Origin of the sequence: Cellulophaga sp. Hel_I_12 (assembly GCF_000799565.1) — a bacterium.
GTDB lineage: Bacteria > Bacteroidota > Bacteroidia > Flavobacteriales > Flavobacteriaceae > Cellulophaga.
Map to the genome: position 1 here is coordinate 3,407,644 of NZ_JUHB01000001.1, position 115,343 is coordinate 3,522,986.

Annotated in this window: 108 protein-coding genes and 1 tRNA gene (2 of these 109 only partly in view); 45 read left to right on the forward strand and 64 right to left on the reverse strand. The window is 35.5% G+C overall.

Translation table 11 applies throughout. The features are described 5' to 3' along the window. The 4 genes in view from murC to ftsZ are tightly spaced (at most 41 nt apart) and all read left to right on the forward strand, a layout consistent with a single transcriptional unit that may run on beyond the window. A protein-coding gene (gene murC / locus GQ45_RS14785; RefSeq protein ID WP_047420477.1) for a UDP-N-acetylmuramate--L-alanine ligase crosses the window boundary here: on the forward strand, positions 1-1,114 show its 3' portion. It extends 233 nt beyond the left edge of the window; only the last 1,114 of its 1,347 coding nucleotides appear in the window; the start codon falls outside the window, past its left edge; it ends in the stop codon at positions 1,112-1,114. Positions 1,115-1,149: 35 nt separating this feature from the next. Beyond that, positions 1,150-1,830, forward strand: coding sequence for a cell division protein FtsQ/DivIB (locus GQ45_RS14790; protein ID WP_369798306.1), 681 nt, complete (start codon positions 1,150-1,152; stop codon positions 1,828-1,830). A gap of 3 nt (positions 1,831-1,833) precedes the next feature. After that, positions 1,834-3,183: a cell division protein FtsA gene (gene ftsA / locus GQ45_RS14795; RefSeq protein ID WP_047419186.1), complete on the forward strand. Its 1,350-nt coding sequence runs from the start codon at positions 1,834-1,836 to the stop codon at positions 3,181-3,183. 41 nt (positions 3,184-3,224) lie between these two features. After that, the gene (ftsZ, locus tag GQ45_RS14800; RefSeq protein WP_047419188.1) at positions 3,225-5,186 is read left to right on the forward strand and encodes a cell division protein FtsZ; all 1,962 of its coding nucleotides are present in this window, start codon (positions 3,225-3,227) and stop codon (positions 5,184-5,186) included. A 61-nt stretch (positions 5,187-5,247) separates the two neighbouring features. Here the strand turns inward: ftsZ and GQ45_RS14805 are convergent, their stop codons facing one another. Next, a complete protein-coding gene (locus GQ45_RS14805) occupies positions 5,248-6,204 on the reverse strand; it encodes a hypothetical protein (protein ID WP_047419190.1) in 957 nt (318 codons plus the stop codon). Positions 6,205-6,295: 91 nt separating this feature from the next. Then, positions 6,296-7,744: an MBOAT family protein gene (locus GQ45_RS14810; protein WP_369798308.1), complete on the reverse strand. Its 1,449-nt coding sequence runs from the start codon at positions 7,742-7,744 to the stop codon at positions 6,296-6,298. Between the two features lie 300 nt (positions 7,745-8,044). Between GQ45_RS14810 and GQ45_RS14815 the strand changes: the two genes are divergently transcribed. The 3 genes from GQ45_RS14815 (at position 8,045) to GQ45_RS14825 (ending at position 11,506) form a co-directional block, all read left to right on the forward strand. Further along, the gene (locus GQ45_RS14815) at positions 8,045-8,494 is read left to right on the forward strand and encodes a GatB/YqeY domain-containing protein (RefSeq protein ID WP_047419193.1); all 450 of its coding nucleotides are present in this window, start codon (positions 8,045-8,047) and stop codon (positions 8,492-8,494) included. A 34-nt stretch (positions 8,495-8,528) separates the two neighbouring features. After that, positions 8,529-8,602, forward strand: a tRNA-Arg gene (locus GQ45_RS14820). Positions 8,603-9,118: 516 nt separating this feature from the next. Beyond that, positions 9,119-11,506 (forward strand): transglycosylase domain-containing protein, encoded by a 2,388-nt coding sequence (locus GQ45_RS14825; RefSeq protein WP_047419195.1) that lies wholly within the window; start codon positions 9,119-9,121, stop codon positions 11,504-11,506. A gap of 197 nt (positions 11,507-11,703) precedes the next feature. On the opposite strand, the gene GQ45_RS14830 is transcribed toward GQ45_RS14825, so the two are convergent. The 10 genes from GQ45_RS14830 to GQ45_RS14875 form a co-directional block, all read right to left on the reverse strand. Then, complete coding sequence (locus tag GQ45_RS14830) at positions 11,704-12,672, reverse strand: YpdA family putative bacillithiol disulfide reductase (RefSeq protein WP_047419197.1); 969 nt, start codon at positions 12,670-12,672, stop codon at positions 11,704-11,706. Further along, positions 12,672-13,331, reverse strand: a complete 660-nt coding sequence (rpe, locus tag GQ45_RS14835) for a ribulose-phosphate 3-epimerase (RefSeq protein ID WP_047419199.1) — start codon at positions 13,329-13,331, stop codon at positions 12,672-12,674. Before rpe ends, GQ45_RS14830 begins: the two co-directional genes overlap by 1 nt. Before the next feature lie 194 nt (positions 13,332-13,525). Next, positions 13,526-13,981 carry a tRNA (cytidine(34)-2'-O)-methyltransferase gene (locus tag GQ45_RS14840; RefSeq protein WP_047419202.1) on the reverse strand — a complete coding sequence of 152 codons (456 nt, stop codon included), beginning with the start codon at positions 13,979-13,981 and terminating at the stop codon, positions 13,526-13,528. Positions 13,982-13,986: 5 nt separating this feature from the next. After that, positions 13,987-14,214: a VF530 family DNA-binding protein gene (locus tag GQ45_RS14845; RefSeq protein ID WP_047419205.1), complete on the reverse strand. Its 228-nt coding sequence runs from the start codon at positions 14,212-14,214 to the stop codon at positions 13,987-13,989. A gap of 183 nt (positions 14,215-14,397) precedes the next feature. Beyond that, positions 14,398-15,261 (reverse strand): RNA polymerase sigma factor RpoD/SigA, encoded by an 864-nt coding sequence (locus tag GQ45_RS14850; protein WP_047419207.1) that lies wholly within the window; start codon positions 15,259-15,261, stop codon positions 14,398-14,400. Between the two features lie 160 nt (positions 15,262-15,421). After that, positions 15,422-17,647, reverse strand: a complete 2,226-nt coding sequence (locus GQ45_RS14855; RefSeq protein ID WP_047419208.1) for a polyribonucleotide nucleotidyltransferase — start codon at positions 17,645-17,647, stop codon at positions 15,422-15,424. Between the two features lie 228 nt (positions 17,648-17,875). Continuing rightward, on the reverse strand, positions 17,876-18,145 hold the full coding sequence (gene rpsO / locus GQ45_RS14860) for a 30S ribosomal protein S15 (RefSeq protein WP_047419210.1): 270 nt from the start codon (positions 18,143-18,145) through the stop codon (positions 17,876-17,878). Between the two features lie 451 nt (positions 18,146-18,596). Beyond that, on the reverse strand, positions 18,597-19,457 hold the full coding sequence (accD, locus tag GQ45_RS14865; protein ID WP_047419212.1) for an acetyl-CoA carboxylase, carboxyltransferase subunit beta: 861 nt from the start codon (positions 19,455-19,457) through the stop codon (positions 18,597-18,599). 39 nt (positions 19,458-19,496) lie between these two features. Then, complete coding sequence (gene fbaA / locus GQ45_RS14870; protein ID WP_047419214.1) at positions 19,497-20,564, reverse strand: class II fructose-bisphosphate aldolase; 1,068 nt, start codon at positions 20,562-20,564, stop codon at positions 19,497-19,499. Positions 20,565-20,718: 154 nt separating this feature from the next. Continuing rightward, positions 20,719-23,295 carry a BamA/TamA family outer membrane protein gene (locus tag GQ45_RS14875; protein ID WP_047420479.1) on the reverse strand — a complete coding sequence of 859 codons (2,577 nt, stop codon included), beginning with the start codon at positions 23,293-23,295 and terminating at the stop codon, positions 20,719-20,721. 39 nt (positions 23,296-23,334) lie between these two features. Between GQ45_RS14875 and GQ45_RS14880 the strand changes: the two genes are divergently transcribed. After that, positions 23,335-24,054 carry an RNA methyltransferase gene (locus GQ45_RS14880; protein WP_047419216.1) on the forward strand — a complete coding sequence of 240 codons (720 nt, stop codon included), beginning with the start codon at positions 23,335-23,337 and terminating at the stop codon, positions 24,052-24,054. A gap of 145 nt (positions 24,055-24,199) precedes the next feature. On the opposite strand, the gene GQ45_RS14885 is transcribed toward GQ45_RS14880, so the two are convergent. Continuing rightward, the gene (locus GQ45_RS14885; RefSeq protein WP_047419218.1) at positions 24,200-24,898 is read right to left on the reverse strand and encodes a porin family protein; all 699 of its coding nucleotides are present in this window, start codon (positions 24,896-24,898) and stop codon (positions 24,200-24,202) included. A 3-nt stretch (positions 24,899-24,901) separates the two neighbouring features. Beyond that, on the reverse strand, positions 24,902-25,630 hold the full coding sequence (gene ubiE, locus GQ45_RS14890; protein WP_047419219.1) for a bifunctional demethylmenaquinone methyltransferase/2-methoxy-6-polyprenyl-1,4-benzoquinol methylase UbiE: 729 nt from the start codon (positions 25,628-25,630) through the stop codon (positions 24,902-24,904). 263 nt (positions 25,631-25,893) lie between these two features. Between ubiE and trkA the strand changes: the two genes are divergently transcribed. Beyond that, complete coding sequence (trkA, locus tag GQ45_RS14895) at positions 25,894-27,243, forward strand: Trk system potassium transporter TrkA (protein ID WP_047419221.1); 1,350 nt, start codon at positions 25,894-25,896, stop codon at positions 27,241-27,243. Further along, the gene (locus tag GQ45_RS14900; protein ID WP_047419223.1) at positions 27,243-28,733 is read left to right on the forward strand and encodes a TrkH family potassium uptake protein; all 1,491 of its coding nucleotides are present in this window, start codon (positions 27,243-27,245) and stop codon (positions 28,731-28,733) included. Before trkA ends, GQ45_RS14900 begins: the two co-directional genes overlap by 1 nt. Positions 28,734-28,915: 182 nt before the next feature. Here the strand turns inward: GQ45_RS14900 and GQ45_RS14905 are convergent, their stop codons facing one another. Then, positions 28,916-30,109 (reverse strand): pyridoxal phosphate-dependent aminotransferase, encoded by a 1,194-nt coding sequence (locus GQ45_RS14905; RefSeq protein WP_047419225.1) that lies wholly within the window; start codon positions 30,107-30,109, stop codon positions 28,916-28,918. Between the two features lie 16 nt (positions 30,110-30,125). Further along, entirely contained in the window at positions 30,126-31,226 is a 1,101-nt protein-coding gene (locus GQ45_RS14910) for an acyl-CoA desaturase (RefSeq protein ID WP_047419227.1), read from the reverse strand. 119 nt (positions 31,227-31,345) lie between these two features. Between GQ45_RS14910 and rsmG the strand changes: the two genes are divergently transcribed. Continuing rightward, positions 31,346-31,981: a 16S rRNA (guanine(527)-N(7))-methyltransferase RsmG gene (gene rsmG, locus GQ45_RS14915; RefSeq protein WP_047419230.1), complete on the forward strand. Its 636-nt coding sequence runs from the start codon at positions 31,346-31,348 to the stop codon at positions 31,979-31,981. A 366-nt stretch (positions 31,982-32,347) separates the two neighbouring features. Here rsmG and pruA read toward each other — a convergent pair whose 3' ends face one another. From pruA to GQ45_RS14930, 3 genes are all read right to left on the reverse strand, one after another. Further along, a complete protein-coding gene (pruA, locus tag GQ45_RS14920; protein ID WP_047419232.1) occupies positions 32,348-33,976 on the reverse strand; it encodes an L-glutamate gamma-semialdehyde dehydrogenase in 1,629 nt (542 codons plus the stop codon). A gap of 83 nt (positions 33,977-34,059) precedes the next feature. Next, the gene (apaG, locus tag GQ45_RS14925; protein WP_047419234.1) at positions 34,060-34,446 is read right to left on the reverse strand and encodes a Co2+/Mg2+ efflux protein ApaG; all 387 of its coding nucleotides are present in this window, start codon (positions 34,444-34,446) and stop codon (positions 34,060-34,062) included. Between the two features lie 254 nt (positions 34,447-34,700). Beyond that, positions 34,701-35,945: a type IX secretion system plug protein domain-containing protein gene (locus GQ45_RS14930; RefSeq protein ID WP_047419236.1), complete on the reverse strand. Its 1,245-nt coding sequence runs from the start codon at positions 35,943-35,945 to the stop codon at positions 34,701-34,703. 153 nt (positions 35,946-36,098) lie between these two features. Between GQ45_RS14930 and GQ45_RS14935 the strand changes: the two genes are divergently transcribed. The 6 genes from GQ45_RS14935 to nqrF all read left to right on the forward strand — a co-directional run bounded on the left by GQ45_RS14935 (position 36,099) and on the right by nqrF (position 42,179). Beyond that, complete coding sequence (locus tag GQ45_RS14935) at positions 36,099-37,448, forward strand: Na(+)-translocating NADH-quinone reductase subunit A (RefSeq protein ID WP_047419238.1); 1,350 nt, start codon at positions 36,099-36,101, stop codon at positions 37,446-37,448. Continuing rightward, positions 37,448-38,653, forward strand: a complete 1,206-nt coding sequence (locus GQ45_RS14940) for an NADH:ubiquinone reductase (Na(+)-transporting) subunit B (protein ID WP_047419239.1) — start codon at positions 37,448-37,450, stop codon at positions 38,651-38,653. The genes GQ45_RS14935 and GQ45_RS14940 overlap by 1 nt, the downstream gene beginning before the upstream one ends. Before the next feature lie 2 nt (positions 38,654-38,655). Next, positions 38,656-39,402 (forward strand): Na(+)-translocating NADH-quinone reductase subunit C, encoded by a 747-nt coding sequence (locus tag GQ45_RS14945; protein WP_047419241.1) that lies wholly within the window; start codon positions 38,656-38,658, stop codon positions 39,400-39,402. A 7-nt stretch (positions 39,403-39,409) separates the two neighbouring features. Then, positions 39,410-40,054, forward strand: coding sequence for an NADH:ubiquinone reductase (Na(+)-transporting) subunit D (locus GQ45_RS14950; RefSeq protein WP_047419243.1), 645 nt, complete (start codon positions 39,410-39,412; stop codon positions 40,052-40,054). 67 nt (positions 40,055-40,121) lie between these two features. Beyond that, positions 40,122-40,862 (forward strand): NADH:ubiquinone reductase (Na(+)-transporting) subunit E, encoded by a 741-nt coding sequence (gene nqrE / locus GQ45_RS14955; RefSeq protein ID WP_047419245.1) that lies wholly within the window; start codon positions 40,122-40,124, stop codon positions 40,860-40,862. A gap of 9 nt (positions 40,863-40,871) precedes the next feature. After that, positions 40,872-42,179 (forward strand): NADH:ubiquinone reductase (Na(+)-transporting) subunit F, encoded by a 1,308-nt coding sequence (gene nqrF / locus GQ45_RS14960; protein ID WP_047419247.1) that lies wholly within the window; start codon positions 40,872-40,874, stop codon positions 42,177-42,179. Between the two features lie 230 nt (positions 42,180-42,409). Here nqrF and GQ45_RS14965 read toward each other — a convergent pair whose 3' ends face one another. Continuing rightward, positions 42,410-42,874 carry a hypothetical protein gene (locus GQ45_RS14965; RefSeq protein WP_047419249.1) on the reverse strand — a complete coding sequence of 155 codons (465 nt, stop codon included), beginning with the start codon at positions 42,872-42,874 and terminating at the stop codon, positions 42,410-42,412. Positions 42,875-43,073: 199 nt separating this feature from the next. On the opposite strand from GQ45_RS14965, the gene GQ45_RS14970 reads away from it, so the two are divergent. Continuing rightward, positions 43,074-43,433 carry a hypothetical protein gene (locus GQ45_RS14970; protein WP_047419251.1) on the forward strand — a complete coding sequence of 120 codons (360 nt, stop codon included), beginning with the start codon at positions 43,074-43,076 and terminating at the stop codon, positions 43,431-43,433. Continuing rightward, positions 43,390-44,439 carry an FAD:protein FMN transferase gene (locus tag GQ45_RS14975; RefSeq protein ID WP_231555211.1) on the forward strand — a complete coding sequence of 350 codons (1,050 nt, stop codon included), beginning with the start codon at positions 43,390-43,392 and terminating at the stop codon, positions 44,437-44,439. The genes GQ45_RS14970 and GQ45_RS14975 overlap by 44 nt, the downstream gene beginning before the upstream one ends. 11 nt (positions 44,440-44,450) lie before the next feature. Here the strand turns inward: GQ45_RS14975 and GQ45_RS14980 are convergent, their stop codons facing one another. The 9 genes from GQ45_RS14980 to pepE all read right to left on the reverse strand — a co-directional run bounded on the left by GQ45_RS14980 (position 44,451) and on the right by pepE (position 56,406). After that, positions 44,451-45,215, reverse strand: a complete 765-nt coding sequence (locus tag GQ45_RS14980; RefSeq protein ID WP_047419256.1) for a class I SAM-dependent methyltransferase — start codon at positions 45,213-45,215, stop codon at positions 44,451-44,453. A 12-nt stretch (positions 45,216-45,227) separates the two neighbouring features. Continuing rightward, positions 45,228-46,031, reverse strand: a complete 804-nt coding sequence (gene map / locus GQ45_RS14985; protein WP_047419258.1) for a type I methionyl aminopeptidase — start codon at positions 46,029-46,031, stop codon at positions 45,228-45,230. A gap of 31 nt (positions 46,032-46,062) precedes the next feature. Then, the gene (gene gpmI / locus GQ45_RS14990; protein ID WP_047419260.1) at positions 46,063-47,580 is read right to left on the reverse strand and encodes a 2,3-bisphosphoglycerate-independent phosphoglycerate mutase; all 1,518 of its coding nucleotides are present in this window, start codon (positions 47,578-47,580) and stop codon (positions 46,063-46,065) included. A 504-nt stretch (positions 47,581-48,084) separates the two neighbouring features. Then, positions 48,085-48,252: a DUF6747 family protein gene (locus GQ45_RS18390; protein WP_369798309.1), complete on the reverse strand. Its 168-nt coding sequence runs from the start codon at positions 48,250-48,252 to the stop codon at positions 48,085-48,087. Between the two features lie 131 nt (positions 48,253-48,383). Further along, a complete protein-coding gene (locus GQ45_RS14995; RefSeq protein WP_047419262.1) occupies positions 48,384-49,151 on the reverse strand; it encodes a M48 family metalloprotease in 768 nt (255 codons plus the stop codon). A 37-nt stretch (positions 49,152-49,188) separates the two neighbouring features. After that, positions 49,189-49,932 carry a M15 family metallopeptidase gene (locus GQ45_RS15000; protein ID WP_047419264.1) on the reverse strand — a complete coding sequence of 248 codons (744 nt, stop codon included), beginning with the start codon at positions 49,930-49,932 and terminating at the stop codon, positions 49,189-49,191. A gap of 452 nt (positions 49,933-50,384) precedes the next feature. After that, the gene (locus tag GQ45_RS15005; protein ID WP_047419266.1) at positions 50,385-51,548 is read right to left on the reverse strand and encodes a gliding motility-associated C-terminal domain-containing protein; all 1,164 of its coding nucleotides are present in this window, start codon (positions 51,546-51,548) and stop codon (positions 50,385-50,387) included. 34 nt (positions 51,549-51,582) lie between these two features. Continuing rightward, positions 51,583-55,551, reverse strand: a complete 3,969-nt coding sequence (locus tag GQ45_RS15010; RefSeq protein WP_047419268.1) for a hypothetical protein — start codon at positions 55,549-55,551, stop codon at positions 51,583-51,585. A 159-nt stretch (positions 55,552-55,710) separates the two neighbouring features. Beyond that, on the reverse strand, positions 55,711-56,406 hold the full coding sequence (gene pepE, locus GQ45_RS15015) for a dipeptidase PepE (protein WP_047419270.1): 696 nt from the start codon (positions 56,404-56,406) through the stop codon (positions 55,711-55,713). Between the two features lie 149 nt (positions 56,407-56,555). On the opposite strand from pepE, the gene GQ45_RS15020 reads away from it, so the two are divergent. From GQ45_RS15020 to GQ45_RS15050, 7 genes are all read left to right on the forward strand, one after another. Further along, entirely contained in the window at positions 56,556-57,308 is a 753-nt protein-coding gene (locus tag GQ45_RS15020) for a carboxypeptidase-like regulatory domain-containing protein (protein WP_047419272.1), read from the forward strand. Then, entirely contained in the window at positions 57,298-58,080 is a 783-nt protein-coding gene (locus GQ45_RS15025) for an outer membrane protein (RefSeq protein ID WP_047419274.1), read from the forward strand. The genes GQ45_RS15020 and GQ45_RS15025 overlap by 11 nt, the downstream gene beginning before the upstream one ends. A 32-nt stretch (positions 58,081-58,112) precedes the next feature. Then, on the forward strand, positions 58,113-58,901 hold the full coding sequence (locus GQ45_RS15030; RefSeq protein ID WP_047419276.1) for a hypothetical protein: 789 nt from the start codon (positions 58,113-58,115) through the stop codon (positions 58,899-58,901). 53 nt (positions 58,902-58,954) lie between these two features. Continuing rightward, the gene (locus GQ45_RS15035; RefSeq protein WP_047419279.1) at positions 58,955-59,461 is read left to right on the forward strand and encodes a DUF6702 family protein; all 507 of its coding nucleotides are present in this window, start codon (positions 58,955-58,957) and stop codon (positions 59,459-59,461) included. A gap of 59 nt (positions 59,462-59,520) precedes the next feature. Next, positions 59,521-61,827, forward strand: a complete 2,307-nt coding sequence (locus GQ45_RS15040) for a M1 family metallopeptidase (protein WP_047419281.1) — start codon at positions 59,521-59,523, stop codon at positions 61,825-61,827. 210 nt (positions 61,828-62,037) lie between these two features. Next, positions 62,038-62,319, forward strand: coding sequence for a twin-arginine translocase TatA/TatE family subunit (locus GQ45_RS15045; RefSeq protein WP_047419283.1), 282 nt, complete (start codon positions 62,038-62,040; stop codon positions 62,317-62,319). A gap of 4 nt (positions 62,320-62,323) precedes the next feature. Further along, positions 62,324-62,887 (forward strand): phosphatase PAP2 family protein, encoded by a 564-nt coding sequence (locus GQ45_RS15050; RefSeq protein WP_047419284.1) that lies wholly within the window; start codon positions 62,324-62,326, stop codon positions 62,885-62,887. On the opposite strand, the gene GQ45_RS15055 is transcribed toward GQ45_RS15050, so the two are convergent. Beyond that, a complete protein-coding gene (locus GQ45_RS15055) occupies positions 62,865-63,506 on the reverse strand; it encodes an O-methyltransferase (RefSeq protein ID WP_047419286.1) in 642 nt (213 codons plus the stop codon). The two genes, GQ45_RS15050 and GQ45_RS15055, sit on opposite strands and share 23 nt — an antisense overlap. A 53-nt stretch (positions 63,507-63,559) precedes the next feature. Between GQ45_RS15055 and GQ45_RS15060 the strand changes: the two genes are divergently transcribed. The 3 genes from GQ45_RS15060 to GQ45_RS15070 all read left to right on the forward strand — a co-directional run bounded on the left by GQ45_RS15060 (position 63,560) and on the right by GQ45_RS15070 (position 66,669). After that, positions 63,560-64,018, forward strand: a complete 459-nt coding sequence (locus GQ45_RS15060) for a GNAT family N-acetyltransferase (RefSeq protein WP_047419289.1) — start codon at positions 63,560-63,562, stop codon at positions 64,016-64,018. 64 nt (positions 64,019-64,082) lie between these two features. Next, positions 64,083-65,354: a kynureninase gene (gene kynU / locus GQ45_RS15065; protein WP_047419292.1), complete on the forward strand. Its 1,272-nt coding sequence runs from the start codon at positions 64,083-64,085 to the stop codon at positions 65,352-65,354. Positions 65,355-65,505: 151 nt separating this feature from the next. Then, complete coding sequence (locus GQ45_RS15070) at positions 65,506-66,669, forward strand: MFS transporter (RefSeq protein ID WP_047419294.1); 1,164 nt, start codon at positions 65,506-65,508, stop codon at positions 66,667-66,669. A gap of 25 nt (positions 66,670-66,694) precedes the next feature. Here the strand turns inward: GQ45_RS15070 and GQ45_RS15075 are convergent, their stop codons facing one another. Then, entirely contained in the window at positions 66,695-67,849 is a 1,155-nt protein-coding gene (locus GQ45_RS15075; protein WP_047419296.1) for a hypothetical protein, read from the reverse strand. Positions 67,850-67,926: 77 nt separating this feature from the next. Beyond that, the gene (locus tag GQ45_RS15080; protein WP_047419298.1) at positions 67,927-68,601 is read right to left on the reverse strand and encodes a hypothetical protein; all 675 of its coding nucleotides are present in this window, start codon (positions 68,599-68,601) and stop codon (positions 67,927-67,929) included. A gap of 186 nt (positions 68,602-68,787) precedes the next feature. Here GQ45_RS15080 and GQ45_RS15085 point away from each other — a divergent pair, with 186 nt between their 5' ends. Together GQ45_RS15085 and GQ45_RS15090 are read left to right on the forward strand one after the other, a co-directional pair. Continuing rightward, on the forward strand, positions 68,788-69,336 hold the full coding sequence (locus tag GQ45_RS15085; protein WP_047419299.1) for a ClpP family protease: 549 nt from the start codon (positions 68,788-68,790) through the stop codon (positions 69,334-69,336). Positions 69,337-69,441: 105 nt separating this feature from the next. Beyond that, on the forward strand, positions 69,442-70,782 hold the full coding sequence (locus GQ45_RS15090) for an NAD(P)/FAD-dependent oxidoreductase (protein WP_047419301.1): 1,341 nt from the start codon (positions 69,442-69,444) through the stop codon (positions 70,780-70,782). A 6-nt stretch (positions 70,783-70,788) separates the two neighbouring features. Here the strand turns inward: GQ45_RS15090 and GQ45_RS15095 are convergent, their stop codons facing one another. The 3 genes from GQ45_RS15095 to GQ45_RS15105 all read right to left on the reverse strand — a co-directional run bounded on the left by GQ45_RS15095 (position 70,789) and on the right by GQ45_RS15105 (position 73,189). Beyond that, positions 70,789-71,151: a DUF4174 domain-containing protein gene (locus GQ45_RS15095; protein WP_197056959.1), complete on the reverse strand. Its 363-nt coding sequence runs from the start codon at positions 71,149-71,151 to the stop codon at positions 70,789-70,791. A 160-nt stretch (positions 71,152-71,311) separates the two neighbouring features. Continuing rightward, positions 71,312-72,091, reverse strand: a complete 780-nt coding sequence (locus tag GQ45_RS15100; RefSeq protein WP_047419303.1) for a zinc ribbon domain-containing protein — start codon at positions 72,089-72,091, stop codon at positions 71,312-71,314. Positions 72,092-72,094: 3 nt separating this feature from the next. After that, the gene (locus tag GQ45_RS15105; RefSeq protein ID WP_047419304.1) at positions 72,095-73,189 is read right to left on the reverse strand and encodes a Nif3-like dinuclear metal center hexameric protein; all 1,095 of its coding nucleotides are present in this window, start codon (positions 73,187-73,189) and stop codon (positions 72,095-72,097) included. 51 nt (positions 73,190-73,240) lie between these two features. Here GQ45_RS15105 and lpxK point away from each other — a divergent pair, with 51 nt between their 5' ends. Next, a complete protein-coding gene (gene lpxK, locus GQ45_RS15110) occupies positions 73,241-74,236 on the forward strand; it encodes a tetraacyldisaccharide 4'-kinase (RefSeq protein WP_047419309.1) in 996 nt (331 codons plus the stop codon). On the opposite strand, the gene GQ45_RS15115 is transcribed toward lpxK, so the two are convergent. The 10 genes from GQ45_RS15115 to GQ45_RS15160 all read right to left on the reverse strand — a co-directional run bounded on the left by GQ45_RS15115 (position 74,233) and on the right by GQ45_RS15160 (position 83,807). Further along, positions 74,233-76,377: an ATP-binding protein gene (locus tag GQ45_RS15115; RefSeq protein WP_052188244.1), complete on the reverse strand. Its 2,145-nt coding sequence runs from the start codon at positions 76,375-76,377 to the stop codon at positions 74,233-74,235. The genes lpxK and GQ45_RS15115 overlap by 4 nt on opposite strands. Before the next feature lie 61 nt (positions 76,378-76,438). Continuing rightward, complete coding sequence (gap, locus tag GQ45_RS15120; RefSeq protein ID WP_047419311.1) at positions 76,439-77,458, reverse strand: type I glyceraldehyde-3-phosphate dehydrogenase; 1,020 nt, start codon at positions 77,456-77,458, stop codon at positions 76,439-76,441. A gap of 82 nt (positions 77,459-77,540) precedes the next feature. Then, positions 77,541-78,416, reverse strand: a complete 876-nt coding sequence (lipA, locus tag GQ45_RS15125; protein WP_047419313.1) for a lipoyl synthase — start codon at positions 78,414-78,416, stop codon at positions 77,541-77,543. 81 nt (positions 78,417-78,497) lie between these two features. Beyond that, complete coding sequence (locus GQ45_RS15130; RefSeq protein WP_047420483.1) at positions 78,498-79,064, reverse strand: RNA polymerase sigma factor; 567 nt, start codon at positions 79,062-79,064, stop codon at positions 78,498-78,500. 40 nt (positions 79,065-79,104) lie between these two features. Beyond that, positions 79,105-79,305: a hypothetical protein gene (locus GQ45_RS15135; protein ID WP_047419315.1), complete on the reverse strand. Its 201-nt coding sequence runs from the start codon at positions 79,303-79,305 to the stop codon at positions 79,105-79,107. Positions 79,306-79,449: 144 nt separating this feature from the next. Continuing rightward, on the reverse strand, positions 79,450-80,208 hold the full coding sequence (locus GQ45_RS15140) for an anti-sigma factor (RefSeq protein ID WP_047420485.1): 759 nt from the start codon (positions 80,206-80,208) through the stop codon (positions 79,450-79,452). A 5-nt stretch (positions 80,209-80,213) separates the two neighbouring features. After that, positions 80,214-80,783 carry an RNA polymerase sigma factor gene (locus GQ45_RS15145; protein ID WP_047419317.1) on the reverse strand — a complete coding sequence of 190 codons (570 nt, stop codon included), beginning with the start codon at positions 80,781-80,783 and terminating at the stop codon, positions 80,214-80,216. 193 nt (positions 80,784-80,976) lie between these two features. Beyond that, the gene (gene murB / locus GQ45_RS15150) at positions 80,977-81,993 is read right to left on the reverse strand and encodes a UDP-N-acetylmuramate dehydrogenase (RefSeq protein ID WP_047419319.1); all 1,017 of its coding nucleotides are present in this window, start codon (positions 81,991-81,993) and stop codon (positions 80,977-80,979) included. After that, a complete protein-coding gene (locus GQ45_RS15155) occupies positions 81,956-83,182 on the reverse strand; it encodes a pyridoxal phosphate-dependent aminotransferase (protein WP_047419321.1) in 1,227 nt (408 codons plus the stop codon). Before GQ45_RS15155 ends, murB begins: the two co-directional genes overlap by 38 nt. 235 nt (positions 83,183-83,417) lie before the next feature. Next, positions 83,418-83,807 (reverse strand): DUF1573 domain-containing protein, encoded by a 390-nt coding sequence (locus GQ45_RS15160; RefSeq protein ID WP_047420487.1) that lies wholly within the window; start codon positions 83,805-83,807, stop codon positions 83,418-83,420. Positions 83,808-83,996: 189 nt separating this feature from the next. Here GQ45_RS15160 and GQ45_RS15165 point away from each other — a divergent pair, with 189 nt between their 5' ends. The 4 genes from GQ45_RS15165 to GQ45_RS15180 all read left to right on the forward strand — a co-directional run bounded on the left by GQ45_RS15165 (position 83,997) and on the right by GQ45_RS15180 (position 90,666). After that, a complete protein-coding gene (locus GQ45_RS15165) occupies positions 83,997-86,651 on the forward strand; it encodes a valine--tRNA ligase (RefSeq protein ID WP_047419323.1) in 2,655 nt (884 codons plus the stop codon). Between the two features lie 218 nt (positions 86,652-86,869). Further along, entirely contained in the window at positions 86,870-87,481 is a 612-nt protein-coding gene (locus tag GQ45_RS15170; RefSeq protein ID WP_047419324.1) for a fumarylacetoacetate hydrolase family protein, read from the forward strand. 258 nt (positions 87,482-87,739) lie between these two features. Further along, complete coding sequence (locus GQ45_RS15175) at positions 87,740-89,311, forward strand: SDR family NAD(P)-dependent oxidoreductase (protein ID WP_197056962.1); 1,572 nt, start codon at positions 87,740-87,742, stop codon at positions 89,309-89,311. 89 nt (positions 89,312-89,400) lie between these two features. Beyond that, complete coding sequence (locus GQ45_RS15180; protein ID WP_047419325.1) at positions 89,401-90,666, forward strand: sterol desaturase family protein; 1,266 nt, start codon at positions 89,401-89,403, stop codon at positions 90,664-90,666. Between the two features lie 3 nt (positions 90,667-90,669). Here GQ45_RS15180 and GQ45_RS15185 read toward each other — a convergent pair whose 3' ends face one another. Genes GQ45_RS15185 through rsfS form a run of 6 tightly spaced genes read right to left on the reverse strand, consistent with a single transcriptional unit; the run spans position 90,670 to position 95,427 of the window. After that, positions 90,670-90,933: an acyl-CoA-binding protein gene (locus tag GQ45_RS15185; protein WP_369798310.1), complete on the reverse strand. Its 264-nt coding sequence runs from the start codon at positions 90,931-90,933 to the stop codon at positions 90,670-90,672. Continuing rightward, positions 90,926-91,594, reverse strand: coding sequence for a phosphatidylserine decarboxylase family protein (locus tag GQ45_RS15190; RefSeq protein WP_047419329.1), 669 nt, complete (start codon positions 91,592-91,594; stop codon positions 90,926-90,928). Before GQ45_RS15190 ends, GQ45_RS15185 begins: the two co-directional genes overlap by 8 nt. Next, on the reverse strand, positions 91,584-92,399 hold the full coding sequence (locus tag GQ45_RS15195) for a phosphatidate cytidylyltransferase (RefSeq protein WP_047419331.1): 816 nt from the start codon (positions 92,397-92,399) through the stop codon (positions 91,584-91,586). Before GQ45_RS15195 ends, GQ45_RS15190 begins: the two co-directional genes overlap by 11 nt. A gap of 1 nt (position 92,400) precedes the next feature. Further along, positions 92,401-93,012: an LUD domain-containing protein gene (locus GQ45_RS15200; RefSeq protein WP_047419333.1), complete on the reverse strand. Its 612-nt coding sequence runs from the start codon at positions 93,010-93,012 to the stop codon at positions 92,401-92,403. Between the two features lie 24 nt (positions 93,013-93,036). Beyond that, positions 93,037-95,040: an ATP-dependent zinc metalloprotease FtsH gene (ftsH, locus tag GQ45_RS15205; RefSeq protein ID WP_047419335.1), complete on the reverse strand. Its 2,004-nt coding sequence runs from the start codon at positions 95,038-95,040 to the stop codon at positions 93,037-93,039. A 12-nt stretch (positions 95,041-95,052) separates the two neighbouring features. After that, positions 95,053-95,427 carry a ribosome silencing factor gene (gene rsfS / locus GQ45_RS15210; protein WP_047419337.1) on the reverse strand — a complete coding sequence of 125 codons (375 nt, stop codon included), beginning with the start codon at positions 95,425-95,427 and terminating at the stop codon, positions 95,053-95,055. Positions 95,428-95,520: 93 nt separating this feature from the next. Here rsfS and GQ45_RS15215 point away from each other — a divergent pair, with 93 nt between their 5' ends. Further along, complete coding sequence (locus GQ45_RS15215) at positions 95,521-96,255, forward strand: biotin--[acetyl-CoA-carboxylase] ligase (RefSeq protein WP_047419339.1); 735 nt, start codon at positions 95,521-95,523, stop codon at positions 96,253-96,255. Here the strand turns inward: GQ45_RS15215 and GQ45_RS15220 are convergent. Together GQ45_RS15220 and pyrE are read right to left on the reverse strand one after the other, a co-directional pair. After that, the gene (locus tag GQ45_RS15220) at positions 96,252-96,644 is read right to left on the reverse strand and encodes a hypothetical protein (protein WP_047419341.1); all 393 of its coding nucleotides are present in this window, start codon (positions 96,642-96,644) and stop codon (positions 96,252-96,254) included. The genes GQ45_RS15215 and GQ45_RS15220 overlap by 4 nt on opposite strands. Before the next feature lie 4 nt (positions 96,645-96,648). Next, positions 96,649-97,290: an orotate phosphoribosyltransferase gene (gene pyrE, locus GQ45_RS15225; protein ID WP_047419343.1), complete on the reverse strand. Its 642-nt coding sequence runs from the start codon at positions 97,288-97,290 to the stop codon at positions 96,649-96,651. A 7-nt stretch (positions 97,291-97,297) separates the two neighbouring features. Between pyrE and GQ45_RS15230 the strand changes: the two genes are divergently transcribed. Further along, complete coding sequence (locus GQ45_RS15230; protein ID WP_047420490.1) at positions 97,298-97,885, forward strand: NUDIX hydrolase; 588 nt, start codon at positions 97,298-97,300, stop codon at positions 97,883-97,885. On the opposite strand, the gene GQ45_RS15235 is transcribed toward GQ45_RS15230, so the two are convergent. The 5 genes from GQ45_RS15235 to GQ45_RS15255 form a co-directional block, all read right to left on the reverse strand. Then, complete coding sequence (locus GQ45_RS15235) at positions 97,882-99,651, reverse strand: M14 family metallopeptidase (protein WP_047419345.1); 1,770 nt, start codon at positions 99,649-99,651, stop codon at positions 97,882-97,884. The two genes, GQ45_RS15230 and GQ45_RS15235, sit on opposite strands and share 4 nt — an antisense overlap. Before the next feature lie 135 nt (positions 99,652-99,786). Beyond that, complete coding sequence (locus GQ45_RS15240) at positions 99,787-100,191, reverse strand: two-component system response regulator (RefSeq protein ID WP_047419347.1); 405 nt, start codon at positions 100,189-100,191, stop codon at positions 99,787-99,789. After that, positions 100,178-102,019, reverse strand: a complete 1,842-nt coding sequence (locus tag GQ45_RS15245; protein WP_047419348.1) for a PAS domain-containing sensor histidine kinase — start codon at positions 102,017-102,019, stop codon at positions 100,178-100,180. The genes GQ45_RS15240 and GQ45_RS15245 overlap by 14 nt, the downstream gene beginning before the upstream one ends. A gap of 209 nt (positions 102,020-102,228) precedes the next feature. After that, positions 102,229-102,681 carry a pantetheine-phosphate adenylyltransferase gene (gene coaD, locus GQ45_RS15250; protein WP_047419349.1) on the reverse strand — a complete coding sequence of 151 codons (453 nt, stop codon included), beginning with the start codon at positions 102,679-102,681 and terminating at the stop codon, positions 102,229-102,231. A gap of 35 nt (positions 102,682-102,716) precedes the next feature. Beyond that, positions 102,717-103,691, reverse strand: coding sequence for a D-alanine--D-alanine ligase (locus GQ45_RS15255; protein WP_047419350.1), 975 nt, complete (start codon positions 103,689-103,691; stop codon positions 102,717-102,719). Between the two features lie 177 nt (positions 103,692-103,868). Here GQ45_RS15255 and GQ45_RS15260 point away from each other — a divergent pair, with 177 nt between their 5' ends. The 3 genes from GQ45_RS15260 (at position 103,869) to yaaA (ending at position 106,387) form a co-directional block, all read left to right on the forward strand. Next, positions 103,869-104,459 (forward strand): PASTA domain-containing protein, encoded by a 591-nt coding sequence (locus GQ45_RS15260; RefSeq protein ID WP_047419351.1) that lies wholly within the window; start codon positions 103,869-103,871, stop codon positions 104,457-104,459. Positions 104,460-104,462: 3 nt separating this feature from the next. Then, complete coding sequence (locus GQ45_RS15265) at positions 104,463-105,500, forward strand: RluA family pseudouridine synthase (protein WP_047419352.1); 1,038 nt, start codon at positions 104,463-104,465, stop codon at positions 105,498-105,500. Between the two features lie 125 nt (positions 105,501-105,625). Beyond that, entirely contained in the window at positions 105,626-106,387 is a 762-nt protein-coding gene (gene yaaA, locus GQ45_RS15270) for a peroxide stress protein YaaA (protein ID WP_047419354.1), read from the forward strand. 47 nt (positions 106,388-106,434) lie between these two features. On the opposite strand, the gene GQ45_RS17900 is transcribed toward yaaA, so the two are convergent. Then, on the reverse strand, positions 106,435-106,563 hold the full coding sequence (locus GQ45_RS17900) for a 30S ribosomal protein THX (RefSeq protein ID WP_081980932.1): 129 nt from the start codon (positions 106,561-106,563) through the stop codon (positions 106,435-106,437). Positions 106,564-106,842: 279 nt separating this feature from the next. Here GQ45_RS17900 and GQ45_RS15275 point away from each other — a divergent pair, with 279 nt between their 5' ends. The 3 genes from GQ45_RS15275 (at position 106,843) to GQ45_RS15285 (ending at position 110,892) form a co-directional block, all read left to right on the forward strand. Then, complete coding sequence (locus GQ45_RS15275; RefSeq protein ID WP_047419355.1) at positions 106,843-109,389, forward strand: phosphoenolpyruvate carboxylase; 2,547 nt, start codon at positions 106,843-106,845, stop codon at positions 109,387-109,389. A gap of 99 nt (positions 109,390-109,488) precedes the next feature. Continuing rightward, positions 109,489-110,214, forward strand: coding sequence for a hypothetical protein (locus tag GQ45_RS15280; protein ID WP_052188247.1), 726 nt, complete (start codon positions 109,489-109,491; stop codon positions 110,212-110,214). Positions 110,215-110,232: 18 nt separating this feature from the next. Further along, a complete protein-coding gene (locus tag GQ45_RS15285; RefSeq protein WP_047419356.1) occupies positions 110,233-110,892 on the forward strand; it encodes a uracil-DNA glycosylase family protein in 660 nt (219 codons plus the stop codon). Position 110,893: 1 nt separating this feature from the next. Here GQ45_RS15285 and GQ45_RS18160 read toward each other — a convergent pair whose 3' ends face one another. Together GQ45_RS18160 and GQ45_RS15290 are read right to left on the reverse strand one after the other, a co-directional pair. Then, positions 110,894-111,034: a hypothetical protein gene (locus GQ45_RS18160; protein ID WP_197056965.1), complete on the reverse strand. Its 141-nt coding sequence runs from the start codon at positions 111,032-111,034 to the stop codon at positions 110,894-110,896. Between the two features lie 139 nt (positions 111,035-111,173). Next, positions 111,174-111,401 carry a hypothetical protein gene (locus GQ45_RS15290; RefSeq protein WP_047419357.1) on the reverse strand — a complete coding sequence of 76 codons (228 nt, stop codon included), beginning with the start codon at positions 111,399-111,401 and terminating at the stop codon, positions 111,174-111,176. 144 nt (positions 111,402-111,545) lie between these two features. Here GQ45_RS15290 and GQ45_RS15295 point away from each other — a divergent pair, with 144 nt between their 5' ends. After that, a complete protein-coding gene (locus GQ45_RS15295) occupies positions 111,546-112,973 on the forward strand; it encodes an alpha-amylase (RefSeq protein ID WP_231555212.1) in 1,428 nt (475 codons plus the stop codon). 32 nt (positions 112,974-113,005) lie between these two features. Here GQ45_RS15295 and trpA read toward each other — a convergent pair whose 3' ends face one another. From trpA to GQ45_RS15310, 3 genes are all read right to left on the reverse strand, one after another. Then, positions 113,006-113,767, reverse strand: coding sequence for a tryptophan synthase subunit alpha (gene trpA / locus GQ45_RS15300; protein ID WP_047419358.1), 762 nt, complete (start codon positions 113,765-113,767; stop codon positions 113,006-113,008). 89 nt (positions 113,768-113,856) lie between these two features. Beyond that, entirely contained in the window at positions 113,857-115,038 is a 1,182-nt protein-coding gene (trpB, locus tag GQ45_RS15305; RefSeq protein ID WP_047419359.1) for a tryptophan synthase subunit beta, read from the reverse strand. A gap of 61 nt (positions 115,039-115,099) precedes the next feature. Then, positions 115,100-115,343, reverse strand: the 3' portion of a protein-coding gene (locus GQ45_RS15310) for a phosphoribosylanthranilate isomerase (protein ID WP_047420496.1). Its footprint extends 356 nt past the window's final position; 244 of the gene's 600 nt are visible here — the last part of the coding sequence; its start codon lies off the right edge, out of view; the stop codon is at positions 115,100-115,102.

Consider the following 115,343-nt stretch of genomic DNA (forward strand, 5'->3'; position numbering starts at 1 on the left):
ACCAGCAGTACCCAATGATCATACTGAGCTTAACTATTTTAAGAATAATGGTTTTCAAATACAAAAAAGGGCTGCTGTTTTAGGCTTGGTCACTAAAGAAACTTTTTGCTTTGCCGTAGCAGGAACGCACGGTAAAACAACAACATCAAGTATTTTAGCGCATTTGCTAAAAGAGGCGCACTTGCCTATGACGGCTTTTTTAGGTGGAATTTCAGATGATTTTAAGAGTAATTTTTATTACCAAGGTTCTGAATATTCTGTTGTTGAAGCCGATGAATTTGATCGTTCATTTTTACAGCTTTTGCCAAATATAGCCTGTATTACTTCAATGGATGCAGATCATTTAGATATTTACGGCACAGGCGAAGCGCTACATGAATCTTTTAGAGAATTTGTTTCTAAAATCAAGGAAAATGGAAAATTATTAGTTCGTAATGGTTTGCCATTAGAAGGGATCACCTATGGAATAGAGGATGATTCTGATTACTGCGCAACAAATGTCAGCATACAGAATGGGGTTTATGTTTTTGATGTACAAACACCAACAGTGCTTTATAAGGGGGTTAGATTTGGGAAGCCAGGTAGGCATAACTTATTAAATGCTTTGGTGGCATTGGCCATGGCACTAGAGGCGAATGTGAAGCCCGATAGTTTGTTCCCTGCTCTGGAAAGTTTTCAAGGAGTACAACGTAGATTTTCATACCGAATTAAAAATGATGATTTTGTCTTTATTGATGATTATGCACATCATCCAACAGAAATAAATGCGGTATTCCATGCCGTGGCAGAAATGCATCCGAATAAAAAAGTATTGGTCGTGTTTCAACCCCATTTGTTTTCAAGAACAAAAGATTTTGCGGATGATTTTGCCGCCAGCTTATCACAATTTGAAACTGTTTTTTTATTAGATATATATCCCGCAAGAGAAAAACCAATGCAAGGCATTACGTCAGAGTGGTTATTAGAAAAAATAGAAAATCCAAACAAAAAAGTTATTCAAAAGGAAAATTTAGTTGAGGAAATTAAAAAAAATGCACCAGAAGTATTGGTGGTCATGGGTGCTGGAGATATTGGATTAGAAGTTTTGAAAATTGAAAAAGCGTTTAACGTATGAAAATTAACTGGAACATAGTAAAATTTTTGTTGTTAATGTTTTGCATTATAGGTGTTTATGCATTTTCTAATCGTAGAAGTGGCGATAAAGTGATTACGGATTTGGATGTTCAGTTTGCCGATGGGGACAACTTATACTTAACAACGGGCATGGTTAATAAATTGTTAATACAAAATTTCCAAGGGTTCGCAAATGTGCCTAAAGAAAAATTAGTTTTGAATACTATTGAAAAAGCTATTCAGGCTAATAAAATGGTTAAAAATGTGCAAGTTTATATGACCGTAAACGGAACCTTGACGACAAAAATCGCTCAAAGGAAACCTATTGGTCGTGTAGAAGGCAATACCATCTTTTATCTTGATGATGAAGGAAAGCAGATGCCACTATCCCCAAATCATTCCGCAAGGGTTCCGATTATCACAGGGAACATTACCGGTAAAAGTTTAGAAGATGTGTTTGCAATTTTAAACCATATCAATGGCGATGACTTTTTACATAAGAATGTGATTGGTATTCGAGCTTTATATAATAACAAGTACCAGTTGAAAATTAGAACGGATAATTTTGTTGTGAACTTGGGAAAAGCAGAGGCATTAGATCAAAAATTTAAAAAGTTTAAAGCTTTTTACGTAAAAGGAACAAAAGATAAAATGTTAAGCACCTATAGTCTAGTAAGTTTAGAATATAATAATCAGGTTGTGTGCACTAAAATTTAAGATATGGAACAAGGTAAATATTCAGTTGGTTTAGATATCGGAACTACAAAAATTGTGGCTATTATCGGAAAAGAAAATGAGTACGGTAAGATAGAGATTTTAGGTATCGGTAGGTCTAAGAGTTTAGGTGTACATAGGGGCGTAGTTAATAATATCACTCAAACCATACAATCTATTCAACAAGCGGTAGAAGAAGCAGAAACAGATTCTGGTTTAAAAATAAGCTCTGTGGTTGTTGGTATTGCAGGACAGCACATCAGAAGTCTTCAACACAGCGATTATATTACCCGACCAGATTCGGAAGAAGTGATTAATGAAGATGATGTTGATAAACTTTGCAACCAAGTTTATAAATTAATCATGCTTCCTGGTGAAGAAATAATTCATGTGTTGCCTCAGGAGTATAAAGTAGATGGGCAGGCAGAAATTAAAGAACCAATGGGGATGTATGGCGGCCGATTAGAGGCTAATTTCCATGTAGTTGTAGGTCAAGTATCCTCAATAAAAAATGTAGGTCGTTGTATTAAAAGTGCAGGATTAGAATTAGGAAGCATCACCCTTGAGCCCTTAGCCTCTGCTAATGCTGTTTTAAGTCAAGAAGAAAAAGAAGCTGGAGTAGCCTTGATTGATATCGGAGGAGGAACAACAGATTTGGCTATTTTCAAAGATGGAATCATCAGACATACCGCTGTAATTCCTTTTGGAGGTAATGTCATTACCGAGGATATAAGAGAGGGATGTTCGATCATTGAGAAACAGGCAGAATTGCTAAAAATTAAATTTGGATCTGCTTGGCCTGGCGAAAATAAGGACAATGAAATTGTTTCTATTCCAGGTTTACGAGGAAGAGAACCTAAGGAAATTACCCTAAAAAACCTGTCTAAAATAATACATGCCAGAGTCGTAGAGATTGTAGAGCAGGTATATGTTGAGATTAAAAATTACGGTCATGACGATCAAAAAAAGAAACTTATTGCGGGTATTGTTTTAACCGGTGGAGGCAGTCAATTAAAGCACTTGAAGCAATTGGTAGAATACATCACGGGAATGGATACACGTATCGGGTATCCAAATGAGCATTTAGCGGGAGATTCGGACGAGGAAATTGCAAGTCCGTTGTATGCAACAGCTGTTGGTTTGCTTATGAATGCCTTAAAAAATAAAACTAAAAAAGAGGCGGTTGAACGTGAGGCTGAAGAGGCAATTTCAAGCACAGAACAAGCGCTAAATGAAAACAGTAAAAATGGGAACAGCGTTGAAACTTCTGCACCAAAAGCGGCACAGAAAGAGCGTAAATCAATATTTGACAAGTGGTCTGATAAATTGAAAGATTTTCTAGACAACGCAGAATAATATCAAAAAGAGAACACAGTATAACCAGTAATACAAATAGGATGAGCAACAATAACGAATTTGGAAGTATAGCCTTTGATTTACCAAAAAATCAAAGTAATGTAATAAAAGTAATCGGCGTTGGTGGTGGAGGTAGCAATGCCATTAATCACATGTATACAGCAGGCATTAACGGCGTTGATTTTATTATTTGTAATACGGATTCGCAAGCACTAGATAACAGTAGCGTTCCCAACAAAATTCAACTAGGGGTTTCCTTAACTGAGGGTCTTGGAGCTGGAGCAAATCCTGAAGTGGGGGAGCAATCTGCCATAGAAAGCATGGAGGAAATAAAAAACATGTTGGGTACCAATACCAAAATGGTTTTTATAACGGCCGGAATGGGCGGTGGTACTGGAACTGGAGCGGCACCAATGATAGCTAAACAAGCTAAGGAACTGGATATCCTTACGGTTGGTATTGTCACCATTCCTTTTGTCTTTGAAGGTCAAATGAGAACCAAGCAGGCTCAAGCTGGTATCGAAAAATTACGTAAAAATGTAGATTCTTTAATTATTATTAACAATAATAAGCTTCGAGAAGTTTATGGAAATTTAGGTTTTAAAGCAGGTTTTTCTAAGGCAGATGAAGTATTGGCAACTGCCGCTAGAGGAATCGCAGAAGTAATAACCCACCATTATACACAAAACATCGATTTACGTGATGCTAAAACGGTACTCTCGAATAGCGGTACGGCGATCATGGGTTCGGCAACAGCTTCAGGCAATTCAAGAGCTAACGAAGCTATCACACAGGCATTAGATTCTCCTTTATTGAATGACAACAAAATTGCAGGCGCAAAAAATGTATTGTTATTAATTGTTTCTGGAAGTAAAGAAATTACAATTGATGAAATTGGAGAAATAAACGATCATATTCAAGGAGAAGCAGGTCATGGGGCTAACATTATTATGGGAGTTGGTGAAGATGAAACGCTAGGTGAGGCCATCGCCGTTACCGTCATCGCTACGGGGTTTAACATAGACCAACAGGATACGATTGTAAATACAGAGTCAAAAAAAATCATTCATACCTTAGGGGATGAACAAAAAGCAGAACAACATTTACTAGGTGCTGAAAATGTAGTATTTAAATTAGAGGAAGAGGAAAAAACACCTCAAGCTGCTGTTAAGAAAGAAATTGAAGAAGAGCCTAAGATTGTGAAGCATGTTTTGGAGGTAGAGAAACCGGAAATGGATTTGATTCCAAGCTCTAGTTTTATCAAAAACTTTAATGTTTTCTACGAAGAAGTTAGAGCAGAAAATGTAGATGAAGATTTTGTTATCGTGAATTCAAAATCAAAAATAAATAATATAAAGGTTATTGAGCCTATAACAGTAACTTCTGCAAAGGTTGAAGACGACCAATTTCTTTTTAGTTTTGATATGGCTGAAAATTCAGCCACTAAAAATGAAAAACCCAAAGAAAAAGAGAATGTATTTTTGTTTTCATTAGATGATGAAGTTAAAGATATTGAAGTAAAGGAACATATTGAAGTTATTCCTGTATTAGAATACAACAAGGAAGGTGAAAAACGATATAGTCTTGATGACTATATGGAACTAGAAAATAAATTAACAGGTGCCACGTCTAAAGCGGAGAATTTTGAGCCAAAATTGATTGAAGATGATATTGTTTTTGAACGAAAAACTGTTGAAAGACCCATTTCGAAAAGCCATCAAGATGCAGAAATAGATCCCATGGATATGCCCTTAGAGGAATTATTAAGAAGCAGATCTGAAGAACGAAAAAGAAAGCTGAAAGATTTTAATTATAAATTTCAAACGAATAGTGCACAACGTCTCGATGAAATAGAAAAACATCCGGCTTACAAAAGGCAAGGTGTTAGTTTAAATGAAGTGAATAGAGAAAATAGAATTTCAAGAACCTCTTTAAGTGAAGACAGTAACGACGAAATACAAATACGTTCTAACAATTCATTTTTACACGACAACGTAGACTAAAACCAAATTATAAATAGTTTTAAAACCCGAAAATAAGGTATGTTTTCGGGTTTTTACTTTTTTAATCTAGGCCAATGCTTTTCTTTAAATCCTTGATAAAGTAAGAGGTAAATAGTTCCCTGAAATAGATATGATGTGAATCTCCTAGAAGTAGTTCAAAGTCTTTAGCATATTGATTTCCATGTAAGGAGTAATCTAAAACCAAACAATTGGTGCAATTTTCAGAAATTATCTCATACACTTCTGCTCTATTTTTCTGGGACTTTGAAAAAAGTTCGTCTTCAGGAGAGGTATACAATATTATCTTTATTCCGTTGGCTTCTGCTAATTCAATGATTTTTTTATACGATGCTACTTCAAAAGTATCTATTTGTGATTTGCCAGCAGGAAATGTTTTTAGGAAACCATCGTCATTGGGTAAAAATTCATACGATTTCTTGTTTTCGTTTTGTTCAGGATTTTTAATACTTCTACTGCTTAAAAAATCAAAGTAGTCATCGCTTTCTCTGGTTAAACTGCGAATAATCGTTATTAAGCCCATAGGGATATAGCTGGTACGGGTAGAAAAGAACTCTTCACGAAAAGTGTTGAGATCGTTAAATGCAAAATACGAGGCATAATCTTTATAGCCTAAACGATTCTTGTCAAAAGAAAACCATGACATGTCTAAAATAATATATTGTGGTTTTTTGTTAGATTGGGCTAGATAATATTTGAGTAAATGATGACTATAGGTAATGTTCGACTGTGTAAAGGCCAAATTATAAGATTTCAAATTTAACTCATTGGTCATTAAATGTGCATCTAAGGAAGCTGCCGCCCTGGAAGATCCCAAAATAAGAATTTCTCCATCTTTTTTTTGAAAAAACGCATTATATTCATTGGCATAGTTGCCTTTATCTTTATGAAAATCAGTGACTACGAACTTAAAAGTCATAAAAACTAAAAAGAAAACAGAAAGATATCCTATGGCTAGAACACTTACAAAGTAGCTAATTTTTCTAAGAAATTTTTTCATGATCTTATAGTTTAATCTAGATGCCGTATTTTTAAAGTCAGACTAGATTTTTTTGTTTCGAAACCAATACCTATTAAAAATAAGAGCCTCATCAAAATTGAAAATATATAAATTCATTTTCGGTATTAAAAAATTTACTGTAGACGACTATAATCAATACAACATAAATTGAATACCTGAAATATAGATTTTTGGGTAAAATAAAACTTCTTTCATTTTTTCTCAAGAACCACTCACTTAAAAGTAATACCACAAGGTAAATAATACCATTTAAATTTACCTTAGCATCACTATATCTTGTAAACATCCCTAATACATATTCGTAGGCTATGGCAATGGTATCACTTCTAAAAAAGACCCATGCCATAGTTACAAAAATAAAAGTGCTTGTCATTTGAAAGAGTTCTTTTATAGAAGGGAACCATGAATTTTCGGCGACAACCGAACTTAAGTATTTTCTATTCGAATTGAAAATGAAGGAGGGAATATAGAGCAAGGCGTGAATGCCCCCCCAAACGATAAACGTCCAATTGGCCCCGTGCCAAAAGCCGCTTACTATAAAAATAATAAAAATGTTTCTTAAAGATACCCACTTACCAAATTTGGATCCCCCTAAGGGAATGTATAGGTAATCTCTAAACCACGTGGATAAAGAAATATGCCATCTTCTCCAAAATTCTGCAATATTTCTAGAAAAATAAGGAAACTTAAAGTTCGACATTAACTCAAAGCCAAATAATTTAGAAGTACCAATAGCAATGTCGGAATACCCACTAAAATCACAATAGATTTGAAAGGCAAAATAAATAGCTCCCATCCATAAGGACGCACTCCCAAGGTGTTGATAGTTTCCAAAAATTTCATTGACCATTGGGGCTAAAGAATCTGCAATGACTACCTTTTTAAAGAGCCCCCAAAGAATCAATCGTAAGCCCTGAACGCCTTGCTCGTAGCTAAACTTTCTTTTGTTTATTATTTGAGGCAGTAAATTGGTCGCTCTTTCGATGGGGCCAGCAACTAATTGCGGGAAAAAGGACACAAATGAGGCGAAGGCAATGAGGTCTTTAGTGGGTTCTAAATTTTTTTTATAGACGTCAATCGTATACGACATGGTTTGAAACGTATAAAAGGATATACCAATAGGTAAAATAATGTGTACCGTCCAATTATTTTCAGTCGCATAGCCTACAGCATGTAAAGCTTCCAACCATGACTCAATAAAGAAATTATAGTATTTAAAAAAGCCCAAGACCCCAAGGTTAAATAGCATGCTTATCCAGAGTAAAGCTTTTCTTTTTAGTAGCTCGTTAAACTTGCTCAGTTGTAAGCCGATAAGGTAGTCCACAAGAGTAGAGATGGCAATTAGCATTAAAAATCGGTAGTCCCACCAGCCATAAAACACATAAGAACTTACTAGGATAAGGAAGTTTTGCTGTTTTAATTTTTTATCGAACACAAACCAATACAGCAAAAAGACCGTAGGAAGAAATAATAAAAAAGCTATAGAATTAAATAACAAGAGGTTTGATTTAGTGCGCAAACATAGCTAATATAAATAACTTTTTAGCACCAATTTAAAGGTGGTGAAGAACACTAATAGGCGGGCATTGATGGTTTTAGGGTATAAATTTTACGAAAAGGATTTCTCCTTTTACGAAAAAATGGAAATAATTAAGCTGTTTTAAAAGAAGATTATAATGCTAAATGTACACATCAGGATCAAAAATTAAGGGGAACAATAGCCTTATGGAACATCTAGGATATAAACACTTTTAAAGTTTTAAATAACCTATATCTTCGGGTTTATTTTTTATATTTGCACTGCTGAAAAAACGAAATTATGAGTTTGCAAGAAAAGGTAATGAACGAGATGAAAACAGCGATGAAGGCTAAAGATAAAGTAGCCTTAGAATCGTTAAGAGCCATCAAATCGGCCTTGTTATTAATACAAACTGAAACCGGATCTGGAGCGGCAATTTCGGCAGAGACAGAAATTCAATTGGTTCAAAAACTGGTAAAGCAGCGTAAGGATAGTGCAGCAATATTCACGGCACAAAATAGGGAAGATTTGGCGGCACCAGAATTAGCACAAATTGCTGTTATTGAGAAGTTTTTACCTGAACAATTATCAGAAGAAGAAGTAGAGAAGGTGATTGTAAAAGCCATTGAAGATATGGGTGCACAGGGAATGAAAGATATGGGGAAGGTTATGGGTATAGTCTCCACTGAGTTGGCTGGTAAAGCAGATGGCAAAACCATTTCAAACTTAGTAAAAAAGAATTTAGTGTAATACAAAAAATTTCCGTGGCTTGCGCTCGGAATAAGGCCTCGTAGTTCAACTGGATAGAATATCAGATTTCGGCTCTGATGGTTGGGGGTTCGAATCCCTTCGAGGTCACGAATAAATAGTGAAATAAAAAAAAACGCCAAGTTTACTTGAGCGTTTTTTTGTTTTTACTATTTTCAAAGCGGAGCTTTGAGGAATCAACGCAGTTCATCACTTTAAGGGCATTAACTGAAAACCCAAATAGGTGTTCATCCATGGGTTGATATTTTCGTTCTTTTTTTTGGAAACTGTATAATTTTCGGTTTGATCACCACAGAGTTCGTACAATATAAGGGGACTCTGTGGGAGGTTTTTTGATCTAAATCATTGGTTAAGGGTAAACCTTAGCCTAATGCCTAGGTTGTGGCCTAAAAGCAATGCCTAAAGAAAATAACTAGGTGTGTTTCGCTTAAGCATCGTTTACTTAGTGAACGATCCCCTTTGGCCTAGCTTCGTATTAAAAAAATGAGCTGAACGAATAGGCATGTTTCGGTAAAAAAGTGAATTTTTAGTTGATGTTAAAAAAAAGTATAATTTTGCGCAGCTTTCTAGTAGTAGAAAATTAAATTTTGGTAGTATCTTGTCACTATGGAAAAACTCAAAAACTTAAGGGATCAACTGGCAGTAAAAGCTACAAAAGTTTTTAAGTTTATAAAAAAACATCCTTTTAAAAGCTTTTTTTACATCCTGAGTACAGGTGTAGTTTTTTTAATCTTTTTTGTTGTTTTGATTTATTTTGGGGCTTTTGGTAAGTTACCGACCAAGGAGTACTTAAAGCAGTTAAAAAATCCTATTACCTCTACCTTATATGCTTCCAATAACGAAGCTATTGGTTATTATTACTTACAAAATAGGTCCAATATAGACAGTACACAATTAACAGAAGGTATAAAAAATGCGCTCGTTGCAACAGAAGATAGTCGGTTTTATACCCATAAGGGTATTGATTACCGAAGCTATGGTCGTGTTTTTGTAAAATCTATTCTCATGGGTCAAAATGCAGGTGGTGGTAGTACGGTAACCCAGCAAGTGGCAAAAAATATATTCGGCAGACAAAAGCAATTTTTTTTATCAACCCCTATTAATAAAATTCGAGAGTTATTTATTGCTAGACGTTTAGAAAGTATTTATTCAAAAGAAGATATACTGTTGTTATATTTTAATACGGTATCCTTCGGAGAAAATTTATACGGCCTAGAAAAAGCATCCTATCGTTTTTTTAATAAAGCTCCTGAAGAATTAACCCTCACAGAAAGTGCCACTTTAGTGGGCTTACTTAAAGCTCCTTCGTTTTACAACCCAAGAACAAATCCAGAGAGAGCTGTTTTGAGGCGAAATGTGGTATTGAGTCAAATGGAAAAGTACGGCTTTTTAACTTCAGAGGAAAAACAAGCTGCTATTTTACCTTTAAAATTAGATTATCAAGCGCCTCAAAAAACCTCTTCATTTTCTTCTTACTTTAAGGACTTAGTAGCCGAAGAATTTTCAAATTGGGCGGAAGACAACCCTGCTGAGGATGGGCATATTTATGATTTAGAAGCCGACGGACTAAGTATTTATACCACCTTAAACACATCGATTCAAAACTATGCAGAAACAGGCTTAAACCGTCAAATTGTAAGTTTACAGAAGCTCATGGACCAATATTGGGATGCGGCAACCATTGAAGGTGGAAAAGATTCTTTACTTCAAAAATTAGTAGATCAAAACCTAGATGTCAAAAATCTTAAGCAGCAAGGAAAAACCAAAGAAGAAATCGGTGTTTTTGTGCAACAGAAAAAGAATAGAAAATTTTGGATCGTAGGCGAGGGCTATAAAAATCAGCTTCAATCTTTAGAAGATTCTATTGCAAAAAGTATCAACCGATTACACGCCAGTGTTTTGGTTTTGAGCGCTACATCGGGCAGAATTATGGGTTATGTGGGAGGTATAGATTATGGTTTTAGTCAGGTTGATAATATCAAAACGCCGCGGCAAGTAGGTTCTACTTTTAAGCCTATTACCTATTTAGCAGCCTTAGAGGCCGGTCAAGACCCCTGTAATTACTATGATAATCGTTTGCTCACCTATGCCAAGTATGAGGATTGGCAACCTCGAAATGCAGGCGGAGCTTATGGAGGTAGCTATAGTATGCATGGCGCTTTAGCAAATTCTATAAATACTGTTTCTGTGGGCATACAGCTCAGAACGGGCATAGAAAGAGTACTGGCACAAGCCAAAAAAATGGGTATTGAAACAGAATTGCCGGCGGTACCATCGATTGTTTTAGGTACAGCGGATATTAGTTTACTTGAAATGGTCTCGGCGTATGCCAGCATTGCAAATGGGGGTAGTAAAATTAAACCCTATACTATTGAACGTATTTTAGACGATACAGGTACTGTGCTCTATGAAGCCAAACCAGCATATTATGGGCGTGTGGCGAGTAATCAGCATGTAAAGGAACTTCAAAAAATGATGGAGAGTGTGGTGAGTTCGGGTACTGCTTCACGTATGGCGGGCTATGCGATACCTTATAACTTAATAGGGAAAACGGGAACTACTCAAAACAATGGGGATGGGTGGTTTATTGGTGCATCACCAGAATTGGTTGTAGGTTCTTGGGTGGGTACTTTTGATAAAAGAGTGCAATTCTCAAGTACCCGAATGGGTTCTGGGGCAAATACAGCCTTACCTATTGTCGCCTCTATTTTTAAAAATTTAAGCTATTGGAAACGACCTATTTTAACTAATTTTCAATATAGTTTTGATTATTTTCCCTGTCCACCTTTTTTAGAATTTAATGCTACAGAGGCTTACGAATTTGCAAAAGCAGATACCTTATACTTAAAAAACTTACGAATAAGAGATTCTTTAGAAATTTTATCAAAAATGCCAGTAGCTATCGATTCTATTCAGGGCATTGTGCCAGTAGACGTTAAAACAGATTCTACCGCTATTGATAGTCTCAAAATAAACTTAAAACCAGCGCTGTAAAACCAATGCTAGGTTCAATTTTTGTGAAATATGACACTTGCCCTGTTATATTTTAGCTATTTTTTTTAGCGTTTGGAATCCCTTTTAATGTCACAGGAATCTCCTTAGCTTTCAACGCCACTATAAGGCATCAAGAGCTTGTGTAGTATGCTATTGCGACCTGATTGGTTTAAAATTAGCGTATAGCTTGGAACTCACTAATTTGATTTGGCTAAAATGGCATTCATGATCATTGGAGCGTGAATTCTGGAATTTTCAATAAACCACTTGTGTGTTTCCATACCCCCACAAATGACGCCGGCTAAATAAAGATTTTCAATATTTGTTTCCATGGTATCAGGATTGTACGTAGGAAGTTTTTTGTCGTCAGGAGAAAGTGTAATACCCAGTTTTTTCAAAAATTCAAAATTGGGTTTATAGCCAATCAACGCTAGGACAAAATCGTTGGCAATGGTAACTTTTTTACCTGCTGATGCTATGCTTATATTTTTTGGTGCTATTTCTGTTAGTGAGGCCTTGTAATATACCTTAATACTTCCTTCTTCTATACGGTTTATAATATCAGGGCGAACCCAATATTTAACACGTTGACCTACTTCTTCTCCGCGTATAATTAAAGTTACTTCAGCACCTTTTCTGTAGCATTCAAGTGCAGCATCAATAGCAGAATTACTAGCACCCACGACAGCTATTTTTTGTTGTGCATAAAAATGGGGGTCATGGTAGTAATGACTTACTTTTTCTAAATCCTCGCCAGGAATATTTAGTTGGTTTGGAATATCATAAAACCCGGTAGCGATCACAACATGCTTCGCAGTATAGGTACTCTTAGAAGTTTTGATAGAAAAGGTAGTGTCTATTTTTTTTATAGCTTCAACGGCTTCAAAAAGATGAATGTTTAATTTATTGCTGGTGACAATTCTGCGATAATATTCTAAAGCCTCGTTCCGTTTTGGTTTGGCTTCGTTACTGATAAACGGTATTTCATCAATTTCTAGTTTCTCAGAAGAAGAAAAAAATTGCATGTTAATAGGGTAGTGGTAAAGTGAATTTACGATGGCCCCTTTCTCCACAATGAGATAGCTAAGTCCTTTTTTTTGAGCCTCTAATCCACAGGCAATGCCTATTGGGCCGCCCCCTACAATGACAAGATCAAAATTATTCATTATTTTGTAATTTCCTTTAATTGTGAAATAGTCGCTGTTGGGTTTTTACTGTTAAAAACAAAACTACCGGCGACCAAAATATCAGCTCCAGCATCGACTAAGGCTTTTGCATTTTCAGAAGAAACACCACCATCAATTTCAATTAAAGTATTGGCGCCTTTTCTTAAAATGAGTGCTTTCAAAGCTTTTATTTTATCGTAGGTATTTTCTATAAACGATTGTCCGCCAAAACCCGGATTAACACTCATTAAACAAACCACATCAATAGCATTAATTGTGTCTTCTAATAAAGCAATATTGGTATGCGGATTAAGCGCAACCCCGGCTTTCATACCTTCTGCTTTTATCGCTTGTAATGTTCGGTGTAAGTGTGTACATGCTTCATAATGAACACTCAAAACAGCCGCACCTAAATCTGCAAAAGTTTTGATATAACGATCAGGGTCCACAATCATTAAATGTACGTCTAAAGGCTTTGTAGCGTGTTTAGCAATAGCTTTTACGACAGGCATACCGTACGAGATATTAGGTACAAAAACACCATCCATGATGTCGATATGATGCCAATCAGCATCGCTAGTATTTACCATCTCTACATCGCGTTGTAGGTTTCCGAAATCGGCAGCAAGTAAGGAAGGAGCAATTTTTGTTTGTTTCATTTTTAAGAAGCACTTTTATGAGCGCTACAAAAATACAAAATTAGATTTTAGGTGATACCATTTTTCGAGTATATGAAGGCTAATGCCACAGGCCATGCCAAGGGTGCTACTTGTAGCCTTAAGAATAAAATACCAAGTAATAAACAGGAACTAGACTTCTGTAAGTTACAATATGGCTAGTTGAATCTTTTGTTTTATAGATGAAGCTGTCGCAATCCTTCATATACAACGATAGCTACCGCATTCGATACATTTAAACTTCTAATATGTTCGCTGTACAGGGGTATTTTATATACTTTATCTTCGTTTTTTTGGATAATGTCTTTGGGTAAACCAACCGATTCTTTTCCGAATATTAAAAACATACCCTCTTCAAAGGGAATTTCCCAATGTGTTTTTTCACCATGACTCGAAAAATAAACCAAATTCTTGTCCTGGTGTTGTACATAAAAATCTTCTATGCTTTCATAAATAGTAAGCGATAGGTATTGCCAATAATCTAAACCTGCACGTTTTACGCGTTTGTCGCTTAACTCAAAGCCAAAGGGCTTTACTAGATGTAGATGACAACCAGAAGCTAAACTTAGTCTGCCTATATTGCCGGTATTATTCGGTATTTCAGGTTCAAATAAAACAAGGTTTAATGCCATTATTCTTAAATAGACTTTAAATATAAATGCTCAACTTTTTCACGGGCCCATGGAGTTTTTCTTAAAAAGTTTAAACTTGATTTTATAGTTTGATTGCTTTTAAAACAATTGATATTTATTTGCAAAGACAACTCTTTCCAGCCGTATTTTTCTACTAAAAATTCGAGCATATCAGCAAGTTTTACACCGTGAAGTGGATTGTTGGGCTGTTCTTGTTTTGGGCTATCTTGCATTTCTAGTTCGGTGTTTCTTTTAAAAGTTTTTTAAAAATTAAAAACTCCGGTAATCAGCCGGAGTTTATTCATCAATCAAAAAACGAACAGTCATGATAACTGTTGTTAATGTTCACAAATTACGATTATTTGGTTAATTTTCCAATAGTGAAAAAAAGAATAATTGAAATTCATGCTTGGTTATTATCCAAGATATGTTTTTAAAATTTTACTTCTAGAGGTGTGCTTTAACCTGCGAATCGCTTTTTCTTTTATTTGACGTACGCGCTCTCTGGTTAGGTCGAAGGTTTCACCAATTTCTTCTAAAGTCATCGAATGTTGACCTGCTAAACCAAAGTATAAGCGAATCACATCTGCTTCACGTGGCGTTAATGTTTCTAAAGCTCTTTCGATTTCAGTTCGTAAAGATTCATGCAACAATTCTCGATCAGGGTTTGGAGACTCACCACTACGTAATACGTCGTACAGGTTAGAATCTTCACCATCAATTAAAGGAGCATCCATCGATACGTGACGACCAGAGTTTTTCAAGGATTGCTTTACATCTTCAACCGTCATGTCTAATTCTTTGGCAATTTCTTCGGGAGATGGCTGGCGCTCGTGCGCTTGCTCCAAGAAGGCGAAAGTTTTATTAATCTTGTTAATAGATCCAATTTTGTTCAACGGCAAACGAACAATACGTGACTGTTCGGCTAAGGCTTGCAAGATAGATTGACGAATCCACCATACGGCATAGGATATAAATTTAAAACCACGCGTTTCGTCAAAACGTTGAGCAGCTTTAATAAGACCTAAGTTACCTTCGTTAATTAAATCGGGTAAGGTTAAACCTTGGTTTTGGTATTGTTTTGCAACAGATACCACGAATCTTAAATTGGCTTTGGTTAATTTTTCCAAAGCGGCTTGATCACCAGCTTTTATCCGCTGAGCTAATTCTACTTCTTCATCGGCAGTAATCAAATCTACTTTACCAATTTCTTGTAAATATTTGTCTAACGAAGCGGTTTCCCTGTTGGTTACCTGTTTTGTAATCTTTAGCTGTCTCATCTAAATATTCTTTCTAATTTATGCTGTTGTGCATAGGTTGCATTAAGTTATACGTAGAAAAAAGAAAAATGTTACATCTGGCATGTCTTTTTTTGATAAAAAGCAAAAAAAGGCCCTAAATTTTGAATTTAGGGCCTTTTACTATTTTAAAAAGAGCTGTTTAGTCTCTTCTTGGTTTGCGATCTCTGCTATCTCTGCTACCGCTATTGCGATCATTTCTACCACGATCGTTATTTTCTCTTGGTGGTCTTGCTACATAACCTTCTGGTTTTTCTAACAATGCCTTACGAGAAACTTTTTCTTTGCGTGTTTTTGGATCTACTCCAAAATACTTCACTTCAAAAACATCACCCATGTTGACCACATCAGAAACATTTTCCGTGCGTTCCCATGCTAATTCTGATACGTGTAATAAAACTTCGTTGCCTGGAGCATCTAAATATTCAACTACAGCGCCAAAATCTAACATCTTAATTACTTTTACTTGGTAAGCGTTACCTACAGTAGGTTTAAATAATAAAGAGTCGATTTTTGTCATCACAGCATCAATACCTTCGCTACCAACACCTAAAATTTCAACAATACCTTCTTCTGTAATAGGGTCTTCGTTGATCACAATAGTGGTATTCGTAGTTTTTTGAAGTTCTTGAATCACTTTTCCACCTGGTCCGATTAATGCACCAATGAATTCGTTAGGAATACGACGCGTAATCATTTTAGGAGCATGTCCTTTAACATCTGCATTTGGAGCAGCAATGGTTTCGACTAATTTCTCTAAAATATGTAAACGTCCTAAACGAGCTTGCTTTAAAGCATTCACCAAAATTTCATAAGATAATCCTTTTACCTTAATGTCCATTTGGCAAGCGGTAATACCGTCAGCTGTACCCGTTACTTTGAAATCCATATCACCTAAGTGATCTTCATCACCTAAAATATCAGATAATACAGCGTATTTGCCAGAAGTACTATCAGAAATTAATCCCATAGCAATACCAGAAACTGGTTTTTTCAATTGAACACCTGCATCCATTAAGGCCATTGTTCCAGCACAAACAGTTGCCATAGACGAAGAACCGTTAGATTCTAATACCTCTGAAACAACACGAACTGTGTAAGGGCAGTCAGCAGGGACCATACCTTTTAAGGCACGTTGTGCTAAGTTACCATGACCCACTTCTCTACGTGATGTTCCACGAATAGGTCTTGCTTCACCTGTTGAAAAAGGAGGGAAGTTATAATGTAAATAAAAACGCTCTTCACCTTCAAATGAAGGCATATCTATTTGGTTAGCTTCTCTTGAAGTTCCTAAAGTGACTGTGGCTAAAGCCTGTGTTTCTCCACGTGTAAAAATAGAAGAACCATGTGTGGATGGTAAGTAATCTACCTCACACCAAATGGGTCTAATTTCATCTGTTTTACGACCATCTAAACGTAAACCTTCATTTAAAGTTAGATCACGAACAGCCGCTTTTTCAGCTTTATAGAAGTATTTAGAAACCATACCGCCATAATCAGCCATTTCTTCTTCTGAAAATGAAGCTTTTATTTCTTCTTTAATGGCATCAAATGCAGCACTACGTTCGTGTTTTGCAGAAGCAGCTCTGGCTACAGCATATACTTTATCGTATGCCATATCGTGAACTTTTTTGGCTAAAGCTTCATCTTCACGTTCTGGCTCGTAGGTACGAACTTCTTTTTTTCCGAAAGCTTCCGCTAATTTTACCTGAGCAGCACATTGTACTTTAATGGCTTCGTGCGCAAATTTAATAGCTTCGGTCATTTCTTCTTCAGAAATTTCATCCATTTCACCTTCTACCATCATTACAGAATCAGCAGAAGCGCCAATCATCATATCGATGTCTGATTCTAATAACTGAGCTCTTGTTGGGTTGATGATAAATTTTCCGTCAACACGACCAACTCTTGCTTCAGAGATGGCACATTCAAATGGAAAATCTGATAATTGTATCGCTGCTGATGCCGCTAAACCAGCCATTGCATCGGGCATAACATCGTCATCGTGCGACATCAACTGAATCATCACTTGTGTTTCAGAATGATAATCTTTTGGGAAAAGCGGACGTAAAACACGATCCACTAAACGCATCGTTAATACCTCGCCATCACTTGGTCTTGCCTCTCTTTTGAAAAAGCCTCCTGGGTAACGCCCAGACGCTGCGAATTTTTCACGATAATCTACCGTTAAAGGTAAAAAATCTACATCGCTTTGTTTGTAATTAGAAACTACTGTACATAATAACATACATTTTCCTGATTGTACTACAACCGAACCATGAGCTTGTTTCGCTAATTTTCCGGTTTCGATAGAGATTTCTCTTCCATCGCCAAGGTCTATGACCTCTTTAAAAACTTTTGGAATCATAAAATTGATTTATAACTTGCTATTTACAAGTCAGTTAAACTTTGATCTTTTCGCTTTATCAAGGCGGGACAGTTGTTGTGCTGTAGTAGTTGTGTTGACCAATGAAAAACTATATGCAAGCTTTTTGTTGCCCTAAAATTGCCTTAGGGACTTTTAAATACCCAATAATTTTATAAAAATAAAAGGGCTAATCGTAAAAAAGGGGAAGCTTAGCTTCCCCTTTAAAAATTATTTTCTAATACCTAATTCTTTGATAATTGCACGATATCTTACAATATCTTTTTTAATCAAATAATCTAAAAGACTTCTTCTTTTACCCACCAGCTTTACTAAAGAACGCTCCGTGTTATAATCCTTACGGTTGTTTTTTAAATGCCCTGTTAAGTGGTTAATTCGGTGTGTAAACAATGCAATTTGCCCTTCAGCAGATCCAGTGTTTTTTGCTTCGCCACCGTGTTTTTTAAAAATTTCAGCTTTTACTTCTTGTGTTAAATACATTCCAATATTATTTTAAATGATTTTTATGTATATGATTGATTTTCAATCAAGATGCAAAGATACTACTTTTTAAGAAAAAAACAATACGAATTAAACTTTGTGCTCATTTTTTGAAAAGCACGTTGTATTTTTTTGGGGATTCTATAGTGCCCATAAATTATAGGCCCGGGAGGATACGATCAAAATTTTAAATATACTTTTTACCAAGTCAAAATTTCTTTTAATTAATTTTAGTAGTGAAGCACTAAAGTTGCCTATGCCATGCTGTTTGATGATGAAATAGCGCTATTTCTTGTAAAGCATCAAATCGTATTAAGCTTAAAGCAATAACCAAATATTACAAACTAGGTACGGATGGTCAAACCCTTTAAATAAACAAACCCTTTTACTGAAAAGTAAAAGGGTTTGTTTAAAAAAATCATATTTGTTTACATCCTGCCATAAAATAGGTTTATGATCTGATAGGATTATTCTGAATCAAATCTACATACAGATTTATTTTTGTTTTTAAATCTCTTCGATGTACTATAAAGTCTAAAAAGCCATGTTCTAATACAAATTCTGAGGTTTGGAAACCTTCAGGCAATTCTTTTCCTGTAGCTTCTTTTACCACTCTTGGGCCTGCAAAACCAATTAAGGCACCTGGCTCAGCAATATTGATATCTCCCAACATGGCGTAAGATGCTGTTGTTCCGCCGGTTGTTGGATCCGTACATACAGATATATACGGCAAGCCTGCCTCTGCGAGCTGTGCTAATTTTGCCGAAGTTTTTGCTAATTGCATTAAAGACAAAGCAGCTTCCATCATTCTAGCCCCACCTGATTTTGAAATCATCACAAAGGGCATTTTCTTTTTAATCGCATAATCGATACCACGTGCAATTTTTTCACCGACAACGCTACCCATAGAACCACCGATAAAAGCAAAATCCATACAAGAAATAACAATATCTTTTCCAAAAGATTTACCAACTGCTGTTCGTACGGCATCTTTTAAGCCTGTTTTAGCCATTGCAGCTTTTAAACGATCGTCATATCTTTTAGTATCCTCAAATTTAAGCGGATCTTTAGACGTAAGTTTCGCATCGAGTTCTTTAAACTTATTATCATCAAATAAAATTTCAAAGTATTCTTTACTCCCAACGCGAACATGGTAATCGTCTTCTGGACTTACATAGAAATTTTTTGCTAAATCATCGGATTCCACAATTTTTCCAGTAGGCGATTTATACCAAAGTCCTCTCGGGGTATCTTTTTTTTGTTCCGTTGCTGTTTGTATTCCTTTTTCTTTTCTTTTAAACCAAGACGACATAGGTTGAATATTTAGTTAAAAACGGATTGTTTTATTAAATTATAAGGTGTTTACATTGTTTAAATCTTCAAAAGCCTTTTTAAGACGGTTCACAAAGGTCTTTTCGCCTTCACGTAACCAAACTCTTGGGTCGTAATACTTTTTGTTAGGCTCGTCAGCTCCATTAGGATTGCCAATTTGAGATTGTAAAAAATCTTTTTTGTCTTGAATATAATCTCGAATGCCTTCTAAAAATGCATATTGTAAATCGGTATCGATATTCATTTTAATCACTCCGTAACTAATTCCTTCACGAATTTCTGCTACGGTAGAACCTGAACCTCCGTGAAATACAAAATCGATATGATTGTGTTCTACATTGTATTTTTTTGAAATATATTCCTGAGAATTCTTTAAGATTTTCGGAGTTAATTTAACGTTTCCAGGCTTATAAACACCGTGAACGTTACCGAAGGCTGCTGCAATTGTAAATCGTGGACTTACTTTTGAAAGCTCTTCGTAAGCGTAAGCTACTTCTTCTGGCTGGGTGTATAATTTTGAATCATCAACATCTGAGTTGTCCACACCATCTTCTTCACCTCCTGTAATCCCTAACTCTATTTCTAAAGTCATTTCCATTTTTGCCATTCTGGTTAAATATTGTTTACAGATCGCAATATTTTCTTCTAATGGCTCCTCAGATAAATCAATCATGTGGGAGCTAAATAAGGATTTACCGGTTGTAGCGTAGTGCGCTTCACTTGCGTCTAATAAACCATCAATCCAAGGAAGTAATTTTTTAGCACAATGGTCGGTATGTAAAATAACCGTCGCACCGTAAGCTTCTGCTAATTGGTGAATGTGCTTTGCACCAGCGATAGCCCCATGTATCGCCGCTTTTTGACCATCGTTAGACAATCCTTTCCCTGCATTAAATTGAGCGCCACCATTTGAAAACTGAATGATAACAGGCGAGTTTAAACTTGCAGCAGTTTCTAAAACAGCATTTATGGTGTCAGACCCTATTACATTAACCGCCGGTAAAGCAAAACCTTTTTCTTTTGCGTAATTAAAAATCTCTTGTACTTGATCTCCAGTAGCAACTCCTGGTTTTATAGTATGCGCCATAATTTAATAGTCTAGTTTATTAGTAAACATCTAAAATGAAAAACAAAAGTAATAAAATTATTAAGAGACTCCTGTGTTTTTTAAGACCAAACAACATAATCTAAAAATATTAGCCTTGCGATTTCGTTTTCGAAAATACCTCAGTACGCCAAATTTAAAAGGGGTAATTAATACCAATTTGTAATACGGAGTTGGCAAAATTGTAATCTCTAAACCATCTTTTATTCATTTCTTCTGCCGGATTATAGGTTTTAAAACCTAAATCAACTCTGAAGATAAAATACGTAAAATCATACCGGATACCAAAACCTGTGCCTAAGGCAATATCTTGTAAGGAGCTTAGGCCATTAAAGGTGGCGTCGGGGTCATTTACATTATCCAAAACATTCCAAATATTACCAGCATCTGCAAAAAAGGATCCTTTAAAATTTCCAATCATAGGAAATCTATATTCTAGGTTAAATGCCAATTTAAAATTGGCTTCGTTAAAATCGTTTAAATTGTTGGTTCTCCCTGGGCCTAAAGAATAAGGGTTCCAAGCTCTATTGTCATAAGACCCACCGGCAAAATAACTTCGTACAAAGGGTATGTTATCAGAATTACCGTAGGGAATAGCGGCTCCTATAAAACTCCTAAAGGCTATTACCTGTGTCGGTGAAACTTCCCAATGCTTAATATAGTCAAATTCTGTTTTTATATATTGTGAATAAGGAACACTAAACACTAATTTATCGTTATTTTCATCGGTATTGAAGGGGACAATAGTAGACATCAGGGACAGTAAATTACCAGCACTTTCCACCTTAATCTTAAATTGATGAAAACTATTGTCGGTCAAACTAGATTTATTACTTTTCGAAAAGGTATAGTTTGAGGCAAATATTAAGTTGTTTTGACTTAAACGCTCTCTTCTTTCTTCGATACTCCTAACCTCGTCAAAATCGGTAGCAGTAGCTGAAATACTTCCAGATAAAATGGTATCTGTAAAAATTCTTGTGCCCTCAGGAATACTTAGTCTTATTGTTCCATCATTGTCGGGATCTTCGTATAAGCCAGCTAAGCCTGGGTTGTTTACATAAACATCTTGTTTGGCGATGGCATTGAGGCGATTAAAGCTATTTCTGTAGACATTATAAAAGCGATTAATATTAACATTTTTTACATACTGTACGTTTAGCAATTCAAAGCCATGCTTGGTTTCGGTTTTTGGAGTCCAAGTATATCCCAAAATACTATTAAAGGTTTGCTTGTCTAGTCCTATGTTTTGTTGAAAACTTGTCCCTAATGACAATCGTGTTTGAGGAAGCATATAGTAGGGAATAATCTTTTTCGTGTTGAGCAAGGGAAACCAGATTCGAGGAAGGTCTAAATTAACATCACCCCCATATTCTTGAACATTAAAAAAGCGATCATCTTGTATGGTGCCATCTCTAGAGGCACCCAAACTGGCTCTTGCAGAAATGCTCAAGTTTTCTGCGCCTCCAAAAACGTTTCGAATACTTAAACCTGGTGTAAAAGAAATTCCAGCAAATTGAATGTTTGAGTGTGTTATGTCGGTCTCAAAATTAAAGGAATACTTGTCTCTTGCGGCGAGATAAATATTAGACACTAGAGTATGGTTCGTAGTGTCTGGTAGAATTTCAATGTTTGGATATTTAAAATTGTTTAAGTTACTGATTTGTCGGTACGTTCGAAGCCTATTGATTTCTCTGTAAATACTGTCTTTTTCTAAAAAAATAGCATCGGTAAGTGCTTTTGGTTTGTATTTTAATTTGTCTCTAAAAAAAATAGTATAGCCATTATAACCTACAGAATCTAATGGAGAATTTAAATCAGCATAGAGGTGATCTGCATAAATATTTACTTTTTTAAACGTGTATACTTTGTATTCGGTCTTTGCACTATCGCCTCTTTTTTTTAAATTATCAATGTTTAATTCAATATTTAAATTTGGATCATTGGCTGCACGAGCCGTATCCGAAATGATATTGTAAAAAATAGAACTTTCTTGAAAATTATAAATGCCGTTATTTCTGAACAAATCGGTTAAGCGCTCCCGTTCATTGGTCAGATTGTTTAATTCGAATTGTGATTTAGCCCTAATGAAAGAGTTATCCTTATTTTTTTCGTAAATAGAATCAACCGCAGATGAAGCAATGCTGCGATAGGTAGAATCAATTATAAAAGGATTTCCTAGTTGAAGATCATAGGTAATCAAAGCTCTTTGTTTTCTGCTACTACTATCTACCCTAAAGTTTGCCCTGGCATTAAAATAGCCTCTATTGCCGTAATACGCTTTTACGCGATCTATAGACCTCCTAGTTTTGGAGGTGTCAATAATAACTGGGGCTTGTCCTGTTTTTTTAAGCCACTTGCTGAAGCCTTTTACAAAAAAAGATTCTCCAAGACTGTCTAATTGTTTTTGGGAGATAAGTTTCCTAAGGCGCTCTATTCGTTTAGGCTTTTTATAAAGCCATGCTTGATATGACGAGTCTGGATTGCTTTTTGCGAGATTGTAAATATTTAAGCTAAGCGGGTAACCGAATAAGGCAGTATTTGGTTTTTGAATAATTAAGCTTTTAATATTCTCGTCGTTCACTTTCTCCCCATTAGCCAATATATTATTTTTAACCAATAACAGCTCGTCATCTTCAACTCTTTTAAGAGTATTACAAGAACTGATGATTAAACCTAAGAATAATAAGACTATTTTTACAGTGTTTTTTTTCAAACTAAGTGATTCTCTAAAAATCAAAAATACATTATTTGTATGGTTGGTAAAAGCCAAATAAAATTTATAAAAAGCCTACAGCAAAAAAAATACCGATATGAGCATCAGTTGTTTGTTGTAGAAGGTAAAAAAACGGTTCAAGAGCTTATGGCTTCTGATTTTGAAACCTATAAAATATACAGTACAGATCTCAATTTTGTTGAAAGTGAAACATATAATGTGGAACTGATCAAGGCAGATGATTTAAAAAAAATGAGCAATTTAAGTACTCCTAATGGGTATTTAGGTGTTTTTAAAATTCCAAAACCTAAAAAGATACCACTTCAAGATTGGATTGTTGCGCTAGACACCATTAGTGATCCAGGTAATTTAGGTACCATCATAAGACTGTGTGATTGGTTTGGAATTAAAAATATAGTAACTACCACAAACAATGTTGATTGCTTTAATCCTAAAGTTTTACAAGCTACTATGGGGTCTATTGCGAGGGTTCAAGTGACTTGTGTAGACTTGGCTGATTTTTTAAAAACGGCGAATCTTCCTGTTTATGGTGCTTTTATGAGTGGAACTGCTGTTCATCAAGCGAATTTTACCAATCCAGGAATTTTAGTGATGGGGAATGAGTCTAATGGTATTTCTGAGGAAATTTCAAAACTAGTTACGAAACGAATAACCATAAATCATTTTGGAGCAAGCACAACCGAAAGTTTAAATGTGGCTACTGCCACGGCAATTATTTTGCATGAAATAAGACGATAGCTCTATAGGAGCTATGAAAGAATAAAGATCACTGCGCTGTTCATACCTAGAGAATAGACTTCCTATAGTTTAAAATTTGTGTTTTATTGCTCCTTTGGAGCGCTTATAACTGTCATTTTAGGTAGTGATGTGAGCAGATATTTAATTATTCGAAAGTAAAGTTAATAAAAACACCTCTTGTTCTCATACCATCTAAGTTACCGGTCCAAGGACTATTAGGGTCATTATCTGGGATTAACTCGTCATTGATGGCAAAAACGCCTCGAATAGAGGGTGCAAATTTAAAATATTCTAAGTAAAAATCGATACCAAAACCTAATTCCAAATTATAGTTGTTTTTTGTCATTCTAAAAGTGCCCGAAGAATTATCATCTACGCTATCTTCGTTACTTCCTAAGTTTAAGGCATAGGCCGCCCCGCCAATGACAAAAGGCTTCCAGTTACCAATTCTTTTTGTGCTTACTTTTAAAAGTAAAGGAAAGTTAATGTAGGTAGATTTCACTTCTCTAATGGCTCTATTTTCGTCGGAAAAGCCTCTAAAACCAATCGTTCTTTGCGCATAGAATAATCCTGGTTCAAAACGTACATCTAAAAATTTATTTAGCCGCACTTCACCAATCAAGCCAACATTAAAACCAGCGGTTGTAGACACTAAAATATCGCCAATATCAGGGACTTCTTTGTAGTTGAACTTAAAATCATACTGATTAAAACCCAAAAAATAACCCCAATTTAATAATTTTTCATCTTCAGTGGCAATGTTGAGGACGGGCTTTTCGTTAAACTGTGCTTTCATTGTTAGACTTATAAATAGGCCTAAAAACAGTAAAATAATATTCTTCATACCTTATTTTGTAGCTACGTATATAGAAGCTACCCCAAGTGTTTGAGGTTTGTTCTCTATATCTATAAACCCAATTTTCTCCAAAATATTGTTGAAAGCTTTTCCATGCGGAAAAACAGCGGCCGATTCCGAAAGGTATTCATAGGCGACATCATCTTTAGAAAATAAGCGGCCAATCTTAGGTAAAATACGTTTTGTATAGAAATTATAACCTTGTTTAAAGGGTGTTTTAGTAGGTACAGAAGTCTCTAAAACCACCAAATTACCTCCTTTTTTTAACACTCTGTAAATTTCGGATAGCCCTATTTCAAGGTTTTCAAAATTCCGGACTCCAAAGGCAACAGTAACAGCATCAAAAGTATTTTCTTCAAAAGGTAAGTCTTCACTGTCGCCAACCACCATATCAATGGTACTGTTTAGTTTTTTTTCAGTGACCTTTTTTTGTCCTACGGCCAACATTCCAGGAGAAATATCTAAACCTATTATTTTTGAGGCACCTGTTTCAATTAAATTAATAGCCAAATCACCTGTTCCCGTAGCAATATCTAAAATAGAATCAGGATTTTTATTTTTTAAAATAGCCACAACTCTTTTTCGCCATTTGATATCAATACCAAATGAAATAACACGGTTTAAACCATCGTAATTTGTAGAGATGGTATCGAACATTCGGGTTACTTGTTCTTTTTTTCCTAGCTCGGAATTTTTATAAGGAGTAACTTTTTTACTCATGGACGCAATTTTTAGCAAAGATACAATTTCGTATTTGCTTATTGTCCCTATGAAGAACAATAAACTTACAGGTTTTTTGTTTTTAAAGGCTACAATTTAATTTCATGAAAATTTATTTATGTAATTTTACAGCCTAAATTAATTCAAACTTTTCATAAAAAAACGGGCTTAATACCCGTTCCTATTAAAGGAAATTCCAATTTAGAAAAACCTATGACACTTGAAAATGGGTATACAGTAATGGAAAACAACATTTGTAACAAATGAAAATTATCATAGCAGGAGCTGGTGAAGTGGGGTTTCACTTAGCAAAGTTGCTTTCATACGAATCCCAAGACATTACCCTAATTGATAGCGTAAAAGAAAGTTTGGCGTATGCAGATTCGCACTTAGACATTCGTGTACTAAAAGGTGATGCTACATCAATATCCTTGTTACTAGAGGCTCAGGTAGAGAAATCAGATTTAGTTATTGGAGTCACTTCATCCGAAACTACAAATATTACCCTGTGTTTATTAGCAAAGCAATTAGGTTGTAAAAAAACAATTGCTCGTATATCAAATACAGAATTCAAAAAAAATAAATCACTCGTAGATTTCAAAAAATTAGGGATTGATGAATTAATTTCCCCTGAAGAACTTGCGGCGGAAGAGATACAGTTATTGCTCAATCAATCAGCATTTAACGATACCTATGAGTTTGAAGAAGGGGCACTGATTATGTGCGGCGTTTCCTTGCCAAAATCAGCTCCTTTTGTTGGAAAAACAGTAAAAGAGGCTGCTCAGATATTTCCGGAACTTAATTTTATGCCTATTGCTTTACAAAGAACAGGCACCCAATTTACAATTATTCCTCGCGGGGATACCGTTTTTCAAGAGGAAGACCAGGTATATTTTATTACCGCTAAAGAAGGGGTAAGCGAGTTGTACAAGTTAACGGGAATGGTGAAAAGAGATATAAAAAATGTGATGATTCTCGGAGGTAGTAAAGTGGGATACAAAACGGCTCGCGACCTTTGTAAAAATAAATTTAATGTAAAGCTTATTGAAATTAATAAAGAAAAAGCATTTGATCTAGCTGAAGAATTACCCAATGCACTTATCATTAATGGTGATGGTAGAAATGTTGAATTATTAGATGAAGAAAGTCTAAGTGCCATGGATGCTTTTATTGCCGTAACTGGTAATTCTGAAACTAATATTATGTCTTGTTTAGTTGCAAAATCTAAAAACATTAAAAAAACCATTGCCATGGTTGAAAATATGGACTATTTTCAGCTTTCCCACTCCATAGGGATTGATACCCTAATCAATAAAAAATTATTAGCAGCGAATAATATATTTCGATATATCAGAAGGGGAGAGGTGGTTGCTTTAACACGACTCAATAATTTAAACGCCGAAATTTTAGAATTTATCGTGAAGTCAGGTTCTTCTGTAAATGGTAAAAGTATAAAGGAATTAGATTTTCCTAAAGATGCGACGATTGGTGGTGTTATTAAAGATGGTCTTGGCATCATTGCTTTAGGCGATTTTAAAATTGAAGAAGGGGATAGAGTGGTCGTTTGTTGTTTGCCTAGTGCCATTCCTAAAATTGAAAAAATGTTTCTTTAATGAGACTTAATTACAAGATAATTTTTCACTTGATGGGACTTTTGATACTCTGTAATGGAGGTTTCATGGTTCTGGCTGCTGTGATTAGTGGAATCTATAAAGATGGTGTTACCATCGATATTGCTTTAGCCGCTGTTGTAACAATGATAGTGGGTACTTTAGCCATGTTTTTAACCCGAAGCCATGAAAAAGAAGTAGGCCGAAAAGAGGGGTATATTATTGTTACTTTTGGTTGGTTAATCATGTCTATATCGGGGGTTTTGCCTTATATTTTTTCCGGAGCTATCCCAGATTTAACAAACGCTTTTTTCGAAACTATTTCAGGCTATACCACTACGGGAGCTTCAATTTTAGATGATATTGAAGTGTTGCCGGAAGGCATTTTATTTTGGCGTAGTTTAACACATTGGATTGGTGGAATGGGTATTATCGTTTTAGCCATTGCTATTTTACCCTTGTTAGGGATTGGAGGAATGCAACTCTTTGCTGCAGAAGCACCAGGGCCCGCAGGAGATAAATTACATCCTAGAATTACAGATACAGCCAAACGCCTTTGGTTAATTTATTTTGGCTATACCGTGGCAGAGACTATTTTATTAAAGTTGGCTGGGATGTCTTTCTTTGACGCTATAAATCATTCTTTAGCGACCTTATCAACAGGTGGTTTTTCAACTAAAAATTTAAGTGTTGCTTATTGGAATGATCAGCCCTTAATTCAATACATCATCATGCTCTTTATGTTTTTGGCAGGAACTAATTTTGTTTTAAGTTACTATGCTTTTAAAGGCAAAGTGCAAAAAGTATTGCATGATGAGGAGTTTAAATTTTATAGCATTTTTGTCATATCTTTTACCATCATAGCAGCATTAGTCATTTTTTTTAAAGCAAACGTAGAAACCTCAGACTACCACCCTATGGTTTTTGGCGAAGCAGAAAGTGCTTTTAGACATTCACTTTTCCAAGTTTTATCGGTCATCACTACCACGGGATTTGTAAGTGCTGATTTCACGAGTTGGACACCCTTCTTGACTATTTTCTTTTTCGGTCTCATGTTTTTAGGAGGATGCGCGGGTTCAACGGCGGGTGGTATTAAGGTAATGCGCCACTTGCTAATTATTAAAAACGGATTATTAGAATTTAAGCGCACTTTACATGTTAATGCGGTGATTCCTGTTCGGTATAATAATAAAACAGTACGGGAACATATTGTTTACAATATTATAGCCTTCTTTGTATTGTATATGCTGCTCTTCATCATAGGCTCTTTAGTCTTGGGTGCCTTAGGTTTAGATTTTACGTCGGCCATTGGTGGTGCTGCATCCTCTTTAGGGAACGTAGGTCCGGCTTTAGGGACACTTAATCCACTGAGTAATTTTAATAGTTTGCCAGCTTTAGGTAAATGGTGGTGCGGCTTTTTAATGCTTTTAGGGAGGTTAGAGCTTTTTACGGTATTGATCTTGTTTACGCCGTATTTCTGGAAGAAGATGTAATGGTGCTATGCTTTAGGCTTTTGAGCCATATGCAAAAGTGTTGAGTTTTAAGTTTTGTTTTAAATAGTAAAACATACTTTTGAAGTTTCTACAATAGTATTTAATTTTCATTCGAGCCTGCATCAAAAAAAAGCCTCAATAAAAAATTGAGGCCTTATTGTTACGCATGATATGTATTAGGTTTAAAGCGTTACCGCCTTTTTTATTCTTGCTAAAGCTTCTGTAATTTGATCTTCACTAGCGGCATAAGAAATTCGAATGCAATTATTGTTTCCGAAAGAATCTCCTGCAACGGTAGCTACATTGGCAGCTTCTAATAAATACATTGACAAGTCAGAAGAATTTGTAATTTTAGTTCCGTTTAAAGTCTTGCCAAAATACGCTGTTACATTTGGGAAAACATAAAACGCACCTTCTGGCTCGTTACATATAAATCCAGGAATGTCTTTTAGTAAGCCTAAAATTAGTTTTCTGCGCTCTTTGAACTTATCTACCATAAAGCTAATTCGACTTACGGGTTCTAATAGGGCAGTAATCACAGCACGTTGCGCAATGCAATTGGCTCCGCTCGTTACTTGTCCTTGCAGTTTATTACAGGCACGTGCAATATATGTTGGTGCACCTATGTATCCAATTCTCCAGCCGGTCATAGCAAAAGCCTTTGCAACACCGTTAACGGTAACTGTTCTCTCGAACATATCAGGAAATTCAGCCATAGAAGCATGTGGCGTTACCCCATAATTAATGTGTTCGTAGATTTCATCACTTACGACAACTATTTGTGGATGCTTCTGAAGTACATCTGCCAAGGCTCTTAATTCTTCTTTACTATAGATAGAGCCAGTAGGGTTACAAGGTGAACTGTACCATAGCATTTTAGTTTTTGGCGTAATTGCAGCTTCTAACTGTTCGGGTGTCATTTTAAAATTATTCTCTATAGAAGTAGGTACTTCTACGGGGACACCTTCGGCAAGTTGTACAATATCACTATAGCTTACCCAATACGGGCAAGGCAAAATAACTTCGTCTCCTTTATTTAAACAAACCTGAGCTACATTGTATAAAGATTGTTTTGCGCCAGTAGAAACCACTATTTGCGGTTGGGTATAGCTTAACCGATTATCTCTTTTAAATTTAGTGATAATCGCCTCTTTTAATTCAACATACCCATCCACCGGAGAGTATGAATTATAATTATCATTTATAGCTTGAATAGCAGCATCTTTTATGTAATCTGGAGTATTAAAGTCAGGTTCCCCCAGACTAAGTCCGATGATATCTTTACCTTCAGCTTTTAATTCTCTTGCTTTTGCTGCCATGGCAAGGGTTGCAGAGATTGCTAATTTGTTGACCCTATCTGATAATTGATTGCTCATATGTTACACCGGTTTTCTAATACTGTAAAGTAGGTTTTTTACCCAACTGCTTTAAGTGATTGAAATGCGAAAATATAGCTTTTCTTGTTGTCTTGTATTCGTTGTAGGGCAAATTAAACTCCTTCGCAGTTTCTTTTACAATTTTTGCAATTTTCGTGTAATGCACGTGGCTAATGTTAGGAAAAATATGGTGTTCTACTTGGTGATTTAGGCCACCAGTAAACCAATTTACTATTTTGTTTTTTGTTCCAAAATTAACCGTTGTGAACAGTTGGTGTATGGCCCAAGTATTTTTCATGGTTCCAGTTTTATCTGGCAATGGTGTTTCAGCTTGATCAACAACGTGTGCTAACTGAAACGTTACACTTAAAATAACACCAGCAACATAATGCATAACAAAAAAGCCAATAAGGATTTGCCACCAAGCAATATCTAAAATGAGCATTGGTAAAACAATCCAAATACTAACATATATTATTTTGGTAATGACTAATTTACTCCAATTCATTACAGGATTAGGTAATTTACCATACGAAAGTTTGCGCTTGGTATAGCGGTACATTTGTTGAAAGTCTGTTGTAATGGCCCAATTAAATGTCAATAATCCGTACAATAGAACAGAATAATAATGTTGAAATTTATGGTGCTTTCTCCATTCAGAATGTTCTGAAAAGCGTAAAATTCTTCCTGCTTCTAAATCCTCATCATGTTCGTGAATATTAGTGTAGGTATGGTGTAGCACATTGTGTTGAACTTGCCAGTTGTACACATTTCCGGCAAGAATATAAATACTGCTTCCCATTATTTTATTGACCCACTTTTTATTAGAATAGGAACCGTGGTTCCCATCGTGCATCACATTCATCCCTACGCCGGCCATACCAATACCTATTAAGATAGTTAGCAATAGATTTGCCCAGATAGGAAGTCCTAAAGTTAAAATTAAGAAGTAGGGAGCTAAAAATAAAGTGAACATAATGGCTGTTTTTAAATGCAAACGCCAATCACCTGTTTTTTTTAATTTATTTTCCTTGAAGTAATCGTTAACTCTCTTATTCAGTGTCTTGAAAAAATCCGTAGAATCCTTTCTTGAAAATCGAATGGTTTCTTTACTCATAATATTGTTTTTTACAAAGATAAGTTAATTCAGAATGTATTAAAGTAAATAGGGCTCAAAAAAGGAAATAATTATGATTTATAAAATCTTATTTTTGCTTAAAATTTTCAATTTAAGATATGGATATTACAATACTTTTAAACTATTTCCCGAATCTAACAGAAACACAAAAACAGCAATTTTTAAAATTATCAGAGCTCTATAAAGACTGGAATTTAAAAATAAATGTAGTTTCTAGAAAGGATATTGATGAATTATATGTGCGCCATGTTTTGCATTCTTTGGGAATTGCCAAAATTCAACAATTTTTACCAGGTTCAAAAATTATTGATGTAGGTACTGGAGGGGGCTTTCCTGGCGTTCCGTTGGCGATTTTGTTTCCGGAAGTTCATTTTACCTTAGTGGATGCTATTGGAAAAAAAATAAAAGTGGTCGATGAGGTAGTGGAAGGTTTGGAGTTAACAAATGTGACGACCATCAATGATCGAGTAGAAAATGTAAAGGGAAAATTTGATTTTATAGTGAGTAGGGCGGTGGCGGCTATGCCTACTTTTACACATTGGGTTAAAGGGAAAATCAAAAAAGAATCTCTACACGAGCGGAAAAACGGAATATTGTATTTAAAAGGCGGTGATTTATCTGAGGAATTAAAGGAATATAGAATTGCAGAAATTTTTAACCTATCGGACTATTATAAAGAAGATTTCTTCGAAACGAAAAAAGTAGTGTACCTCCCTTTAAAGTTTAGGGGATAAAAAAAGTTCTAGCAATGGTTTGTAATCATTACTAGAACTTTTTTAAACTGTTTTTACTTATACGACTACATGTGCAATAATCTTAAATAAGATAATCTACAGTTTTTTGCATAATCTCTTATGTAGGTTTCAATACTTTTGAAGCTTACTGAGCTCTTGGCTTTTTTTCTGTTAAATGCGCTTTCTTTCATAATCCGTCTATTTTGATAAGTAAATTTAGCATATTTACTTTAGGTTTACAATTACTTAACGTTAAATTTACATTGAAAGTATATTTCTTCTAGTGAAAACTAAAAAAAAACCACTATATAATCAAGGTATATAGTGGCTTTTGAACGCTAATAGCGTGGTACTTATGTTCGTGTGTTATCCTAAAAAGGGATATCTGTAGTCTACTGGGGTAACAAAAGTTTCTTTAATTAGCCTTGGAGAAACCCAACGTAGCAAGTTTTGCATAGAACCTGCTTTATCATTTGTTCCAGAAGCTCTAGCGCCACCAAAAGGTTGTTGCCCAACGACGGCACCTGTTGGTTTGTCATTGATATAAAAATTTCCAGCACAGTTTTGTAAAGCTTTTGTAGCTTCGTCAATGGCGTACCGATCTGTAGCAATAACAGCTCCTGTTAATGCATATTCTGAGGTGCCATCTACAAGCTCTAAGGTTTTTACCCAGTCTGCATCGTCATAAATATAAACGGTCACTACAGGTCCAAAAAGTTCGGTCTCCATGGTGGTATATTTAGGATTGCTTGTTAAAATAACAGTGGGCTCCACAAAATATCCTTTTGATTTGTCATAATTACCACCAGCAAAAATTTCAGCATCTTTTGCATTTTTAGCACCGTCTATATACGTCGCTAATTTATCAAAAGAAGCTTCGTGAATTACAGCGGTGACAAAATTGCTCATATCTTCTGGAGAACCTGGTGTATTGATTGTTTTTAAATCTTCTTTTACATGATTTAAAATTTCATGGGCAGTAGATTTAGGTAAGTATACTCTTGAGGCAGCACTACATTTTTGTCCTTGAAATTCAAAAGCACCACGAACAATAGCCGTAGCCACTTGTTTCGTATTTGCTGTTTTGTGTGCTAGTATAAAATCTTTACCTCCTGTTTCACCAACAATTCTAGGATAGGTTTTATAGGTGTGGATATTGCTGCCAATTTGTTTCCATAACTCTTTGAAAACATGCGTAGAACCCGTAAAGTGAATGCCTGCAAAATCGGGGCTAGCTAATACGGTTTCGGTAATCATCACAGGATCACCATAAATCACATTAATAACGCCATCAGGAACACCGGCTTCTTTAAAAATATCGACAATTACTTTGGCTGAGAAAATTTGACTATCACTTGGTTTCCAAACAACTACATTTCCCATCATAGCGGCACTTGCGGGTAAGTTTCCTGCAATAGCTGTAAAGTTAAAAGGAGTAATAGCATACACAAAACCTTCTAAAGGACGGTACTCTACGCGATTCCAAATTCCTTCAGCAGAAGCAGGTTGCTCTTGGTATATTTGAGACATGTATTCTACGTTAAAACGCAAAAAGTCAATCAGTTCACAAGCAGCGTCTATTTCAGCCTGGTGTATAGTTTTAGATTGTGCAATCATGGTGGCCGCATTAATTTTAGCCCGGTAAGGACCTGCAATTAATTCGGCAGCCTTCAAGAAAATAGCAGCACGTTGTTCCCAAGCTAAATTGGCCCAGGCTTGTCTCGATGCTAAGGCATTTTCGATGGCTTGGGTGACGTGTTTTTTTTCAGCAAGGTGATATTGACCTACTTGATGTTTATGGTCATGTGGTGGAGACATTGGCTTTGTTTTGCCGGTTTTAATCTCTTCGTTTCCAATATACATCGGAACATCGACACTCCCATTAAAATATTCTTGGTATTGTTTTAATACTTCTTGTCGTTCAGGAGATCCTGGAGCAAACCCTTTTATAGGTTCGTTAATTGCTATAGGAACTTGAAAAAATCCTTTACCCATGTTGTTTTGTTTTAATTTTAGAAAGTAGTCGTAAAGGTACTAAAACAAAAAAGGTGAAAAAAGTAAAAAAGTAAAAGAAGTGTTTAGTTTAAGGTAAACGGGGTATTAAATTTAAAAGTGGGAATAGACACCCTGATTTTTTCGTCCGATTTTAAATTTACCATAGTATAGTGACCTTTCATAGCGCCTATTGTCGAAGTTAATAAGCATCCAGAACTGTAGGTGTGCGATTCTCCGGGTTTAATCACCGGTTTTTTGCCGATGACCCCTTCACCATCTAAAATTTCTAACTCATTTAATGAGTCGTAAATTCTCCAGTGGCGCGAAGTAAGCTGAACAGTGTCTTTAGTTTGATTTTCTATGGTTATGGTATACCCAAAAGCATAATGCGTTTTGTAGTTTTTAAAGAAGGTGCCTTCAAAACTAGTATGTACTGAAATTTTTATGCCTTTTGTGATAAGTGTAGTCATAAGGATCAAAGTCTAAAGTGCTAAAAAAAAGAACTAAATCATAATTCTTCTCGCTAAATTATAAAATCGAAGGCAATAAACGTAAACTTTAAGAAAATTTTACGGCTATTCATTCCTTGGTAAATTTATTCTTTTGCTAATTTATGTTCCGTACAAAATTAAAATTAGAGCAATATAACAAACCTTTTTTAAACTATAAATGAATGCTGTAAATGTTCGTTATAAGTTAATTTTTTAAAGCTATACGGTTTGTTTTAATTACTAATATTTCTTGAATTTGCAGTGCCTATTCCTATTAGTCCGTCATAAAGTGCACCAATATCACGATAGTAAACCAATATTAAATAATTGTTTTCGGTAAAATGAAAGTTTCCGGAAACCTTATTTAAATCAATGTCACCATTTTCTTTCTTTACCACATATTTGTAATTGTAGAAGCCTTGTTTCATTTTTAAAGTAGCTTCTAATAATCCATTATTGGCGTTGAAGGTCATTTTGTTTTCTTCATCCAACATAAAATTATTGAACTTTCCATAAATATACACTTCATTTAAGCCAATTTCTTCTACATACGGCAGACTAAAGTGCACCTTGCTATATTCTGCTTCTCTTGAGGTGTCATCTCCTTGAGAAGTGTTGATAGCGAAATCTCCATTAATGTCAGGAAAATAGGTATAGGGCCTGTCATTTCTATAAATATCTGTAAATAAATAGTGATGGTAAAGATCTGAAACCTCTATCGATGAAATTGCCACTGTGGGCGCGCGCAGGTCTTTGGTGTCAAAATTTAAAAATTCATTACCCCCAAAAAAACTTGTTTCCTGATCATATTTATATACCAACTGACTTCCTATGGTGTATTGAGGTTTTACATTATAAATTGCAGAGGGCCAATAGTAATTTTGTAAAATAGAGATTTTCACTTCCTTTAAGGGGTTGATTAATTGAAAGTTGGCATAATTAATCGTTAGGTGAACTACTTGTTTTTCATTTAAAAATTCAAAATCTCTACTTCTCTTTACGGTAGCGCCTACGGTTACCAAGTTTTGGTACACTAAAAAACGTCTAGAAAACTGAAGCTCATAATTACTGTCATAAATTTCTAACATATAATTGCCACTTACTTTCAGCCCTGTGTTTTCGTTTGGGATGCTGAGCTTATAGTTAGAATAGGGTTGTAAGGTGTTATAACTATTTTCATAATCAATGATTCTTAAATTATCACTACCTCTAAGGTATTGAGACTTTAATAAATCAGATGGCGTCCAGTCATAATCGCAGTGAATAATTTTATAATAAAAATCTTGTTCGCTCGCGGTGATGTCATCAAAATCTAGATATATCGCATCGCCCAGTTGTACCACCGGGAATTGGTCGTCTGTAGCGCCTTTAAAAATAATAGATTTTATGTTTGACGGCGGGTTAACTTCTTCTTGTACTTGAGAAAGAAGTGAATTTACACATAAAAAAAACAAGATATGTTTAACAAAGAACCTCATGAAATAGCAGTATTTTTAAACAAAGTTAAACAAAAAGCATGCCTTGAAAATTAACTTCGTTATAAGTTGTAAATTTATAGACAATAATTATGAAAACTTTCCATTTAGTCTTATTTTTGCATGAAATTTTTTTAACCTAAGGTTTATAGCAATATGTCTAAAGACATCAGAATTAAAAAAGGCTTAAACATTAACTTAGTCGGTGCTGCAGAAAAAGATATTTCTAAGGCTTCTCTAAGTAATGATTATGTCATAAATCTTCAGGATTTTCATGGGGTCAACCCAAAAATGCTGATGAAAGAAGGCGCAGAAGTAAAAGCAGGTGAGGCGCTTTTTTACAACAAAAATCATGAAAGTATGCTTTTTGTTTCTCCTGTAAGTGGTACGTTGGTTGAAATTAAGAGAGGAGAGAGGCGAAGCATTCTATCTTTAAAAATTACAGCGGATAAAACACAAGTAGCGGTAGCGCATGCAATTCCAAATTTAGGATCCATTTCAGCTTCTGAAGTGAAAGCGTTTTTACTTCAATCTGGTTGTTGGCCATTTATAAAGCAGAGACCATATGATGTGATAGCAAATCCAGAAACTAGCCCTAAAGCTATTTTTATTTCTGGTTTTACTACTGCACCTTTGGCTGCGGATTTAGATTTTACCTTAAAGGGCAAAGAAGCTGAAATACAGGCTGCAATCACTGCTTTAGCAAAATTAACAGCCGGAAAAGTGCATGTATCTCATAGTGGTGCTAATTCTCCACTTGCTGGTTTGCAAGGGGTAGAACACCATAAAGTGTCAGGGCCGCACCCTGCCGGTTTGGTAGGAACACAAATCAATAAAATTGACCCTATCAATAAAGGGGAATTGGTTTGGGTGGTTACTCCTCAAGATTTGGTTATTATAGGAGAAGCGCTATTAACGGGTAAATTTAATGCTGATAGAACCATAGCTCTTGCTGGTTCTTCTATAAAAAATCCAAAATACTACACGACTAAAATTGGGGCTGAAATAGCAACTTTTTTATATGCTAGTGGCGTTAATGAAGCCAAGTTTAGGGTTATTAATGGCGATGTATTAACAGGGGTTACCTCAAGTCAGTCGGGTCATTTAGGCTATTACAACACCACAGTTACAGCGATTCCTGAAGGGGATGATTATGAATTTTTTGGATGGAATAAGCCAGTTTTTAATAAAATATCAAATTCTAGAGCCCTAACTTTTTCATGGTTAACACCAAATAAAAAATTTGATTTAAATACAAACACAAATGGTGAGCACCGTGCTTTTGTAATTACAGGAGGATACGAAGAGGTTTTTCCTTTGGATATCTATCCAATGCAAATTTTAAAAGCGTGTATGTACGAGGATTTAGACGAAATGGAAGCTTTAGGAATGTACGAAGTAGCTCCTGAAGATTTTTCATTAACAGAATTTATCTGTGTGTCTAAACAACCACATCAAGATATAATAAGAAAAGGCTTGGACTTAATGCTTAAAGAGATAGGATAATGAGCTTAAAAAGTAGTTTACACAATTTAAAAGAAAAGTACAAAGGAAAGAAAATGGCACCAGCCTTTAATGCACTTCATACTTTTTTATATTTGCCTAATGAGACCACTCATAACGGGACTCACATAAAGGCGGCTGACGATTTAAAACGGACTATGAATACGGTCATTATGGCCTTAATACCTTGTTTAATATTTGGTATTTTCAATGCCGGATACCAACACTATTTGGCACTTGGCGAAATAGAGTCTGCCAAAGGATTTTTAGGCGCATCATTCTGGACCATAGACAATTTAATCATTGGTGCTTGGACGGTTTTACCTTTAGTTATTGTTTCCTATGGCGTTGGTTTGGCGGTAGAATTTTTATTTGCCGTAATAAAAGGTCATGAGGTAGAAGAAGGTTATTTGGTTACTGGTATGTTAGTGCCATTGATTGTTCCTATTGATATTCCTTTATGGATGTTGGCAGTTGCGGTTGTTTTTGGTGTAGTTATCGGTAAAGAAGTTTTCGGAGGTACTGGGATGAACATCCTTAATCCTGCCTTAACGATCCGTGCCTTCTTATTCTTTGCCTATCCAACATGGATGTCAGGAGATAAGGTTTGGGTACATGGCGCTGTTGAGCGTGCAGGTACTGCTGATGCCATATCAGGAGAAACTATTCTGGGGTCTTATGCACAAAATAATACAGTTGCTTATGATTATTGGGATATGTTTTGGGGACTAATTCCTGGTTCGGTTGGTGAAACTTCAAAAGTATTAATTATTCTCGGCGCTTTATTTTTAATATTTACGAAAGTAGGAAGCTGGAGAATTATCGTAAGTACCTTAATTGGAGCCTTAACCATGGGACTTATTTTTAATGGCGTTATTGAGTCTGGTTGGATCACCGAAACGAGTAAGTTTTATGGACTAATGAGTGTTCCTTTCTGGCAACATTTAATTATTGGAAGTATTTTATTTGGAGCCGTTTATATGGCGACAGATCCAGTTACGGCGTCTCAAACCAATAAAGGAAAATGGATTTACGGTTTTCTTATAGGATTTATTTCTATTATGATTCGGGTATTTAACCCAGCATATCCGGAAGGGGTGTTTTTAGCGATATTATTAATGAATGTCTTTGCCCCAACGATAGATCATTATGTAATCCAAGGTAACGTAAAGCGTAGAATGAAACGTGTTAAAGTTAAAACAGCGTAATTATGGCATTAAATACAGAAAAAAATAGCTACACAATAATTTTTTCCATTGTAATGGTTTTAGTTGTGGGTTCTATTTTAGCAGGTTTAGCCTCTGGTTTAAAACCATTGGTAAAAGCTAATGAACGATTTGAAAAGCAGCAAAACATTCTTTATGCCTTAGGCGTAAATAATAATGAAGGCGCTAATGATGTCGCTTTTGTTTCAACAGATAATGTTGAACAAGAGTTTGCAAAATACATCACTAAACAGTATGTTTTGCAAGGTGGAGAGCTTATAGAAGATGATGAAGCTTATTTAATCGATATTAAAAAAGAGGAAACAAAAGCAAAAAATGGTTCTTATGAAAGACGTCTTCCCATATTTTTTGGACAGAAAGATGGAAAAGATGTATATGTAGTTCCTATTAGAGGCAAAGGATTATGGGATGCTATTTGGGGTTTTGTAGCCTTAGATAAAGAAATGGTCGTAACTGGGGTTTATTTTGATCACAAAGGAGAAACTCCTGGTCTTGGTGCGGAAATTAAGCAACGATATTTTATGGACGATTTTACAGGTGAAAAGTTCTTGGACGGAGAAGCATTTGAAGGCATCACTGTTGCTAAAGGGAACAATGACCCAAAAAATGAAAGAAAAGATGATCATAAAATTGATGCTTTAGCTGGAGCGACCATTACAGGCGATGGTGTTTCTGCCATGCTAAAGAAAGATGTAAAAATGTATATGCCTTACTTTAAGACTTTAAACTAAATTTTCTATGGGACTTTTATCAAAAAAAGATAGTAAATTAATTAGCGATCCGTTATTAGATAACAACCCTATTACCATTCAGGTTTTAGGTATTTGTTCTGCTTTGGCAATTACGGCGCAGTTAAAACCGTCGATAGTAATGGCTGTATCCGTACTTTTTGTTATGGGTGTAGGGAACGTAGTAATTTCGTTAATGCGTAATATCATTCCGTCTAAAATAAGAATTATTGCCCAGCTCATTGTTGTAGCTACTTTGGTGATTATTGTGGATCAGGTGCTTAAGGCCTTTGCGTACACCTTAAGTAAAGAATTATCGGTATTTATAGGTTTAATTATTACCAATTGTATCATTATGGGTCGTTTTGAAGCTTTCGCTTTGGCTAATGGTCCATGGAGGTCTTTTTTAGACGGTATTGGTAATGCTTTAGGATACGGTTTAATTTTGGTCGTTGTAGGTTTCTTTAGAGAACTATTAGGTTCTGGAACTTTATTCGGATTGAAAGTGATGGGTGATCCTGTTGAAAAAACTGGTTTGTTCGCCTTAGGTTATGAAAATAACGGTTTTATGGTATTGCCTCCCATGGCTTTAATTGTGGTGGGGATTATCATTTGGATTCAGCGTAGCAGAAATAAAGCATTAATAGAGGATTAAAACCTAGTCAATAGGGTAGAAGGCATCGTGCCTAATTACTCTGGATACTTGATACAGAATTTATAAAATTATGGAACATATAGAATTGTTTTTTAAATCGATATTTGTAGATAACATGGTATTTGCCTATTTCTTAGGGATGTGCTCTTATCTAGCAGTTTCAAAAAAAGTTTCTACAGCAGTGGGCTTAGGAGCAGCAGTAATTTTTGTACTGGCCATTACCGTACCACTAAACTGGCTATTAGATCAGTATTTATTACAAGAGGGTGCCTTAACTTGGCTTGGACCTGAATATGCGGATTATGATCTTAGCTTTTTATCATTTATTATGTTTATTGCAACCATAGCAACTATGGTGCAATTGGTTGAAATTGTTGTTGAGAAATTTTCTCCAGCATTGTACAATTCCCTAGGGATATTTTTACCCTTGATCGCTGTGAACTGTGCTATTTTGGGAGGGTCATTATTTATGCAATCGAGAGAAATAGAAACACTTGGTCTGGCTTTTAACTATGGCATATCTTCGGGTATTGGATGGTTTTTAGCAATTTTGGCTATAGCTGCTATTCGAGAAAAAATCAGGTATAGTGCCGTACCAGCTCCTTTAAGAGGCTTGGGTATTACGTTTATTATTACTGGGTTAATGGCTATTGGTTTTATGAGTTTTGGGGGGATGTTAACTGGTGGTGATGAAGCAGCCGCGCCAGTAGAAAAAACGACCCAAGTGGAAGAAGTAAAAAAGGATGTTAAACAAAAGGAGGCTGAGATAAAGACTGTCTTAAGCATAGCCGACAACACAAATAAATAAAGTAATATGATGATATTAGCCGCAAGCACAACAGGAACGGTAATAGCTACCGTAGCAGCTTTTTTGGTAGTAACTTTGTTATTAGTAGCATTGTTATTGGTAGTAAAACAAAAATTATCTCCGTCTGGTCCTGTGAAGATTTTGATCAATGGAGAGCGCGAAATTGAAGTAGCCTCTGGTAGTTCGTTGCTAACGACATTGGGGAGTAACAAAGTATTTTTACCATCGGCCTGTGGTGGTGGTGGTACTTGTATTCAATGTGAATGCCATGTATTGTCAGGTGGTGGTGAAGCACTTCCTACAGAAACTCCTCACTTTTCAAGAAAAGAATTACAGCATGGAGCACGTTTAGCCTGTCAAGTGAAGGTAAAACAGGATATGGAAATTACCATTCCAGAAGAGGTTTTTGGAATTAAAAAATGGCCAGCTAAAGTGGTTCGTAACTATAATGTAGCTTCTTTTATTAAGGAATTTGTTGTTGAAATTCCAGAAGATATGGGGTACAAAGCAGGAGGTTATATTCAAATTGAAATTCCTGAATGTGAAATAAAATATGCTGATATTGATATTACAGCGCACCCAGAAGAGCATGAAACGCCAGATAAGTTTAAGGCTGAGTGGGATAAGTTTAATTTATGGCCTTTAGTCATGAAAAATCCTGAAACTGTAGAGCGTGCCTACTCGATGGCCTCTTACCCAGCGGAAGGTAAAGAAATTATGCTCAATGTGCGTATTGCAACGCCACCTTGGGATAGAGCGAAAAACGGTTGGATGGATGTAAATCCCGGTATCGCTTCTTCTTATATCTTTGGATTAAAACCAGGTGATGACGTTGTAATTTCTGGTCCTTACGGTGAATTCTTCATCAATGAATCAGAAAGTGAAATGTTATATGTTGGTGGTGGTGCAGGTATGGCACCCATGCGTTCTCATTTATATCACTTATTCAATACCTTAAAAACAAATCGAAAAGTGACCTACTGGTATGGCGGTCGCTCGAAACGTGAGCTTTTTTATATAGATCATTTTAAAAATTTAGAGAAGAATTTCCCTAATTTTAAATTTTACATGGCACTTTCTGAGCCAATGCCAGAAGATAACTGGAAGGTAAAAGAAAATATTGATGCTCCTGGAGATGGATTTGTTGGTTTTATTCATAATTGTGTTATCGATAATTACCTAGATCTACATGAGTCTCCTGAAGATATTGAACTGTATTTTTGTGGTCCTCCATTAATGAACAAAGCTGTTCAGAAAATGGGAGAAGATTTTGGAATCCCAGATGAGCATATAAGATTTGATGATTTTGGTGGATAGTATTATCAATCAAATAGTACAAATAAAAAATGCAACCAACGGGTTGCATTTTTTATTTGTCTATAAGTGTTTCAAAAACAGCGAAGGCGGTAATATTTTTCTTGACTCCGTGGCTTAGTGGATAATTTATAAAATAATAGGCTCAAGGTTTCCGTGATTACTTGAGAACGTCTTGTTGCGACGGTATTATGCGCTATAGTTTGTGCCCTTAGTATTGGTAATTTTAAATTTTAACAATCTAATATTTCTTGCAGTTGATATTTTGGCTGGTCATTTTCAATTTGGAATAACTTATGTAAATCCATAACATTCGTAACACCATCTAGTTGACATAGAAAGGCTACTGCTGCGCATAAGCCATTGAATAAAACGGTTTTATCCTTTGGGTTTTTAGGTTTTTTGTTGGTCGTGTTTAAGGGCAGTGTATACCCACAGCCTTGCAAAAATGCCGCCTCAATTTGTAAAAGTTCTAAGGGGGTATACCCATAAAATCGTTTGCCAAATTTTTGATTGACAATACCCACATAGTTTAATTGTGTAGAGCCATGTAGCTCTGTAAAATTTTGCCAAAATTCTAAATTGTTACAGATATTCCCAACGGCACATTTCGTGCAATATTCGGGATGTAGATGATCGTTATGAAACGCATGATAGAGTTTTCCTAATGCCATTTCTAGTCTTGGAGAAAGTGTCATAGTTTTTTTTATTTTAAGGTACTAATTTTTTGATGCAATCGAAACTAAAATTTTGAAAAATTTTGGGATTTATTGTCATTTTGATTTTCTTTAGGTTTAATTTAAAGTAGTGTGGTATATTTTATACATGTTTATAAATTTGATTTTTCTACCTTCCTCTAATCTAGAATATGCTTAAATTTTATAGTATTTTTGTGGTATGAGTAGAGCGTTGACAGAACAAGAATTACACAATCTTGCTATGAATATTGTAGGGAAACAATTAGAGGCTGATGGCTTTGAGTTTTTATCCGTGAATAGCGTCCTTAAAAAAAACCCTCAATTTGTATGTACCAAAAATAAAAAGCTCCATTTTATTGTGGTTAAATCTGTTGTTTACCCTAACGATCCTACAGATTTAGATATGGATAATTTGAATAAAATGAAAGCACACGCCACGAATTTTGAAGCCGATACCTATTATGCGGGAGTTGGTTTGGTGAATGCAAAAGAGTATAAAAAACCAGTTTTTTTAAATGAAGAATATATTGTTGATTATGATGGACTTGTTAAAATTTAAGGTTTTACGCCTAGCCTTTGGATGTGTATTTTTACTCAATTTTTCAGCCTGTTCTGATGAATTTGTGCAATCAAATACTACAGGTATGGCATTAGGTACATCGTACTCCATACTTTTCTTTGATACAGTTCCAAGAGATTTTCAACGAGAAATAGATTCTGTTTTTAGGGTCATTAATAAATCTATGTCTACCTATATCCCGGATTCTGATATTTCAAAAATAAACGCTGGTGATTCTACTATAGTTGTTGATGCCATGTTTGAAGAAGTTTTTAATTTATCGAAGCATATTCATGAAACTACCAATGGCTATTTTGACCCGACGGTAGGTATTTTGGTGAACGCCTGGGGTTTTGGTCCTGGACAAAAAATTGAAATGGATTCTATAGTTGTGGATAGTCTTTTGAATTATGTAGGATTTGAAAAGGTCATGTTATTGCCCAATAAACGCATCCGTAAAGCGGATGCTCGTATCGTGTTTGATTTTAATGCTGTTGCCAAGGGCTACGCTGTGGATAGATTAGGAGCATTACTAGAAGCTAAGGGCATACATAATTATTTAGTGGAAGTTGGGGGAGAACTAGTGACAAAGGGAGAAAATAAGATAAAGAATAAAAAATTTGTAGTAGGTATCGATGATCCCTTAGCAAATGATAGAGATTACCCTGCCGCTTTAGTATATCTAAATAACAAAGGATTAGCCTCTTCTGGAAATTACCGACACTTTCGTGAAGACGAAAGCACTGGGAAACGATATGTGCATACCGTGGACCCCATTACAGGCTACACGAAAGATTCGAATGTGTTAGGAGTTACTATTTTAGCGGTTACCTGTATGGAAGCCGATGCTTACGCTACTGCTTTTATGGTTATGGATTTAGTAGATACGATGTCATTCCTATCCAAAAGAAAAGATATTCAAGCGTTTATTATTTATATCGATACGCAAGGTGAAATCAAAGAGTTTACAACCGATGGATTTAAAGCGATAATGATCCAGGAGTAAAACTACTTTTTTTATTTTTTAACCAAGGGAATTACTTCTCCCGCAGCCAGTCGGTATTGATCGATATCTTTTGAACCTAGTGTTGTCGTGTAGTCTATTTCATCTACCACAAAGCCAACGCTTCGTAATTTATCAAAATAGTCCCGACCATAAATTCGAACATGATCATATTGTCCAAAGATTTTAGCTCTTTCTTTTTTGTCGGTAATGGTATGGTCTTCGAAGGTGTATGCTCTTTTTAAATCTTGAGGAATTTGAAAAATACCCCAACCGCCAGGTTTTAGAATTCTAAATAACTCTTCCATCGCTTTTTTGTCGTCAGGAATATGTTCTAACACGTGATTACACAGAATCACATCAAAGCTATTGTCGGTGAATGGGAGTTTGCAAATATCAGCCTTAATATCTGCCAAAGGGGAATCTAAATCGGTGGTTGTATAGTCTAGGTTTTTGAGTCTTCTAAAGCGTTTGTAAAAAGCCTGCTCAGGAGCAAAATGCAATACCTTGTACTGCTTGCTAAAGAAATCTGTTTCGTTTTTTAAGTAAAGCCAAAGTAGTCTGTGACGCTCTAAAGACAGCGTAGAAGGCGATAATACATTTTCCCTGGGGTTTTCATAACCGTAGGGGAGAAAGCGCTTAAAGCCCTTTCCGTCTATAGGGTCGATATACTTAGTTCCGCGCATGGAAAATGCTAAAACAGGCCTAGCTACATAACTTAGCTTGATAAGGAGTGGCCTTGGAACGTGGTTGAGTATGTATTTGAAAAGGGTTGACACAAGGTTTACGGATTAATTTCTAAACTCATCTTCCTCGTCACTAGTAATGCCTAAGGCCTCATAAATATATTTAAACGTAGATAAAAGTTCAGGCTTGCCGTTTACCAAGGCAACATCATGTTCAAAATGTGCGCTTGGTTTGCCGTCGGCCGTCAAAATGGTCCAGCCATCTTTGAGTTGTTTTATTCTATGGGTACCCATGTTGGTCATAGGCTCGATAGCAACGACCATGCCTTCAACAAATTTTTTACCACGCCCTCTTTTTCCGTAATTCGGCATTTCAGGATCTTCGTGCATTTTTCTACCTAATCCGTGCCCTACTAATTCTCTTACAACACCATAGCCGTGTTCTTCCGTGAATTTTTGAATCGCATAACCCACATCGCCTACACGATTTCCTAGTTTAAACTCTCGGATACCTACATAAAGAGATGCTTTGGTAATATCGAGAAGTTTTTTTACTTCAGGAGCTACCTCACCTACTTCAAAGGTATACGCATGGTCTCCATAAAAACCATTTTTTAAAGCGCCGCAATCTATCGAAATAATATCGCCCTCTACTAAAGGGGTATGGTTTGGAATGCCATGTACCACCTGAGCATTTGGACTCATGCAAAGCGAGTTCGGAAAATCATACATGCCTAAAAAACCAGGTTCAGCCCCATGATCGCGAATAAAAGTTTCGGCTAGCGCGTCTAAATGCAAGGTAGTAACCCCGGGCTTTACTTCACTAGCGAGCATTCCCAATGTTTTTGATACAATTAAGGCGCTTTCGCGCATTAATGCTATTTCTTCTGGTGTTTTTACTATAATCATACGTTGTAAAGATACTATTTTTGGTACATCGCTATACCAGAGGTTTTTGAGTCATTACCGCGGGTTGTGGAATACCCATAAGTTTTAAAATGGTAGGCGCAATATCACCTAAAACACCATCTTTTATTTTTATATGCTCTTCATCTACTAAAATCAATGGCACTGGATTTGTGGTGTGCGCTGTATTTGGCGTACCATCAGGATTTATCATAGTATCGCAATTTCCATGATCGGCAATGACGATAGTGCTATACCCATTTTTTAACCCAGCCATGACCACGCTTTCAGCGCAACTATCTACTACTTCACAAGCCTTAATTGCTGCTGACATTACGCCTGTATGGCCTACCATGTCGGGGTTCGCAAAATTTAAACATATAAAATCTGCTTCTCCCTTATCTAGTTCTGGCAAAATCGCATCTCTAATATCATACGCACTCATTTCGGGTTGCAGATCATAGGTAGCGACTTTTGGTGAAGGACACAGCAAGCGTTTTTCCCCATCGAATGGAATTTCTCTACCCCCATTAAAGAAAAAAGTAACATGCGGATATTTTTCAGTTTCGGCAATTCTAATTTGCTTTTTTCCTGCTTTCGCTAATACTTCGCCTAATGTTTCTTCAATATTGTCTTTGTCGTAAACAACATGCACTTTTTTGTAAGATTCATCATAATTAGTCATGGTGACATAGTATAAATCTAATTTGTGCATATTTTGTTCATGCATATCTATCTGGCTCAATACCTGTGTAAGTTCTCGACCTCTATCCGTTCTAAAATTGAAAAATATAAGTACATCTCCATTTTGAATTTTAGCGACTGGCGTACCGTCGTTTTCGGTAAGGACCATGGGAGCTAAAAATTCATCGGTAGTATCAGCGTCATAACTATTCTGTACCGCAGTGGCAATATCGTTTGTTTTAAGTCCCACGCTATTTACTAGTAAATCGTAGGCTAATTTTACGCGCTCCCAACGCTTATCTCTATCCATTGCATAGTAACGCCCAATAACGGTGGCTAATTTTGCTTTTTTATCCGCACAAAATTCGATGATATTTTTTAAATATTCCTTACCGCTTTTAGGGTCTACATCGCGACCGTCTGTAAACGCATGAATAAAAACCTTATCTAAGTTATACGCTTCACTAGCGGTAATTAGGCCTTTGAGGTGCGAGGTATGGCTATGAACACCACCATCGCTTAACAAGCCTACAAAATGAACGGGTTTGTTGTTGTTTTTGGCATATAAAAAAGCCTCTTTCAATGCTTTTTCGTCTTTTAAACTATCTTCTTTTACGGCTTTATTGATTTTTGCCAAATCTTGATACACAATACGCCCAGCGCCGAGGTTCATATGCCCCACTTCACTATTGCCCATCTGACCCTCAGGAAGCCCAACATTCATGCCGTCAGTTAAAAGATTTGCATTAGAATATTCCTTTTGAATTCGGTCCATAAAGGGCGTATTCGCATGGTCAATGGCAGAAACTTTTGGATTGGGAGATTTCCCCCAACCATCTAAAATCATCAATATTACTTTTTTGTTCATGGAAGCTGCTATTTAGACCTCAAAAATAAGACGAAATGCCTGTTAATGCTAACTATTTTAGTTTCTTTTTGAACTACAATGCCTTAAATGAATTGTTTTTTTCTATTCCATTAAAACAAAACAAGACCTAGCTTGTCATTAAAATATAAAATTCATAGGCAGCTTCCGCTGTAAGTCAAAAATAAAAAGGCAATCATCAAGAGAAAAACAATTTCAGTCACAGTAATGACGCAAGCTATTTTCGCTGCTCGTTACCGCGAGGTTGAGATTTTAGAAGTACGTATAGCTCACGGTGCTGAAATGAGAATTAAATGCGATAGGGGTATCATCATTCAATAGTATGCAGTAGCTGCAAATACAACAGATGCCTTAAAAGTCATTTAGAAAAACTGGAAAAATAAATAGCCTATGTTATGCCCATAAAAAAAGCCATTTACACTGTGTAAATGGCTTTTTTTTATCGTTATTTTCTTCTTTTAGTGTTCAAGTAAAAGGGCTAGCGTATTAAAATTTGAATCCACTGAATACTCTATAAAAAAATGCATAGAATGCCATGGAAATCATAATTACAGAAAATAAAGAATAAATTTTGAGTAAAACTACAACGAATGCAGGTTTACAATCTTCAAATGCTTCTAAATAAACATGTTTAAAATGTAGAAGTGTTGCCATATAGTTTCGTTTAATGATTTGTAAATCAAAGCTATAAGGGCTAAAGGCAATGGAGTAAGGATGTGGGTATCACAAAACTAGTAAAATATTTTACTATTTCGACAAATTAACCATTTATTAGTTGAAATGCACTAGGCTTGTTTTTGGTATTTTTTAATAGCTTCCTTAATTTTTTCTATTCTATTTTCTGGATCAGGGTGCGTACTTTGAAATTCTGGTTGTCTGCTGGGGCCTCCTGCTGCTTTTAAAATCTTCATTACTTCTATCATTTCATAGGGATCGTAACCCGAATTCATCATAAAAAGAACACCTAAATCATCACTTTCTAATTCATCACCGCGACCGTTTTTAAGTAAGGTGTTTTGACCAATACTACCAACAATATCCCCTGCATCTGCGCCTACCGATGCGCCCATAGAAATAGTTTGCCAAAAATTGCCTTCTGCGATACGTTCCGCAGAATGCCGGCCGATAACATGACCAATTTCATGGCCTAAAACTCCTGCCAATTGGGCTTCGTTTAATTCTGAAAATAAGGCATAGGTAATAAATACTTGTCCACCGGGTAAGGCAAAAGCATTAATGGTATTTGGATCGGCAAGTAAATGAAACTCGTATTGGTAAGGCGTATCTTTTGCGATGCTATTTTGTACTAATCTATTTCCAATCGCATCTACTAGGTCTTGCATGCGTTGGTCAGGATGTAAACCCCCATATTGCTGTGTAATTTCGGGTCTACTCTGCAAGCCAATTGCAATTTCTTGATCCGAACTCATGTTTATATTCTGAACTCTATTCGTGTAAGGGTTTGTTTCGCTATTGTTACATTTTTGTATCAACGCGAAAGCCACTATAGCGAGTCCGATAAAAATTTTAATTTTCCAGTTACCTCTTCTCACGGTTGATACGTTTAGGAATGTCTAAAGTACAAAAAGCCTATAAAAGTTTCTGATTTATATCGAGCATATGATCTGCGATGTAGGTTCTTAAAAAACCTGCTGTAAAATGCTCACTCCCTAGAAAGGTTTCATTTTTGTAAAGTTGTACAATATTTTTGCTTCTGAAAGCATCTAACATAGGTACTGAAATAGGAGCATAGCTATAATGCCATGGTTCATATTTAAAGCCTCTTCTTTTGGGATTGTCTGTATAGACCAGATAAAAACCAAATTTTTCAGAATTTTCATCCATCCATTTTTTAAAATTAGAGAAGGGCTGTCCCTCCCCATATTTTGAAGGCACCAATACATCGCCACTTACTTTTTGATAGCCATCAATCACATCAATATCGGTTCCCCAATGGTGTCTACTCGTGCCCGGAATCGTAGAGTACTCAATAATTTTATTGATAGCGGCTAAAGGCGCCATACCTTCGTCCGTATAGGCTATAAATTTACGTTCAAAAATAACTTGTTGCCGGTCAAAACTACGGTAACTGGAAACAATTTTTAAATCGACACCTGCACTGTAGGCAGCCCGTTTCATTTCGATAAATGCATCGTGGGCTTCTTTGACCAGATTAATATCTTTACCATGCAAGTCTATGGCCGATTTCCCCATTAATTGGGAGAGCGAATATTCTTTTTCTTGGGCTTGTAATTGCGCTAAAGTAAGGTTTGGAAATAGTGTTAGGGCTAAGCCTGTCATTCCGGTATAGTGTAAAAATGATCTTCTTTGCATTTTAATTTTTTTATGGCCTACAAAATGGTGTTCAAGTAGGTATTTCAAATATAGTACCAATTTTTTGAAGGCTTAATTGGGTAGGGCATTGAAAGGTCAAAAATTCTAGCATTTATCCCATACTGCGATCTACTTTTTTCCAAAAGAGCCTATCCGTTTCATGAAGCACAAGTTGCGATAAGCTTGCCCGTTCTACGCCGATGGCGGCGAACACTCAAGCCTACTTTAAAAAGCACCTCATTTACGACCTAAAGTAGTAACGTTTATTTTAGGCATTATTGTCTATTTTGAGGCTAAAATTTTAAAGATAATTTCTAGTGCCTAGTAAAGTAGCACCTAACAAGGTAGAAATTCAAGCAGCTTTAACAAAAGAGGACCTAAAAACAACAGCATTAAAATGCGCTCATGAAGCATTAAAATTACATATTTTTCCTTAAGTGTATGTAGCTAAATTACCGCGCTAGGTAAAGAAAACCTTGAAACTCAAAGCCGAGATCAAAAAGGTTTACGACGTAAAAATAAATGCCAGCAGGTAAGCCTTTATTTCTATCAATGACTAAATTATCTACATTGGAAACTCCTGCAAATTCGTTGGTATAATTTTCTTTTTGAAAGACCAACAAGCCGTTGCGATCGTATATTTTTAAGTCATTATTAGGAGAGAGACTTAGTTCATCGATGACTAAAACATCGTTGGTGCCATCCCCATTGGGCGACATATAAAAATTATCAATCACCATTCGGTCTTGCGGTACTAATAAACTACCAATAGTGATAGCTTCGTAGGCATCGGGTATAAAGCTGTCTGAAGAAATCATCCCATTCGAAACGTCGCCACTCACGAAGGTATTCCCTAATATTTCCCATTCTTTATTGATCTTGCCCCATCCGACCACCAATAAATTTTCAGTTTCTTCGGTCAAGGCACCAATATCACTGCGCAAATTCCAAGACAAGGTAACCGTAGTAGGCACGCTGCTTTCTAAACGCCAGAATTCTTTTTCGTTGACAGCGTCTAACTGCCTAGCCGTTTCGGTAGTATCGAAAATTTCAGAAAAAGAGAAAGGCGAATTGGGGTCTTCAAAAAAGTAAGCGCATTTTGCGGTTAAATTGATGCTGTTCGAATTCATGATTAAGGGACGCAATTGGGCTTCATCCCCCACAGGAAATGAGTAGGTTTGTTGGTTGGTGACCAAGGCATACCCATCTACTTTAGAAAAATCGCTTTCGCCCACATAAATAGCATCATTAACAAGCGCAACATAAATGTCTTGTACTGATTTTGGCGTAATGACATCTCCGGTGATAAAATTAACGCTATTGCTTACACTGGTAGGCACATTTAATGCCACGCCATTGTTAGCACTGACTTCAAAATCATAAAATACAGGAGAAACGCTGCCCTGAATATTTAAAAAATTAGCCCCATAAAAACCCACCAAGCCCAAGTTTTGATCAAAAGGCGCCGTATTTATAAAATTGGTATGAAAACCCACATTTGCACCCGCATGGATTTGCATAGTACCCGCATGGTGTAAGGCGCTTTGGGCATTGGCAATAAAGCCTACTAGAAAGACGAATATGTAAGTTATGTTTTTAAGTAATAATGATTTCATGAAATAGTTTGATTAATTTAAAAACATATTATTCTTAATAATAATAGTCAAATTGAACTCTATCACTAGTATTTAAGTTCGGTCCATTATAGGTTATTGTCGTACCGCTTAAACTATAGTCCGTATTGCTTACTCTTAAGCCATTAACATACATTTTTACTTTGCTATTAGCAGAAGGCGTCTGGTTTAAAGTAAAAATGGTTTGATTAAGCGTAGATAAAAATTCATCAGCTACTTCAATAATTACTACAGGACTAGCCCAAACTGTATTACCAGCAACCGTTGTTAAAACTTGACCATTTGTTGCACTTGGAGTTACCGAAAAAGTGGTACCTGTTAAGGTTAGTCCAGTTCCAGCAGAATATGTTGTATTTGCATCAGTAGGAAGAGAAATCCATGTAGCATTTCCTGCTCCATCAGTTGTTAAAACTTGTCCATTACTTCCATTTATATTAGTAATTGTATTAGCACCAATAGTAGCAGTTCCTGTAGTAGATAAAGTTCCTGTAATAGTATTATTTCCCGAGGATATAGTGTTCGTAGTAGAAACAGGTAGATTGCCAAAATTGGGATTTATTTTTGTGCCCAATATAGCTGCACTTGAGCTAACGTCTGCATCTACAATAGTTCCATTAGCTATTTTATTCGTTGTAATATCGCCATCAGCAATTGAGAAAACTGTCCCTACTAATGTCATAGCATCTCCTGGAGCATAAGTGGTATCATCATCACCATCAGCTAAACCGACAGGTACCCCAGTAATATTTGAAAATATAGGAGCAATAGTAGTGTTGTCTACAGCGAAAGTAGTTCCAGTAAGAGAAAGGCCTGTACCAGGAGCATAAGTGGTATCATCATCACCATCAGCTAAACCGGCAGGTACCCCAGTAATATTTGAAAAGACCGGAGCAATAGTTGTGTTGTCTACGGCAAAAGTAGTTCCAGTAAGAGAAAGGCCTGTACCAGGAGTATAAGTGGTATCATCATCACCATCAGCTAAACCGGCAGGTACCCCAGTAATATTTGAAAATATAGGAGTAATAGTAGTGTTGTCTACAGCGAAAGTAGTTCCAGTAAGAGAAAGGCCTGTTCCTGGAGAATAAGTGGTATCATCATCGCCATCAGCTAAACCACTAGGAATACTAGTTATGTTCGAAAATACGGGTGCAATGGTAGTGTTGTCTACAGCGAAAGTAGTTCCAGTAAGAGAAAGGCCTGTTCCAGGAGCATAAGTGGTATCATCATCACCATCAGCTAAATCGGCAGGTACCCCAGTAATATTTGAAAAGATAGGAGCGACAGTGGCGTCATTAACTGATAAAACTCCAGTTATAATATCTCTTGATAAACCTGTTCCTGCTAAAGTAGCATCAATTTTTAAAGGAGAAACCGCATCGTCAGCTATTTTTAGATTTGTAATTGCATCATCCGCTATTGCGAGTGTAACGTCATTAAAAGCGGCATCGGTACCACCAGTTATTGTTATGTCAGTTGAGTTGATATCGCCATCACCAGTAACTGTTGCTGGATTAACAGAAAGAATTCCAGTAGTACCATCTCTTGATAAACCTGTTCCTGCTAAAGTAGCATCGATTTTTAAGGGAGAAACAGCATTATTTGCAATTTGAGCAGAGGTTATTCCGTCGGGCACTACTTGCAAACCATTAGTCAAATTTATCTCGATAGTTGAATTATCCACTAAAACATCTAAAGCACCAGTTGTTCCATCTTTTTCAAGACCTTCGCCAGCAACGTTAGCATTTACCTTTGCAGCAGTTACGGCAACATTACTTATTTCTAATGAAACATCACCTAATAAAGCATTGGTATCACCAGTAACATCTAAATCTGTTGAAGTAATATTGCCATCACCACTCACTCCTGCTCCGTTGACTGATAAGATACCTGTTATAGCATTTCTAGATAAGCCCGTTCCAGCTAATGTAGCATCAATTTTTAAAGGAGAAATCGCATCATCAGCTATTTTTAGATTTGTAATTGCATCATCTGCTATTGCGAGTGTAACGTCATTAAAAGCAGCATCAGTACCACCAGTTACTGTTATGTCAGTTGAGGTAATATCACCATCACCAGTAACTGTTGCGGGATTAATAGATAAAATTCCAGTTATTACATCTCTTAATAATCCTGTTCCCGCCAAAGTGGCATCAATTTTTAAAGGAGTAACCGCATCGTCACTAATTTTATTTGTTGTAACCGCATCATCTGCAAGGTCAGCTTCTACTATCGTGGCATCTAAAATATTTTCGGTTTGCACTGCATCATTGGCTAATTTGCTGTTGTCCACTGCAGCTGCATCAATCTTAGCCGTAGTCACCCCAGCATCTTTTATTTGTAAGCCTGTGGTACTATCTGGATTTACTTCAAGGCTAACATCATCTACCTTAACCTCCAAATTCATGGCGACCAAGGCAGCATCAGCGGCAACACCTGTAATAGAACCATTGGTTGAGCTTACATCTTCTCCAAGGCTTACAGCAATTTGCGCTGCATCTTGCCATTCAGGATCGCCTGCGATATTTGTTCCTAAAATTTTATTTTCATCTCCTAAGGCAGTGCCTATTTTAGTAATGGTCACGGCATCATCTGCTAATTTGCTGTTGTCCACTGCAGCTGCATCAATCTTATCCGTAGTCACCCCAGCATCTTTTATTTGTAGGCCTGTGGTAGTATCTGGATTTACTTCAAGGCTAACATCATCTACCTTAACCTCCAAATTCATGGCGACCAAGGCAGCATCAGTGGCAACGCCCGTAATAGAACCATTGGTTGAGCTTACATCTTCTCCAAGGCTCAAAGCAATTTGTGCTGCATCTTGCCATTCAGGATCGCCTGCAGTATCGGTTCCTAAAATTTTATTTTCATCACCTACGGCAGTGCCGATTTTTGTAAGGGTCACCGCATCATCGGCTAATTTGCTGTTGTCCACTGCAGCTGCATCAATCTTATCTGTAGTCACCCCAGCATCTTTTATTTGTAGGCCTGTGGTAGTATCTGGATTTACTTCAAGGCTAACATCATCTACCTTAACCTCCAAATTCATGGCGACCAAGGCAGCATCAGTGGCAACGCCCGTAATAGAACCATTGGTTGAGGTAACATCTTCTCCAAGGCTGCTGGCAATTTGTGCTGCATCTTGCCATTCAGGATTCCCTGCGATATCGGTTCCTAAAATTTTATTTTCATCGCCTGCATTTGTACCTAATTGAGCTATTGTAATTCCATCCTCCTTAACCTGAAGTCCGTTTATTGGGTCCACTTCAAAGGTAGCATCATTTATATTTACTCTAATATTCGTATTAAGTAAAGTGGCTCCAACACCATTCGTAACTAGTATGGAGCCGTCACCGGCTGTTAAATTATCTCCTGAAATACTATTGGCATTTAAATTAGACCATAATGCAGCCGTACCTGTTACATTGGTTTGTAATACTTGATTGGGTAAGCCTGGAGCTAATTTTCCGGCTTGAATGGTTCTATTTAGAATTTTACTATTATCTACTGAATTTGTAGCCAGTTTATTTAACGTAACGGCACCATCTGTAATTTTAGGGCTTATAATAGAGCCATCTTGTATGTTACTGGCATTTAAAATACCCACCTCAAAATTAAAATTGGTAGGCGTGGTTTGCGTAATGGTAATTGTTTCAAAATTTCCAGGGTTTTCAAGAGATTCACTCGAAAAGGTAATGCTGTTCCCAAAAGCCTCACAAATATTAATCCATACCAAACCATCAAAATAATGCAAACATTGGGCTTCTGTATTATAAATTATAGCCCCTTCTAGTGGCACTATGCTGTTCATTTGAACCGTGTTCATTCTAGGAATAACAAAAGCTTTATCACTACTTTCTAGTTCTAAAAGTGATGCCGCGTTGATGGTCTGTGGATTATTCCCGATTTTAACTTGGGCATGTAAAGACGAAAAACTCGCGCTTAAACATAAAACAAGGCCTAATACTTTTAAATAATGTGTTTTCATGGGGTATGTTTATCGTAAAATAGGTTCCCTAAATAGGAAGTAAAACTACAACGAAACTTTTATATCTCCTTTTTTATAAGTTGAAATGCACTGGGCTTAGTTCAACGGATACTATTTAAGGTTCAAATACAAATAAAACAAATCTAGATACTGGAGCACCTAGCTGAAGTGTAGGTTTTTTCCTTCGAAAGGCTTTTTGTTAGGGAGAAAAATACGTGCCTTAAAGGGACCTTTTAATTCAATTTTTTCACCTTCAACAGCAACATAACTACCTTCGCGTAACCCAACTACAGGAACAGTATTGAAACAATGAAACTCTTTAATTCTTGTTTCCCTTGTTTCTCCATTATGTAGGCTTTTGGGGTCTGGATCTAAATAATGTGCATTGATATTAAAATTTACAAGGCCCAGTGTTTCAAAACTAGGTGGATATACAATGGGCATATCATTGGTGTTTTTCATAGTAACACCCGCAATATTACTACCCGCACTAGTGCCCAAATAGGGTGTGCCATGCTCAATTTTTTCTTTCAAAACGGCCATTATTTGCTTTTCATAGAGCTGTTGCACTAATAAAAAAGTATTGCCTCCACCTGTAAAAATGGCTTCAGCGCTTTGCAAAGCAGTTATGGGGTTCCTAAAGCTATGTACGCCCACCACTTTTTTATCTATCGCAGCAAAGGCCTTAGCCACAATTTGAGTATAGGCATCATGAGAAATGCCACCTGGCCTAGCGTAGGGGATGAAGGTAATTGTTTTTTTACCTTTAAAAAAAATCTCGAGTTCCGGTAACAAATACGCCAAATAGGCTTGTCCAAATAGTGTTGAGGTACTCGCTAGAAGTATTTTTTTCATAACTTCAGATCTTTAATCACGTACAAATTAACAAAAGTTTAATGTAGGTTTCCTTTTTTTTGAAGTTAACTTGCGCTTACTTTATATAAAACTTAACAAATTCTAAAGTACAACCATTGACTAACAGGGTTTACACGATCAATTTAATTATGAAAAAATACCAAATCGCTTTATTTTTACTTCTATTTGTTTCACTTGGGTATAGCCAAGACACTGATCGCACCCTTTTAAGAGGTAAAGTGATGTATCGTAGCAGTAATGTGCAAAATGAAAATGTGATCAATGTAACTACTGAAATGGGCGTGATTACTAATGCGAATGGGGAGTTTGCTATCAATGTAAAAGTAGGCGATGAACTTGTCTTTACGGCCTTGAATTATGAAATAAAAAGAGTAGTAATTACACCAGAAATATTAGAAAATAATCGTTTAGTGGTTGAAGTCACTGAAAAAGTAACCCAGCTCGATGAAATAGTGGTCGGTCCAGAAAATAAAGAAGCTTTTATCAAATTAAAAAATGAAGAATTTAAACAGTTTGATTACGGTATTGACGAAACGACTAGGGTAGAAAATATTGCCTTATCACAAACCGAAAGGGGCATGCAGAACGGACTTAATTTTGTCAATATTTTTAAAGCTATTAAAAAAGGACTTAAAAACGAAGATGGGGAAAGCGTTGAAACGCCTAAATTAAAATTAAGTGAAGTATTACGACAGGTGTATGATGATGAGTTTTTTGTCAAAGATTTGCAGTTGCCTCAAGATAAAATTAACGAATTTTTATTCTATTGCGACAACAATATGTCTGAACAATCGCTACTTAAAAAAACAAACGAGTTTCAATTGATTGATTTTTTAGTGGACCAAAGCAAGGAGTTCAAAAAAACACTGAATGAAAAATAATGGCGCTTTTTATGCACTTATTTTTCTATTTTGCTACAGTACATTAAGTTTTGGGCAAGACTTTTCGTATCATTCACTACAAGGCCGAGTACTTAGTGCTGATGATGACGTTTCTGCCACCCATGTTTTAAATATTTCTGCGAGTAAAGCAGCCATTACCGATGCAGAAGGTTTTTTCACGATCACGGCAAAACTATATGATACACTTATTTTTTCGGCGATACAATTCAAAACAAAACAGTTGGTTGTTTCACAAGATATGTTATCGAGTAAAAGCATTTTTGTGACTTTAGAAGCCTCCTTGACAGAATTAGACGAGGTTATTGTAATGCCCTACAATTTAACGGGTGAGCTTAAAAGAGATATGAATGCCATGCAAGTAGGTCCAGTTGTGACGGCTTCTACCTTAGGGCTGCCTAACTCGAATGTAAAAGTAATGCCACAATCAGATCGTCAGTTGTATTCTGCGCAAAATGGAGGTTCTATACTAAAAGTATTGAATGCAATCACCGGAGAAACAAAGCGACTTAAAGAATTTGCAGCAGAACAGCGTAAATACAGACGAACAGAATTAATACGTGACGCCTATCACGACACCCTCTTTGTAAAACAGCTTAAAATTCCGGAAGAAAAGATTGATGATTTTATGTATTTCTGTGAAGTAGACGCCGATTTTGCACGTACAAATGTGAATGATAAACTTAGATTATGGGAAATTATGTTGGTCAAGAGTGCTGCTTATCGTAAAAATAACGCCTTAGATACGCCTTAAGATCTGTGAAAAAAACCGTCTTGTATAGCGCGATGATCTTTTTACTTTTTGCAGTTTTTACTGCAAAAGCGCAAGATTCACGTGTATTGCTTAATGGAAATATTAAATCGTTTACGGATGAAGTGCAAGATGTCACTGTTCAAAATATTTCTAGCGGAAAAGGTACTATTTCTGATGGCTACGGTTTTTTCGCTATAGCGGTACAAGCCAATGACAGTATCGTTTTTTCTGCGGTTCAATTTAAAAAGAAAACGCTTGTTGTACATACAGCCATGTTACAAAGCCAGCGTATTATAGTGACTCTCGAAGAAGCTAATAATGAGTTGGATGAGATCATTGTTATGCCTTATAATTTAACAGGCGACTTGGCAAAAGACATGAAAACTCAAAACGTGGTGGTGGCAGCCACACTTGGTTTGCCGAATGCCTATGTAAAAAAGAAAACGCAAAGTGAACGTTTATTAGCTGAAGCTGATGGTGGTAAATGGATTAAATCTGCGGGAGCAGGGTATGGAGGTGCTGGTGGTGCTGTTAATCTTCATAAAATATTAAATAGAATTTCGGGTCGTACAAAAATGCTAAAAAAGCGCGTAGCTCGTGATAAAAAAAATGTGGTTATAGAAGACTTGTTTAATTTTTTTTCAGATACTCTTATTCGTACAGAATTAAAAATTCCAGAAGTACGGGGGTATGAATTTCTGTATTTCTGTGAGGCCGATTCTACCTTTTCCGCCTTAATGCAATCTAATAATCCCATTGAAATCTGGGAATTTTTAACCCAAAAAAGTGTTGTTTTTAGAAAAGAAAACGATATCGAATAAGGCTTATCTTTGGCATAGCCTTTGCTTAAGAAAAGACAACTAAAAAAATAGCCATGAATTTCAAGAAAAGCGTACTAATTTTATTACTTCCTTTATTTGCGTTTACCGCTGTGCATAAATTTTATGTAAGTGTAACGAATGTTTCCTATTCTGAGAAAGAGGATGCACTGCAAATAACGACCCGTATTTTTATCGATGACATGGAGAAGGCATTAAAAGAGCGGTATGATGTAAACCTATACATGGCCACTAAAAAAGAACTGGCTGAGGTGGATAGGTACGTGGAGAAATATTTAAAATCTAAATTTTTGGTTTTTCTCGATGACGAACAAAAGCAATTTACCTTTATCGGAAAAAAGTACGACAATGATATTATTGTGTGTTATATAGAAGTTCCTAAAGTAAATTTTAAAAATATTAAGAACATCGCCATTGTCAATGAAGTTTTAACCGATGTATTTGAAGAACAGCAAAACGTAGTTCATTTTAAATTAAATAATCAAAAGAAAAGCTTTGTCTTGAGTCGGGCAAATAATAAAGGAATGTTAAACTTGGATTAAAAAGTTAACAGATTCTTAAAAAAGCTTTAATTTTCCAACGACTAATTAAATTCAAATCAATGTATCAAATTAAGTATTACTTTACGACACTTCTTTTTGTTTTTGCAACGATGCTTAGTGCGCAAGGGCAAGAAGTAAAAGAAAAGGCAGAGCCTCACGGTAATGTCAACAAGTTTAAACAAATGTACGAGGAATTCGCAACTCCGAATACCTATAGATCAGCTTCTGGTGCGCCCGGTCCTGATTATTATCAGCAACAAGCTGATTATAAAATGGATGTTACCTTGGATGATAAAAATGCCAAATTATATGGTGAAGAGACCATTACGTACACCAATAACTCTCCTGACGATTTAAATTATTTATGGGTGCAGTTAGACCAAAATGTGAGAACAAAAGACACAAAATCGAACCTTAGAAACGGTTCTAGAGCCCCTATGGCTTCAACCATGGAAAATTTTGCTGGTTCATTTGTGAAAGAATCTTTTGATGGTGGTTTCAATATAGAATATGTAAAAGCAGCGAATGGCAGTGCTTTACCGTATACCATCAATCAAACGATGATGCGTATTGATTTACCTGAGACTTTAAAAAGTAAAACACAAGTATCTTTTTCTATTAAATGGAACTATAATATTCCTGACCATACTACAGATAGAGCACGTTCTGGATATGAATATTTTCCGGAAGACGGCAATAGAGCCTATGTCATCGCTCAGTTTTTTCCTAGAATGGCCGTTTACAATGATGTAGAAGGATGGCAAAACCATCAATTTTGGGGTAGTGGAGAGTTTGCTTTACCTTTTGGTAATTACGATGTAAACATTACAGTGCCTGCAGATCATATCTTAGATGGTACGGGAGAGCTTCAAAATATGAAAGATGTTTTTTCTAAAGACATGATGAAACGCTACGAAGCTGCAAAAAAATCATATGACAAACCTGTGGTTATTGTAACACAAGCTGAAGTAGAAGCCGCTGAAAAAGGTTTTTCTGACAAAACAAAAACCTGGAAATTAAAGGCTGAAAATGTTCGTGATTTTGCTTTTGCGTCTTCAAGAAAGTTTATTTGGGACATGCAAGCCGTGAAATTAGGCAACAGAGACGTTATGGCCATTTCAATGTATCCTAAGGAAGGGAATCCATTATGGGAAGAGTATTCAACCAAAGCTGTTGCTCAGACCTTAAAATCCTATTCTGACCACACCTTCGATTATCCTTATCCAAAAGCAATTTCAGTACATGCAAAAAATCAAGGGATGGAATACCCAATGATTTGCTGGAATTATGGCCGTCCAGAAAAAGATGGCACCTATTCAGACCGCGTTAAATACGGAATGATCAGTGTAATTATTCACGAAGTAGGCCATAACTTTTTTCCTATGATCGTAAATTCTGACGAACGCCAATGGGGTTGGATGGATGAAGGTTTAGATACCTTTATGCAATATATTGCAGAACAAGAGTTTGGAGTATCTTTTCCAGAAGCGATTGCACCGAACGAAAAATACCCGTCACGTAGAGGTGAGCCTTCTAAAATTGTAAATTACATGAGTGGTGATCAAAATTATATTTCACCTATCATGTCTAATCCTGAAAATGTATATCAATTAGGAAATAATGCGTACGGAAAGCCAGCAACAGCATTAAATATTCTTCGTGAAACAGTTATGGGAAGAGAATTGTTTGATCATGCTTTTAAAACCTATGCCAACCGTTGGAAATTTAAACACCCAACACCTGAAGATTTTTTCCGTACCATGGAAGATGCTTCTGCCGTTGATCTAGATTGGTTCTGGAGAGGATGGTTCTATACCACCAATGTGGTAGATATAGGGGTAGGTGATGTTAAGAAATATATTGTTACTGACAAGCCTACAAAAAGAATGAAAGACATGATGGCCGCAAGAAATCAGAATATTAATGATTTACCTGCTTTGGTATATCTTGCAGAAGAAGGAACAGAAGATTATGACGAAAGTCAAAAAGGGAAATTGCCTTCTGACATCTCTACGCCTTTAAAAGAATTTATGATGGATAATATGACTGCTGCGGAAAGAGCCACGGTTAAAGAACCAAAATTCTTTTATGAAATTACCTTTACCAAACCAGGAGGAATCCCAATGCCATTAATCGTAGAGTATTCTTATGCTGATGGGAGTAAAGAAAATATTACCTATCCTCCAGAAATTTGGAGAATGAATGACAAAGAAGTGACTAGAATGTTGGCGCTTCAAAAAGAGTTAGTAGGTGTTGAAATAGATCCAAAGGCAGAGACTGCGGATATTGATACCAGCAATAATTCTTGGCCAAAGAAACAACAAGAGTCCGATTTTGATCAGTTTAAAAACACAAATAACAACTAGAATTCACTAAAAATTTTAGTGCCTAAAACCCTATTTTTCAACTCAGTTGATCAATAGGGTTTCTTTTTTTTTGACCTTTGCGATATTCTTCGTAAAATCTAGAAGCGCGCTTTTGACAGGCTACGAAGGGTGATTATTTCAAAAAATAATTATACTATGTTTTGTGATTTTTTTTATTGCGCTCACAAACTTCTCATTATATTTGTAGTCATGTTGACGACTGTGTTTTTATTTATTAGTGGTGCAGAAATATTCTTCATCATGTTTATCGTGGTTATGGTTTTTGGGGCAGATAAGATTCCTGATATCGCCAAAGGCCTAGGTAAAGGTATGCGCCAACTTAAAGACGCGACCGAAGATATAAAGCAAGAAATTCAGAAAAGTGCTGATAAGCAAGGAATAAATACTGATTTCACAAAAGACATCAAAAAAGAAATTGATAAAGTGAAAGAAAGCGTCAGCGACGTGACAGGTTCTATCAAAAGAAAATAAAGGCATGTTAGATAAAGTGTTAACCTGGGATAGGGAAACTTTTATTTATTTGAATAGCCTCGGAGTCGAAAAATGCGATGCCTTTTGGAGAATAATCACGACAATTTCAACTTGGACTCCGCTTTTTTTACTGTTTATCTTTCTATTATTTTATAAAGAAACTACCAAAAAGGCATTTTCAAAACTATATTGGGTTCTAGCGGTACTCTTATTTGTACACGGCCTAACGTCTCTTACCAAAGAATGGGTAGCGCGTTTAAGGCCAAGTTCAGACAGCACGTTAAGTGAACTTATCAGAATAGTTCAAGAAGCTTCCGTAGGCTATAGTTTTTTTTCAGGTCATGCGTCTTTTTCATTTTCACTAACCACCATTATAGTCTTATTTTTAAAACATCGGTTTTGGTGGATTTGGCTTTTTTACCTTTGGGCCTTACTTATTGTTTTTAGCCGTATATATGTAGGAGTGCATTATCCCATAGATCTAATCATGGGTGCTTTAGTGGGCACAGTAGCTGCTTATGTTTTTTATCTTTTGTACTGTAAATTTACAACACGCGAGTCAGCGTAATACCATCCCTTATAGGCAATAAAACGGTTTCTACTCTTGGATCATTTTTTAGCTTTTGATTATAGGCTAGTAATAATTCTGTGACTTTGTCCTTGGGTTGCAAAGGCTCTACGACCTTGCCAGACCACAAGACGTTATCAGATAGGATAACACTACCTGATTTTGTTTTCTTCATAACCGCTTCAAAATAGGCATCATAACTTGCTTTCTCCGCATCGATAAATACCAAATCAAAAACTACATTTATTTCGGGGATAATCTTGAGCGCATCGCCTGTGTGTTGTATAATTTGAGGTCCAAATCCGCTTTTGTCAAAATAAGTGCGTTGTATTCGATACAATTCTTCATTTACATCGATGGTATGTAACACCCCATCGCTGGGTAATCCTTCCGCTAAACAAATGGCAGAATAGCCTGTGTAGGTGCCAATTTCTAAAATCGTCTTTGGCTGTATTATTTTGGATAGTAAACTGAGCACTCTCCCTTGAAAATGACCCGTAATCATTCTAGGTTGCAGTACTTTTAGATGTGTTTCTTTGGTGAGGTCCCGTAAAACTTCTGGTTCATTTTGTGAATTATTAGCAATATAATTCTCAAGTAATGGCGATAAAAAATGCATGTATAGTATTTTTACAAAAATAAAGATTATTTGCTATCGTAAACAAGTATAACATGAACGACATTACCATTCGCAAGGCAGAAATTTCAGATGTACCCATTTTATTGCAATTTGAACAAGGGATTATCAAAGCAGAAAGACCTTTTGATCCTACACTTGCTCCAGATCCAATTAGTTATTATGATATTGAAAAATTAATTACAGACAGTTTAAGTAAAGTAGTGGTTGCTGTGATTGGTGATACCATAGTGGGTAGTGGTTTTGGGATTGTTTTAGATTCAAAACCCTACTTAGCACACAAAAAATATGTAAATCTTCATTTTATGTTTACCGATCCGGAGTATCGCGGCATGGGCATTAACAGCTTAATTATCCAAGAATTAAAACAATGGGCATTTGCACAAAATATTTTTGAAATTAGACTAACCGTTTATGATGACAATAGTTCAGCCATAAAAGCCTATGAAAAAGCAGGGTTTAAAAAACATATTATAGAAATGCGCTTGTTGTAGGATCAAATGGTCTAAACCCGTAATAATCAAATAGGATGTTGTAATTTTGAATAAAAAAATAAAAATGACTTTCCAGAATACATTAGCTTTTGCACAACAATTAGATGAACAAGATGTACTTAAAAAGTACCAAGACGAGTTTTACTTTCCGAAAGTAAACGGCAAAGAGGTGATTTATTTTACTGGTAACTCGCTGGGATTACAGCCTAAACGCACGCAAAGGTTTATTGATGAGGTTATGAAAGATTGGGCAGAACTGGCAGTGGAAGGTCATTTTTATGCCGAAAAGCCTTGGTGGGATTATCACGAGCGTTTGGCAGCACCTCTTGCTAAAATTGTGGGTGCCAAAACACCGGAAGTTACCGTAATGAATACCTTAACGGTAAACCTGCACCTGTTAATGGTTTCTTTTTATAGACCCACAAAAAAACGGTATAAAATACTTTGTGAAGAAAAAGCGTTTCCATCAGACCAATACATGCTACAAAGTCAAATTAGGTTTCATGGCTTAGATCCCAATGATGCGATTGTGGAAGTCAAAAAACGCGATGGAGAACACCATTGGAGAACAGAAGATGTTTTAGCAAAAATTGACGAAATCGGAGATGAACTAGCCTTGGTTTTAATTGGTGGTGTTAATTATTATAACGGACAGGTCTTCGATATGAAAACAATCACAGCAGCTGGAAAAAAAGCAGGTGCCTTTGTAGGTTGGGATTTAGCACACGCAGCCGGTAATGTGGAATTAAAACTGCACGAATGGCAGGTAGATTTTGCCTCTTGGTGTAGCTACAAATATATGAATAGTGGGCCTGGTCATGCTTCGGGCGTTTTTATTCATGAAAAGCATTTAAATAATCCTGATATTCCACGTTTTGAAGGATGGTGGGGCACTAAAAGAGAAACGCGTTTTTTAATGAAGCCAACTTTTGATCCTATGGAGAATGCTGATGCTTGGCAGTTGAGTAATGCCCCAATTTTATCGGTAGCACCCTATTTAGCTTCTTTAACTATGTTTGAAGAAGTAGGTATGGAAGCACTCATCGAAAAACGCGATAAAATTGTCGCTTATTTAGAGTTTATTTTACACGAAATAGACGCTGAGGTCGATAGTTCTTTTGAAATTATTACCCCAAAAGATCGTGGTTGTCAATTGTCCGTATTTTTACACGGTCAAGGAAAATCACTCTTCGATTTTTTAATGAAAAACGGAGTCATTACCGATTGGAGAGAGCCTAATGTAATTCGATTGGCGCCAGCACCATTTTATTCATCGTACGAAGATATGTATCATTTTGGGCAGCTGTTAAAAAAGGGAATCTTGGAAAATAGTTGATGGGTTATAGTTGTTCGCTGCTGCTGGTCGCTTGTTCAATTAGTATCGATTTCATGCCAAGTAATTTTTACTTTAAAACTTAAAACCTGTTTTGATCCTGCACTTTAACTTCTATTTTTTGTATTAGACCTTTGTTTTTAAGACCGAAATAATGAAATCACTCCGCTTACTACTTTCTAATCCGCGTTATTTTGCTGCTGCTTGGGTTTTTGCTAGCATTAATATTTTGTTTGGTACATGGGCCATCTATATTCCTACGGTGAAAGCGAACTTGATGATTGATAAATCGGAATTAGGAATTGCTATTTTTTTCTTGTCCCTTGGAGTCTTTACCATATTTCCTATAGCCTCGACTATTATTAATAAAATAGGAGTAGGAAAAGCAACCTGCTACGGCGTTGTTTTAAGTTCTTTTGCTGCCCTTCTGCCCATTATAGCCCCTAGTTACTATACCTTAATGGCGGGTCTTTTTTTGTTTGGAGCTGCGAATGGGTTCACAGACATCTCTATGAATACCTTGGTGACTGAATTGGAAAAAAAAGACCATCAGAAAATTATGTCAGCCTCTCATGGGTTTTTTAGTTTGGGAGGCGTATTGGCGGGTTTGGGTAGCTTTATGATCGGCCCATTAAACAATCCAACACTTCATATGGCTATTGCCGTAGCCTTAGTTTTGGGGATACATCTAGTATTTTATAAATATATCGTGGGTCTTAAAGCCGCACCTGTTGAAAAGGGTAGTTTTAGTCTAAAAGTGTTTAAACCCTTATTGCTACTAGGCGTTATTTCGTTCGTGGCCATGGGTAGTGAAGGTGCTATAGTAGATTGGAGCGGATTGTTCTTAAAAGAAATTTCAATGGCACCAGAGGCTTTATGGGGGGCAGGTTTTCTTGGTTTTCAAATCACGATGACCTTAGGTCGTTTCTTAGGCGACGCTGTAAGTGCCAAAATTGGTCCCGTTCGCATTGTAGCTTATGGCGCTTGTTTAGCCATTCTAGGCTATGTTCTGGTGCTAACGTCTACTACTTATTTGGCAATTGCCGGTTTCGCAATAAGCGGATTAGGTTTTTCGGTAATGGTACCCGAAGTTTTTAGAATTGGCGGTAACGTGAAGGGTATAGACTCTTCTAAAGGAGTTTCATTTATTGCAGGTAGCGGCTATGCCGGATTTTTATGTGCTCCACCACTTTTGGGCTTATTAGCAGATAGCTATTCTTTGTTGGAATGTTTTTTGGTGCTTTTAGGATGTGCCTTATTGATTTTTGTAGCTACTTTTGGCCTAACCCGACAAAAAAGGAAAGTATCAAATGTATAGTTTAAATTAAGAAGCATTAGAATAGTTAAAAATTACTTTTTACATTTAATTTATTCTCATCGTTCTTAATTTTATGAATAAAATCAGTCATTTCATTGGTCAATAGTAATTGGTTTTCTTGATTCCAAAACTCCTTATTATACCTATAATGTAGTTTAAAAATATCTTCGCTTTCCCTGATATTACTTTTGACGCTCATTTCCTTAAAATTCTCTGAAGTAGTCAGGATAAATTCCAAATCATAATAAGAAGTAAAGGATTTTTTAAAATCTGTAACTTCTATACGCGTATTGAATTTGGCATAATTTATAAAATATTTATTCGTAAGTTCATCCTTAGACAGGTATATTTTTGTTCGAAAATTATCAGTCCTATATTTTATTTGTTCAGAGCTTTGGTAGTTGTATTTTTTAAAATTTTTGTTAATTTCAAAATACTCAATGGCATTATTTTTTGAGTTTATGATATAATTTCCTTCTGCCGTTCCTAATTCTTTGGGATATGTGGAAGTGAACTTCCATTTTATTTTAGTCCTATTATCAAAAGTTTGTTCCTCTAACTCGAAACTATCTTGAGCAATACCAAAGGGTACAAAATTTAGTAGTAAATAATTAAAGGAAGGAAATTTAAAATAGGCATCTTTATTGTCTTTCAGCACCCCAATTTTACGCATATTGGTAATTTCGACTTTATAGTCTTTTTTTGAAAGCTCCATATCATTAGTATACAACAGTGTTTTTCTGTTTAATTTACCTTGAATATCTTGGATTCTTACAATACTATCATTGTACTTTAAGACGGAACGTAACAGGAATTTTTCGTTGTAAGGTTCAAACGAGTAATTTTCTAACCCATCTATGATGGTATCAAAAAAGCCTTTTTTATTGGTGACAACGATTTCATCTAACTCAAAAACGCTTTTTTCAAGATAAATGGTATCTTTAATATTATTGAAAGTGGTTGCGAGTTTATTGTATCCTCCTGTATAAAAATAAATAGAATCTAAATTTGATGTAAATAAAAAATTTCCATCCTCATTACTTGTTGTAAAATCTTTGCTATTGTAAATATTCACAAACTCAATGGGTTGCTTATCTTCTTTATCTAAGAGAATAGCTCTCTTTTCATTTTGGGTATAGCTTAAGATTGTAAAAAGTAGCATTACATAGGTAAATTTCATAGTATTAAATTTATACATAGCTATCTTTAAAAAAGAATTCATTTTCAAGTAATCCTTTGAAATTTAGTTATAAACTTTTACTCAACCTCAATTCCTGTAAAATATAAGTTAAAATTCTCACCGTCTTTTTTATGCGATTGGGCAATTTTTAAGCCGTTAATGGTGCTATAATCTTCCCAAGTGGTCGTCATAGAAGCTTCTGTTTGGTTTCCTTTTCTAAAGACCCATTCTTTTAGCAGGTAATCTTCTTCAAAATAGAAATCATAGGCATCGCCTGGAGTAGTGCCTCCTTCAGCGCCATACACTATGGTTAATTTTTGCATCGGCTTGTTACTGATGGGCGCCGTAGCATTTGTAACATGATTGTACGTAAAATTTTTAGCATCCCATACTAATTGGTAAGGAGCAAGCAACCAAAATTTATCATTGATAAAAGCAGCATTGATATTGGTCGAAGTAGAGTCGACCATTTTTCTATTGTATGTGGTGCTCTGTCCCATACTGCTTCCTGTTACTTCATTGGTTTTTGTGTTCCAAGTCCATTTACGTTCAAAATGGGTCGTATCGCGATCCACGTTAAAGATAAATTGTATTTCATTGATAGAGTTCCAAGCATCAAAGCCATGTGCATTTGCTACTTTCTCAAGAATAGTCAATTCAGGCATGGGGGCTATAGTTTCTTGCTTTTTTTCTTCCTTACAGGACATTATTGCTAAAGTGGCTAGGAGTAAAAGGGTGCTTAATTTCTTCATAATTAATTCATTTTTAGACTAAAAAGTTTAGCGTATAGGGATTAATGTTTTTTAGGTATCGTGGTTGAATAAGCCGCGAACAACTCTTTTTTTCAAAGATAAAGTCTTTTGCAGATAGTTTTTTAAAATCGATAAGTATTTCAGCATTATTTTGATTAATTTTGAAATTCAATAAGATGAAGAAAAATGAGTTCAAAAAAAGGAAAAATACAAGAAGCTATAGATGAAAAAATGTTAGAGGAACGCAAGGTCTTTCTTTGGGGAATGGTCGATGACGATTCTGCAAAACATGTGATAGATCGTTTGTTGTACTTAGACATGCAGAATCATAAAGAAATTCAATTATACATTAATAGCCCTGGAGGATACGTCACTTCTGGTTTTGCGATGTATGATACCATTAAATCCTTAAAAAGTCCGGTATCTACCATTTGTACAGGTTTAGCCGCTTCTATGGGATCGATTTTACTATCTGTGGGCAAGAAAGGAAGACGTTTTATTCAGCCGCATGCACAGGTTATGATTCATCAACCAAGTGGTGGTGCTAGAGGACAAGCTTCTAATATTGAAATTCAGGCCAGAGAAATTATCAAAACAAAGGAATTAAGTGCCCGAATTTTGGCAGAAAATTGTGGCCAAGATTACGAAAGAGTACTTAAAGATTTTGATCGTGATTATTGGATGGGTGCAGAAGAATCAATTGCTTACGGTATTGTTGATGGTATTTTAGAATAGTACCATTAGTCCACTAAAGATTTTAGTATACCTATAAGTCCTTCACAAGAAAAAGTGAAGGATTTTTAGTTTTTATACTTATATTGTTTTCACGAATATAATAACATGACACAAGCTTCAAAAAAAATAGCCATTATTGGTTCGGGTTTAGTAGGTTCCTTATTAGCCATCTATCTTAAAAAATGGGGGCACGATATTACCGTTTTTGACCGCCGACCTGATATTCGCAATGTAGAATTTTCTGGACGTTCTATTAATTTAGCGATGAGCAATAGAGGTTGGAATGCCTTACGAGAAGTAGCTATTGAGGATGAAATTAAAAAAATTGCCATTCCCTTAGATAAGCGGGCGATGCACGTAGTGGGGCAGGCCGAATATTATCAAAAATACGGTAAAGAAGGTGAGGCTATTTGGTCTATTTCAAGAGGTGTTTTAAATCGCAAAATGATCGATTTAGCAGAGCAAGAAGGTGTTCTTTTTAAATTTGAAGAAAAAGTCTGGGATGTAAGTCTTCCGGATGCAAAGTTATTTACAGGGGAAACCGAAAAAGGGGAGTGGCAAGAATATCAATACGATTTAATTTTTGGTTGTGATGGTGCTTTTTCAAGGGTTCGTCATAAGATGCAAAGAAGGAGTAGGTTTGATTATTCGCAAGACTTTATAGATGTTGGTTATAAAGAGCTGACGATAGCACCAAATGAAGATGGCTCTTTTAAATTAGATAAAAATTCGTTTCATATTTGGCCTAGAGGAAAATTTATGCTCATAGCGATGCCAAATCTTGATGGGAGCTTTACATGTACCCTATTTATGCCTTTTGAAGGCGAAGTTTCTTTTGAAAGTATCCAAACAAAAGAAGATGCTAAGGCCTTTTTTAAGACCTACTTTCCAAATGTAATGCACGACATAGAAAACCTGACGGAAGATTTTTATAAAAATCCCACGAGTGCGATGGTTACCATGAAGTGTTTTCCTTGGACCTATTGGGATAAGGTGGCCTTGGTGGGCGATTCAGCTCATGCTATTGTGCCTTTTTACGGCCAAGGGATGAATGCTGGTTTTGAAGATATTTATGCACTTAACGCTATCATTAAAAAACATGGAGACGATTGGGAGACCATTTTTCAGGAATTTGAAAAAGAGCGTAAACCAAATGCAGATGCTATCGCAGAGTTAAGTTACCGGAATTTCATGGAAATGAGTAGTAAAACTGCGGATCCCATGTTTTTAGTACAAAAAAAGATTGAGAAACACTTCGCCGCTAAACATCCCGAAAAATGGATTCCTGTATATTCTAGAGTTACTTTTTCTAATCGCCCTTATGCAGAAGCTTTAGCTGAAGGTGATGCTCAAGAGGCAATCATGCAACACGTGATGAAACTACCCAATATTGAAGAAATATGGGATGGTATAGAAGTTGAAAATTTAATGCTAAGCTTGTTGTAAACTTATTTACTGCTGTGATTTTTTTTCGCGCTGACGCATGGGCATAGCGTCAATTACATTTAAAATTGTTTTTGCTGTTACTGTAAAGGGCTCTTTTAACTTTATACCACCGTCTTTGCCCAATAAAATAATGCCTTTGAAATTATTTTTTTGGAAGGTATCTATACCCTTGAGATCAACTGAGGTTTTTTGAGAAGTATAAGTACCTTGTGGGGTGCTAATAAATAAGATCAAATCTCTCGCCTCAAAATCATCTGAAAAGCCTTTAAAAGCTTCTAGTTGGGTTTTTAGACCTTCATTATTTAAATCCTTGGCGACAAGGATTAAAACTCTATTTTTCCATTCAAAATCAGATATATCTTGAGTCATAGCGTAATTAGAACAAATGAAACAACAAAGGACCAAAACGTAATTTTCTATTTTCTTCATTTTTTTTAATCGTAAAATACCATTTTTTTTGGTTGCATACAAAACAACAAAAAACCCAAGCTTTGCTTGGGTTTTTTTATATTTATACCTTATAAATGGCTTATAATTTAGAAAAAAGCTTTTGCATTTTTTCATGTTGCTCTTCTGCTAAAACAGGATCAACTAAAATACGGCCACTGTGTTCGTCAGTGATAATTTTTTTACGAGATGCAATTTCTACCTGTACTTGTGGTGGAATTGTAAAGAACGATCCCCCAGAAGCACCTCTTTCGATAGCAACAACGGCTAAGCCATTCTTAACATTCACACGAATACGATCGTAAGCAGCAACCAAACGCTCATCGATTTGATTTTTGTATTCAGCAGATTTAGCAATTAATGCTTTTTCTTCCTTTTCTGTTTCAGCAAGGATAGCATTCAATTCGCTTTTTTTATGCTTTAAATGCGTTTCGCGTTCTCCGTGGCGCTCTTTAGTCTCTGCCATTACAGCTTTCTTTTGATCTATTTGCGCTTTAAATTCTTTGATGTTTTTTTCGGCCAATTGAATTTCTAATTCCTGAAATTCAACTTCCTTAGTGATAGAATTGAATTCTCTACTATTCCGAACATTTTTTTGTTGTTCGGTGTATTTTTTCATTAAGGTTTTAGCATCGTCAATCATGTTCTTTTTGCCAGTAATCTCATAATTGATTGTCTCAACGTCCGACTTTAGTTTTTCCATTCTAGTTTTAAGACCTAAAACTTCATCTTCTAAATCTTCAACTTCTAAAGGTAATTCTCCTCTAACGTTGCGTATTTCATCAACTCTAGAATCGATCAATTGCAAGTCATACAATGCTCTCAACTTCTGTTCTACCGTTGTTTCTGTTTTTGTTGCCATATATTAAAAATATTGGATAGGATTTGTTTTACTTTCCGATAAACGGACTGCAAAATTAGGGATTTTTTTTGTAAGATAGTCAACTAATAAATTTTTTGTAAACTGCTCAGTTTCATAGTGTCCAATATCAGCGATAATCATGCGATCTTCGGCTTCATAAAATTGATGGTATTTTAAATCGGCAGTAATGAAAATATCAGCATTAGCAGCCTTTGCAGCATGTATAGCAAAGGAACCACTACCCCCTAAAACAGCCACTTTTTTTATGGGTTTATTCAAAAATTTTGAATGACGAATACACGAAGCATTCATTTTTTCTTTGACAAAGGCTAAAAATGTAGCCTCATTCATCTCTTTTTCTAAAGAACCAATTAATCCGATGCCAATATTTTGGTTGTAATTTTCTAAAGTGTGCACTTCGTAAGCTACTTCTTCGTACGGATGATGATCGTGTAAGGCTTTTATAATTTGACGCTCAAAAGCTTTTTCAAACGTCATATGAATTTGACATTCTTCCTCAAAATGTATTTTCCCTATTTCTCCTAGGGTTGGGTTCGCATTTTCTCCCGCTTTAAACGACCCAGTACCTTCAACGCTAAAACTACAATGACTGTACTGACCAATATTTCCTGCTCCAGCAGCGAATAAGGCTTCTTTTAATTTTTCAGCAGCGGCTTTTGGAACATAGGTGCTGAGCTTTTTTATTGTTCCTTTTTGTGGAATTAAAATTTTGGTATTTGTAAGGCCTAATACTTCACCAATTTTAGCATTGACTCCGTATCTCGAATTGTCTAATGCCGTGTGCATACTGTAAATCGAAATATTATTTTGTAGTGCCTTTAAGACCACACGTTGTACATAATTAGCCCCTGTAATTTTTTTTAATCCATCGAAAATAATGGGATGAAAACTGACAATTAAATTACAATTTTTGGCAATCGCTTCGTCCACTACGTTTTCTAATGTATCGAGGGTCACTAATACACCAGAAACTTGAGCTTGGTCATCGCCGACCAATAAGCCTACATTATCAAAATCTTCCGCATAGGCAAGTGGTGCTAATTCTTCTAACAGGTTTGTAATATCTTTTACAATCATTTTAAAGGTTTATCTATTTTTCAAAGATAAAATATTATATTTTCGTTATCGATGCGCGTCATAAGAATATTCCTTTTTCCTGTTTCGTTAGTATATGCCTTAGTCGTATATCTTCGAAATTTTTTATTTGATATTGATGTTTTTAAGGGTAAAAGCTTTAAAACACCCACTATTTGTGTGGGTAATTTAAGTGTAGGGGGAACAGGAAAAACACCTATGATTGAGTTTTTAATACGACTTTTAAGTCCAGAGAAAAGCGTGGCAGTTTTAAGTCGTGGGTACGGTAGAAAATCGGCTGGTTTCCAGATGGCTACCGAGGCTAGTGCTGTGGAACTATTAGGAGATGAACCTTTTCAAATCTATTCGAAGTTTCCAGCTATTCCGGTAGCTGTTGACGCGGATAGGAAAAATGGAATTTCAATTTTAGAATCAACAATTTCGCCAGATGTAATTTTGTTAGATGATGCTTTTCAACATCGTAAAGTAAGTCCAAAATTTGCGATACTTTTAACCGCTTATGATGGCCTTTATGTGGATGATTGGTACTTGCCCACGGGTCATTTAAGGGATGGTAAAAAAGAAGCTAAACGAGCAGACCTCATTATCGTCACTAAATGCCCTGAACTTATTTCAGAAGCAAAACAGCAGCAAATCACTCGAAAATTAGCACCTTTAAAGCATCAAAAGGTATTGTTTAGCTATTTAAAATATGCTACTACTATTTTAAACGAACAGAGGTCATTGTCTTTAGAAGCATTAAAAAATAAAAAAATTACCCTCGTTACCGGAATTGCTAACCCCGAACCTTTAGTAACATTTTTAACGCAATACGGAATAGAAGTTTTACATTTAAGGTATAGAGACCATCATTTTTTTTCTAAAGAAGAAATTGCACTGTTCAATACCAAAGATTTTATTGTAACCACAGAAAAGGATTATGTGCGTTTAAAAGGGAAGGTTAATGAACTATATTATATAGCTATTGCGCATGAGTTTAAAGGAAATGGCAAACAATTAATAGCAAGTGCGCTCAACGAAATACTTTAAGTAAGTGGATGCTTTGTAGTAAAAATATTCTCGCCAATTTTTTGATAGAATACTTCTGGTTTAAAAGGTTTTGTCACTACATCATTGCATCCTGCGGCATAAAAGCTTTCTAAACTATCGTCTAAAGAAATTGCTGTAAGTGCAATAATTGGAATCTTCTTATTAAATTTTCTAATCAGTATAGTTGCCTCTTCGCCACTAATACCTGGCATATGAATGTCCATCAAGATACAGTCATACCTGTTTTGATAGGCCATTTCTACAGCATCCGTTCCATTGCTAGCGATATCACAAGTCATATCTTTTTTAAGTAACATTTTTTTGGTAATGACTTGATTTATTTTGTTGTCTTCTACAATTAGCAAATGAAGTCCTGTGAATTCAAAATCTTCTTGATAAATTTCAAAGGGTATATCATCGATAACCGTATTTTTACAACCCATTTCAATTTCAAAATAGAAAGAACTTCCTTTTCCAAGTTCACTTCTTAAGTGAATTTTACTATTGAATAAGCCGAGTAAACTTTTTACGATAGTTAAGCCCAGACCAGTACCTCCGTACTCCCTGTTAATTTGGATAGACCCTTGTTCAAAACTTTCAAAAATATTGGTCACTTGGTCCTTATCAATCCCAATACCATTGTCTTTAATCTCAAAATATAAAGTTGCGGTGTCCTCTATTCTGTTTAGGAGCTTGGCAATAACAGTAACCTCTCCTCCTTTGGTGAATTTTAAGCCATTACCCACTAAATTAATAAGAATTTGGGAAAGCTTCATGGAGTCGCTTAATAGATTTTTTGGAATATTCTCATCATACTCCAACACAATTTTTGTCTTATTTTCTTTAGCACTTTGCTGTAGCGAACTAATCACTTCTGTAAGTACTTTTTTAAGATTAAATTCTGTGTTTACAGGTTCTAATTTATCGGCATCAATTTTATTTAATTGTAAAATATCATTGATAAAGCTCAGTAAATAGTCACCGGAAAACTTTAAGGCTTTTAAATGTTCTTTCTGACTCTCACTGGGGTTTTCCTCCAACAAAAGATGGGTTAATCCAGTGACGGCATAGAGTGGCGTTCTAAGTTCGTGACTTACGGTAGATAGGAAATTAGTTTTTGTTTCCATGGCCTTCACCGCGGCATCTCGGGAGGCTTCTAATTCGGTGTTTTTTGTTTGTAATAAGTCATTCGTCTTAACCTTTATATGGTTGTTTCTGTAGAGTGAAATAGCTAATAAAGAGATAATGGTTAAAAAAGCCGAAGTTAAAATTGCTGTAATGGCACTTCTGCTTCCTGAAGCTTTTAAATCTTCAATTTGTTTGTCTTTAAGGTTGTTTTCGGCAATCTGTAAATTCAAATAGATTTTATCAGCGGTTTCTGCCTCCGTATTTATTTTGGCTACATTGTAAACAGAATCTTTGATGCCAATGATGTTTTTACTATAGCGTAAAGAGTTTTCATAGTCTCCTAAGACCTCATTGGCTTCGACCAAAAGGCTGTTTAACTCTAAAATTTCATTATAAAAATTATTCTTTTTAGCCAGACTTAATCCCGCCTCAGCATATTTTAAGCTATTTTCTGGTTCTCCTGTTTTTAGTTTTAGAATTGTCAAGCCTACATAGGCTCTAGCAGCAATGTAATCTTTTTCAATGTCATCACTATTTACAATTAAAGAGTTGAAGTTTTTTAGTGCTTCTTCATATTTTGGAAGTTCTAAATAAATAAATGCTTTTGCTAGAAGAATATGAAGGGTTAAATTTCTAACATTGGTCATTTGATCGGCTTTATCTAACTCATAATTAGCCTGGTAATATTTTTGTTGTTCGTAAAGGTATAGGGCATCGATAAATTTATGTACAGCTTGCCCATAAGGGTATTGCATTTCATTTAATAAATTATCAGCTTTATCCCAGTATAAAACAGATTGGTCTAGTTTATTAAGATGGTAATATAAAAGTGAAAATTCGTTGTAACAGTCTATAATAAGTTTAATATCCTCGGTTTTTTCAGCACCTTTCAAGGCTTTTTCAAGGGAACCTAAAGCTAGAACTATTTTATCCTGATTTTTGTAATTTCTTGAAGCTATAAAGTGCATTTCTACTTCATCTCGTAAGTTTTCATTTTCTTGAGATAAAGCCATTTGGCCTACGAATAAAAAAACGTAAAGGCACAAATAATAACAATGTTTTATAGATTTCAATTTATGTATCTAAATAAGATTTAGTTTGTATTAAATATATTAAATCAATAACTCTGCTGCTGTAGCCGGTCTCATTGTCATACCAACCAATTATTTTTACCATTTTTCCGATTACAGAAGTCATCAAAGAATCAAACGTACAAGAGTAGCAAGTATTGTTCACATCAATAGAAACTATAGGATCTTCGGTGTAAAAAAGGATGTTTTTTAAGGAATTTTCCGAAACCTCCTTGAAGGCTTGGTTTATGGCGGTTATTGAAGTCTCTTTTTTAACATTAAGCGTAATATCGGTTAGGGAGTTATTGGGCACCGGCACACGAATACCACACCCACCAATCAAGCCATCTAATTCAGGAAAAATTTTAGTTAATGCTTTAGCAGCTCCAGTGGTCGTGGGCACAATTGATTGTCCTGCAGCCCTAGATCTTCTTAAATCTCTATGTGGCTGATCATGCAAGCTTTGATCTGTAGTATAGGAGTGTACGGTAGTTATATAGGCTTGTTCAACACCACATAAATCATTGATAACTTTTAGCATCGGAGCTGCATTGTTGGTCGTACAGGAGGCGTTTGAAATGATATCGTCATCTGCGCTAAGAAGATGATGATTGACTCCCATCACTATCATTTTAATGCTGTCGTCATCTGGCGGTACGCATAAAATTACTTTTTTTGCTCCGTTTTGAATATGACAAGCTAGGGTATCTCGAGTTTTAAATTTCCCAGTAGCTTCTACAACAATATCAACATCATAGGCCCCCCAAGGAATTTTTTCTGGATGACTTTCATTTAAAAATGCTATGGGCTTATTAGAGCCAATAGTGATGCTTTTTTCGGTTTGCGAAATAGTAGGCTGAAAAACACCATGAATACTATCGTATTTTAATAAATGAGCCATGGTTTGTACATGAGCTAAATCATTAATGGCAACTACATTTAAGTTTGGATGGTCCTGTAGTAAACGAACTAAAGTTCTCCCGATTCTTCCAAAACCGTTAATTCCAATATTTAGTTGTTTCATATAAAATTAACCTATTTGCCTTATTTTTAGTGATAAGAATGTAATTTTCCTTTTGGTATAGCGGCAAATAAATGTTTTCGTTTTAATTAATATGTTTATGTGCCTTATACGACGATCTTACCAAAGCACCACTTTCTACATGACGGAATCCCATTTTTAGGCCAATTTCTTCATATTTTTTGAACTGTTCTGGTGTTATAAATTCTTTTACAGGTAAGTGTTTTTTACTAGGCTGTAGGTATTGTCCAATAGTGACAATGTCTACATTGACATCTCTCAAATCTTGCATGGTTTGGATCACCTCTTCTTCTAATTCTCCTAACCCCAACATAATACCAGATTTTGTTCTGTTGATGCCTTGATCCTTTAAATACCGCAATACTTCAAGGCTACGTTCGTATTTTGCTTGAATTCGAACCTCTCTCGTTAACCTTTTAACAGTTTCCATGTTATGTGATACTACCTCTGGTTTAACGGCTATAATACGATCTAAATGCGATTCGATACCTTGAAAATCAGGAAGTAGGGTTTCTAGCGTAGTATTGGGGTTCATTCGCCGTATGGCGTTTACCGTTTCAGCCCATATAATAGAACCCATGTCTTTTATATCATCTCTATCTACCGAGGTGATGACGGCATGCTTGATGCCCATTATTTTTATGGAGCGAGCCACTTTTTCAGGTTCTTCCCAATCTAGCGCTTCTGGTCTGCCTGTTTTAACGCCACAGAAGCCACAGGAACGTGTACAGATATTTCCTAAAATCATGAAAGTAGCGGTCCCTTCTCCCCAACATTCGCCCATATTAGGACAACTTCCAGAAGTACAAATGGTATTCAGATTATATTTATCTACTAAACCTCTAAGTTGGGTGTATTTTTTTCCTGTTGGAAGCTTTACCCGTAACCATTTTGGTTTTCCTTTTGGCGGTGCAATACTTTCTAAAGTAGAATTACTCATCTCAGTTTTTTTTATGCAAATATACAAACAATTTTAGGTTCTCAATGGCTCTGTTACGTCCTAAAAGCGACACAAAAACGGTTACGATTTTGTTGCTTTGATGGCTGCCGCTAGTAATTTCTTGGCCCTTAGAAGTTTTACTTTAATATTGTTAATAGGCTCATTTAAAGCTAGGGCAATTTCAGCATAGCTTAATTCATTGAAGTACCTAAGATTGATTACCTTTTGGTAAGGAGGTTTTAAGTTTTTAATATGACGTAATAAGGTCGTAAGGTTTTGTTCGCTAATCAGTTGATCTTCTGCAGACGGACTCACATCTAATACCTTTTTTATGGCTTCAGAACCATTATCCGAATTTTCAAAAACATTATTTTTCCGCTTTCGAATTAAATCAACGTGTATGTTTTTTGAAATTGTTATAAGCCACGTTTTAAATGAGTAGTTTTCATCATACGTGTGCAGTTTATCAAAGGCTTTAGAAAATGTTTGTACCGTAATATCTTCGGCATCATTTTCATTTTTAGTGCGGAGTAGCTGAAAGCTGTAAACATCACCCCAGAACGAATCTAATAAAGAACTATATGCTATTTGATTCCCTGCCTTTGCCTTAGCAATAGTATGTAATAATTTATCTTGGTTTTTGTCCAAATCAAATTTTTGAATAATATAGGGAAAAAAATAATACTTTTTAAGCGACAGTATCTTTTTTGCAGTCTTGTTCATCGGGTTGTTTTCCACAAAAACCACAAGCTTCACCTTCTTTATTTAAAAATGGATTTTGGCTAGCACAAGTGCCTGCAAACTTTCCTTCTTTTTTTGCCCAAATTTTAATAGCTATCCCTGCGAATGCAAGTGCTAATAATCCGATTGTTAAGAGTGCTAATTTCATCTGTTACATTTTTTTGTAAATTTAATTCCCTGTATAAGAAACAAATGCATGTTCATTTTTGTTTCTGTTTGCGAGGTTTTAAATCTGGTACAAAGATAGTACATTCTACTGTTTTTACTCGGTATTAGTACAGCAGTTCTTATGTTAAAATGTAATATTTGCAACAATGTTATCAACGGTTGGAGCATCATTGCCACCCTTGGGTTCAATGGTGATATACCCCACAGCATTTTTTGCGTAAGGCATGGCTAATAAGTTGTCTTTGGTGCCAGCTTCTTTGATGACCCCAAGGTTAATCATTTTGCCATTTACCTCTGCCCACATTTGCAAACATTCATCTTCTTTTAATTGTGGTAAATTTTGTACGTTGATGTACGATAACTTTTTTACTGGATTTACATAGGCTACGGCTTTTAAATCTTTCGCTTTTATATTCCCTGTAACCGTATATTTTTTAGTCTGTGGATTGTTTAAGACAATAAATTGATTTCTAACATCTTCTAATCGTTGTTTCATATCCTCTTCCAAGAGCTTAATTTGATTCGTGACCACCGTATTTTCTTCCTGTAAATTAAGATTTTGAGTGTAGAAGAAATACGAAGCACCTATCGATACTATAGCCGCAAGACTGGCGGCTATAGCGTAATTCATAAATTTACGCTTGGTCTTATTCTGGGCTTTAATTTTAGATAGAATATTTTCTTTTAATCCGTCTGGACTTTTTATCGCATATGATTTTGCAAACGCTTCTAAATTTTCTTGTAGTTCGTTATACGTTTTGCGTACTTCTGGATACATCGCTATGTATCGTTCTACTTGGTTAGACTCTAAGTTCGTGGTAGTGCCCAATAAATACTTTTCGAGTAGATCAGTATCTAAAAACAGTTTAATTTTTTCTTGTATCATAATTAGAACATTAAAAATGTTAGCCAAAAAAGCAGTGTAGGTTCTATGTAAATTTTTCTCAATTCCCTTAAACCAATTTTTAATCTAGATTTAATGGTGCCTAGAGGAATATCTAATTCTTCACTTGCTTCTTGTTGTGTCATCCCTTCAAAAAACAAGGCTTCCAATACGATTTGATATTTTAAATCTATTTTTAATAGATTCTCTCGCATGTCAATAAAATCAGGGTTAACTGCATCAACGCCTACCTTATATACGTCAGAAACATCAATTTGGATTTCTTTATCTTGTTTGGTTTTTCCGCTTCTTAGTTTGTCGATAGCCGTGTTTCGGGTAATTCTAAAAAGCCACGTAAAAAGTTTTGCTTTTGTAGGGTCGTACGTGTCAGACTTCTTCCAGATTTTCACAAAACTTTCTTGCAGAACATCTTGGGCTAGGGCTTCGTTTTTCACCACTTTGTAAGCCACACCATATAGGGTGTCACTGTAATTTTCATAGAGAAGCGATATCGCTTTTTCATTACGTTCCTGTAATAACTCTATGATATGTTTTTCAAGTAAGGGTGCGCTCATGAAAAAAATGATAAAAAACCGATTTAAAAAAATCTAAAATTTAATTTTCTACGTATTTAAAATGTAGCGCAAATGTATAAAATTGATTGCTACAATTTTGAATTAGAAATAAGTATAAGGTTGCGACTGGTTATCGCAATCTTAATTTTGGTTAGTTTGGTTTGGTATAAGCCTGATATTTTTGATATCAGGCTTATTTTATAATATTTACTTCCGGTAAGATACAAATATTAAACTTTTCAGTAACAGCAGCAATAATTTTATGGGCTAAAGCAAGAATTTCAGCCCCACTAGCCTGGCCATAGTTGACGAGAACTAAAGCCTGATTTTTATGTACTCCTGCGTCCCCAAATCTTTTTCCTTTAAAGCCGCATTGCTCTATAAGCCAACCAGCCGGAATTTTAAATTCCTTGTTTGATACTTGGTAAAAAGGGGCATCTGGATTATTTTTCGAGAATACACTAAATTCTTCTTCTGAAATAATGGGGTTCTTAAAAAAACTACCACTGTTTCCCAAAACTTTTGGATCCGGAAGTTTACTACTCCTGATGGCTATCACAGCATTCGAAACATCTTTAATAGTGGGGTTTGTAATATTATTTTTTACTAATTCGGTATCTATTGATCCATAAGAGGTATTTAGACTGTGATTTTTCTTGGTTAGTTTTAAGGCTACAGAAGTGATGATGTATTTTCCCTTGCCTTCATTTTTAAAGTACGATTCTCTGTAACCAAACGCGCATTTTGTTTTACTAAATGTTTTTATTTTTTGATTGCTTATGTTCATAGCCTCACAGCTCACAAAAACATCTTTTAACTCTACGCCATAGGCACCAATATTCTGTATGGGAGAAGTTCCTGTATTTCCTGGGATTAATGACATGTTTTCTAAGCCACCGAAATCATTTTCTAAGGTCCATAAAACCAAGTCATGCCAATTTTCGCCAGCCATTACTTCAATAACAACGTAATCGTCAGTTTCGGTACTAATTTTTTTACCCTTTAGGTTAATGTGTAGCACCAAAGCATCAATATCTTTAGTTAGTAACATATTGCTACCACCACCGAGTATAAATTTAGTAGGATATGCTGCCAGCTGTAAAGCTTTTGCTAAGGTTTCGATCGTATTTATTTCACAAAAGAAAGCTGCTTTAGCATCGATACCAAAACTGTTATATTTCTTTAGAGATACTTGCTGCTGAATTTTCATGGACCTTATAAGTGTTAAGCGCTTCACTTAAAATATGAACTGCTCTTTTTAATATTTGTTTTTCAAGTACGTAGGCAATTCTGATTTGATTTTGGCCTAGGCCTTTGGTAGCGTAAAATCCAGCGGCAGGGGCAACCATAAGCGTTTCATTACACATGCTAAAATCTTCTAAAAGCCATTGTGCAAAGGTATCAGAATTTTTAACGGGTAGTTCAACTATGCAATAAAAAGCACCTTGTGGAGCTACAACTTTAACGCCTGGTATTTTTTGTAATTCATGGATCATAAGATTTCTTCTATCCGAATACTCTTCAAGAACTTCTTCAAAATAACTTTTTGGCGTATTTAAAGCAGCTTCACTGGCAATTTGGGCATAAGTAGGAGGCGACAACCTAGCTTGCATAAATTTAAGCACCGTGTCTTTTAGGTTTTTGTTTTTAGAAACCACACAGCCAATCCTTGCACCACACATACTGTAACGTTTTGATACAGAATCAATCACAATAGCGTGTTCTTCTAAATTTTTCTCTTCTAAAACGGAATAATGCTTTTTGCCATCGTAGACAAACTCACGATAAACTTCATCAACGATAAAAAATAAATCGTGCTTTTTAACAAGCTGCGCTAATTGATGAATTTCTTTTTGAGTATATAAATAACCCGTTGGGTTATTGGGGTTACAGATTAAAATAGCTTTGGTTTTCGGTGTAATTGCTTTTTCAAAGGAAGCCATACTAGGAAGTGCAAAACCTGTTTCAATTGATGAGGGAATAGGGACTATTGTGGCTCCAAAAGCAATAGAAAAGCTATTGTAATTGGCATAAAAGGGTTCTGGAACTATAATTTCTTCGTCGTTATCTGCAATGCTTCCAATAACAAAAGATAAAGCTTCTGATGCTCCTGTGGTTACTAATATATCCTGTTCGCTCACATGAATATGATGCGAAGCGTAATATTCAACTAATTTTTGTCGGTAAGAATCAAAACCTTCGGTTTTGCTATAGCTTAAAATTTCAATGGTATTGTTTTTAACAGCATCGAGTGCAATCGTAGGTGTTTTAATATCGGGTTGACCAATGTTTAAATGAATAACCTTGATGCCTTTTCTTTTGGCAGCCTCAGCAAAAGGTACCAATTTCCGGATGGGTGACTCTGGCATAGATAAACCTTTCTTTGAAATCGCAGGCATAGGCTAATATTTTTACAAAAATGCAGAATCATTCCCTACAAAACAATAAGAGAGAATACTTATTTTCAGTTTCACTTTATTTTTTAAAAAGGTCAAGGATTTTTTAAAGAATTCGTTTTAAAAGCATTGATTTTTTTTCTTTTATCCATCAGAACTCTTTTCTTACCTTTAGGGGTAGCGCAAAAAAAAAGCCCTAACTTTCGTTAGCGCTTTTCTAATCGTTAAAGGTATTTCGTTATTGAACGACAACCGCGTCTTTAACATCTCCCTTAATTTTTAAGACCACAGTAGGGGTGTCAGCATTAGAAATAACCGTAATTGCTTTTCTAATGGGACCCACTCTATTGGTATCATATTTTACTTGAATTTCACCTGTTTTACCAGGTAAAATTGGTCCTTCTGGGCTTTTTGGGATGGTGCATCCACAGCTAGAATTAACTTTACTAATAATTAATGGAGCATTTCCTGTATTTGTAAATTGAAATACACGAAGACCATCTGAACCTTTTTCGATATTACCGTAATCAACAGTATCCGATTTGAATTCGATTTTTGCTGATTTTTCTTGTGCATTAAGGCTCATCGCCAATAATCCTACAAATAAAACTAGTACTAATTTTTTCATCATTTCGAGTTTTGGGTAAGATTCAAAATTAAAGTTTTTCACTTGAATCTCAAAATTCTTTTGTTATCTAATAACGTTACTTATTTTTGTTTCGTATTTCAAGAGGCAATTAAATGGAGTTTTATACGCACTTACGATAATGATCCCTCAAGAAGATACAACTAATAATTACAAAAATTATACCAAAACATGGAAATAGCATCAATATATGAACCGCAAAAAGTAGAGAAACGTTGGTATGATTACTGGATGACCCATAAGTACTTTCATTCTACACCCGATGAAAGAGAACCTTATACCATCGTCATACCACCGCCAAATGTTACAGGAGTATTGCATATGGGCCATATGTTGAACAATACAATTCAAGATGTTTTGATTCGTAAAGCGCGCTTAATGGGCAAAAATGCTTGTTGGGTGCCGGGCACAGACCATGCGTCGATAGCTACAGAGGCAAAAGTAGTAGCAAAACTGAAAGAACAAGGGATTGATAAAGCAGATTTGACACGTGAAGAATTTTTAAAACATGCTTGGGATTGGACTGATGAATACGGAGGCGTAATTTTAGAGCAACTAAAAAAATTAGGCTGTTCCTGCGATTGGGATAGAACTAAATTTACTTTAGATGACAATATGTCTGCTTCTGTACTTAAGGTTTTTGTGGATTTATATGAAAAAGGACTTATTTATCGGGGGTTTAGAATGGTAAATTGGGATCCAGAAGCCCTTACCACCCTATCTGATGAAGAGGTTATCTACGAAGAAAAACAAGGAAATTTATATTACATCAGCTACAAAGTAGTTGATGCAGATGAAAAAACGACCTCATTGGGGGCAGGGATGCTTACCATTGCCACCACAAGACCTGAAACTATTTTAGGCGATACTGCTATTTGTATTAACCCGAATGATGAGCGTTATGCACATTTACGAGGTAAAAAGGCCATTGTTCCAATTAGTGGTCGTGTAATTCCCATAATTGAAGATGAGTATGTAGATATCGAATTCGGAACAGGATGTTTAAAAGTAACGCCTGCCCATGATATTAACGACAAGGCACTTGGCGAGAAGCATCAGCTAGAAGTTATTGATATTTTGAACCCGAATGCCACTTTAAATCATCATGGCTTGCATTATGAAGGAAAAGATCGCTTTGTAGTTCGCAAAGAAATAGCCAAAGAATTAGAAGAAAAAGGGTTTTTAGTAAAAACCGAAATCCATTTAAATAAAGTAGGAACTTCGGAGCGTACCAAAGCCGTTATTGAGCCACGATTGTCAGATCAGTGGTTTTTGAAAATGGAAGATTTGGCAAAGCCAGCCATTCAAGCCGTATTAGAAACAGATGAGGTAAAGCTATTTCCTAAAAAGTTCGAAAACACCTATCGTCATTGGATGGAAAACATTCGCGATTGGAATATTTCTCGTCAATTATGGTGGGGACAGCAAATTCCGGCCTATTACTACGGCGAAGGTGCCGAAGATTTTGTAGTGGCAGAAAGTAAAGAAGAAGCCCTGGAGAAAGCAAAGCTAAAAACAGGAAACACCGCGCTTTTAGCGGAAAATTTAAAGCAAGATGAAGATGCACTTGATACTTGGTTTTCTTCTTGGTTATGGCCTATTAGTGTTTTTAACGGAATTTTAGAACCAGAAAATAAAGAAATTGAATACTATTACCCTACGAATGATTTAGTTACAGGGCCTGATATTCTGTTTTTCTGGGTGGCCCGAATGATTATTTCAGGCTATGAATACCGCGATAAACCACCTTTTGAGAATGTATATTTAACGGGTTTGGTTCGTGATAAGCAAGGAAGGAAAATGTCTAAATCTTTAGGAAATTCACCTGATGCATTAGGCCTCATTGAAGCCTACGGTGCAGATGGTGTTCGTGTTGGTTTGTTATTAAGTGCTGCCGCTGGGAATGACTTAATGTTTGATGAAGCCTTATGCCAGCAAGGAAAAAATTTCGCCAATAAAATTTGGAACGGTTTCCGACTCGTAAAGGGGTGGGAAGTAGCTGATCTTCCGCAACCAGAAGCTGCGAAATTAGGCATCGAATGGTACCATTCAAAGTTTAACCAAACACTTTTAGACATTGAAGATCACTTTAGTAAATACCGTATTTCGGATGCCTTAATGTCTATTTATAAATTGGTTTGGGATGATTATAGTTCGACCTTACTAGAAATTGTAAAACCAGCCTATCAGCAACCTATTGATAAAACTACCTTTGATGCAGTGATTGCTATTTTCGAAAATAATTTAAAAGTATTGCACCCCTATATGCCATTTATAACAGAAGAAATTTGGCAGCATATTAAAGAACGTACGCCAGCAGAAGCTTTAGTAGTGGCCAAATGGCCATTAGCCCAGCCCGTATCCGATGCTTTAATTTCAGGATTCGACTACGCTGCTGAAGTAATTGCAGGAGTTAGAACCATCAGAAAACAAAAAAATATTCCAATGAAGGAGTATTTAAGCCTATCGGTGTTAAATGAAGGGTCGATAGCTCAAGATTGGGATGAAGTGATTAAAAAATTAACGAATATTTCGGCTATTTCTTATGTTACTGAAGCCGTTGAGGGCGCTTTGTCGTTTAGAGTAAAAAGCAACGAATATTTTATTCCGATTGCTGGCGCTATTGATATTGAAGCAGAAATTAAGAAAATCGAAGAAGAACTAAAATATACCAAAGGATTTTTAGTTTCCGTTCAAAAAAAGCTGTCTAACGAACGCTTTGTGAGTAACGCACCAGAACAGGTGATTGCTATAGAACATCAAAAGCAAGATGATGCTCAGGCTAAAATTGAAACCTTAGAAAAGAGTTTGGCGAGTTTAAGATAGGCTGAAAGCCAGCTATCCCACTTCGACTGTACTCAGTGCAACGCCCAAAGGGGAACTAAAAAAATTCTGTTTTTGGGTTTTAGGAAAAAGTCAAAAGGCGAAAGGCCAATGTTGAAAGTCAAGAGTCAAAAGCCAAGAACCTAGAACTTATGCTTTAATTTTAAAGGTGTTGAAAGTTCTTCGTTTAATTTTTTTAAAAAAACAACGATTCAAAAAAAATGAAAATAATCGCTATCGGCAAAAATTACGTGACAGATGTGCGTGAAATGCCATCGGAAAAAGTCGTTCCGATTATATTTACCAAAGCCGATACCACGCTTTTGGAGGATAATAAAGATTTGGTTTTGCCTACTTTTTCGAGGGAGGTTTGGTATGAGGCCGAATTGGCTTTTAGAATTGGTAAAACCTGTAAAAATGCTGAGCTCCAAAATGCCCTAGACTTTATTGATGCAGTTACCTTATCAAATGATTTAACGGCTAAAGATGTACTGGTGGCAAGTAAAGCCTTGCAAGGTCCTTGGGATTTAGCAAAAGGTTTTGATGGGGCAACCCCTATAGGTTTTTTTTATCCAATAGCTGATTTTGCTGATGTAGATAATATCAATTTTTCTTTTGAAGTAAATGGTGTTGAAGTTCAAAATGGCAATAGTAGCCATATGATTACCAAATTAACCGATCTACTGGTCTATGTTTCATCGATTATGACCTTGAATGTTGGGGATATTATTTTAACGGGTACACCGCCTCTTGGTGTGGGAAAAGTGAATTCAGGAGACCTGATGATCGGCTATTTAGAGGGTAAAAAAGTATTGGAGACAAAGGTGGTATAGCACAAGCGACTTTTAGTTTAGGCATAAAAAAGGTGTTTCGAAGTGTCAAGGTAAGATCAGGTTCAGTAGCTTCACTAGCAAAAGCACTTTGAAAACGGAGCATTAGGGATTAAGAACTACGGATGCCCTAGGTTCTTCTCTGGACTTATGCTATACATGAAGTGCTAAAATTTGTTACTTCTAAACCAAAAACAATTATAAAAAACAGCTTATTTAAGCCGTACATTTGCATCGTTTTATCAAAAGGAAATTGGGTATATGGATTCTGACACATCAAACGAAATGGGGGAGGAGACTAAGGAAAAAATTAGTCAAGAAGAGATTGACAAATGTATTCGTACACTTGAAAAATTAGTTGACGCCTCTCATATTGTTTTAGCACTATCCGAAGAAAACCGTGTAGCGCTGTTAAAAGCGGCGGGCAGGTTGTCAAGACCTGATCGTGACGCCTTCAAGCAATCTAAAAAAGATGCTGAAAAAATTGCTAAACGCAAAATGATAGAGCGCGACAAGCATGCACGTAAAGAAACAGGTATCAGAAGTGCTCGTGAAGCTGTAGTTTTTAAAGCACCCATTTTATTAGAAGCCCCAAAATTAAAATCTTTGGAGGAGCAAGAATTAGAATCTCCAAGAAATTGTTATGTCTGCAAAACGGTATATACAAAGTTGCATCATTTTTATGACAGCATGTGTCAAGATTGTGGTGATTTTAATTACGCCAAACGTTTTCAAACGGCCGATTTGGAGGGGCAGGTGGCCATTGTAACCGGTTCTCGTTTAAAAATTGGCTACCACATTAGCTTAATTTTATTGCGTTCTGGAGCCACTGTCGTTGCGACCACAAGATTCCCTGTAGACGCTGCTTTGCGATTTTCTCAAGAAGATGATTTTTCGAAATGGGGGCATCGCCTTAAAATTCACGGTTTAGATTTGCGTCATATTCCGAGTGTGGAAATTTTCTGTAATTTTATAGAACAACAGTATGATCGCTTAGATATTTTAATAAATAATGCAGCACAAACTGTTCGCAGGCCCGCTGGTTTTTATCAGCATTTAATGAGAAATGAAGAACTAGCTGTTGCCGATATGCCAAAAGCTGCGCAACAAGTATTAAAGGACCACTTGTATTGCTTAAATGAATTAAACACCCTAGGCAAAAATACCTCAAGCCAACAAAATAATACCTTAGCCGTTACTTGGCACGCGCCAGAACCTGGAATTGGGATCCGTGCATCGGCAAAATTATCACAGATTCCCTATAGTTTTGATAACTCACTGTCTACCAAAGAAGTCTTCCCAGAGGGACAATTAGACGCTGATTTACAACAAGTAGATTTGCGAAAAACCAATAGCTGGAGACTTAAGCTAGGCGAAATAGAAACGCCTGAAATGATAGAGGTGCAACTCGTAAATGCTGTAGCTCCTTTTGTTTTGTGCAACCGACTTTCGCGTTTAATGCGAAAAGAAAATACAGGTAAAAAGCACATCATTAATGTATCGGCGATGGAAGGCAAATTTCATCGATTTTACAAAGAAGATCGGCATCCGCATACCAACATGGCAAAAGCAGCTTTAAATATGATGACCCATACCTCTGCTTTAGATTTTGCAACAGACGGTGTCTTTATGAATGCTGTGGATACGGGCTGGGTAACCGATGAAGATCCTGCGGAATTATCTAAAAAGAAACAAGAAGTACATGATTTTCAACCTCCTTTAGATATTGTTGATGGAGCTGCACGTGTTTTAGATCCATTAATAGATGGTATTAATACAGGAAAACACTGGTGTGGTAAATTTTTGAAAGATTACAGGCCTATTGATTGGTAATTTTTTATTGAGACTTTCCTAGTACATTTTTGTATCTTTAATAGCTATTTTAATTCGCTATTCTATAGTACTTGTTTAAATTGTGTTGTATGGAAACCTATGCTAATGCTTTACTTTATGCCATTCCTTTTTTTATCGTTTTATTGGTGATAGAAATAAGCTATGGTTATTTTGTTAAAAAGCAAACCTATAAAGTGCTAGATACTGTTTCGAGTATCAGTTCTGGCTTAACAAACATTGTAAAAGATTCATTAGGCTTAGCCTTGGTTGTGGTTAGTTACCCCTTTTTATATGAGTATTTAGCAGTAACGACAATTAAGGCTACTTGGTTGGTTTGGTTGCTTGCCTTTATAATCATTGACTTTGCAGGCTATTGGAATCATCGTTTAAGCCATAAAATTAATATTTTTTGGAATCAACATGTAATTCACCACAGTAGTGAAGAATTTAACTTGTCTTGTGCCTTACGCCAGCCTATTTCAAACCTTATAGGGTATTTTTCTATTTTATTGATTCCTGCGGCTGTATTGGGAGTTCCTTATAAGGTCATTGCAATTTTAGCTCCTGTTCATTTATTTGCCCAATTTTGGTACCATACCAAGCATATCGGTAAAATGGGTTGGTTAGAATACGTAATTGTGACCCCTTCACAACATAGAGTACATCATGCGATTAATCCAGAATATATTGACAAAAACTTAGGGCAAATACTTTCTATTTGGGATCGACTTTTTGGTACATTTCAGGAAGAATTGGATGAGGTGCCGCCTCAATTTGGAATTCTAAAACCTGCAAATACATGGAACCCTTTCTTTATAAATTTTCAACATTTTGCTCAATTGTTTAAAGATGCTTGGCGTACGAATAGCTATTACGATAAAATAAGAATATGGTTTATGCCCACGGGATGGAGGCCAAAAGACGTCGTGGCTAAATACCCTGTTACAATTATTGAAGATGTATATAATTTTAAACGCTATGAAACACCAGCAACTTTTTCCTTTCAACTCTATATCATACTGCAAATGCTAATGCATTTAGTATTCCTATTATTTATGTTTTATAATTATAGTGCTATTGGTTTTCAAGGATTATTAGCCTACGGAGCTTTTCTGTTTTTTGGAATATTCTCCTACACTTTGTTGATGGATGGGAATAAGTATGCAAAATACCTTGAGCTTTTTAGGGCTTTGTTAGGCGTAATTTTTATAGGTATTACTGGTAATTGGTTTGGCTTAAATCAGTTTATACCATATGGAAGTTACCTGATTCTTTTTTACTTTTTAGGATCAGCATGGGCCGCCCAGTATTTTACCCGCACTAAAATACTCGGAAGATTTAAAAAAACACTATAGAAATTATTGCTTATCGATGAATTCTTTTTTGACTAAGGCGATGTATTTCTTCATCGCATCTTTTCTAGATAAGTTTTTTGCTTGAAATAAAGCATTGGCTTTAAACGCATTAATAAGTGGCGTTCTACTGCCTGGATTATCAAAGTTTTCGTTGGCTATTTTATAGTACGCGTATAACTTTAAAAGCAAATCTGCAGGGAGCGCTTCGGTGTAGTTGTTCATAAAACTAACCGCTTTTACAAAGTCCTTCTCCAGTTTTTCAGGCATCTTCATTTTTTACAATACTTGCTATACATGTTTTTGCGCCTACAACTTTTTGATTTAGCTTAACTGTAATTGCGCAATCTAAAGGTAAGAATAAATCTACTCTTGAACCAAACTTTATAAAACCAGCATCGTCACCTTGATGAACACTGTCTCCTTTTTCTGCATAGTTAACGATTCTTCTCGCTAATGCTCCTGCAATTTGTCGGTATAGAATTTCGCCAAATTTTGGTGTTTTCACTACAATAGTTGTGCGTTCATTTTCCTCACTAGCCTTAGGATGCCAAGCCACTAAATACTTCCCAGGATGATATTTTGAATACACTATTTGTCCACTGGCAGGATATCTAGTAACATGCACGTTAATAGGTGACATAAAAATAGATACTTGTTTACGTTTGCCTTTGAAATATTCGTTTTCTTCAACTTCTTCTATCACGACAACTTTACCATCAACTGGAGCTAGAATTTCATTAAAATCTTTATGTACTTTCCTTGTAGGGTTTCTAAAAAATTGCAAAACAATAATTAAAAAAGCAAGTGCTATTAGTTGTATGGCCATTTTAAGCCAAAAAACTGGTATGAAATAATTAGCTGCAAGAATGACTATAGCTGCAAGAAAAAAGCTAATTAAAATAATTTTTTGTCCTTCTTTATGAAACATAATTAAATATATTTAAGGTTAGGTATACAAAGGGTGCAGCAAAAACAAGACTATCCAAGCGATCTAGCATTCCACCATGTCCAGGTAATATAGCCCCACTGTCTTTTACTCCGGCATCTCTTTTAAATTTCGATTCTAACAAATCGCCAACACTACCACAGATTACAATAATCAAGGCTAGTATAAGCCATTGTTGAAGTGTTAAACTAGTTTCATATTGAGCGATAAAATAAGCCGCAATGAGTGCAAATACTAATCCACCAATAGTTCCTTCCCATGTTTTTTTAGGAGATACCCTTGGAAATAGTTTGTTTTTTCCTATGGTTTTTCCCACCAAATAAGCAAAAGAATCATTTACCCAGATCAGGATAAAAAAGCCCATGATTAATAATTTAGCAAAAGTATTATTTTGGTAAGGAATCATGGTCAAAAAGATACACCCCCCACCGATATAAAAAAGGCCGATAAGGAACTTTTGTAGCGTGTTGTACTTTATTTCTTTTTTTGAAAACAAGTAGAATAACAAAATAGTATTAATCGTTATGGTAATGAACATCAAAACGTTTATTACCGAGGCGCTGTAGTTATACCCATGAAGTAAGTGTATAAAGATCCACCACAGGGTGAGATAAGCGGCAAAAATATAGTAGCCTTTTAGATGTGTCATTCTTTTAAACTCGTACAAACAAGCTAAGCCAAAAGCCATAAATAAGAAATCAAAAGCATCAGAACTTAAAAATATGGCGGAAAGCAAAAGCACTACATAAACAATACCTGTAATCAACCTCCTAAAAACTTCTCCCATTCTATAAATCTTCCAAAAGTATAAGATACAAATTTTTAGAACTACTACCGTAGGTTAGAAAATCGTTTTTATTTTCTTTTGCGTTTTGAAAATGTTTAATCGTTGTAATATTCGATGGAATGCCGTTTTGGTGTTTTTTCTTGATTTTTTTTAAACCTTCTCCAATAGAGGATACGAGTTGACTTGTGGTCGCAAAAACTATAAAATTATCTGGTAATTCATCTAATTTTTTTTCTCGCAATTGATTCGAGCATATCAATATAGATCCATTTTGAGCGACTAGATGCTCACAGGTCGTAAAAAATATTCCAGACTCGGTATTCTTGTCAGTAAAAGAAATGGCTTCTTTAGAAAATTTAGCTTGTAGCCTTTCGTCCATAGCGAAAAAAGCCATTTCTTTCCAATTATTTTCTTCAATAATATCGCTTAACGCTTGCCTGACGTCTTGGAAATCGACGCAATAAATGAATTTACCTCCATTTTTTTTGAAATAAATAGTGAATTTTTCATCAGCAGGAATATCGAGATCGGGCATATGAACGCCTCTAGTATCGTCAGTTTCTGTGGAAACCTTTTTTTTACCTCCTCTAAAGAGTTTCTCGAATAACCCCATTTATTTAAAATTCAAAAATACTATTTATTCTTTTGTTGGCTCCATGTTACTATTTTGTTCTTCTTCCAATTTTGAGTTTTCTTCAGCTTTCGCAGCAGCTTCTTCAGCCACATCTTTTTCAAAAGGCCTTTTGCCGAAAATCTTTTCTAAATCATCCTTAAAGATAACTTCTTTTTCTAATAAACGCGTAGCTAAGGTAGTAAGTTTGTCTTTGTGGTTTTCTAGAAGCTCAACAGCTCTTTTGTATTGCTCTTCAATTAATATAGAAATTTCTTGATCGATGGTCCGAGCTGTTTCCTCACTATACGGTTTAGAGAATCCGTAAGAATCTTGACCTGAAGAATCGTAATAGGTTAAATTACCTATTTTGTCATTTAAACCATAAATGGTCACCATGGCTCTTGCTTGCTTCGTTACTTTTTCTAAGTCGCTTAGTGCTCCTGTAGATATTTTATTGAAAATAACCTTTTCGGCTGCTCGGCCTCCTAAAGTAGCACACATTTCGTCTTTCATTTGGTCTGGTCTAACGATAAGGCGCTCTTCTGGCAAATACCAAGCTGCTCCTAAGGACTGTCCTCTTGGGACAATGGTGACCTTTACCAAAGGCGCTGCATGCTCGAGCATCCAACTCACGGTGGCATGGCCAGCTTCATGATAAGCAATAGTTTCTTTTTCTCCTGGGGTAATAATTTTATTTTTCTTCTCCAGACCACCTACAATTCTATCTACGGCATCTAAAAAGTCTTGTTTCGTCACCGCTTTTTTCTCCTTACGAGCGGCTATAAGTGCGGCTTCATTACAAACATTAGCGATATCTGCTCCAGAAAAACCTGGTGTTTGCTTCGCAAGAAAATCTAAATCTAAAGTTTCTGCTGTTTTGATGGGGCGTAAGTGTACCTCAAAAATTTCTTTACGTTCTCTAATGTCCGGTAAATCCACATAAATTTGTCTGTCGAAACGACCAGCTCGCATCAGGGCTTTATCTAAAACATCGGCCCTGTTCGTAGCAGCTAAGACAATTACATTAGTGTTGGTGCCAAAACCGTCCATTTCAGTTAGCAACTGATTTAGGGTATTTTCACGCTCATCATTAGAGCCTGTCATATTATTTTTTCCTCTTGCTCTACCAATGGCATCGATCTCATCAATAAAGATGATGGCAGGAGATTTGTCTTTTGCTTGTTTAAATAGGTCACGCACTCTTGAGGCTCCAACCCCTACAAACATTTCCACAAAATCTGAACCAGACAATGAAAAGAAAGGCACTTTTGCCTCGCCAGCAACCGCTTTAGCTAAAAGCGTTTTACCGGTACCCGGAGGGCCCACTAATAAAGCTCCTTTTGGGATTTTACCTCCTAAAGAAGTGTATTTGTCAGGATTTCTTAAAAAATCTACAATTTCTTCGACCTCTTCCTTAGCACCTTCCAAACCGGCAACATCTTTAAAAGAAGTTCTTGTATCTGTTTTTTCATCAAAAAGTTTTGCCTTAGATTTTCCAATATTGAAAATTTGGCCACCAGCACCGCCTCCGCCACCGCCAGACATTCTTCGCATTAAGTAGATCCAAATACCGATAATTAAAACAAAAGGTAAAATACTCAATAATATATCGCCAAATACATTCGATTCTGTGGTATAATCTATAACCGTATCTAAATTGTTCTCAGCTTTGATGCTTTTAATATCGTTTTCAAAATTCTGAGGGTCTCCATAATCGAGCACGTATTGTGGCGTTTCCGTCCCAGACATGCCAAAGGGCTTGTTCGCTGCTGTTTTATGAACATCTTTCGTTAAAGCTTCTTCTGTTAAAAAAACTTTTGCTTGTCTTGTGTTTGTTACAATAAGAATCTTAGAAACATCCCCGTTTCTTAAGTAATCTTGCAGCTTTGATGTTGTTGTTTTTTCAGTACTAGATAAATTAGTACTGCTAAATATTTGGAAGCCAATTAATAAAATTGCTATAATTCCATAAATCCACCAAGAGTTAAACTTTGGTTTTTTAGGACTTGTATTATTTTCTTTCGCCATTATTTTTTTTTCTTATTTAATGCTATTTTCGATTACCGTTACTTTTGCATCTCCCCAAAGTCCTTCTATGTCATAAAATTCCCTTACGTGTTTTTGAAAAACATGCACCACTACATTGACGTAATCCATTAAAATCCATTCTGAATTCTCTGAACCTTCTACGTGCCAAGGTTTGTCCTTAATGCTTTTGCTGACTGTTTTTTGAATTGAGCCAACTATTGCATTTACGTGAGTATTTGAAGTTCCGTTGCAAATGATAAAATAGTCGCAAACGGTGTTCTCAATTTTTCTTAAATCAAGTATATTAATATTATTGCCCTTTACTTCTTCTATTCCTTCAAGAATAACACTTATGAGCTCATCTACGCTCGCTTGCTTTTTCTGCATTAAAAAAATTTAATTTTGCAAAGTTATTATATTTTTGTTTTTTTAACTATTGTTTTGGGTAATAAGATTGAAGATTTATAGAATAGTTAACACATGCATTTAATCAAACTTGATGCCACAGCATCTACAAATGTTTACCTAAAAAAATTAAGTAAGAGTAGAACACTTGCCGATTTTACTGTAGTAGTAGCAAAAGAACAGCTAGAAGGGAAAGGGCAGATGGGGTCAAGTTGGCAATCAGAAAAAGGTAAGAACCTAACATCCAGTATTTTAAAACATCATGAAGCCTTGTTTACGCAAGATCATTTTTATTTAAATATTACAGTTTCCTTGGCGATTTACCATGCGCTAAAAGACTTGGAAATACCTGATTTAAGTATAAAATGGCCTAACGACATTTTGTCAGGAAATTCCAAAATTTGTGGTATTTTAATTGAAAACATGCTTTCGGGTCAAAAAATCACCACTTCAATCATCGGAATTGGCTTAAACGTAAATCAGACCCAATTTAATTCTTTGCCAAAGGTTAGTTCGCTGCACTTACTAAAAGGCAAAGCCTTTGACTTGGACGAAATATTAATCGCCATTGCTAAAAATTTAGAGCAACTATTCACAAGACTAAAAAACGGGCAAAAGGAGTCCTTAAAAGAGGCTTATTTAAACGTTCTCTTTAAAAAAGACAAGCCATCAACATTTGGCAAAGTAGCAACGAACCAACTTTTTGTAGGGATCATCAGAAGTGTTTCTGAGGATGGAAAACTAGAAGTAGAAGTTGAAGATCAGTTGATTGAAGACTACGATTTAAAGGAAATAAGATTGATGTATTAAACCTTTTGCAAATTATCTGACAAAGTACCCATAAAATTGGTAATCGGATTTTTAATCATCATGGCCATCATGGCATTAAATTCCCCTTCAAAACTTAGCACAACCTCAGTTTCATTCGCGGCTATTTCTATAATAGTGGCAGTTAAGGTAAAAGGTAATTTTTCACTTGCAGCGCCTAAAACAACCTTAGTGTGAGGAACCATTTCTTTTCTTTGTAAAACAATTTCAGGCATTCCTTTTAAAGCAAAAAGAAAGCGTTCTTCGCTAATGACTTCGAATTTGCTAATATTTTCGGGCATTAAGTGTTCAAAATTTTTTACATCAATCAAAAAATTATAGACTTCTTGCTGACTTTTTGCAATTATTTTTTTTGGAGTTTCTATATGCATAATTCTATTGTTGCCATGCTGATGGATTCGCTTTCCATTCTAGCAAAGTTTTAAATTGTTCTTCTTTTATATAATGAGTATCTGATGCTTGTTGTATCAGGTGATCGTAATCGCTTAAGGTGTGTAATTCGACCTTATGATTTTTAAAGTTTTCAGTAGCAATATCAAAGCCATAGGTGAAAATGGCAAGCATTCCCTTTACTTTTGCACCTGATTCTTCTAGGGCTTTTACGGCATTTAGACTACTATTGCCTGTACTTATTAAGTCTTCGATGACAACAACGGTCTGATTTTTTTCTAATGCTCCTTCTATTTTATTTTGCCTTCCGTGCGATTTTGCTTCAGGACGCACATATATAAAGGGAAGGCCTAGATAGTCGGCAACTAACATACCAATTCCTATGGCTCCAGTAGCTACACCGGCGATGACATCTGGTTTGCCATATAGGTGTTCTACTTGCTTTGCCATTTCTTCCCGAACATAATTTCTAATAGGTGGATAAGACAGTATAATTCTGTTATCACAATAAATAGGAGATTTCCAACCTGAAGCCCATGAAAAAGGATTTTCAGGATTCAACTTAATTGCATTAATTTGCAATAGAAGCTCTGCCGTTTTTTTAGCGTTGTCTTTGTTTAAAACCATAATGCAAATGTATAAAGTTTTTGTTAATGAGGCTCAGTTGATTTTGACAAATAAACTCTCTGACATAGCTAATAACAAATATTTTTTATTGAATCAGAAATCAATAAAGGAAGCTATTCATCTACTTGCTAAAAATAAAGTAGCTGTAGCCTATATATATCATCCTAATAACGAAGAGATTCTGAATAAATTTACTAAAAAAATTCCTCTAGTGGTTGCGGCGGGTGGCGTAGTCACCAATAAAGAAGGGAAGGTTTTGTTTATTTATAGAAACAATAAATGGGATCTCCCTAAGGGAAAATTAGATAAAGGAGAAACATTAGAAGAATGTGCCTTACGAGAGGTTGAAGAGGAGACCGGTGTAAAAGGACTGAAAATTGAAAATATATTAATGACCACTTACCATATTTTTAAAAGAAATGGTGATTACAAACTCAAGGAAGTTCATTGGTATGCTATGAAAACAGCCTATAAGGGCGAACTGATTGGTCAAGCTGATGAGGGCATCGAAAAAGTACGTTGGAAAGGACCTAATAAAATAGCCAAAGCACTGGAGAACTCTTACACCAATATTAAAATTTTATTTGACGATTAGTTTTTTACTTCTTCCATGTAAATCGGATTCATTGATCGATACACAGGGTATTGTAAATGAGCAGGTTCGTAATGATCAGAATGCTCGTAAATAAAGGCTAATTGCGCATACCAATTGTTTTTAAAACTTTCATCGCTTACTTTTTTAAGCTCAAAGGCTTCTTTCAATAAGCTATTTTTTTGTAATAATTCTAAGGCAATATCTTCAAAAACGTAGGGCGAAAAACCTTCTTTCTGTTGCAATATGGTATCGAAAAAATTCCAATTAAAAAAAGAATCTATCGCTGAGGGTTCTAAGGTTTCTAGAAGGTATCTAATACCTGCTTGCTGAGTGGCTATAAAAATATCGCCTTGATGAAATTGTACTTTTTTGGTCGTTGTCGAAACTTTGGTGTCATAATGCAGATAATGGCCTTCATAGCTATTTTGTCGCGTTTTGAAATCCTCGATTTTATAGGACTCAACTTCTAAAATAGTATCTTTTAAAAAACGGGTGAATAGAATTTCATTTTTAGTAAGTAGGTCTATTATTTTATAGTTGCTTTTTTTTAAGAGATACCCACTAGGGATGCTTACATGCTGTGCTGGTTTAAAGTAATTTTGATAGGCTACTTTTTTTGTAAATGGTTTGTTTCTGTCATATTTAAGGCGAGGAAAGCCAGTTACTTCGCTTAGAATGGTGTCGGCTTCAAACCCTTTAAAATTTAAAGTACTTACTTGGGTAGTGTCTAATTCCCAAGCTAAAGGGTATTCTTTTAATTCTAATAGTTCCTGATGACTTTTTGCTCGTAATTCTTTGATGCGTTGCCCGTCGGTCTCTGTAATCGAAATCATTTGTTTCATGAGTTCATAGGTTCCTTCAACTCTATCTTTATAAGGTTTTAGCATATGCGTTTCTACCATCATGCCTAAGGTGTTCCATAAGGTAGTATAGCCCGTAGAATATCTCGGATGATCCATAAACTGCGAAAATCCGTCTTCAGGTACACTATTAAAAACATTGACATAAGGTGTGATGTCCCATTTTACGTCTAAAAGACCTTTTTCTAATTTAGGCATCAATTCTGTATGAAGGTATTCCCCTAAATCTAAACCTAATTTGTTGTGTTGGGTAAATAAGTGTGTCAATGTATATTGGTAGTCTGCACCATTACTTACATGGTTATCAATAAAAACATCTGGTTTTACTAAATGAAATATGGAAGCAAAGGTCTTAGCGTTTTTTGTATCTGACTTGATAAAATCTCTGTTCAAATCGTAATTTTGAGCGTTACCTCTAAACCCGTAAGATTCGGGTCCGTTTTGATTAGCTCTTGTCGCAGTATTTCTGTTTAATGCCCCGCCAACATTATAGATAGGTATGGTAGTTATCACCGTATTTTCTGGAGCATTTATTTTTTTTTCAGCCATATCCCTAAACAGTAACATGGTAGCGTCGATGCCATCACTTTCTCCAGGGTGAATACCATTATTAATAAGGATAATTGTTTTGTTTTCTCGAATTTTTTTAAAATTGAATTCGCTATCTAAGTTAAAAGTAACCAAGTGAAGTGGAAATCCGCTATCGGTTTCACCAATGGTCTGAATATTAATTTCAGGAAATTTTTTAGCTAGTTGAATATAGAAGTCAATAGTTTCGGTGTATGTAGCAGTTTCTTTCCCCTCTGAAATTTCGAATTGTGTGATATATGCTGTTGTTTCGTTTTCTTTTTTAGATTCGCAAGAAATGAAAAAGAGCAATAAAAAAAGGGCTTGAAAAAGTTTCATGGATTTTGAGATTTATCTTTTTTTAAAAGTCTAACTTTTAAATTGATTAAACTTAAAATAGGTTTAATTAATTTAAAAAGTAAATTAGACTCTTAAAATATGTAAGCTCAAAAATAATCAAAAATTAATGTCTTGTTATGAAGTGCTAGTTATTTTTAAAATTTCTTCTTTATTCAAAGGCTTTGTATTGTAGGTAAGTCTATGTTGCGTTTTGAGTTTATAGGTCATTGCTCTTTGTCTATCGCTGTTGCTTATCGATGAGGTAACAATGTTTATGGTGATCATTTTTTTTATGGGGAGTGCAATAATTACATCTAAAAATCCCCAGCCATCCATAACAGGCATATTTAAATCTAAAAATATAACATCAGGGAGCTCTTCGGGTTTGGTGATTTTTGATTTTATGAGCTGAATAGCGTCTTTACCATTTTTGAAAGAAGTAATATGATCGCAAATAACGACAGAGGATAATAATTTTTTAATTCCGAAAACAGTAATGGAATCGTCGTCGATTATAAATATGGATTTAATTACAATCATCTAGATAAATTTTAAAAGTGGTTCCTACCCCTAATTTACTTTCTATTTTAAATTTTCCATTCATTGCCTCTATTTGATTTTTTGCGATATATAAGCCTATTCCTCTAGAATTAGGCTGTTCATGAAAGGTTTTATACATCCCAAAAATCTTGTTTTTATTTTTATCCAAATCTATGCCAGAGCCATTGTCTTTAACTGTTATTACCACATAGTCGTCAATTTTTTCAGCACTTAAGCTTACTACATGAGGGCTATTTGATTTTGCAAATTTTATCGCATTTGAAATTACATTTTGTAAAATATTTTCAACGTAGGACGGAAGTCCTTGCACCGATACATCTGCCGGAATCAAATTATGTATTGTTGCATTTTTGGATTTAATGAGCTGCTTTAAATTTGTTAAAATAATTGTGGTGGTACGGCTTAAATTGATACTGTTTTTTTCTAAAACTTTAGTAGAATTAATAGCCACTACTTCATTTAAATTATCTAGGGTCTCTAATAAATTATCAGATGAATTCATAAGCATCTGAAGTAAGTTAGCTCTTTCTTCTTCATTTTTTTCTTTAATTAGAAAACCTAATAACATCGAAAAATTGGCTGTGTGGGATCTTAAATTGTGAGATATGATGTGAGCAAAATCTACTAATTTTTTATTTTGTAAATTACTGATGTTGACTAATCGCGTTAATTGTTCTTCTTTTTGTTTTATATGGCTTATATCTAAACTAAAGCCAATAATTCCTTTTACAGAATTATTTTCATCTGTTAGGGGTATTTTTGAAGTTAAGAATGTGGTCTTTTCTCCATTTAATTTGGTATTCGTTGTTTCAGCCCCTAAAATGGGAACTAAAGTTTTTATAATAGAAAGATCTTCTTCTCTTGAAACTTGAGCTACTTTTTTATCATAAAGTTCAAAATCGTCTTTTCCAATAATTTCATCATAGGGTTTGCCGATATAGTCACATTCTGCTTTGTTCACTACTATTTTGCGTGAGTTTACATCTTTAACAAACACATTAAGTGGTAAATGATCGATTAAAGTTTTAAGTAGTTGTTCGCTCTCTTTTGTTTTTTGCGCAGCTAATACCTCTTCAGTAATATCTTGGAAAGTTCCAATAATGCCCATTAACTTATTATTTTCGAATAATGGTTTGCCGGTTGCCATCACCCAAATGTCATTATTTTTAGCCGTTGTTAATTGTAATTTTTCTTTCCATGTTTCACCATTTTTAATACTTCGGTTTACGCATTCCGTTATTTTAAGTTGACTATCTCCAGGTTTGTAAAAATCGATGGCTGTTTTCATGTTTGGCTCAAAATCGAGAGGCACTTCATGAAGTATCTTCGTCATGTTATTCCAATACAATTCATCGGTTACCGCATTAAATTCCCAGCTTCCTATTTTAGCAATTTCGGCTTTTACGTCGACAAGGATTTTTAATTTACTTAACTCTTGCTGTACTTTTACAATTTCAGAAACATCCTCTACTTGAATAATAGCGCCAATAACATTTTCATCTTCGTCAAACCAAGGGCTTAACACCCATTCTAGCCAAAGTGTTTTACCATTAAAGAATAACGAATCTCTAGCAGGAGCAGTAGAGTACCCTAAAAAACATTTCTCAAAATCTCGTTTCCAAGAAGAGGCTAATGAGGGAAAGTTTTCTAAAATATTTGCAACAACAGCCTCCTTAAAAAAAGGACCGTAGTTCTCTTTCCAGCTATCGGAGGTATGTACAACCTCAAAATTTAACCCCACATATGAGGTAGGTTTTGGAAGCTGTTTAATAAGATAATGGCTATTTATTTTTATTTCGTTTTTCAAAATAGGTAATAAATTTCCTACTAAAGTAAAAAGTATTCCGGATACAAGGCTAGTATTGTTGTGTATTTGCTCAAATTAGTTGTCATAAGTAGACTTGACGACATTTTAAGCTGAATTTTAATTAGGAACATGATCAAACAAAGACTTATTTTGAGTCAAAATTGTATAATTTTGAGCTAAGAATAGTGGTAATAGAAGCTAATTACAACTCAAATTCTTACAGTATCTGGGACTAAACCGGTATAGTCTCCACCATTTTTTATCACGTCTCTGACAATCGATGAACTTATATACGATTTTCCAGAAGAGGTAAGTAAAAAAACTGTTTCGATTTCAGATAATTTACGGTTGGTATGCGCTATAGCTTTTTCAAATTCAAAATCACCAGGATTTCTTAAACCTCTCAAAATAAAATTGGCATTTACTTTTTTGCAAAAATCTACCGTAAGTCCTTCATAGGTAAGTACTTTAATTTTGGGTTCTTGGGCAAAAGCCTCTTTAATAAAACGTTGGCGTTCTTCTAACGAAAACATATATTTTTTATCAGAATTTACGCCGATGGCAATTATAATTTCATCAAAAAGCGTTAAGCCTCTTTGGATAATATCTGAATGGCCTAAAGTTAGCGGATCAAAAGAACCAGGAAAAATTGCACGTTTCATAGATCGACATTTAAGTGAAGCAAAATTACTAATTTTTATGCTAAAGCTTCAAGAATGGCATTTTCAAATAAGTCTGGTAACGAAATTCCAGCAGCTCTTGCTTGTTGCGGTAAAATACTTTCTTCCGTTAGTCCAGGAGTTGTGTTCATTTCGAGCATAAAGGGTTCATCATCAATAAAAATAAATTCGCTTCTTGAAAAGCCTTTCATTTTTAAAACAGTGTAGGCTCTTAAGGCCATTTCTATCACTTTTTTTTGCTGAATTTCTGAAATTCTAGCGGGAGTTATTTCTTTTGACTTGCCCTCATATTTTGCCTGGTAGTCAAAAAAATCGTTTTCAGAGACAATTTCTGTTATGGGTAACACTAAGGTTTCTCCTTTATAAGAGATAACACCAACAGAAACCTCAGTGCCATTTAAAAAGGCCTCAATTAAAACTTCATCGTCCTCTACATACGCATTTTCAATAGCGGTGATTAAACTTTCTTTGGTGTAAACTTTTGAAACACCAAGACTACTACCGGCTTTATTTGCTTTTACAAAACAGGGTAAGCCTACTTTTTGTATAATCGCATCAAGATCTAATGGATCTCCTTGGTTTAAATAGTAGGCAATGGCCGATTTAATTCCGTAGGGTTTCAGAATACTGAGTAGATCTCTTTTGTTAAATGTAATGGCCGCTTGGTAGGCATCACAAGAGGTTTGTGGAATCCCTAACAACTCAAAATAGGATTGCATGAGTCCGTCTTCTCCTGGAGAACCATGTATGGCATTAAAGACGCAATCGAAGGTGATTTTATGATTCTCTACTTCGATTGAAAAATCATTTTTATTTACAGGATATTCTTCATTATTTTCTGTTACATACACCCATTTCTCTTTAAAAATATGAATGCGAAAAAGGTCAAATTTCTTGGTATCGAGAAATTTATAAACAACATGACCGCTTTTGAGTGATATTTTATACTCACTTGAATAACCACCCATAATTATGGCAATCTTCTTTTTCATATATATAGACTTTTAAAAATAACGCTATTCAAGATCAAAGTAAAGAAAAAACTACTTTGGTTAGGGTGTATGGCGCAATTATTTTTGGAGCAGCCTAAAGAAAACTACATTTTAATTTATCTTATTCATTTGTTGAAGGTCATTTGTTATCTTTGCCCAATACTAAGAGGATATAAAATGAAAAATTTTTTCAACTTTTTAAAAAGTAAATCTTTCCTGATACAACTAGGACTAGCGCTGATAGTTTTAGTGGTCTTTATTTTTGGAGTTTTGCAATGGTTAAAAAGTTCAACAAACCATGGTGAATTTGTTGAAGTGCCCGATTTAGCTAAATTAACAGTTACTGAAATGCGAAAAGTTATTGACGATGCAGATTTGCGTTATGAAGTGTTAGACTCTGCAAATTACAATCCAGATTTCCCTAGATTTTCTGTGATTGAGCAAAATCCACCAGCGGGAAACAAAGTAAAACAGAATAGAAAAGTGTATGTTACTGTAAACCCTTCAGGGTATAAAAAAGTAAGTGTTCCGGACATCATACAGGTAACCTTGCGCAATGCAACGGCAAAACTAAGGGCTGTTGGTTTAGACGTACAACGTGTGACCTATATAGATGAATTTGGAAAAGACATGGTTTATCGAATAAAATATAAAGGCAAATATATTGAGGAAGGGTACAAACTTCCCAAAACCTCAAAAGTAGAATTGGTTTGCGGAAATGGGTATGAAAGTGAAGGCTCAAAAGTGAAGTCGGCCTCAGAAGAATAATATATGATCGAAGAAGAAGAAGGTGCTGAGCTAGAAAAAGATGAGCTTTTTGAACATTATAGTGTCACGGCATCAAAAGGGCAAGAACCCTTGCGGGTGGATAAATTTTTGATGAACTTTATTGAAAATGCAGTACGGAATAAAATTCAAAATGCTGCGCGAGAAGGTCACATTTGGGTAAATGATGTGGCGGTAAAGCAAAACTATAAAGTAAAAGCTGGTGATCACGTACGTGTTTTGTTCGAGCATCCTCCACACGAAAACTTATTAGTTCCTGAAGATATTCCTATCAACGTGGTTTATGAAGATCAAGATTTAATGGTCGTGAATAAACCAGCGGGTATGGTTGTACATCCCGGTCATGGCAACTATTCTGGAACTTTAATAAATGCCTTGTTGCATCATATTAAAGACTTACCCGTAAACAGAAATGAGCGTCCTGGATTGGTACACAGAATAGATAAAGATACCTCTGGACTTTTAGTAATCGCTAAGACCGATATTGCTATGACGCATTTGTCTAAACAGTTTTTTGATAAAACCAGTGAGCGCGAATATGTGGCTTTGGTTTGGGGAAATGTAGAAGATGAGAGTGGCACCATCGAAGGGCACGTAGGTAGACATCCTACCAACAGATTACAGATGACCGTTTTCCCCGAAGGTGACCAAGGGAAAGAGGCCGTAACTCATTATAAAGTTCTTGAGCGATTAGGCTATGTAACTTTAATTTCTTGTCAATTAGAAACAGGTAGAACACATCAAATTCGTGTGCATCTTAAACATATTGGGCACACCTTATTTAATGACGCACGGTATGGTGGTGAACGCGTGTTGAAAGGAACCACATTTACGAAATACAAACAGTTTGTAGAAAATGCCTTTAAATTATTACCCCGACAAGCACTACATGCCAAAACCCTTGGTTTTATGCATCCCACGAGTGGTGAATTTATGCGTTTTGATTCTGAAATTCCTGAAGATATGAATGCATGTATCGAAAAATGGCGTCAATATTCTAAAAGCAGCATCTCGGAGGAATAGATTTCTGTAATAGTAGTATCGATTTTAGGTTTTTAGAGGACCAATTCTTTTTAAAAATCTTTAGTAATTTTAGGCTCAGTGAAAAAAACATGCCAGGTAATGGCTAATAGAAAAAAGTATCAAAAATGAAAATAGTAATTTCTCCAGCGAAGTCCCTTGATTTTGAAAGTAAATTACCCACGCTAGACTATACACAGCCTAATTTTTTAAAACAAGCTGAGAAACTAAACCGAATTTTGGCGAAGAAAAAGCCAAAAGATCTGTCTAAATTAATGCATATATCAGATCAACTAGCTCAATTAAATTGGGAGCGCAATCAACAATTTGCGCTGCCTTTTACACCCGAAAATTCAAGACCAGCAGTGTATGCCTTTAATGGTGATGTGTATCAAGGTTTAGATGCATTGACCATTCCTGAAGCTAAAATAGAGAATTTACAAAATAGCCTTCGTATTTTATCAGGACTCTATGGTGTTTTGAAACCATTAGATTTGATGCAGGCTTATCGTCTAGAAATGGGCACGAGTTTAGGGGTTGGCAAAAATAAAAATTTGTATGAATTTTGGAAAAATGACATCACTACTTTTTTAAATAGCGAATTAAACGAGGGTGAACTATTTGTGAATTTGGCCAGTAATGAATATTTTTCAGCAATAGATACAAAAAAGTTGAAGGTTCCTGTCATTGCCCCAGTTTTTAAAGATTGGAAAAATGACAAGTTGAAAATAATTAGCTTTTATGCTAAAAAGGCAAGAGGGTCTATGGTGCGTTATATTATCGATACTAAAGCAGAGACTTTAGACGATATTAAAAACTTTAATTTAGACGGCTACTTATTTAGTCAAGAACATACCCTAAAAGAAAACGAGCCTGTTTTTATAAGATAGTTCATAGGCAGGCTTTTTAAATTTCCCATCGTAAAACAAGCTATAGGCTACTTTTTTTTCTTAATGGCTATTTTCTCTTCAACAGTTGGTCTTCTTTTTATTTTTCTTGGTCTTCTTACTCCAAATGAATTATTAGAAATTTTACCTTTACGCGACTTTTTATCTCCTTTTCCCATGAGTTCTTGTTTTAAATAAAAATAAGACTTTTATAAGCAAATCCCAAAACTTACTACACTTATAAAATTATAGCTTTGACCTTCAATTGTTTTAATAATTTGAGAGTCAAGCCTTAAAATACTAACAATATGCAACAAAATTGATTTAATATGTGTCTTTTTATAATGATAAGCATCTCTTAAAAGTCTTAAATTCGTGCTATCTTATAAGAGATAAATAGCGAATAGGATACTAGACTAGTGCGTATCTTAGAGAAGCTTAAAATAGGTACAAAATTTATGAAGCAATTACAACGATTAGAAGTATTTAAGAAATCAGTTAATAATAAATTCACTGTTTATAACAGCTTATTCCTGAATTTACCCTATCGGAATATTGAAAATGTAGGGATGGCAATTCCATTGATGTTAGATCAGTGTCAAAAAGGCTTAAAATCAGGAAAAAACCCTAAGGAAATTTTAGAACTTTTTTTTCAAAATTATGTAGACATTGCCTCCGAAAAACAACGTATTGATTTTATGTTTCGTATTATTCAATATGTGGAGCGACAGGTGGTACTGTATGATAGTGTTGAAGACGCCGCCTTTCCAAAATTGTACGAACACAGTACCAGTTTAACTATTAAAGATTATTTTGAATTAGTAGATAAAAACAAAAGTTGGGATAAAATAGCGGAGAAATTATCAACCTTTAGTGCACGTATTGTTTTAACGGCTCATCCCACGCAATTTTATACACCAGCAGTTTTAGATATCATCGCTGAGCTTAGAACCCTTATTTTAGACGATAAAATAGACGAAATTGATGTAACCTTACAGCAATTAGGACTTACCTCACTTATTAATTCTAAAAAGCCAACACCTCTAGACGAGGCGAAGAATATTATCTATATCTTGAGAAACGTCTATTATGAAGCTGTTGGAGAGCTTTATGCCTATCTAAAACGAAACATTAATAATTCAGAATTCGAAAATTATAACATTATGAAGTTAGGTTTCTGGCCCGGTGGTGATCGCGATGGAAACCCTTTTGTAACCGCTGATGTCACAAGTGATGTTGCTGACGAGTTACGCGTTACTTTAATGAAATGCTATTATAACGATCTAAAAAAATTACAGCAAAAATTAACATTTACAGAACTGCAGGAGGATATCAATCAATTGCGTTCTAATTTATATACAGCCATGTTTAACCCCGAAAAGCATGTGGGTTATAAAGATATTATAATGCCTTTACAGCATATCAGACGAATTTTAATTGAGAAATACCACGAATTGTATTTAGAGGATTTAGATTTTTTCATTGACAAAGTGAACATCTTTAAAACTCATTTTGCCACTTTAGATATTCGCCAAGATCATAGCATGCACATTAGGGTGATTACTGAGGTGTTAAAGAAACATGGTTTAATTAATGTTGATTTATCTGAACTAAGTAAGGAAGCGCTAACAGATATTTTACTGCATCAAAAAATAAGTCTTTCTGCAGACGATTTCGATGATGAGATTACGAAAGACACTATTAAAAATATAGCACAACTGAAGTCCATTCAAGAAAAAAATGGCGAAGAAGGCTGCAACCGCTATATTATAAGTAATTCTGAGGATGTTTTTTCGGTTTTATTTGTTTTTGCTTTATTCAAATGGACTGGTTGGAAATCTGATGAAATTACGTTTGACATTGTTCCACTTTTTGAAACTATGATAGGTATGGAAAGTGCAGCGCATACCATGCAACAACTCTTTGATATGCCCGCCTACAGGTCTCATGTTGCCCAAAGAAATACAAAGCAAACTATAATGCTTGGCTTTTCCGACGGTACTAAAGATGGGGGGTATTTAAAAGCCAATTGGTCTATTTTAAAAACAAAAGAAAGTTTATCTAAAGTTTGTTTAAATAACGGTGTTAAAGCCATCTTTTTTGATGGTCGTGGTGGACCACCAGCTCGTGGTGGAGGTAAAACGCACCGATTTTATGCCTCACAAACCAAAGAAATCGCAAATAACGAAATTCAATTAACCATTCAGGGTCAAACTATTACGAGTACTTACGGGACCAAAGAACAGTTTATCTATAATTGTGAGCAGTTGCTTACTGCGGGTTTGTCCAATGACTTTTTTGAAGAAGAAAATATCATTACACCCAAAGAACGAAGTTTAATTGAAAAACTTTCTGATCTTAGTTTTGAAAAATATGATGATTTAAAACATCACTATAAATTTATGCCTTACCTAGAAAACATGAGTACGCTTAAGTACTATACCAAGGCAAATATCGGAAGTCGTCCAGGTAAAAGGGGCAACAAGGCAAAATTAGAACTTTCAGATCTAAGGGCTATTTCGTTCGTGGGTTCCTGGAGTCAATTAAAACAAAATGTGCCGGGTTATTTTGGTTTGGGCACAGCCATAAAAACTTTAAAAGATCAAGGGGAAATAGAAGCAATAAAATCTTTATATAAAAAAGTACCTTACTTTAGAACTTTAATGTCGAATAGTATGATGTCTTTATCAAAGTGTTATTTTGAACTGACCAGTTATATGAAAGATGATAAAGAATATGGTGCTTTTTGGACCATTCTTCATAATGAATATCAATTATCTAAAGAAATGTTGTTGCTTATTTCAGATATGAATATTTTAATGGAAAAAGAGGCCATTTCTCGCGAATCTATAAAGATTAGAGAGAACATTGTACTGCCATTATTAGTAATTCAACAATATGCACTCCAAAAAATAGGGGAGGACTCTTCTTTTAAAGAATTGTATGAAAAAATTGTAACACGGTCGCTGTATGGTAATATTAATGCCAGCCGAAACTCAGCTTAAAATCGTTCGTACTATAGTATAAAATTAAACCTGTAAGGTCTGCAAGAACTTACAGGTTTTTTATTCCTATTAGCACTAAAGATTTTAATACATTTGAGTATGTTCTATTATTTAACGATTGCACTTCAGGCGTACTGCGTTTATCATTGTTTTACAAACCGTAATTCCTATTACTGGCTTTTTGCTATTATTTTCTTACCTATTGTTGGTTCTTTGCTTTATATTTTTATGAATATTGCCAATAAACAAGAAATAAATAAGGTTCAGGGCGATATTGTATCAGCGATTAATCCAACTAAGAAAATTACAGATTTAGAAAAAAAGTTTGAATTTTCTGATACATTCCAAAATCAGGTCGCTTTGGCCGATGCGTATTTAGAAGCTAAAATGTTTGATAAAGCAATTCTTAATTTTGAAGAATCTTTAAAAGATGTGTTTGTAAATGATCACTACGCCATGACAAGATTATTAGAGGCGTATTATTATTCATCACAATCAGATAGGGCATTAGAAATAGCAGAACGATTAAAAGACGAGATAAAATTTAAAAAAACCAAGGCTTCTTTTTTATATGCTTTAGCATTAGAGAAAGAGGGAAATATAGATAAAGCGGAGGAGTTTCTTGCTTATTTTGATGCACCCTATAGCTATTATGAAGAGCGTTTTGAGTTGGCTAAATTTTATATTAGAAATGGTAATTTAAAAAAAGCTAGAACACTTTTGGAAGAATTGGTCACAGAGTCAGAACGCATGACAAAAACAAGTTACCGACAAAATTCAGGTACGTTAAAGCAAATAAAAGAGCTTCAAAAAACCAATCTGTAACATCATATTCTGAAAAAGATATTCCAACATACACATCCTTACGAGCCTTTTTTATTTAAAGAAGCAACAAAACTTATTGTTGGTACATTACCTCCACCAAGATTTACAACAGGCATTTTAAAAGAAGGCGACGTTAATTTTTGTTATGGAAGTAAAGACGGACAACTTTGGCCTATTTTAGACAAAATTTTTAATCTAAAATTAGCGTATGAAACTACAGATAGGGCCATAGTACAGCGAAAAAAATTTTTAACAGAACAAAAGATTGCTGTCTGTGATATTGTCTCTTTTGCAGAACGTTCAAAGATTGATGCATCGGACTTAGGAATGCAAAACGTGGTTTTAAGGGACGTCATTGCCTATTTAAAAATATATAAAAATGTGGACACCTTACTTTTTACAGGTGGCAATAGTAAAAATGGGCCTGAGTATTTCTTCCGAAGGCACATAAAAGACTACCATCTAAAATTAAGTGTAATTTCTAGTGATGTACCTAGAATACATTCTTTTGAATTAGACGATAGAATCATAAAAACGGTATCCTTGACAGCGCCTTCTGGAGCAGCAAATAGAGCTGTTGGTGGTTTAGAAGCTTACAAAATAATGAGAGACAAAAACCCGAAAATCAACACTATTGATTTTCGGGTTTTGCAATATGCTCCGTTTTTTAAAAATTAGATTACTCCTTGTTTTGTTGCTTTTTTATGGTGTCTTTTTCAATATCAAACTTGTTCGTGTCTATATCGGTATTCCCCGTAGGGTTGGTAGGATTTGTTTGTTGTGTTTTTCTTCTTAACTTTTTGTCTTCAAATATTCCCATGATTTATATGTTTTTTGGTTCACTCTTAAGATAAGAGTAAACACTTAAAAAAACAGTTAAAGGTCTTATAAAGCTTTGTTAGTAAACGTTAAAGCGCTAGGTATTTTATGGGTAAAGCACATAGAAACAAGCTTACTCCTTATCTTTTTTTGGTTTTTACGAGTTGTAAGAGGCTTAGCCGAATTAATAAAAGAAACGGAAATCCATGCATGAGCACATCAAACCAATCTTGTATTTTCATACCCGTTGCGCCGCCAGCGATCCATTTTAATTTCCCCCATAAATGAGGTTCAGGAAAAAAGGGCGCTAAACCAAGTGTTAGGCATAGTAATGCAATGAGCTTCCAGTTATTTAAAAATTCTTTCATTGTTTGAAACTAAAGAGTGTACCAACTAATATAATGAAATATAAGTAAAAGTAGGAATGCATTAATTTAAATTTGTGTAATCCTTATCGCGTTCTAAATTTGTAGCTTTTTAAGCTATCTTTAGCTTAATTTAATACTTATACTATGTTAAACATATCGGTTAGAAATTTTTTTCAAAGAAATATAGGTTATAACCGTTTGATGTTTGTTGTGCTATTTGTATTGTTTTTGTCATGCTCCCAGGATACTTCCAATGAAGAACAGTCGATTGATTCCCAGGGTCAGGATTTGTCTAAATATCTAACGAACAGGGGCGTAATGATGCAGGCATTTTATTGGGATGTTGAACCGCGTTTTGAATGGTGGAATACATTGGCTGGCAAAACGGAAAATTGGTCAAAAATCGGGGTTGATAAGTTGTGGTTGCCTCCAGTTTCCAAAGGGCAGTCTGGCGGGTTTTCTATGGGTTATGATCCTTCAGATTATTTTGATTTAGGAGAATTTAATCAACATGGCACTGTTAAAACAAGATTTGGTTCTAAAGATGATCTTTTAAAGCTTATAACATCTGCTCATTTAAACAAGATTGATGTCATAGCAGATATCGTGATGGGACACAATAGTGGAGGTGGATTGGAGTTCAATAGCTATAGAAATAAACAAACATTTACATTGTTCAATTCTCTCAATGGTAATGCGTCTGGTTTATTTAATAGAAGCTTCGAAGACTTTCATCCAAATAGTATTCATGCTTCAGATGAACAAGCTTTATTTTTTGCAGAACAAGATCTCTGTCACCTTCAAGAGAACGTACAAAATTGGTTTTGGAAAAATGATAATTCAGTAGCAAAATATTATAAAAATACAATAGGATTTGATGGTTGGCGTTTTGATTATGTTAAAAGTTTTAGTCCTCAATTTGTAAAAGCTTGGATCACTGAGGTTGGAGGTTGGACGGTTGGAGAATTTTTTGATGGCAATGCAGATTTAGTTCGTCAGTGGGTTGCAAACTCAGGAGCTAAGGCTTTTGATTTTCCAAATCTTTTTCAAATGAGAGATGCATTTGAGCAAAATAATTTGCGAATTTTACAAACTGGTGATATGCTTTGGAAGACCAATCCAGATGATGCAGTAACTTTTGTAGCTAATCACGATACCGATCGTGAATCAATAATTCCGAATAACAAAAAGCTTTTGGCATACGCGTTTATATTAACTCATCCTGGTTATCCATGTATTTTTTACGCTGATTATGAAAATCTAGCCTTTAAGTCTAAATTAGAAGATTTAATTTTAATCAATAGAACCATTGCAGTCGGAGACTTAAAGGTGCTTTATGCCGACTCCGACGAATATATAGCAGAAAGAAAAGGCGTAGGAAGTAATCCAGGAATAGTTGTTTATATCAATAGAAATACCACTGAAATGTCTCGAGAAATTAAAACTAGTTGGATTTCTAAAGATTTACATGATTATACTAAAAATATCAAAAGCGGCCTTTCAACAAATGCGGAGGGCTCAGCAAAATTAAAAGTTCCCGCTAATGGTTATGCGGTGTGGTCTATTAAATAAATGCCCCTAGACCTTAAATAATTATGAAGCAATTATTTTAATGCTTTTATAAATTTAGAAATTGAAATTACACCATTTTCCGTTAAATTTTTAATAAACGCTGATCCAATAATGGCGCCTTTAGCATAGGTTGTAGCTTGGTTAAAAGTAGCAGCATCTTTAATTCCAAAACCAACAATTTGTGGATTTTTTAAATTCATAGCGGCGATACGTTTAAAGTATTTGGTTTGTTCGTCGCCGAAACCAGCCTTGGAACCTGTAACACTGGCGGAACTTACCATGTAAATAAAAGCGTCAGAGGCAGCATCTATTTGCCTGATACGTTCATCAGTGGTTTGTGGAGTGATTAAAAAAATAAATTTTAAATTAAATGTATCAAAAATAGCTTTGTATTCATCCTCATAAACTGCCAAGGGTAGGTCTGGAAGAATTAATCCATCAATCCCTATTTCTTGACATTTTTTACAGAAGGCTTCGACACCATATTGCAACACAGGATTAAAATATCCCATCATAATCAAAGGAATACTGACTGATTTTCTAATATCTTTTAATTGTTCAAAGACTAAATTAGTGGTCATTCCTTTTTTTAATGCCGCTGTAGAACTCTCTTGAATTGTAGGTCCATCTGCTAAAGGATCGCTAAAGGGTAATCCTATCTCTACCATATCAACACCATTAGCTTCTAAATCCTGAATGATTTTTACGGTATCGTTCAGTGATGGATACCCAGCTGTAAAATATATAGAAAGGAGTTTTTTATCCTCCTGCATTTTTTTGTTTATTCTGTTCATTTTAAAAGTACTAAGGATTAAGTGAACGTACCAAGTAAAAATAATAAATGATGCTATTTACTACCTGTTACTCGGTACGTGCTACTATTTTATAACTTAAAATATTTTATGTAATTATCTAAATCTTTATCGCCCCGACCCGATAAACTAATCACAACTACATCATCGGGCTTAAAGGTTTTGTGCTGAAAAATTGCTAAAGCATGGCTCGTTTCTATCGCAGGAATAATTCCTTCTAGTTGTGTTAATTCTAAGCCAGCCACCATGGCTTCATCATCAGTGGCAGAATAGAATTCTCCACGGCCAGATGTGTATAAGTGCGCATGCATAGGGCCAACACCAGGATAATCTAAACCAGCAGAAATAGAGTAGGGTTCTGTTATTTGTCCGTCGCCCGTTTGCATCAATAAAGTTTTACAGCCGTGAATTACCCCTTGCTTACCTAAAACTGAGGTAGCGGCGCTTTCACCAGTATCAATGCCTTTGCCTGCGGCTTCTACAGCAATAATTCCGACTTTTGGCTCATGTAAAAAATGATAATAGGTACCTGCAGCATTACTTCCACCACCAATACAAGCAATTACATAATCTGGATGTTCACGACCTTCTTTTTCTTTTAATTGCCATTTTATTTCTTCAGATATGACCGATTGAAAACGAGTCACCATATCTGGATAAGGGTGTGGACCAATGGCAGACCCAATGATGTAATGAGTGTCTACAGGGTTGTTGATCCAATCGCGAATAGCTTCATTCGTAGCATCCTTTAAAGTTCTACTTCCGGATAAGGCCGGCCGTACTTCAGCTCCTAACATTTTCATACGAGCTACATTGGGGGCTTGTCGTGCAATATCAATTTCACCCATGTACACTACACATTTCATACCCATTAAGGCACAAACAGTTGCTGTAGCCACGCCATGTTGCCCTGCACCAGTTTCAGCAATAATTCTGGTTTTATGCAATCTTTTGGCCATTAAAATCTGACCAATCGTATTGTTTATTTTGTGTGCTCCGGTATGATTTAAGTCCTCACGCTTTAAATACACTTTGGTATTGTACTTTTCCGATAAGCGTTTGGCAAAATAAAGTGGTGAAGGTCTGCCCACATAATCTTTTAAAAGTTGATCGAACTCTGCCTTAAAATCAGGTTCAGCCATTATTTGCAAGTAGTTTTGACGTAATTCTTCCACATTCGGGTATAGCATCTCCGGAATGAATGCTCCGCCAAACTCCCCGTAATATCCTTTTTCAGTTGCGTTATAATTCATATTATTTTCTTTTTTTCTTTTTTTAAATCGAAAGCTTAGGATTTTAAATTAAGCCTTTTTACTATATGTGCAATTTGCTTTTCAATTCTTTTAATTTATCAATGTCTTTTAAGCCTGGTTGCAGTTCAAATTTACTATTCACATCAATAGCATGACAATATTTTGAAGTGGGTATTTCAAAAAATAATTTTAAATCTTTTACTTCTTCTAAGCCAATTCCTCCACTTAAAAAATAAGGTTTTTTAGAAGGGTATTTTTTTAAAATAGTCCAATCGAAAGTAACCCCATTACCCCCGGGCAATTTT

What these genes read in the sequence shown, in the direction of transcription:
- GQ45_RS14790 (WP_369798306.1), top strand. Translation starts at nt 1,150, where the DNA reads ATGTTTTGCATTATAGGTGTTTATGCATTTTCTAATCGTAGAAGTGGC.
- ftsA (WP_047419186.1), top strand. Translation starts at nt 1,834, where the DNA reads ATGGAACAAGGTAAATATTCAGTTGGTTTAGATATCGGAACTACAAAA.
- ftsZ (WP_047419188.1), top strand. Translation starts at nt 3,225, where the DNA reads ATGAGCAACAATAACGAATTTGGAAGTATAGCCTTTGATTTACCAAAA.
- GQ45_RS14805 (WP_047419190.1), bottom strand. Translation starts at nt 6,204, where the DNA reads ATGAAAAAATTTCTTAGAAAAATTAGCTACTTTGTAAGTGTTCTAGCC.
- GQ45_RS14815 (WP_047419193.1), top strand. Translation starts at nt 8,045, where the DNA reads ATGAGTTTGCAAGAAAAGGTAATGAACGAGATGAAAACAGCGATGAAG.
- GQ45_RS14825 (WP_047419195.1), top strand. Translation starts at nt 9,119, where the DNA reads ATGGAAAAACTCAAAAACTTAAGGGATCAACTGGCAGTAAAAGCTACA.
- GQ45_RS14830 (WP_047419197.1), bottom strand. Translation starts at nt 12,672, where the DNA reads ATGAATAATTTTGATCTTGTCATTGTAGGGGGCGGCCCAATAGGCATT.
- rpe (WP_047419199.1), bottom strand. Translation starts at nt 13,331, where the DNA reads ATGAAACAAACAAAAATTGCTCCTTCCTTACTTGCTGCCGATTTCGGA.
- GQ45_RS14840 (WP_047419202.1), bottom strand. Translation starts at nt 13,981, where the DNA reads ATGGCATTAAACCTTGTTTTATTTGAACCTGAAATACCGAATAATACC.
- GQ45_RS14845 (WP_047419205.1), bottom strand. Translation starts at nt 14,214, where the DNA reads ATGCAAGATAGCCCAAAACAAGAACAGCCCAACAATCCACTTCACGGT.
- GQ45_RS14850 (WP_047419207.1), bottom strand. Translation starts at nt 15,261, where the DNA reads ATGAGACAGCTAAAGATTACAAAACAGGTAACCAACAGGGAAACCGCT.
- GQ45_RS14855 (WP_047419208.1), bottom strand. Translation starts at nt 17,647, where the DNA reads ATGATTCCAAAAGTTTTTAAAGAGGTCATAGACCTTGGCGATGGAAGA.
- rpsO (WP_047419210.1), bottom strand. Translation starts at nt 18,145, where the DNA reads ATGTATTTAACACAAGAAGTAAAAGCTGAAATTTTTAAAAAACACGGT.
- accD (WP_047419212.1), bottom strand. Translation starts at nt 19,457, where the DNA reads ATGTCGTCTTGGTTTAAAAGAAAAGAAAAAGGAATACAAACAGCAACG.
- fbaA (WP_047419214.1), bottom strand. Translation starts at nt 20,564, where the DNA reads ATGGCGCATACTATAAAACCAGGAGTTGCTACTGGAGATCAAGTACAA.
- GQ45_RS14880 (WP_047419216.1), top strand. Translation starts at nt 23,335, where the DNA reads ATGGTTGGTAAAAGCCAAATAAAATTTATAAAAAGCCTACAGCAAAAA.
- GQ45_RS14885 (WP_047419218.1), bottom strand. Translation starts at nt 24,898, where the DNA reads ATGAAGAATATTATTTTACTGTTTTTAGGCCTATTTATAAGTCTAACA.
- ubiE (WP_047419219.1), bottom strand. Translation starts at nt 25,630, where the DNA reads ATGAGTAAAAAAGTTACTCCTTATAAAAATTCCGAGCTAGGAAAAAAA.
- trkA (WP_047419221.1), top strand. Translation starts at nt 25,894, where the DNA reads ATGAAAATTATCATAGCAGGAGCTGGTGAAGTGGGGTTTCACTTAGCA.
- GQ45_RS14900 (WP_047419223.1), top strand. Translation starts at nt 27,243, where the DNA reads ATGAGACTTAATTACAAGATAATTTTTCACTTGATGGGACTTTTGATA.
- GQ45_RS14905 (WP_047419225.1), bottom strand. Translation starts at nt 30,109, where the DNA reads ATGAGCAATCAATTATCAGATAGGGTCAACAAATTAGCAATCTCTGCA.
- GQ45_RS14910 (WP_047419227.1), bottom strand. Translation starts at nt 31,226, where the DNA reads ATGAGTAAAGAAACCATTCGATTTTCAAGAAAGGATTCTACGGATTTT.
- rsmG (WP_047419230.1), top strand. Translation starts at nt 31,346, where the DNA reads ATGGATATTACAATACTTTTAAACTATTTCCCGAATCTAACAGAAACA.
- pruA (WP_047419232.1), bottom strand. Translation starts at nt 33,976, where the DNA reads ATGGGTAAAGGATTTTTTCAAGTTCCTATAGCAATTAACGAACCTATA.
- apaG (WP_047419234.1), bottom strand. Translation starts at nt 34,446, where the DNA reads ATGACTACACTTATCACAAAAGGCATAAAAATTTCAGTACATACTAGT.
- GQ45_RS14930 (WP_047419236.1), bottom strand. Translation starts at nt 35,945, where the DNA reads ATGAGGTTCTTTGTTAAACATATCTTGTTTTTTTTATGTGTAAATTCA.
- GQ45_RS14935 (WP_047419238.1), top strand. Translation starts at nt 36,099, where the DNA reads ATGTCTAAAGACATCAGAATTAAAAAAGGCTTAAACATTAACTTAGTC.
- GQ45_RS14940 (WP_047419239.1), top strand. Translation starts at nt 37,448, where the DNA reads ATGAGCTTAAAAAGTAGTTTACACAATTTAAAAGAAAAGTACAAAGGA.
- GQ45_RS14945 (WP_047419241.1), top strand. Translation starts at nt 38,656, where the DNA reads ATGGCATTAAATACAGAAAAAAATAGCTACACAATAATTTTTTCCATT.
- GQ45_RS14950 (WP_047419243.1), top strand. Translation starts at nt 39,410, where the DNA reads ATGGGACTTTTATCAAAAAAAGATAGTAAATTAATTAGCGATCCGTTA.
- nqrF (WP_047419247.1), top strand. Translation starts at nt 40,872, where the DNA reads ATGATATTAGCCGCAAGCACAACAGGAACGGTAATAGCTACCGTAGCA.
- GQ45_RS14965 (WP_047419249.1), bottom strand. Translation starts at nt 42,874, where the DNA reads ATGACACTTTCTCCAAGACTAGAAATGGCATTAGGAAAACTCTATCAT.
- GQ45_RS14970 (WP_047419251.1), top strand. Translation starts at nt 43,074, where the DNA reads ATGAGTAGAGCGTTGACAGAACAAGAATTACACAATCTTGCTATGAAT.
- GQ45_RS14975 (WP_231555211.1), top strand. Translation starts at nt 43,390, where the DNA reads ATGAAGAATATATTGTTGATTATGATGGACTTGTTAAAATTTAAGGTT.
- map (WP_047419258.1), bottom strand. Translation starts at nt 46,031, where the DNA reads ATGATTATAGTAAAAACACCAGAAGAAATAGCATTAATGCGCGAAAGC.
- gpmI (WP_047419260.1), bottom strand. Translation starts at nt 47,580, where the DNA reads ATGAACAAAAAAGTAATATTGATGATTTTAGATGGTTGGGGGAAATCT.
- GQ45_RS18390 (WP_369798309.1), bottom strand. Translation starts at nt 48,252, where the DNA reads ATGGCAACACTTCTACATTTTAAACATGTTTATTTAGAAGCATTTGAA.
- GQ45_RS15000 (WP_047419264.1), bottom strand. Translation starts at nt 49,932, where the DNA reads ATGCAAAGAAGATCATTTTTACACTATACCGGAATGACAGGCTTAGCC.
- GQ45_RS15005 (WP_047419266.1), bottom strand. Translation starts at nt 51,548, where the DNA reads ATGAAATCATTATTACTTAAAAACATAACTTACATATTCGTCTTTCTA.
- GQ45_RS15010 (WP_047419268.1), bottom strand. Translation starts at nt 55,551, where the DNA reads ATGAAAACACATTATTTAAAAGTATTAGGCCTTGTTTTATGTTTAAGC.
- pepE (WP_047419270.1), bottom strand. Translation starts at nt 56,406, where the DNA reads ATGAAAAAAATACTTCTAGCGAGTACCTCAACACTATTTGGACAAGCC.
- GQ45_RS15020 (WP_047419272.1), top strand. Translation starts at nt 56,556, where the DNA reads ATGAAAAAATACCAAATCGCTTTATTTTTACTTCTATTTGTTTCACTT.
- GQ45_RS15025 (WP_047419274.1), top strand. Translation starts at nt 57,298, where the DNA reads ATGAAAAATAATGGCGCTTTTTATGCACTTATTTTTCTATTTTGCTAC.
- GQ45_RS15030 (WP_047419276.1), top strand. Translation starts at nt 58,113, where the DNA reads ATGATCTTTTTACTTTTTGCAGTTTTTACTGCAAAAGCGCAAGATTCA.
- GQ45_RS15035 (WP_047419279.1), top strand. Translation starts at nt 58,955, where the DNA reads ATGAATTTCAAGAAAAGCGTACTAATTTTATTACTTCCTTTATTTGCG.
- GQ45_RS15040 (WP_047419281.1), top strand. Translation starts at nt 59,521, where the DNA reads ATGTATCAAATTAAGTATTACTTTACGACACTTCTTTTTGTTTTTGCA.
- GQ45_RS15045 (WP_047419283.1), top strand. Translation starts at nt 62,038, where the DNA reads ATGTTGACGACTGTGTTTTTATTTATTAGTGGTGCAGAAATATTCTTC.
- GQ45_RS15050 (WP_047419284.1), top strand. Translation starts at nt 62,324, where the DNA reads ATGTTAGATAAAGTGTTAACCTGGGATAGGGAAACTTTTATTTATTTG.
- GQ45_RS15055 (WP_047419286.1), bottom strand. Translation starts at nt 63,506, where the DNA reads ATGCATTTTTTATCGCCATTACTTGAGAATTATATTGCTAATAATTCA.
- GQ45_RS15060 (WP_047419289.1), top strand. Translation starts at nt 63,560, where the DNA reads ATGAACGACATTACCATTCGCAAGGCAGAAATTTCAGATGTACCCATT.
- kynU (WP_047419292.1), top strand. Translation starts at nt 64,083, where the DNA reads ATGACTTTCCAGAATACATTAGCTTTTGCACAACAATTAGATGAACAA.
- GQ45_RS15070 (WP_047419294.1), top strand. Translation starts at nt 65,506, where the DNA reads ATGAAATCACTCCGCTTACTACTTTCTAATCCGCGTTATTTTGCTGCT.
- GQ45_RS15075 (WP_047419296.1), bottom strand. Translation starts at nt 67,849, where the DNA reads ATGAAATTTACCTATGTAATGCTACTTTTTACAATCTTAAGCTATACC.
- GQ45_RS15080 (WP_047419298.1), bottom strand. Translation starts at nt 68,601, where the DNA reads ATGAAGAAATTAAGCACCCTTTTACTCCTAGCCACTTTAGCAATAATG.
- GQ45_RS15085 (WP_047419299.1), top strand. Translation starts at nt 68,788, where the DNA reads ATGAGTTCAAAAAAAGGAAAAATACAAGAAGCTATAGATGAAAAAATG.
- GQ45_RS15090 (WP_047419301.1), top strand. Translation starts at nt 69,442, where the DNA reads ATGACACAAGCTTCAAAAAAAATAGCCATTATTGGTTCGGGTTTAGTA.
- GQ45_RS15095 (WP_197056959.1), bottom strand. Translation starts at nt 71,151, where the DNA reads ATGACTCAAGATATATCTGATTTTGAATGGAAAAATAGAGTTTTAATC.
- GQ45_RS15100 (WP_047419303.1), bottom strand. Translation starts at nt 72,091, where the DNA reads ATGGCAACAAAAACAGAAACAACGGTAGAACAGAAGTTGAGAGCATTG.
- GQ45_RS15105 (WP_047419304.1), bottom strand. Translation starts at nt 73,189, where the DNA reads ATGATTGTAAAAGATATTACAAACCTGTTAGAAGAATTAGCACCACTT.
- lpxK (WP_047419309.1), top strand. Translation starts at nt 73,241, where the DNA reads ATGCGCGTCATAAGAATATTCCTTTTTCCTGTTTCGTTAGTATATGCC.
- GQ45_RS15115 (WP_052188244.1), bottom strand. Translation starts at nt 76,377, where the DNA reads ATGGCTTTATCTCAAGAAAATGAAAACTTACGAGATGAAGTAGAAATG.
- gap (WP_047419311.1), bottom strand. Translation starts at nt 77,458, where the DNA reads ATGAAACAACTAAATATTGGAATTAACGGTTTTGGAAGAATCGGGAGA.
- lipA (WP_047419313.1), bottom strand. Translation starts at nt 78,416, where the DNA reads ATGAGTAATTCTACTTTAGAAAGTATTGCACCGCCAAAAGGAAAACCA.
- GQ45_RS15135 (WP_047419315.1), bottom strand. Translation starts at nt 79,305, where the DNA reads ATGAAATTAGCACTCTTAACAATCGGATTATTAGCACTTGCATTCGCA.
- GQ45_RS15145 (WP_047419317.1), bottom strand. Translation starts at nt 80,783, where the DNA reads ATGAGCGCACCCTTACTTGAAAAACATATCATAGAGTTATTACAGGAA.
- murB (WP_047419319.1), bottom strand. Translation starts at nt 81,993, where the DNA reads ATGAAAATTCAGCAGCAAGTATCTCTAAAGAAATATAACAGTTTTGGT.
- GQ45_RS15155 (WP_047419321.1), bottom strand. Translation starts at nt 83,182, where the DNA reads ATGCCTGCGATTTCAAAGAAAGGTTTATCTATGCCAGAGTCACCCATC.
- GQ45_RS15160 (WP_047420487.1), bottom strand. Translation starts at nt 83,807, where the DNA reads ATGAAAAAATTAGTACTAGTTTTATTTGTAGGATTATTGGCGATGAGC.
- GQ45_RS15165 (WP_047419323.1), top strand. Translation starts at nt 83,997, where the DNA reads ATGGAAATAGCATCAATATATGAACCGCAAAAAGTAGAGAAACGTTGG.
- GQ45_RS15170 (WP_047419324.1), top strand. Translation starts at nt 86,870, where the DNA reads ATGAAAATAATCGCTATCGGCAAAAATTACGTGACAGATGTGCGTGAA.
- GQ45_RS15175 (WP_197056962.1), top strand. Translation starts at nt 87,740, where the DNA reads ATGGATTCTGACACATCAAACGAAATGGGGGAGGAGACTAAGGAAAAA.
- GQ45_RS15180 (WP_047419325.1), top strand. Translation starts at nt 89,401, where the DNA reads ATGGAAACCTATGCTAATGCTTTACTTTATGCCATTCCTTTTTTTATC.
- GQ45_RS15185 (WP_369798310.1), bottom strand. Translation starts at nt 90,933, where the DNA reads ATGCCTGAAAAACTGGAGAAGGACTTTGTAAAAGCGGTTAGTTTTATG.
- GQ45_RS15190 (WP_047419329.1), bottom strand. Translation starts at nt 91,594, where the DNA reads ATGTTTCATAAAGAAGGACAAAAAATTATTTTAATTAGCTTTTTTCTT.
- GQ45_RS15195 (WP_047419331.1), bottom strand. Translation starts at nt 92,399, where the DNA reads ATGGGAGAAGTTTTTAGGAGGTTGATTACAGGTATTGTTTATGTAGTG.
- GQ45_RS15200 (WP_047419333.1), bottom strand. Translation starts at nt 93,012, where the DNA reads ATGGGGTTATTCGAGAAACTCTTTAGAGGAGGTAAAAAAAAGGTTTCC.
- ftsH (WP_047419335.1), bottom strand. Translation starts at nt 95,040, where the DNA reads ATGGCGAAAGAAAATAATACAAGTCCTAAAAAACCAAAGTTTAACTCT.
- rsfS (WP_047419337.1), bottom strand. Translation starts at nt 95,427, where the DNA reads ATGCAGAAAAAGCAAGCGAGCGTAGATGAGCTCATAAGTGTTATTCTT.
- GQ45_RS15215 (WP_047419339.1), top strand. Translation starts at nt 95,521, where the DNA reads ATGCATTTAATCAAACTTGATGCCACAGCATCTACAAATGTTTACCTA.
- GQ45_RS15220 (WP_047419341.1), bottom strand. Translation starts at nt 96,644, where the DNA reads ATGCATATAGAAACTCCAAAAAAAATAATTGCAAAAAGTCAGCAAGAA.
- pyrE (WP_047419343.1), bottom strand. Translation starts at nt 97,290, where the DNA reads ATGGTTTTAAACAAAGACAACGCTAAAAAAACGGCAGAGCTTCTATTG.
- GQ45_RS15230 (WP_047420490.1), top strand. Translation starts at nt 97,298, where the DNA reads ATGTATAAAGTTTTTGTTAATGAGGCTCAGTTGATTTTGACAAATAAA.
- GQ45_RS15235 (WP_047419345.1), bottom strand. Translation starts at nt 99,651, where the DNA reads ATGAAACTTTTTCAAGCCCTTTTTTTATTGCTCTTTTTCATTTCTTGC.
- GQ45_RS15240 (WP_047419347.1), bottom strand. Translation starts at nt 100,191, where the DNA reads ATGATTGTAATTAAATCCATATTTATAATCGACGACGATTCCATTACT.
- coaD (WP_047419349.1), bottom strand. Translation starts at nt 102,681, where the DNA reads ATGAAACGTGCAATTTTTCCTGGTTCTTTTGATCCGCTAACTTTAGGC.
- GQ45_RS15255 (WP_047419350.1), bottom strand. Translation starts at nt 103,691, where the DNA reads ATGAAAAAGAAGATTGCCATAATTATGGGTGGTTATTCAAGTGAGTAT.
- GQ45_RS15260 (WP_047419351.1), top strand. Translation starts at nt 103,869, where the DNA reads ATGAAAAATTTTTTCAACTTTTTAAAAAGTAAATCTTTCCTGATACAA.
- GQ45_RS15265 (WP_047419352.1), top strand. Translation starts at nt 104,463, where the DNA reads ATGATCGAAGAAGAAGAAGGTGCTGAGCTAGAAAAAGATGAGCTTTTT.
- yaaA (WP_047419354.1), top strand. Translation starts at nt 105,626, where the DNA reads ATGAAAATAGTAATTTCTCCAGCGAAGTCCCTTGATTTTGAAAGTAAA.
- GQ45_RS17900 (WP_081980932.1), bottom strand. Translation starts at nt 106,563, where the DNA reads ATGGGAAAAGGAGATAAAAAGTCGCGTAAAGGTAAAATTTCTAATAAT.
- GQ45_RS15275 (WP_047419355.1), top strand. Translation starts at nt 106,843, where the DNA reads ATGAAGCAATTACAACGATTAGAAGTATTTAAGAAATCAGTTAATAAT.
- GQ45_RS15280 (WP_052188247.1), top strand. Translation starts at nt 109,489, where the DNA reads ATGTTCTATTATTTAACGATTGCACTTCAGGCGTACTGCGTTTATCAT.
- GQ45_RS18160 (WP_197056965.1), bottom strand. Translation starts at nt 111,034, where the DNA reads ATGGGAATATTTGAAGACAAAAAGTTAAGAAGAAAAACACAACAAACA.
- GQ45_RS15290 (WP_047419357.1), bottom strand. Translation starts at nt 111,401, where the DNA reads ATGAAAGAATTTTTAAATAACTGGAAGCTCATTGCATTACTATGCCTA.
- GQ45_RS15295 (WP_231555212.1), top strand. Translation starts at nt 111,546, where the DNA reads ATGTTAAACATATCGGTTAGAAATTTTTTTCAAAGAAATATAGGTTAT.
- trpA (WP_047419358.1), bottom strand. Translation starts at nt 113,767, where the DNA reads ATGAACAGAATAAACAAAAAAATGCAGGAGGATAAAAAACTCCTTTCT.
- trpB (WP_047419359.1), bottom strand. Translation starts at nt 115,038, where the DNA reads ATGAATTATAACGCAACTGAAAAAGGATATTACGGGGAGTTTGGCGGA.